The 115,343-nt window shown below is 59.2% G+C and carries 102 protein-coding genes and 4 pseudogenes (2 of these 106 only partly in view); 55 read left to right on the top strand and 51 right to left on the bottom strand.

Annotated elements, in window-relative coordinates; genetic code table 11:
- Nucleotides 1-833: the start of a methyl-accepting chemotaxis protein gene (locus AABM54_RS13755; protein WP_347900491.1), read on the bottom strand. 1,162 nt of this gene lie to the left of the window's left edge; only the first 833 of its 1,995 coding nucleotides appear in the window; the start codon lies at nt 831-833; its stop codon lies off the left edge, out of view.
- A gap of 436 nt (nt 834-1,269) precedes the next feature.
- On the opposite strand from AABM54_RS13755, the gene AABM54_RS13750 reads away from it, so the two are divergent.
- Nucleotides 1,270-1,803, top strand: a complete 534-nt coding sequence (locus tag AABM54_RS13750; RefSeq protein ID WP_347900489.1) for a hypothetical protein — start codon at nt 1,270-1,272, stop codon at nt 1,801-1,803.
- 43 nt (nt 1,804-1,846) lie between these two features.
- Here AABM54_RS13750 and AABM54_RS13745 read toward each other — a convergent pair whose 3' ends face one another.
- Complete coding sequence (locus AABM54_RS13745; RefSeq protein ID WP_347900487.1) at nt 1,847-2,842, bottom strand: aldo/keto reductase; 996 nt, start codon at nt 2,840-2,842, stop codon at nt 1,847-1,849.
- A gap of 117 nt (nt 2,843-2,959) precedes the next feature.
- On the opposite strand from AABM54_RS13745, the gene AABM54_RS13740 reads away from it, so the two are divergent.
- Nucleotides 2,960-3,835 carry a LysR family transcriptional regulator gene (locus tag AABM54_RS13740; RefSeq protein WP_347900486.1) on the top strand — a complete coding sequence of 292 codons (876 nt, stop codon included), beginning with the start codon at nt 2,960-2,962 and terminating at the stop codon, nt 3,833-3,835.
- Here AABM54_RS13740 and AABM54_RS13735 read toward each other — a convergent pair.
- The 7 genes and pseudogenes from AABM54_RS13735 to AABM54_RS13705 all read right to left on the bottom strand — a co-directional run bounded on the left by AABM54_RS13735 (nt 3,824) and on the right by AABM54_RS13705 (nt 11,320).
- Nucleotides 3,824-4,762 (bottom strand): GNAT family N-acetyltransferase, encoded by a 939-nt coding sequence (locus tag AABM54_RS13735; protein ID WP_347900484.1) that lies wholly within the window; start codon nt 4,760-4,762, stop codon nt 3,824-3,826. The two genes, AABM54_RS13740 and AABM54_RS13735, sit on opposite strands and share 12 nt — an antisense overlap.
- Nucleotides 4,759-5,217, bottom strand: coding sequence for a hypothetical protein (locus AABM54_RS13730; RefSeq protein ID WP_347900482.1), 459 nt, complete (start codon nt 5,215-5,217; stop codon nt 4,759-4,761). The genes AABM54_RS13735 and AABM54_RS13730 overlap by 4 nt, the downstream gene beginning before the upstream one ends.
- Nucleotides 5,189-5,929, bottom strand: a complete 741-nt coding sequence (locus AABM54_RS13725; RefSeq protein WP_347900480.1) for an AMP-binding protein — start codon at nt 5,927-5,929, stop codon at nt 5,189-5,191. Before AABM54_RS13725 ends, AABM54_RS13730 begins: the two co-directional genes overlap by 29 nt.
- 167 nt (nt 5,930-6,096) lie before the next feature.
- Entirely contained in the window at nt 6,097-8,511 is a 2,415-nt protein-coding gene (locus AABM54_RS13720; RefSeq protein ID WP_347900478.1) for an acyl-CoA reductase, read from the bottom strand.
- Between the two features lies 1 nt (nt 8,512).
- Nucleotides 8,513-9,643: an acyl-protein synthase gene (locus AABM54_RS13715; protein WP_347900476.1), complete on the bottom strand. Its 1,131-nt coding sequence runs from the start codon at nt 9,641-9,643 to the stop codon at nt 8,513-8,515.
- A gap of 22 nt (nt 9,644-9,665) precedes the next feature.
- A pseudogene (locus AABM54_RS13710) lies at nt 9,666-10,905 on the bottom strand (MFS transporter).
- A gap of 268 nt (nt 10,906-11,173) precedes the next feature.
- Entirely contained in the window at nt 11,174-11,320 is a 147-nt protein-coding gene (locus tag AABM54_RS13705; RefSeq protein WP_347900474.1) for a hypothetical protein, read from the bottom strand.
- Between the two features lie 157 nt (nt 11,321-11,477).
- On the opposite strand from AABM54_RS13705, the gene AABM54_RS13700 reads away from it, so the two are divergent.
- Complete coding sequence (locus AABM54_RS13700; protein ID WP_347900472.1) at nt 11,478-11,666, top strand: hypothetical protein; 189 nt, start codon at nt 11,478-11,480, stop codon at nt 11,664-11,666.
- Between the two features lie 16 nt (nt 11,667-11,682).
- On the opposite strand, the gene AABM54_RS13695 is transcribed toward AABM54_RS13700, so the two are convergent.
- On the bottom strand, nt 11,683-12,063 hold the full coding sequence (locus tag AABM54_RS13695) for a fe2+ zn2+ uptake regulation protein (protein WP_347900470.1): 381 nt from the start codon (nt 12,061-12,063) through the stop codon (nt 11,683-11,685).
- A 300-nt stretch (nt 12,064-12,363) separates the two neighbouring features.
- Here AABM54_RS13695 and AABM54_RS13690 point away from each other — a divergent pair, with 300 nt between their 5' ends.
- On the top strand, nt 12,364-14,709 hold the full coding sequence (locus tag AABM54_RS13690) for an acylase (protein WP_347900468.1): 2,346 nt from the start codon (nt 12,364-12,366) through the stop codon (nt 14,707-14,709).
- Nucleotides 14,710-14,757: 48 nt separating this feature from the next.
- On the opposite strand, the gene AABM54_RS13685 is transcribed toward AABM54_RS13690, so the two are convergent.
- On the bottom strand, nt 14,758-15,759 hold the full coding sequence (locus tag AABM54_RS13685) for a FecR family protein (RefSeq protein ID WP_347900467.1): 1,002 nt from the start codon (nt 15,757-15,759) through the stop codon (nt 14,758-14,760).
- Nucleotides 15,760-16,001: 242 nt separating this feature from the next.
- Nucleotides 16,002-20,843 (bottom strand): DUF6543 domain-containing protein, encoded by a 4,842-nt coding sequence (locus AABM54_RS13680; RefSeq protein ID WP_347900465.1) that lies wholly within the window; start codon nt 20,841-20,843, stop codon nt 16,002-16,004.
- A 232-nt stretch (nt 20,844-21,075) separates the two neighbouring features.
- Between AABM54_RS13680 and AABM54_RS13675 the strand changes: the two genes are divergently transcribed.
- Nucleotides 21,076-22,116, top strand: coding sequence for an Ldh family oxidoreductase (locus AABM54_RS13675; protein ID WP_347900464.1), 1,041 nt, complete (start codon nt 21,076-21,078; stop codon nt 22,114-22,116).
- Nucleotides 22,117-22,279: 163 nt separating this feature from the next.
- Here AABM54_RS13675 and AABM54_RS13670 read toward each other — a convergent pair whose 3' ends face one another.
- On the bottom strand, nt 22,280-22,597 hold the full coding sequence (locus AABM54_RS13670; protein WP_347900463.1) for a DUF883 family protein: 318 nt from the start codon (nt 22,595-22,597) through the stop codon (nt 22,280-22,282).
- Between the two features lie 164 nt (nt 22,598-22,761).
- Here AABM54_RS13670 and AABM54_RS13665 point away from each other — a divergent pair, with 164 nt between their 5' ends.
- Complete coding sequence (locus AABM54_RS13665; protein ID WP_347900462.1) at nt 22,762-23,013, top strand: hypothetical protein; 252 nt, start codon at nt 22,762-22,764, stop codon at nt 23,011-23,013.
- Here the strand turns inward: AABM54_RS13665 and AABM54_RS13660 are convergent.
- A complete protein-coding gene (locus AABM54_RS13660; protein ID WP_347900461.1) occupies nt 22,988-23,917 on the bottom strand; it encodes a LysR substrate-binding domain-containing protein in 930 nt (309 codons plus the stop codon). The genes AABM54_RS13665 and AABM54_RS13660 overlap by 26 nt on opposite strands.
- 85 nt (nt 23,918-24,002) lie before the next feature.
- On the opposite strand from AABM54_RS13660, the gene AABM54_RS13655 reads away from it, so the two are divergent.
- The gene (locus AABM54_RS13655) at nt 24,003-24,923 is read left to right on the top strand and encodes a carbon-nitrogen hydrolase family protein (RefSeq protein WP_347900460.1); all 921 of its coding nucleotides are present in this window, start codon (nt 24,003-24,005) and stop codon (nt 24,921-24,923) included.
- Nucleotides 24,924-24,958: 35 nt separating this feature from the next.
- Here the strand turns inward: AABM54_RS13655 and AABM54_RS13650 are convergent, their stop codons facing one another.
- A complete protein-coding gene (locus AABM54_RS13650) occupies nt 24,959-25,834 on the bottom strand; it encodes a response regulator transcription factor (RefSeq protein ID WP_347900459.1) in 876 nt (291 codons plus the stop codon).
- Nucleotides 25,835-26,194: 360 nt separating this feature from the next.
- Here AABM54_RS13650 and AABM54_RS13645 point away from each other — a divergent pair, with 360 nt between their 5' ends.
- From AABM54_RS13645 to AABM54_RS13590, 12 genes are all read left to right on the top strand, one after another.
- Nucleotides 26,195-26,386, top strand: coding sequence for a Flp family type IVb pilin (locus AABM54_RS13645; RefSeq protein ID WP_347900458.1), 192 nt, complete (start codon nt 26,195-26,197; stop codon nt 26,384-26,386).
- A gap of 661 nt (nt 26,387-27,047) precedes the next feature.
- Nucleotides 27,048-27,239 (top strand): Flp family type IVb pilin, encoded by a 192-nt coding sequence (locus AABM54_RS13640; RefSeq protein WP_347900457.1) that lies wholly within the window; start codon nt 27,048-27,050, stop codon nt 27,237-27,239.
- Between the two features lie 29 nt (nt 27,240-27,268).
- On the top strand, nt 27,269-27,787 hold the full coding sequence (locus AABM54_RS13635) for a prepilin peptidase (protein ID WP_347900456.1): 519 nt from the start codon (nt 27,269-27,271) through the stop codon (nt 27,785-27,787).
- Nucleotides 27,788-27,802: 15 nt separating this feature from the next.
- Entirely contained in the window at nt 27,803-29,128 is a 1,326-nt protein-coding gene (locus tag AABM54_RS13630; protein WP_347900455.1) for an AAA family ATPase, read from the top strand.
- 16 nt (nt 29,129-29,144) lie between these two features.
- A complete protein-coding gene (cpaB, locus tag AABM54_RS13625) occupies nt 29,145-29,951 on the top strand; it encodes a Flp pilus assembly protein CpaB (protein WP_347900454.1) in 807 nt (268 codons plus the stop codon).
- A gap of 104 nt (nt 29,952-30,055) precedes the next feature.
- Nucleotides 30,056-31,396 (top strand): TadE/TadG family type IV pilus assembly protein, encoded by a 1,341-nt coding sequence (locus AABM54_RS13620; protein WP_347900452.1) that lies wholly within the window; start codon nt 30,056-30,058, stop codon nt 31,394-31,396.
- Nucleotides 31,397-31,404: 8 nt separating this feature from the next.
- A complete protein-coding gene (locus AABM54_RS13615; RefSeq protein WP_347900451.1) occupies nt 31,405-31,875 on the top strand; it encodes a TadE/TadG family type IV pilus assembly protein in 471 nt (156 codons plus the stop codon).
- A complete protein-coding gene (locus AABM54_RS13610; RefSeq protein WP_347906196.1) occupies nt 31,875-32,378 on the top strand; it encodes a TadE/TadG family type IV pilus assembly protein in 504 nt (167 codons plus the stop codon). Before AABM54_RS13615 ends, AABM54_RS13610 begins: the two co-directional genes overlap by 1 nt.
- Nucleotides 32,372-33,589: an AAA family ATPase gene (locus tag AABM54_RS13605; RefSeq protein WP_347900450.1), complete on the top strand. Its 1,218-nt coding sequence runs from the start codon at nt 32,372-32,374 to the stop codon at nt 33,587-33,589. The genes AABM54_RS13610 and AABM54_RS13605 overlap by 7 nt, the downstream gene beginning before the upstream one ends.
- Before the next feature lie 4 nt (nt 33,590-33,593).
- Entirely contained in the window at nt 33,594-35,027 is a 1,434-nt protein-coding gene (locus tag AABM54_RS13600; protein WP_347900449.1) for a CpaF family protein, read from the top strand.
- Between the two features lie 2 nt (nt 35,028-35,029).
- A complete protein-coding gene (locus AABM54_RS13595) occupies nt 35,030-36,016 on the top strand; it encodes a type II secretion system F family protein (protein ID WP_347900448.1) in 987 nt (328 codons plus the stop codon).
- Nucleotides 36,017-36,043: 27 nt separating this feature from the next.
- Nucleotides 36,044-37,012 (top strand): type II secretion system F family protein, encoded by a 969-nt coding sequence (locus AABM54_RS13590; RefSeq protein WP_347900447.1) that lies wholly within the window; start codon nt 36,044-36,046, stop codon nt 37,010-37,012.
- Nucleotides 37,013-37,103: 91 nt separating this feature from the next.
- Here AABM54_RS13590 and AABM54_RS13585 read toward each other — a convergent pair whose 3' ends face one another.
- The 5 genes from AABM54_RS13585 to AABM54_RS13565 form a co-directional block, all read right to left on the bottom strand.
- The gene (locus AABM54_RS13585) at nt 37,104-37,364 is read right to left on the bottom strand and encodes a DUF3613 domain-containing protein (RefSeq protein ID WP_347900446.1); all 261 of its coding nucleotides are present in this window, start codon (nt 37,362-37,364) and stop codon (nt 37,104-37,106) included.
- A 2-nt stretch (nt 37,365-37,366) separates the two neighbouring features.
- Complete coding sequence (locus AABM54_RS13580) at nt 37,367-38,107, bottom strand: tetratricopeptide repeat protein (RefSeq protein ID WP_347900445.1); 741 nt, start codon at nt 38,105-38,107, stop codon at nt 37,367-37,369.
- 26 nt (nt 38,108-38,133) lie between these two features.
- Nucleotides 38,134-39,375, bottom strand: coding sequence for a type II and III secretion system protein family protein (locus tag AABM54_RS13575; RefSeq protein WP_347900444.1), 1,242 nt, complete (start codon nt 39,373-39,375; stop codon nt 38,134-38,136).
- A 547-nt stretch (nt 39,376-39,922) separates the two neighbouring features.
- Complete coding sequence (locus AABM54_RS13570; RefSeq protein ID WP_347900443.1) at nt 39,923-41,380, bottom strand: nucleobase:cation symporter-2 family protein; 1,458 nt, start codon at nt 41,378-41,380, stop codon at nt 39,923-39,925.
- A gap of 219 nt (nt 41,381-41,599) precedes the next feature.
- Nucleotides 41,600-41,980: a DUF6124 family protein gene (locus AABM54_RS13565; protein ID WP_347900441.1), complete on the bottom strand. Its 381-nt coding sequence runs from the start codon at nt 41,978-41,980 to the stop codon at nt 41,600-41,602.
- A 422-nt stretch (nt 41,981-42,402) separates the two neighbouring features.
- Between AABM54_RS13565 and AABM54_RS13560 the strand changes: the two genes are divergently transcribed.
- The 4 genes from AABM54_RS13560 to AABM54_RS13545 are packed head-to-tail and all read left to right on the top strand — an operon-like array spanning nt 42,403 to nt 45,281.
- Nucleotides 42,403-43,119 carry a YafY family protein gene (locus tag AABM54_RS13560; protein ID WP_347900439.1) on the top strand — a complete coding sequence of 239 codons (717 nt, stop codon included), beginning with the start codon at nt 42,403-42,405 and terminating at the stop codon, nt 43,117-43,119.
- 51 nt (nt 43,120-43,170) lie between these two features.
- Nucleotides 43,171-43,512 carry a nuclear transport factor 2 family protein gene (locus AABM54_RS13555; protein WP_347900438.1) on the top strand — a complete coding sequence of 114 codons (342 nt, stop codon included), beginning with the start codon at nt 43,171-43,173 and terminating at the stop codon, nt 43,510-43,512.
- Nucleotides 43,513-43,560: 48 nt separating this feature from the next.
- On the top strand, nt 43,561-44,697 hold the full coding sequence (gene zapE / locus AABM54_RS13550) for a cell division protein ZapE (RefSeq protein ID WP_347900437.1): 1,137 nt from the start codon (nt 43,561-43,563) through the stop codon (nt 44,695-44,697).
- Between the two features lie 2 nt (nt 44,698-44,699).
- Complete coding sequence (locus AABM54_RS13545) at nt 44,700-45,281, top strand: DinB family protein (RefSeq protein WP_347900436.1); 582 nt, start codon at nt 44,700-44,702, stop codon at nt 45,279-45,281.
- A gap of 75 nt (nt 45,282-45,356) precedes the next feature.
- Here AABM54_RS13545 and AABM54_RS13540 read toward each other — a convergent pair whose 3' ends face one another.
- The 6 genes from AABM54_RS13540 to AABM54_RS13515 form a co-directional block, all read right to left on the bottom strand.
- Complete coding sequence (locus tag AABM54_RS13540) at nt 45,357-46,631, bottom strand: OprD family porin (RefSeq protein ID WP_347900434.1); 1,275 nt, start codon at nt 46,629-46,631, stop codon at nt 45,357-45,359.
- 102 nt (nt 46,632-46,733) lie between these two features.
- Complete coding sequence (locus tag AABM54_RS13535; RefSeq protein WP_347900433.1) at nt 46,734-48,383, bottom strand: ABC transporter ATP-binding protein; 1,650 nt, start codon at nt 48,381-48,383, stop codon at nt 46,734-46,736.
- 2 nt (nt 48,384-48,385) lie between these two features.
- The gene (locus AABM54_RS13530; RefSeq protein ID WP_347900431.1) at nt 48,386-49,243 is read right to left on the bottom strand and encodes an ABC transporter permease; all 858 of its coding nucleotides are present in this window, start codon (nt 49,241-49,243) and stop codon (nt 48,386-48,388) included.
- Complete coding sequence (locus tag AABM54_RS13525; protein ID WP_347900430.1) at nt 49,240-50,181, bottom strand: ABC transporter permease; 942 nt, start codon at nt 50,179-50,181, stop codon at nt 49,240-49,242. The genes AABM54_RS13530 and AABM54_RS13525 overlap by 4 nt, the downstream gene beginning before the upstream one ends.
- Before the next feature lie 10 nt (nt 50,182-50,191).
- Complete coding sequence (locus tag AABM54_RS13520; protein ID WP_347906194.1) at nt 50,192-51,730, bottom strand: ABC transporter substrate-binding protein; 1,539 nt, start codon at nt 51,728-51,730, stop codon at nt 50,192-50,194.
- A gap of 141 nt (nt 51,731-51,871) precedes the next feature.
- Entirely contained in the window at nt 51,872-52,996 is a 1,125-nt protein-coding gene (locus AABM54_RS13515; RefSeq protein WP_347900428.1) for a C45 family peptidase, read from the bottom strand.
- A 401-nt stretch (nt 52,997-53,397) separates the two neighbouring features.
- Here AABM54_RS13515 and AABM54_RS13510 point away from each other — a divergent pair, with 401 nt between their 5' ends.
- Nucleotides 53,398-53,889: a GNAT family N-acetyltransferase gene (locus AABM54_RS13510; RefSeq protein ID WP_347900426.1), complete on the top strand. Its 492-nt coding sequence runs from the start codon at nt 53,398-53,400 to the stop codon at nt 53,887-53,889.
- Nucleotides 53,890-53,907: 18 nt separating this feature from the next.
- Nucleotides 53,908-55,221 carry a chromate efflux transporter gene (gene chrA / locus AABM54_RS13505; protein WP_347900424.1) on the top strand — a complete coding sequence of 438 codons (1,314 nt, stop codon included), beginning with the start codon at nt 53,908-53,910 and terminating at the stop codon, nt 55,219-55,221.
- Here the strand turns inward: chrA and AABM54_RS13500 are convergent.
- Nucleotides 55,196-56,947, bottom strand: a complete 1,752-nt coding sequence (locus AABM54_RS13500) for a phosphoethanolamine transferase CptA (protein ID WP_347900422.1) — start codon at nt 56,945-56,947, stop codon at nt 55,196-55,198. The genes chrA and AABM54_RS13500 overlap by 26 nt on opposite strands.
- A gap of 270 nt (nt 56,948-57,217) precedes the next feature.
- Nucleotides 57,218-57,403, bottom strand: a complete 186-nt coding sequence (locus tag AABM54_RS13495; protein ID WP_347900420.1) for a DUF6026 family protein — start codon at nt 57,401-57,403, stop codon at nt 57,218-57,220.
- Nucleotides 57,404-57,663: 260 nt separating this feature from the next.
- On the opposite strand from AABM54_RS13495, the pseudogene gnd reads away from it, so the two are divergent.
- A pseudogene (gene gnd / locus AABM54_RS13490) lies at nt 57,664-58,656 on the top strand (phosphogluconate dehydrogenase (NAD(+)-dependent, decarboxylating)); the annotation flags it as partial.
- Entirely contained in the window at nt 58,653-60,173 is a 1,521-nt protein-coding gene (zwf, locus tag AABM54_RS13485; RefSeq protein ID WP_347900419.1) for a glucose-6-phosphate dehydrogenase, read from the top strand. The pseudogene gnd and the gene zwf, both read left to right, overlap by 4 nt.
- Nucleotides 60,174-60,264: 91 nt before the next feature.
- Here zwf and AABM54_RS13480 read toward each other — a convergent pair whose 3' ends face one another.
- Nucleotides 60,265-60,744, bottom strand: coding sequence for a nuclear transport factor 2 family protein (locus AABM54_RS13480; RefSeq protein WP_347900418.1), 480 nt, complete (start codon nt 60,742-60,744; stop codon nt 60,265-60,267).
- Nucleotides 60,745-60,801: 57 nt separating this feature from the next.
- Entirely contained in the window at nt 60,802-61,365 is a 564-nt protein-coding gene (locus tag AABM54_RS13475) for a TetR/AcrR family transcriptional regulator (protein ID WP_347900416.1), read from the bottom strand.
- A 160-nt stretch (nt 61,366-61,525) separates the two neighbouring features.
- Here AABM54_RS13475 and pssA point away from each other — a divergent pair, with 160 nt between their 5' ends.
- The 7 genes from pssA (at nt 61,526) to AABM54_RS13440 (ending at nt 69,745) form a co-directional block, all read left to right on the top strand.
- The gene (gene pssA, locus AABM54_RS13470) at nt 61,526-62,869 is read left to right on the top strand and encodes a CDP-diacylglycerol--serine O-phosphatidyltransferase (RefSeq protein ID WP_347900415.1); all 1,344 of its coding nucleotides are present in this window, start codon (nt 61,526-61,528) and stop codon (nt 62,867-62,869) included.
- Nucleotides 62,870-62,985: 116 nt separating this feature from the next.
- On the top strand, nt 62,986-64,002 hold the full coding sequence (locus tag AABM54_RS13465; RefSeq protein ID WP_347900413.1) for an AraC family transcriptional regulator: 1,017 nt from the start codon (nt 62,986-62,988) through the stop codon (nt 64,000-64,002).
- A 166-nt stretch (nt 64,003-64,168) separates the two neighbouring features.
- Nucleotides 64,169-65,833: an AMP-binding protein gene (locus AABM54_RS13460; protein WP_347900412.1), complete on the top strand. Its 1,665-nt coding sequence runs from the start codon at nt 64,169-64,171 to the stop codon at nt 65,831-65,833.
- A gap of 16 nt (nt 65,834-65,849) precedes the next feature.
- Nucleotides 65,850-66,611, top strand: coding sequence for an SDR family NAD(P)-dependent oxidoreductase (locus tag AABM54_RS13455; RefSeq protein WP_347900411.1), 762 nt, complete (start codon nt 65,850-65,852; stop codon nt 66,609-66,611).
- 12 nt (nt 66,612-66,623) lie between these two features.
- Complete coding sequence (locus AABM54_RS13450) at nt 66,624-67,817, top strand: acetyl-CoA C-acyltransferase (protein ID WP_347900410.1); 1,194 nt, start codon at nt 66,624-66,626, stop codon at nt 67,815-67,817.
- Between the two features lie 12 nt (nt 67,818-67,829).
- On the top strand, nt 67,830-68,957 hold the full coding sequence (locus tag AABM54_RS13445) for an acyl-CoA dehydrogenase (protein WP_347900409.1): 1,128 nt from the start codon (nt 67,830-67,832) through the stop codon (nt 68,955-68,957).
- A 14-nt stretch (nt 68,958-68,971) separates the two neighbouring features.
- Nucleotides 68,972-69,745, top strand: coding sequence for an enoyl-CoA hydratase (locus tag AABM54_RS13440; protein WP_347900407.1), 774 nt, complete (start codon nt 68,972-68,974; stop codon nt 69,743-69,745).
- Between the two features lie 193 nt (nt 69,746-69,938).
- On the opposite strand, the gene AABM54_RS13435 is transcribed toward AABM54_RS13440, so the two are convergent.
- Together AABM54_RS13435 and AABM54_RS13430 are read right to left on the bottom strand one after the other, a co-directional pair.
- Nucleotides 69,939-71,090, bottom strand: a complete 1,152-nt coding sequence (locus AABM54_RS13435) for an acyl-CoA dehydrogenase family protein (protein ID WP_347900406.1) — start codon at nt 71,088-71,090, stop codon at nt 69,939-69,941.
- A gap of 3 nt (nt 71,091-71,093) precedes the next feature.
- Nucleotides 71,094-72,202 (bottom strand): annotated as a pseudogene (locus AABM54_RS13430) (enoyl-CoA hydratase/isomerase family protein).
- 457 nt (nt 72,203-72,659) lie between these two features.
- Here AABM54_RS13430 and AABM54_RS13425 point away from each other — a divergent pair.
- The 7 genes from AABM54_RS13425 to astA all read left to right on the top strand — a co-directional run bounded on the left by AABM54_RS13425 (nt 72,660) and on the right by astA (nt 78,523).
- Complete coding sequence (locus tag AABM54_RS13425) at nt 72,660-73,439, top strand: transporter substrate-binding domain-containing protein (RefSeq protein ID WP_347900405.1); 780 nt, start codon at nt 72,660-72,662, stop codon at nt 73,437-73,439.
- Nucleotides 73,440-73,514: 75 nt separating this feature from the next.
- On the top strand, nt 73,515-74,240 hold the full coding sequence (locus tag AABM54_RS13420; protein WP_347900403.1) for an ABC transporter permease subunit: 726 nt from the start codon (nt 73,515-73,517) through the stop codon (nt 74,238-74,240).
- Nucleotides 74,237-74,947, top strand: a complete 711-nt coding sequence (locus AABM54_RS13415) for an ABC transporter permease (protein WP_347900402.1) — start codon at nt 74,237-74,239, stop codon at nt 74,945-74,947. The genes AABM54_RS13420 and AABM54_RS13415 overlap by 4 nt, the downstream gene beginning before the upstream one ends.
- Nucleotides 74,948-75,010: 63 nt before the next feature.
- Complete coding sequence (locus AABM54_RS13410; protein ID WP_347900401.1) at nt 75,011-75,772, top strand: ATP-binding cassette domain-containing protein; 762 nt, start codon at nt 75,011-75,013, stop codon at nt 75,770-75,772.
- A 12-nt stretch (nt 75,773-75,784) separates the two neighbouring features.
- Nucleotides 75,785-76,261 (top strand): Lrp/AsnC family transcriptional regulator, encoded by a 477-nt coding sequence (locus tag AABM54_RS13405; protein ID WP_071550219.1) that lies wholly within the window; start codon nt 75,785-75,787, stop codon nt 76,259-76,261.
- Nucleotides 76,262-76,553: 292 nt separating this feature from the next.
- A complete protein-coding gene (gene ctlX / locus AABM54_RS13400) occupies nt 76,554-77,492 on the top strand; it encodes a citrulline utilization hydrolase CtlX (protein WP_347900399.1) in 939 nt (312 codons plus the stop codon).
- Nucleotides 77,489-78,523 (top strand): arginine N-succinyltransferase, encoded by a 1,035-nt coding sequence (gene astA, locus AABM54_RS13395; protein ID WP_347900397.1) that lies wholly within the window; start codon nt 77,489-77,491, stop codon nt 78,521-78,523. Before ctlX ends, astA begins: the two co-directional genes overlap by 4 nt.
- On the opposite strand, the gene AABM54_RS13390 is transcribed toward astA, so the two are convergent.
- From AABM54_RS13390 to arnB, 11 genes are all read right to left on the bottom strand, one after another.
- Entirely contained in the window at nt 78,520-79,233 is a 714-nt protein-coding gene (locus AABM54_RS13390; protein ID WP_347900396.1) for an HPP family protein, read from the bottom strand. The genes astA and AABM54_RS13390 overlap by 4 nt on opposite strands.
- A gap of 242 nt (nt 79,234-79,475) precedes the next feature.
- Nucleotides 79,476-80,012: a GNAT family N-acetyltransferase gene (locus tag AABM54_RS13385; protein ID WP_347900394.1), complete on the bottom strand. Its 537-nt coding sequence runs from the start codon at nt 80,010-80,012 to the stop codon at nt 79,476-79,478.
- Between the two features lie 42 nt (nt 80,013-80,054).
- Nucleotides 80,055-81,659, bottom strand: a complete 1,605-nt coding sequence (locus AABM54_RS13380; RefSeq protein ID WP_347906192.1) for a phospholipid carrier-dependent glycosyltransferase — start codon at nt 81,657-81,659, stop codon at nt 80,055-80,057.
- A 27-nt stretch (nt 81,660-81,686) separates the two neighbouring features.
- Nucleotides 81,687-83,051, bottom strand: coding sequence for a UDP-glucose/GDP-mannose dehydrogenase family protein (locus tag AABM54_RS13375; protein WP_347900392.1), 1,365 nt, complete (start codon nt 83,049-83,051; stop codon nt 81,687-81,689).
- Nucleotides 83,048-83,461 (bottom strand): 4-amino-4-deoxy-L-arabinose-phosphoundecaprenol flippase subunit ArnF, encoded by a 414-nt coding sequence (gene arnF, locus AABM54_RS13370; protein ID WP_347900391.1) that lies wholly within the window; start codon nt 83,459-83,461, stop codon nt 83,048-83,050. The genes AABM54_RS13375 and arnF overlap by 4 nt, the downstream gene beginning before the upstream one ends.
- Nucleotides 83,458-83,802, bottom strand: a complete 345-nt coding sequence (gene arnE, locus AABM54_RS13365; protein WP_347900390.1) for a 4-amino-4-deoxy-L-arabinose-phosphoundecaprenol flippase subunit ArnE — start codon at nt 83,800-83,802, stop codon at nt 83,458-83,460. The genes arnF and arnE overlap by 4 nt, the downstream gene beginning before the upstream one ends.
- Nucleotides 83,799-85,448 (bottom strand): lipid IV(A) 4-amino-4-deoxy-L-arabinosyltransferase, encoded by a 1,650-nt coding sequence (arnT, locus tag AABM54_RS13360; protein WP_347906107.1) that lies wholly within the window; start codon nt 85,446-85,448, stop codon nt 83,799-83,801. Before arnT ends, arnE begins: the two co-directional genes overlap by 4 nt.
- Nucleotides 85,445-86,329 carry a 4-deoxy-4-formamido-L-arabinose-phosphoundecaprenol deformylase gene (gene arnD / locus AABM54_RS13355; RefSeq protein ID WP_347906106.1) on the bottom strand — a complete coding sequence of 295 codons (885 nt, stop codon included), beginning with the start codon at nt 86,327-86,329 and terminating at the stop codon, nt 85,445-85,447. Before arnD ends, arnT begins: the two co-directional genes overlap by 4 nt.
- Complete coding sequence (arnA, locus tag AABM54_RS13350; RefSeq protein WP_347906105.1) at nt 86,329-88,320, bottom strand: bifunctional UDP-4-amino-4-deoxy-L-arabinose formyltransferase/UDP-glucuronic acid oxidase ArnA; 1,992 nt, start codon at nt 88,318-88,320, stop codon at nt 86,329-86,331. The genes arnD and arnA overlap by 1 nt, the downstream gene beginning before the upstream one ends.
- On the bottom strand, nt 88,317-89,336 hold the full coding sequence (gene arnC / locus AABM54_RS13345) for an undecaprenyl-phosphate 4-deoxy-4-formamido-L-arabinose transferase (protein WP_347906104.1): 1,020 nt from the start codon (nt 89,334-89,336) through the stop codon (nt 88,317-88,319). Before arnC ends, arnA begins: the two co-directional genes overlap by 4 nt.
- Nucleotides 89,333-90,481, bottom strand: coding sequence for a UDP-4-amino-4-deoxy-L-arabinose aminotransferase (gene arnB / locus AABM54_RS13340; RefSeq protein WP_347906103.1), 1,149 nt, complete (start codon nt 90,479-90,481; stop codon nt 89,333-89,335). Before arnB ends, arnC begins: the two co-directional genes overlap by 4 nt.
- A 475-nt stretch (nt 90,482-90,956) precedes the next feature.
- Here arnB and xerC point away from each other — a divergent pair, with 475 nt between their 5' ends.
- From xerC to AABM54_RS13305, 7 genes and pseudogenes are all read left to right on the top strand, one after another.
- Entirely contained in the window at nt 90,957-91,913 is a 957-nt protein-coding gene (gene xerC / locus AABM54_RS13335) for a tyrosine-type recombinase/integrase (RefSeq protein ID WP_347906190.1), read from the top strand.
- Nucleotides 91,914-92,320: 407 nt separating this feature from the next.
- A pseudogene (locus AABM54_RS13330) lies at nt 92,321-95,530 on the top strand (RHS repeat-associated core domain-containing protein); the annotation flags it as partial.
- A gap of 3 nt (nt 95,531-95,533) precedes the next feature.
- Nucleotides 95,534-96,169, top strand: coding sequence for an SMI1/KNR4 family protein (locus tag AABM54_RS13325; RefSeq protein WP_347906102.1), 636 nt, complete (start codon nt 95,534-95,536; stop codon nt 96,167-96,169).
- A 280-nt stretch (nt 96,170-96,449) separates the two neighbouring features.
- Nucleotides 96,450-96,800: a hypothetical protein gene (locus AABM54_RS13320; protein WP_347906101.1), complete on the top strand. Its 351-nt coding sequence runs from the start codon at nt 96,450-96,452 to the stop codon at nt 96,798-96,800.
- Complete coding sequence (locus AABM54_RS13315) at nt 96,800-97,381, top strand: DUF416 family protein (protein ID WP_347906100.1); 582 nt, start codon at nt 96,800-96,802, stop codon at nt 97,379-97,381. The genes AABM54_RS13320 and AABM54_RS13315 overlap by 1 nt, the downstream gene beginning before the upstream one ends.
- Nucleotides 97,382-97,447: 66 nt before the next feature.
- A complete protein-coding gene (locus tag AABM54_RS13310; protein ID WP_347906099.1) occupies nt 97,448-97,711 on the top strand; it encodes a PAAR domain-containing protein in 264 nt (87 codons plus the stop codon).
- 633 nt (nt 97,712-98,344) lie between these two features.
- Nucleotides 98,345-99,250, top strand: coding sequence for a hypothetical protein (locus AABM54_RS13305; RefSeq protein WP_347906098.1), 906 nt, complete (start codon nt 98,345-98,347; stop codon nt 99,248-99,250).
- A gap of 505 nt (nt 99,251-99,755) precedes the next feature.
- Here AABM54_RS13305 and AABM54_RS13300 read toward each other — a convergent pair.
- The 4 genes from AABM54_RS13300 to AABM54_RS13285 all read right to left on the bottom strand — a co-directional run bounded on the left by AABM54_RS13300 (nt 99,756) and on the right by AABM54_RS13285 (nt 104,469).
- Complete coding sequence (locus AABM54_RS13300; protein WP_347906097.1) at nt 99,756-100,895, bottom strand: AAA family ATPase; 1,140 nt, start codon at nt 100,893-100,895, stop codon at nt 99,756-99,758.
- A 1-nt stretch (nt 100,896) separates the two neighbouring features.
- Nucleotides 100,897-101,760, bottom strand: a complete 864-nt coding sequence (locus tag AABM54_RS13295) for an RNA ligase family protein (RefSeq protein ID WP_347906096.1) — start codon at nt 101,758-101,760, stop codon at nt 100,897-100,899.
- A 279-nt stretch (nt 101,761-102,039) separates the two neighbouring features.
- On the bottom strand, nt 102,040-103,062 hold the full coding sequence (locus tag AABM54_RS13290) for an AbrB family transcriptional regulator (protein WP_347906095.1): 1,023 nt from the start codon (nt 103,060-103,062) through the stop codon (nt 102,040-102,042).
- A 189-nt stretch (nt 103,063-103,251) separates the two neighbouring features.
- Nucleotides 103,252-104,469 (bottom strand): MFS transporter, encoded by a 1,218-nt coding sequence (locus AABM54_RS13285; RefSeq protein ID WP_347906094.1) that lies wholly within the window; start codon nt 104,467-104,469, stop codon nt 103,252-103,254.
- A 124-nt stretch (nt 104,470-104,593) separates the two neighbouring features.
- Between AABM54_RS13285 and AABM54_RS13280 the strand changes: the two genes are divergently transcribed.
- Both AABM54_RS13280 and AABM54_RS13275 read left to right on the top strand, forming a co-directional pair.
- The gene (locus AABM54_RS13280) at nt 104,594-105,520 is read left to right on the top strand and encodes a LysR family transcriptional regulator (protein WP_347906093.1); all 927 of its coding nucleotides are present in this window, start codon (nt 104,594-104,596) and stop codon (nt 105,518-105,520) included.
- 161 nt (nt 105,521-105,681) lie between these two features.
- A complete protein-coding gene (locus AABM54_RS13275; protein WP_347906092.1) occupies nt 105,682-106,431 on the top strand; it encodes a hypothetical protein in 750 nt (249 codons plus the stop codon).
- Between the two features lie 101 nt (nt 106,432-106,532).
- Here AABM54_RS13275 and AABM54_RS13270 read toward each other — a convergent pair whose 3' ends face one another.
- Nucleotides 106,533-107,738, bottom strand: coding sequence for an MFS transporter (locus tag AABM54_RS13270; protein ID WP_347906091.1), 1,206 nt, complete (start codon nt 107,736-107,738; stop codon nt 106,533-106,535).
- Between the two features lie 155 nt (nt 107,739-107,893).
- Here AABM54_RS13270 and AABM54_RS13265 point away from each other — a divergent pair, with 155 nt between their 5' ends.
- Entirely contained in the window at nt 107,894-108,835 is a 942-nt protein-coding gene (locus AABM54_RS13265; protein ID WP_347906090.1) for a LysR family transcriptional regulator, read from the top strand.
- A 313-nt stretch (nt 108,836-109,148) separates the two neighbouring features.
- Here AABM54_RS13265 and mqo read toward each other — a convergent pair whose 3' ends face one another.
- Nucleotides 109,149-110,795: a malate dehydrogenase (quinone) gene (gene mqo, locus AABM54_RS13260; RefSeq protein ID WP_347906089.1), complete on the bottom strand. Its 1,647-nt coding sequence runs from the start codon at nt 110,793-110,795 to the stop codon at nt 109,149-109,151.
- Nucleotides 110,796-111,380: 585 nt separating this feature from the next.
- Between mqo and AABM54_RS13255 the strand changes: the two genes are divergently transcribed.
- Entirely contained in the window at nt 111,381-111,572 is a 192-nt protein-coding gene (locus AABM54_RS13255; protein ID WP_347906088.1) for a hypothetical protein, read from the top strand.
- Between the two features lie 56 nt (nt 111,573-111,628).
- Here the strand turns inward: AABM54_RS13255 and AABM54_RS13250 are convergent, their stop codons facing one another.
- Entirely contained in the window at nt 111,629-111,982 is a 354-nt protein-coding gene (locus AABM54_RS13250) for a DUF1428 domain-containing protein (protein WP_347906087.1), read from the bottom strand.
- A 114-nt stretch (nt 111,983-112,096) separates the two neighbouring features.
- Nucleotides 112,097-112,531, bottom strand: coding sequence for a DUF2231 domain-containing protein (locus AABM54_RS13245; RefSeq protein WP_347906086.1), 435 nt, complete (start codon nt 112,529-112,531; stop codon nt 112,097-112,099).
- Between the two features lie 136 nt (nt 112,532-112,667).
- Here AABM54_RS13245 and AABM54_RS13240 point away from each other — a divergent pair, with 136 nt between their 5' ends.
- From AABM54_RS13240 to AABM54_RS13230, 3 genes are all read left to right on the top strand, one after another.
- Entirely contained in the window at nt 112,668-113,795 is a 1,128-nt protein-coding gene (locus AABM54_RS13240) for an ATP-binding protein (protein ID WP_347906085.1), read from the top strand.
- Complete coding sequence (locus tag AABM54_RS13235; RefSeq protein ID WP_347906084.1) at nt 113,785-114,408, top strand: response regulator; 624 nt, start codon at nt 113,785-113,787, stop codon at nt 114,406-114,408. Before AABM54_RS13240 ends, AABM54_RS13235 begins: the two co-directional genes overlap by 11 nt.
- Nucleotides 114,409-114,596: 188 nt before the next feature.
- Nucleotides 114,597-115,343 carry the 5' portion of a hypothetical protein gene (locus AABM54_RS13230; RefSeq protein WP_347906083.1) on the top strand. Its footprint extends 321 nt past the window's final position, so 747 of the gene's 1,068 nt are visible here — the first part of the coding sequence; it begins with the start codon at nt 114,597-114,599; the stop codon falls past the right edge of the window.

Genomic DNA, 115,343 nt, shown 5'->3' with positions numbered 1-115,343 from the left:
TTCGCCACGCCCTGATTGTCAAACTCGACCCGCTGCAATGTGGCGTCGCGGCGGCCCAGCGCTGTCTTCACCTGGGCGGCAAGCGCTGAGCTGGCGGCGAGGTCGCTGATGTTTTTCAGCACGATCGGGCCGTTGATGCGCGAGCTGTTGCTGATGATCTTGCCGTCGGCCTCGACGATCAGCATTTCGGCGCCCAGGTCTTTTTCCTTGCGCGCGACCAGATCGTTGAAGAAGCCCAGGGTCACGTCGATGGTCGACACCCCGTACGGCACGCCATCGCGAGTGATCGCCATGGCGCAGTTGGTGCGGGGTTCGGCACTGGCGTCATCTTTATAGGCGGCAGCCCAGGCGCATTGGCCACGGGGCGTTTGCATGCCGCCCTTGTACCAGGCCTGGTCGTAGTAGTTGGGCGCGGCGTCACTGTTCCAGAAGGTGTTGACCGCCAGTTTGCCCGAGGCATCGCGGTGCCAGAAGGTGCTGAACTTGTTGCGCCCAGCCTCACGCTGGCCGGGCAGCGGCCAGATACCGCCGCCGAACACCTTGAGCTCGCCGTACTGATCCACCAGGCCGGGCAGCACCGTATCAATGGTGGTGCTGTCGAGCAGTGGAATGGTTTGGGTGATAGTGCGTTGCTGCGCCTGAACCTTGTTCAGTTCGCCCTGGATCTGTTGTGCCACTTCACCAATGCGGTTCAGCACCACCTGTTCTTCGGTGTGCCGCAGCTTGGGGGCCACCAACTGGCTGATGCCGGCCACGGTCAACCCGAACAGCACCAGGATAAACAGGACCAGAAACGAGGTGTAGCGGGCTTGAATCGTGCGCAATGCGGGCATGGGCCTGTCCTTGTGGAGCGTTCTTGTTATTCGACGCTTGAAGTGTCGGAGCTTTGAGACGTTATCGGCCCGGGAAAGCACGCCTTTAGTACGAGCGTGCAAGATTCGGTCGCTGACAGACGACCGGTTGGTCACAGCGTTGGTTTGCCGGAAAACCTCATCAGCAAATCGTATAAAACCCGTCACAAAGGGTTTTCAGAGGCCCTCGCTGGTTTGTTAAACAATTGTTTTGGCTAGTAAAACCGGGGCGTTGTGGATTTGTATCGTAAATGTACGAAAATTGTAAAAAGCGGAAATATTTGTTGGAGAGGGTCGGGGCCCTGCCGATACTTGAGGCACATACATCGACTCAACAAGGATTTTTCATGCGCACCCTACAGGGATGTCAGCAACGAATGACTTGTGTCTTCCACATGCAAATAACAGGAGCCAGGTCATGACCATCGGCAACGTTGGAGGCTGGACCAGCAAGGCCGGCCTATTGGTTCGTGAAAGTCCTAACGCGGGCAAGCAGGTCAGCCAGAGCGCCAAGCTGCGGCAGATGTTGACCCTGGTGGGTAACAATCCGGCAGCGCTGGATACGGCCAAGATGGATGCCCTGAAGCTGCATAGAAACGTCAAGGGTTTCGATCCGCAAAGTGTCACCCCCAAGCAACTGGGCAGCATGAGCGCCTTTTTGAAAGGGCAAGGCCTGATCACCGATGTGACGTACCTGACGCTGATGAACGCCGGTGACAAGTTCGACCGTTTCGGCATTCAGAAAGAAGACGAAAAATTCAATGCGCTGGAGTATTTCGCCACGCAACTGGACACGATCCAGAGCAATAACCTGAAGGGCAACAAGTACGCCAACGGCTTGATTCCCGAGTACAAGAAAGCCATTTACGTACTGCAGAACCTGTTCGAATACGGCAAGGGCAATGGCACCACCGCACCACCGAACACTAAAGGCATCAAAAGCGTCGTTTGATGTTCAATGGCATGGGCCCGATGCGGGCCCATGCACAGTGGTGCTATTGATTGAGCATTTCCATGACCTCTTGCGGGTAGCGCAGACCCGCAGCGGCATCTTCTGGAAAAATCGCCTCCAGTGCCTGCAACTCGGCGCTGCTCAATACAACGTCCAGCGCAGCAATGTTTTCCTCCAGATACGTACGTTGCTTGGTGCCGGGAATCGGGATCAGGTAGTCGCCTTGCGCCAGTACCCAGGCCAGCGCCAATTGCCCGGCCGTCACGCCTTTCTCTGCGGCCAACGCTTGTACTTGCTTGACCAGTAGCAGGTTCCTGGCGAAATTCTCCCCCTGAAAGCGCGGGTTGAAGCGTCGGTAATCGTCTGCGGCAAAGTCGTCGGGACTTTTCAATGCACCGGTCAGAAAGCCCCGGCCCAAAGGGCTGTAAGGCACGAAGGCCACGCCTAGGCGCTGGCACGTCGCAAGGCAGCCGTTGTGCTCCTGATCGCGGCTCCACAACGAATACTCGCTTTGCAACGCACTGATGGGGTGAACCTTGTGCGCCCGCTCCAGGGTTTGCGCCGACGCTTCGCTCAAGCCCAGATAACGCACCTTGCCGGCCGTGACCAGCTCGGCCATCGCGCCAACGGTTTCCTCGATGGCGACTTCGGGGTCGATCCGGTGCTGGTAATACAAATCCAGGGTGTCGATACCCAGGCGTTTCAGGGTGCCGTCAATCGAGGCGCGAATGTATTCCGGGCGGCCATTGATGCCGCGTCCACCGGGGTTCTGCGGGTCGCGGACGATGCCGAACTTGCTCGCCAGGAACACCTGGTCGCGCTTGCCGACGATGGCTTTGCCAATCAGTTCTTCATTGGTGTGCGGGCCGTACATGTCGGCGGTATCCAGCAGCGTGATGCCCATTTCCAGCGCCCGGTGCAGGGTTGCGATGGCCTCGGTAGTGTCGGTACCGGTGGTGTAGAAATCGCTCATACCCATGCAGCCCAGGCCGATGGCGGAAACTTGTGGACCGTTTTTACCCAGTTGACGAGTGTGCATTGCAGTGAGCTCCTTAAGATGAGGTGCGCAGTGTGACGCTCGACAAACGCAGGATAAACCGGCTAAAAGCACTATCACTGTTTGTAATTTCTAAATAATCAACGAGCAAATCAATCCATGGATCGGTTTAACGCCATGCGTGTGTTCACGCGAATTGTCGAGCTGGGCGGTTTCGCCAAGGCTGCTGACAGTCTGCAACTGCCGCGCGCTTCGGTGACCATCCTGATCAAGCAGCTTGAAGCGCACCTGGGTGTGCAGCTGTTGCAACGCACCACGCGGCAGGTGAATCCGACCCTCGACGGGGCCGCCTACTATGAGCGCTGCGTTCGGCTGTTGGCGGACCTGGATGAAACCGAGGCGGTGTTCTCGACCGGGCGCTCCGTGATCATGGCGGCGCTGCCAGGGTTCACGGCTCGCTATCCGCTGATCCGGTTGGAGATCGGCCTCAATGACCGCCCCGTGGATTTGATTCGCGAGGGTGTCGATTGCGTGGTGCGGGGCGGGCCGGTACTCGACGACTCGTTGGTGGCCCGGCCGTTGGTCATCCTGGATCAGGTCACGTGTGCCAGTCCTGCCTACTTGCAAGCGCGGGGCATTCCGCGTTGCCTGGACGACTTGGCAGGGCATCAGATGGTTGAGTATTTCTCCAACACCACAGGTAAGCGGTACGGTCTGGAGTTTCTGGTCGAATCACAACTGCGCTTGTTCGACCTGCCCAAACAGGTGTCCGTCAACAGCGCCGATGGTTACCTGGCGGCGTGCGAAGCCGGGTACGGTCTGGTGCAAACGCCTTACTACCATGTTGCGCGGCAGTTGCGTGAGGGCAGCTTGTGCGAACTGCTCAAGGAAATGCCGCCGCCAGGGTTGCCCCTGACGGCGTTGTATCCCCCTCATCGCCAGTTGTCCCAGCGGGTGAGGGTGTTTGTCGATTGGTTGGCGGCGCTGTGCGCAGAACCTGACATCGGTTTCCGCCGCCCGGATTCAGGCGGCTGACGGCGCGTGATGTGTTTCCCGGTGTGCAGCTACCGCTTGCACGTCGTCATGCAGCCGTTGCATGTGCGTACAGCACAGCTTCAGCGGTTGGTGCCTGGCGCCTCGATGAAACAACGCGAACCAACCCTGGCTCGCGGGCATCAGGCCGGTAAACACAAAGCCTGCCAATGACAGTGCTTCCAGCTGTTGGCTGAACCGCCGGGAAAGCTCAAGCCTGAGGGAAACCAGCCAGTGCTCAGGCAACCGCCGCAGTTGATCGATCGTCTGTGAGCGCAGGTTCTGGACGGTCAACTCAATGCGTTCATGGTGCTGACAAACCTGCAACGGCCGGGCTGGCCGTTGCGCAACCGCCGCGCACATCCCGAATGCCTCGGCCAACCGCTCACCCAAGGCCTGATAGCGATCAGGCCAGTGCAGGGGCGGAAGCGGTCGGGCATGCCCATTGACCATCGCATAGCCCAGCACGATGGTTTCCTGATGCGGGTTGCCGAAGGGTGAGGGCACGTAGTCGGGCAGCAGCCCGGTGCTGTGAAACCCGAGGGTGCCGGCCATTTTCTGGCTAAATGGATGGCTGGTGACTTGCTTGATCGAGACGATTTCCAGCCCCAGTCGAGATGAGCGGCGCAGCAGCTCACGCCCGAGTTGGGTCGCGATGTGCCGGCCTTGCGCGTCGGGGTGAACCAGGATCAACGCCAGCTCCGCGTGCGCCGGGTCAAGTGGATCGCGGCACAGCGCGGCATGGCCGACCACCGTGTCGCCATCCACCGCCAACAGTGAGTACCAATGACCGCTCGCGTTGTGCTGGCTGATCATGTTGGGAAAATACACATCGGGTTGCACATAACGCGGGCCGTAAACCTGACGGAACAGGTCACTCACCGGCGCCGCATCCACGTGCCGGAAGCGGCGAAGCCTGAGTGTGTTCATGGCGTACGCTCGAGCGGTTTAGCGGTGTACTGGCGCAGGTCCAGGAACGGCAGGTGCTTACCGCTACGGGGGTGAAGCTGCAAAGCGGTCGCGGAACACCGCAGCACTTCAACCTCGAGCTGAGCATCGTCGACCATCCGGCGGATCGCCGCATCGTGATGAATCAGCGTGTCACGCAGCGCCAGATCGACGGCAGGCGTGGTATCCGTGTTGCCGGCCCATTTCAAGGTGATGCGGTCCTTGTGGCCATCGCTCTGGATGACCACTTGCCATTGCAAGCTTCCCGTCAGCCGTTGAACGATCTCGCTGATTTCGTCTGCAAGCAGCGAGGCGATCCCGACGCGCACCCGCTGGCTCTGTGCGCTGCGACCCTGCAAGGCGAATTTGCGTCGGGCGCTCCCCGAGGGTTCACGCCAGCACGCACGGTCACCGACCGGATAGCGCAGCATCGGCATGAGCCGGCGCGTCAGATTGCTGATTACCAGCAGGGCCGGCGCGATCACACTCATCGATCACTTCGCCGGTCTGTTCATCGACAATCTCCACGTGGGTGTGTCCGTCAAAGGCCCGGTGTTCACCCAACCCGCAATCGCGGGTGCTGGCACCCACCAGCCCGGCATCGACGCAGGCGTAACCCACCGAGGCAATGCGGGCATTAGGGAACACCCGCTCAAGGATCGGTAACTGCGCAGCGAACAGGCTTTCACCGCCATACAGCACCGTCGTGACCTGCGGCAGGACGATCCGCTGTTCCCCGAGCCAGGCACCGAATCGCAGCAACTGCGCGGGAACACCCGCCAGCACATTGATGCGATGTTCGCCGATGGCCTGCGCGAGGGTTGTCGGGTCGACCTCGCCGGTAAAGGGGAACTCGGCAACAGGGACGCCGACATGCGCCAATGACGCGTGAATAAACAGAAAACCGGCGTACAAGTCCCCGGCAAAAAACAGGTTGGCTACCCGGTCGCCAGCGCTCAGCTGCGCCGCCAGGCCTTGACCGAACGTGCGGACCATCTGCTGCCATTCGTCATGGGTGTACACCACCCGTTTTCCCTGGCTGGTCGAGCCACCGGTCTTGAAAATCAGTGCATCGTGCGGGGTATCCGTGAGTACCGGCCACGTGTCCAGGTTCTGACTGTCGTTCCAGAAGGTGCTGGTATCGATCAAGGGCAAGTCTTCAAGTTTAAAATCAACTTCGGGTATGTCGATAAAGTGCGAAGCATAAAATAACGAACGTGTTCGGGCATGCAAGGCAAGTTGTTCAATTGAATAAATCATGGTGTGAGTCTTATTCTATTTAATAGATCGCTGAATCATTGAGCACAGCGAAGGCGTTAACTAACGAGGTGAGGTTTTCTCAAGTCAATTATCAGCGGCGACTTCCCGCTGTGCGGGTGTCGCTCGAATAAAGACTTGGGCACCGAGTGAACGGTCAGTTGCAACAGCGAAGAGTTCACCGCGATTGAAATATTCGGGTTGCTCATCAAACGCTGGCGCACCGCTTCGGCATCACCGTCCGTGCGCACCAACAGGCATTCGGACCCGTTCGCGTCGTAATCAAGCACCATTTGCACGTCACACCCCGCCAGTTGTGCCAGGTCATCGGTGGACAGAAAGTACGAGGCCACACGCAGTAGCTTTCCGTGTCGCCGGAGCAGTTCGAAACGTGGCGTTCGCAAGCCGCATCCACAGTCGCCGGTCACCCAGCGACCGCTGTCACCAACGTCATACCGGTTGACGACTTGGCCCTCGCGGGCGTGCGAGGTAAAAATCAGGCGCCCGACGACTTCAGGGCCGGCCGGGGCGTCGTTGTCAAAGCCGAGAATTTCCAGATGCTGGATATCGCCGAGCAGGTGGAAAATCCCATCGGGTGACGCAGGGCAAGCATGACCCAGCGGGCCGGCATCCACCGAGCCGTAAAGGGCGGAGCGGACCGTGGTCACACCGCAGCGCTTCATCAACTCACGGCTGGACTCGCCCGCATGTTCGCCCCCCATGAAGACCTTCTTGATACCGCCATAAGCGCGCAGACGCGGTTGTTCACTCAGGAACAGGCGCTGCAGGGTGTTCGGCATGCCGACCAGGGTGTTGATGCGCTGGTCGACAATCAGCTGGGCAATTTCCGAGAAGTCATCGTCCGTCGGGCCGCCCATGGGCAACTGCACAACGTCCATCCATTCAAGAATCCGGCTGAAACTCATGAGCCCGCCATACAGGTTTGAACCGTAGAACAGGTTCATCGCCCGGTCCTGCCGAGGGTCCAGTCCCAGGCTGAACAACCCGTCGGCGGCGGCACGCATCTGACGATTGAAATCGCCATAGCTGTAACCCGCCAGCACAGGCGTGCCACTGCTGCCCCCGGAACGGAAAAACAATCGGGCGGCCGGGCTGACGGGTTGGCGAAGGAGCGCTGCCTTGTCCATCACCGGGCCGTGGGGTGGCAGGACCGCGGTGGGGCTGTCGAGCGTTGCGTGGTGGCTCAGCACCCCCGGAGCCACGGTCACCGACACCCGACGGCTCATGCGTGAAAGGGCATAGATCCCGTCATGAGGTTCGCCTGCGTAGCCGTCATGGATGGACCGGGGCGGGGCGATGCGCGTGACGCCAGCGTGGAGCAGGGCCTCGGCCAGTGGCGCGGTCTGCGATGGATCGCAGATCAACGCACAGCTTTGCAGCAGGCACCGCCACGGCAACAAGGTCTCGGCGATCAAGGATCGTGGCACCGGTCGTAACAACAATGTGCGGAACAAGGGCGAGGCATCCAGCGTGCGATGGTGTTCCCAGACAATCCGCCACTGTGCCGCGCCCCAGACCTGCCCCGTGGTGCCCGCGAAGCTTTGGTCGAGTCGGGCCAGCGCCACGCGGGTGGTGATTTCCGACGCTTCCTGAGCCGTCGGTGTCAGTGCGGGCCAGTGGTGGGCCCGGCGGTTGAATGCCTCGGCCAGTTGTTCACCGACCTGTTGCAGAACGGCGGGTGTGTCGCTGTCCACCAACACCCATTGCGGGCTGGAGCAGGCTTGCTGGTCGAGCCGACAGACTTCGTCGACCAACGCATCCAGCGCTTGCGGTGAGGCCGAATCAGGTGACAGGTAGGCGAAGCTGATTTTGTGCCCCCAGTCGATCCAGCGGCATCCGCTTGGGATCTGTTGGGCGATCGCCTTGAGCGCGGTTTCACCTCCCCACGCGGAAACACCGTTGGCCTGCGCGCACAGCGAGGCGATTTCATGAGTCGCCGCCGGAATCACCGCGAGGTATGGGCTCAGATGGTCGCTCGGGTCGCTTTCAAGAAAGGTCGCCAGCAGTCGGGCGCTCAGGCCGTTGTCGCTGGAACTGGGGCGCAACCAGTTGACGTTCCCGGCCAGCAATCCTTCGAGCGTTGCACAGAATCCCAGCAGCTCTGCATTGCCGGGTGTGATGTGAACGATCAGCCCCAGGGGCAACCAGCGCTCGAAATGGGGCTGGGTGTAGTCGAAACGGCGCAGTGAGTCAGGCTGCGTGCCCAGTTCGCGCTCAAGTTTGGCGGCCAGGGTGCTGCGCTGGCAAAAGGCAATGAGGCCCTGACGCTGATCGTCATCGAGCGTCAAGTCGTGATCTGCGCTCATCAATCGTTGGGCAAAGCGCTCCGCGCAATCGAGTACGGTCTGATGGCTGGGTGGATACGCAAGCAGTTGCGGCAAGCAGGGCTGCAGGAGTGCAAGGGCGGTTTCAAGCGTGAGGTCGTCACGCAGTTGGCCGTTGATCAGGTACATGTCAGGCGCTCCTTATCAGTTCGGAGGCCGCCATGGCACAGCTACGGCTGGCGCTGGTTCCCGCCCGGCCATGCAGCTCGAACCAATCGGTGGCCGCACCGCAATCGCAGGTACTGGCGGGGTGCAGGGTCGCCAGGTCACTCATGACAACCGAGTGTGCGGGGCTTGAGGTGATATAGGGCGAGACGAAATGCAACAGGCCGGGCCGGCCGTAAGGTTGCACGCTGAAATCCACCGGGTCGCGCAGGAAAACCCTGGAATACACCGGCACATGAAAGTGCTGGTTCACGCATTCGACGTAAGGTACGGCGTGTTCCACGGCGCCGTAACCGTCACGGCAACGGCTGATATCGATCCCCAATTGCCGGGCCACGCTGGCATACAGTTGGGGTTTGGGCACCTCTTCGCTGGCTTGGGTTTTCCAGCCTCCGCCCAGAAACACCAGTGAGTCGGGATGCAGTTCCTGGGTGGGGGTGTTGAGGTCGCTCATCCTTTGCAGCGTGTGCCACAGGAACGCCGGGAAGCCGAAAATGCGCACGGGCAAACCTTCCTCGGCAAACTCCTGGAGGGCACGAATCACCCCGAACAGATCAAAGGCGTGACCACTGCCGGTGGAGCGCAGCGCGTAGACGGCCCGATTCACCGGGGCAAACCGGCACAGGAACTGGTCGGTGTAGGAGGTTCCCAGTGTGGTTGCTCCCACGGGCTCATAACTGAGCAGCAGGTAATTGCACGGCGTGTCAGGGGTGTCCCAGCCATAGTGGCTGAAGATGCGGCTGACCATGCCTTGCGCCGCCTGCATGCTGCGTGCGTCGTAACGCATCCGGCTTTTTTGCCCATGGGTGCCGGAGGAGGTCAGCTCCAGTGCATCCTCGCCGGTGTCGCTGAGCAGTAACCGTCGCTTGAAGTAGTGGGCATACAGCGGTGGCAGTCGGGACCAGTCGTCCAGCGTTTCCAGCGCCAGGGCGTCAAGCCCGTTGGCCTCCAGCCAATGTTCGTAACCGGGAGTGTGGTGGCAATGGAACAGGCTGACTTCGTGCATGGCCCGTTCAAATAAACCCTCAGGTACGCAGGTCTGACCGTAGGGCAAGGGCAGTGCGCATAACGCATCGGTGTGGGGTAAACAGATCATCAAAAATCCTTTTTTGATTGAGTCAACTATAAATGCGGGAGTGAGAGGCGAGCAGACGTCTCAAGGGCAGCAGCGCCAGCAAACCGGCGAGACCGACCTCAAGGGCGAACAATTGAAGTGAGGCGCCTGCCCCCAGGGCCGCCAGCAACGACGCTCCGCCCCCCATTACCGCCATGGAAATCATGCCGAGCAGGGCCGACACCAGGCCTTTGCTGTCGTCGCTGGTGAACAGTGCAACCCGGTACAGCGCCGCGTTGCTCAGGCCCAGGCCAATGCAGTACAGCGCCAGGCCGCTGACCAGGACGAATACCGGGAGTTGGAACTGGCTGGTCATCACCAGCGCCACAAGCCCTGCACAAAACGGCCAGAGTGCGAGTTGGATCAACCGGTGCAAGGGAGTGCTTTTAACCAGATGATTGAGCAACAGATTGCCGACGATGATCGCGGCGAACACCGGGATCTGCCACAAGGCGTATTCAAACGGCGACAGGCCTTGCCCGTGAATGAGCAGTAACGGCGACAAGCCGATCCAGGCAATCAGCGGCAGGCTCATCAGCCCCAAGGCCATGCATGCACAGACGAATCGCTGATTGTTCAGCAGCGTGCGGTAGCGACGCACAATCGCCCGAAATTCAAACGGCGTCGGTTCAAGGCGTTGACCATCCTGGCGCCGTACACCGACGGTTTCGGGCATGAATGCATACAGCGCCAGCCAGACAACAGCGGCTGAAACGCCGAGTAACAGGAACAGTTCGCGCCAGGACATCCAGGTCAGCAGCACGCTGCCCAGCAGTGGGCCCCAGTAGCGGAGACAGCAGCGCAATGTTGCCCAGCACCGCCATGATGCGCACCGCGTCCGCCTCGCAAAAGACTTCCTGAAGGGCGGGATAGCTGACAGCGATGACAAATCCCAGCCCCATGCCCTGAAGCAGGCGAATCAGGTTGAACACGTGAATGTCGGCGACCCAGACCGCCGCCAGGCAGGCAACGGAAAAGGCCCCGGCTCCCATCAACAGGGTGATGCGGCGACCAAAACAGTCGGAAAATGGCCCGATCAGCCATTGCAGCAGCACACCGCCCAGCAAGTACAAATTGAAGGCAAAAGGAATGTGCCCGGCGCTGGCACCCAGGTCATGGGTGACTTGCGGCATGGCGGGCATGATCATGTCGCTGGCCATGTAGGTCAGCAGTTCAAAGCAGGTGATAGCGAGGCAGAAGCCTGATATTCGGACGATGCCGATGCAAATAAGAGGTTTAAACATGACGTCCCTGTCAATAGTGGTGTCGCTTGTTTTTCGGTAAGCAGCTGAAGTAAGAGTAGTCTTTAAACTCGATAAGCCACAGGTGGCAAAGTGCAGTAATAGTTATCGGTATATGTCGCGGATATTGTGTTTATAAATATAAATCCGGTTGTTAAAGCATGACGATCAGAACGAAAAAGCCCGCTCAATGGCGGGCCGTTGTTCACTATCGACAAGGTTGTTAACACGGCACGTCAACCCGACATTACGCAGACGCTCAAGGCATGGATTACCGGTGTTCGTAGTAAACCGGACCGCCGTTGTAGTAATGAGGGCCGCCGTGGTAATAGCCGTGGCCGCCTCGCGGATAAAATACGCAGCCGCTCATGGTCAGGGTGATCAGCAGGGGAATCAGCAGTGTGATTCGACGGAACATGTCTCAATCCTCAGGTTGACGCCGTGGTGAAGCAAAATCGCTTCCCGGGCTGTAACATGGGACCTCGTTTGCCGTCGCTTATCCCCGAAACAGGGTAGGGACTTGGCATGCTTCACGACACAAACCGGATACACATTTTCAGGTTCAGGAACCCGCAATGACCCAGTCGCAACGTTTGAAATACTCGATTCTGATCTCCCTCGTGGTACTGGGGATCATGTTTGGCCTTACCTGGATGCAGAACGCGGGCATGATCAGCGAAACGCTGTTCCAGTACATCGCCATCGGCGTGGCGGTTATCGTCGTCGTGGTCAATGGCGTAATGCGCCGCAAGGTCAAGCCCTGAACGCCGGCGCTGTCGTTTAGTCCTTCGTGTTGAGCACCGCAGCGGCCTGCGGATGCAGGCTGTAGCTCTTGTCCGGGTTCAACGTGATGACGCCTTCACTGCACAGGCGCTTCAAGACTTCGCGCACACTGAGAAACGACAAGGGAATATCCAGTTCCAGCAAATGGCTGTGTACGCCGCGTACACCCAGCGAGCGATCGCTTTGGGCTGCCGTGAGCAGGGCGTCGATGACTTTCAGGCGGATGAGGCTGGTGCGCAGGCCGAAGCTTTTAAGCAGGAACCTGATGCGCTCATTGCCCTGGCGCTCGGGACTTTTGGCAAATACGCCGACATTGAGGTTCAGGGGAGCGCCGTTTGACACGTGGTGGCCTTCCGTTGGCAAGTGCGAGTTGTACATACAAAAAACTCCTTTTCCAGAGCCGGATCATGAAGATGTGATGGGTGCTCTCAGTTACTAAGACGAACGAGTCAGGCAAATCATGAAGGCCTGAATGTAGAAATTTTGTTCGTATCACGTTTGAAACAGGTCAAGAGCCGATGGCCATTGCACGTAAGCGCCTAAATTTCCTGCGATTGCTTCGTCTTTAGGACAAGGCATGTTGCTGCTAAACCGACGTGCGGTCTTTTCCAGGCTGGGCCCGGTGTCCCTGTTTTCCACTGCGCGCCCTCCCTGGTTATTTTTCGATCAGGAGTCAGCGTGATTATTTCCAGACAGTTACCCAGGTTGTGTTTCGCAGGCTTGTTGCTGGGACTGAGCGTCATGGCGCACGCGCGCAGCGAGTCGGTGCCGGCCACGACCGAGATTCGTCGTACCAGTTTCGGTGTGCCGCACATTCGAGCCAACGACGAGCGAGGCCTGGGTTACGGCATCGGTTACGCCTACGCTCAGGACAATCTGTGTTTACTGGCCAACGAGATCGTCACGGTCAACGGCGAGCGTTCACGCTACTTTGGGCCCGAGAAACTCACGATCGAGCAACGCGAGAACCTGGCCAGCGACCTGTTTTTCACCTGGTTGAATACCCCGAAGGCCGTCGCCGGTTTCTGGCAGGCGCAAACACCGGCCGTGCGCCAACTGATCGAAGGGTATGTCGCGGGTTACAACCGCTCATTGGCAGAACAGCGGGCACAAGGCTTGCCGGCGCAGTGTCAGGGCGCGTGGGTGCGGCCGATCAAGACGCAGGACCTGGTCAAGCTGACTCGCCGTTTGCTGGTCGAAGGCGGGGTCGGGCAGTTTGCTGAAGCCCTGGCCGGTGCGAAACCGCCTCAGGCGCTCGCTCAGGCGTCGGTGTCATCAGAGGCCTTCGCGTTGGTGACGTCACGCCAGCAGCGTTTTGCCCTCGACCGGGGCAGTAACGGCGTGGCCATTGGCAGTGAACGTTCGTTCAACGGTCGCGGCATGCTGTTGGCCAACCCGCACTTCCCGTGGGTGGGCGGCATGCGCTTCTATCAAATGCACCTGACCATTCCCGGCAAGCTGGATGTGATGGGCGCGGCATTGCCTGGCTTGCCGCTGATCAACATCGGTTTCAACCAGCACCTGGCCTGGACCCATACCGTCGACGCCTCCAAGCACTTCACCCTCTATCGGTTGCAGCTCGATCCGAAGGATTCCACCCGCTACCTGCTCGATGGCAAGTCCACGCCCTTGAGCAAACAGACCGTCAGCGTGCAGGTGCAACAGGCCAACGGCCAGACCGAAACGGTGTCCCATGAGGTCTACAGCTCGGTGTTCGGCCCCGTCGTGCAATGGCCCGGCAAACTGGATTGGGACCATCAGTTCGCCTATAGCCTGCGTGACGCCAACCTGGAAAACGACCGTGTCCTGCAGCAATGGTATGCGATGAACCAGGCGCGCAATCTCAAGGATTTCCAGGCCTCGGTGCACAAGATCCAGGGCATTCCCTGGGTCAATACCCTGGCGGTGGATGATCAGGGGCAGACGTTGTACATGAACCTGTCGGTCGTACCGAACGTCTCCGTGGCCAAGCTTGCGACCTGCAGTGACCCGAACGCCGGTTTGCAGATGATTGTGTTGGATGGCTCCCGCAGCGGTTGCGCCTGGGACATTGATGCCAAGGCTGCCCAGAAAGGGATTTTCCCGGCCAGCCAACTGCCACAACTCTTGCGTCGTGACTTTGTGCAGCACTCCAACGATTCCGCCTGGATGGTCAACCCGGTGCAACCGCTCAAAGGTTTTTCGCCGCTCATCAGCCAGGACGGACAACCCTTAGGGCCGCGCGCGCGGTTTGCGCTTGATCGCCTGCGCAGTTTGAGCGCTGTCGGCCCGATCAAATCTGCTGATTTGCTGCACATGGTGATGGACGATCAGGTCTACCTCGCCGATCAAGTGATGCCCGACCTGTTGCAGTTCTGCGCTGCGGGCCTGGGAACCGATGCCGCCACGCTGGTGCCGTTGTGTGCCAGCCTCAAGGCCTGGGACCGCACCGCCAATCTGGACAGCGGTCTGGGCTGGGTGCACTTCCAGAACATCATGGAACACCTGGACGAAACGCCTGATCGCTGGCGCGTGCCGTTCGATCCTGGCAATGCACAACACACCCCGCGAGGCTTGAGCGTCGACCGGGCCGAGGTGGCCGATGCGTTACGCGGTGCCATGCTGGCGTCGATGGAGCAGGTCAAAAAAACCGGCCTGACCGAGCACAGTCGCTGGGGCGAGATTCAAGTGGTGACCCAGGGTGCCGAGCAGACGCCCATCCACGGTGGTGCCGGGGAGCTTGGGGTGTACAACGCCATGCAAAGCGTCCCGGGCGAAAACGGTCAGCGTGAAGTGGTCAGCGGCACGAGTTACCTGCAAGTGGTGACGTTCGATGAGACGGGGCCGCATGCGCAGGGCCTGTTGGCGTTTTCACTGTCCAGCGATCCGGCCTCGCGGCACGCGAACGATCAGACGCAGGCGTTCTCGCGCAAGCAGTTGAGCGATTTGCCCTTTACCGAGCAGCAGATCAAGGCAGACCCTGAGTACCGGTTGCAGGCATTACGAGAGGGCGAGGAGGCGCGCACGAACATGGCGCTGAAGTAAATCCTGGCTAGCAAGACAGAAGGCCGCTTCCCCTTGGGGACGCGGCCTTCAGTTTTTCAGAGGGCGTTGCGGGATGGCGTTCAATACCGGATTGCCGTCTTCGTTGCGTGTCAGGTAAACCGGCAGAACCTTGGGCAGCGAGGGCACCAGGTTCTTCACGTCATTAATGTTGTAGATACCACCGATACGGAGTGCACCGGTCGCAGTGTCGGCTGCCATCACGGGTGTACCGAGGTAACGGTTGATCAACGGCAAGGCATCGTCGAGCGCAAGATTGTCGAGAATCAGCTTGCCGGAGCGCCAGGCCAGGGACGTATCGCTGGCGTAGGTCTGGCTGATCTGCGGCTCGTAGTCGCCCTGTTTGTAGCGTGCCTGCATGCCGGGGCCGAGCCGGAAACCATCGCCGGGGCGGGTGTCGTTGCTGCTGACCACGACCGAGCCTTCGAGCAAGGTCACGCGGACCTGATCCTGGTACATCCAGACATTGAACTGTGTGCCGGTCACACGCACCTGGCCGGCCGCAGCCTTGACCACGAACGGGTGCTGGGTGTCATGGCTGACCTTGAAAAAGGCTTCGCCCTTTTTCAGGTTGACCCGGCGCTGGTCCTTGTAATTGCTGTACGTCAGGACGGTGCCCAGGTTGAGTTCAACTTCACTGCCGTCGCTCAGGGTGACCTGACGCACGCGGCTGTCTGCCTCAAAGCGTTCATAGGAACTGGGTACCCAGCCCAGGTTCCAGCCGGTGTAGGCGCCCAATGGCAGGGTAATCAGGCAGACCGCTGCGGCCATGCCCCAGGTACGCCATTGTGTTTGGGGTTTGAGCTGAGCGGGGGGCGCGGCGCTTTCGGTGCGGGGCAGGTGGTCGGCCACGTCCCAGATTTCCAGCATGGCTTCGTATTCGAATGCATGCAGGGGATGGGCATCGTGCCATTGCTTGAATGCCAGGCGTTCGTCGACCGTGCAGTCGATGGCGTGCAGACGCATGCACCACTGGGCGGCGGCTTCCGTGACAGCGTCGTATTCGGCTTCTGAGAGGGTCTGTTCGCTCATTGACTCGTCCTGATTTGCTGCATTCTAACCTTCATGGGCGGGCGGCGAGAACCTGTGTCATGGCCAATGAACATCAACTTGGCGCTTATTTTCACTCAAAGATCCTGAAAACACGGCCGGTTCAGCATTATTCACACCGGGCGTGAAAAAAAAGTCCAGGCAACGACGGTCACCGTTATGGCATCAGGCCCAAGGCACCGACCTTACGTCAATGCCCTGCGAGATGCCTCAAGTCTCTGGCGTTATGGCGTGCTGATGTCGAGTTGGCGTCCGAGATGGCTGATCAGCCAGGACACCGAATCGGCGTTACCGAGTTGCACTTTCAGCCGTACCAGCGGGTCGGTCATGAATGTGATTCGGGCGGCGGCCAGATTGGGTTGGCCGGTCAGTGTCAGAACATGATTCAAGGCATCGTTGGAATTTTCATAGGTCGTACTCCCCAGATCCTCCCAGGCACCACTGTGTGGGTTGAATACCCGGAAAAGCCTGTTAATGGGCGTACGGCTCGACAGCGCTTCGCGCTGGACTTCAGCCAGCCTGTCTTTGAGCGCCAAGGCGCGCGTGCTGGTCGTCTCCAGCAGGTCGACATACGGCTTGTGGGAGTCCATGTAAGAGATGTCATGAGTGTTGCTGGCGATATGGGAAAGCTCGTGGATCAGCGTGACCGCCCTGGCATGAGCACTGATGGGAAAGGCGACGTCGGTCATGTAGTTACGGTAGTGGTCAAGCCTTGGGAGAAAGAATTTGTCCAACAGGTGAAGTTTGCGTCCGGCGTCATCCGGAATGGTAAAGGCAAAAACACTGTCGGTGTCCTCACGGCTGGTTCCGACGACAAAACGCTTGGAATTGACTGCCCTGAGCTCTGCGTCCAGCAAGGCGCCAAACACGTCACCAATGGCTTTTTCAAGCATCGTCACATGGTCGGGCAGTACGGCGGGCACTCCCAGAAAGTCCTTGAGGAGTACATGCACCCGCGTCGTTTGTTGCGCATGTGTCTTGACTAGCCTGAGGTTCTGGAAGCTGTTCCAGGCGTAAGTGGTGGCAAGATCAAGCCCTTCATCAATCAGCCGGGCCCTGACCGGGTAGAGTTGGCGAATCGAGTGCATACCGGTCGCTTCGACGTTCATCGCGCCCTGGCGGATGAAGCGTGTCCTCAGGCGTTTGACCAGGCTGTAGCGTGGTGGTGGCGGGGCAGTGGCCAAGGTCCATTGGCGGGAGTTGAGCTGCCGAAGAAGCGGCCCATCCCCCTTGTCACTGGTAATGCACCACGGTGTGCCGCGCTTTTCGACGCGATACACCTTGCCGTCGACTGCCGCGTAATGCTTCTGTGTGGTCGGGTGGGTATAGAGGCCTCGTGCGGTGTCAGGCGTGAGGGCGCTCAGTGCCACATCGGTGCTTTCATGGCGGTGCAGCCGGGTTCGGTCGGGGGCGGTGATGTCAATGTCCTGCCACTGACGTCGGGCCGTTGGGGGTTCCAGTGACGGGTCGGGTTCGGCCTCCGGGGCCGCTGGTGAATCCTCCATTGACTGACGCAGCATCGCCAGTTGGGCGATGCCGTTGATGAACGCCTTGAGCGCGCGGCCCCATTTGTGTTCCTGAAGGGCCTCGGCGGAGGCTTTGATCTCGCGATAGCTGTGCCACACGGTCAACGGGTACGCGAGTTTGCCGCTCATAAACGTGAAGGCCTGCTCCAGCGTGTCGACAAACACGTGTGTGACGGTTTCCCAGTCGCTCTTGGTGTCCGGGTCCGATTGGCTGCCGAGCAGTTGCTTGAGTAACTGAGCGTTGTCATCGAATAACAGCGTGAGCAGGTTCCCAGTGACCGGGTTGGACGCCAGTTTGATTTCCCTGGGTTGACTGCCCCCCAGCGCCCAGAGGTTTTTATAGGTGGCACGCACGGCCATGGGCAGGCATTTGAGCACCCAATCCTGCAGCGCGCCCTTTACGTTGAGCTCATCCAGCAGGCTGCTTTCACTCTCATACTCCTTGAGTCCATGCGTGCGGCTGTAGGGGGCCCACAGAATGTGAGGACCGCTTTTGCCTTCGCGTGGCCCGATCAGATAGAGGCCGAGCGCCCTGGCCGCTTGCGCACCTGGCGTGGCGACCAACTCCAGCGGTTTGATCAGTGCGTCAACCCCGTCCACTGACGCGCGCGCGATGGCGTCGGGCAGGTTCATGATTTGCGCAATGAAGCTGAGCCCGGTTGCGCTGAGACGCTGTTGGAGTTTTTCCGAATGGGCGTAGTGCAACATTTGCCAGGGGAACTGGTGGATGAACCGGGTTTTGCGCGACTGGGCATCCGCACTGCCCGAGGCAAACGCCGTATCCAGGACGGTTTGCTGGAGCTGACCGAGTTTCAGGTTGCGGACCAGTTTTTTCACATAGGCCACGTCCATCCCCGAAGGGAGAGTGCTGGTGTCGAGGGCGTTCAATTGTTTGATCGGCACAGCGTCCAGATCGTCAAAATGGGTCAGCGCGAACTGTGTCAGGGTTTGGGTCTGCCCTGTGGTGGTCAGGCGCGGGTTGAACTGCAACTCGACGTTATCCGGATCAATGTCGTCTCGTGGAAAGACAGCCTTGAGTTGTTTTTTCAGCGCCTCCCGGGCCGTGCTCGCCAGGGAACTCAGGCCGGTCAGGTAGTCTTTGTCGCCCGGCGCATGATTGAGGTACTGCTCAAGCAACTCGGCATGCAGCACTTGATCGGCGACGGGTGCCTGCGCCAGCCAGGCCGGGAGTTTTTGTTGCGTGATCAGCGACTGGGCAATGCTCAACCCACGCGTCAACCCGGTTGCCGGTGTTCGTGAAACCATCAGCGCCAACAGTTTTTTCAGCAGGGGCTCGGGCAGCGCCGAGGCAAATGCGCGTTCGATGGGCACGCTGTCCAGTTGGGCGTACGGTTTTTGCAGATAATTGAAGAGGTTTTCGCGAACAACCTGCAGCGGTGCCAGGGTATACGTCTGCTGAGCCACCAGAGTGCGACGTTCAAGGTTCTCCAGCACACTCATGCGTGTGTCCTCATCCAGCAGGCGTCTTTGCAATTGCGCTTTTAATGGGGCCGCTGAGGCGAAGGCTTCAAAACCGAGTGCAGGCGTCCACAAAATGGCCCTGCCCGAGTGATCCGGGTCCAGCCCACCGCGCTCCGTGAGCACGAAGCAATTGGCCAGGTTCAACACGGTCGGGGAAGTACCGGCCGTGACGGCGAGGGAGAAGGCATCGGGTAGAAACCCGTTCAGTGCGGCACGTTGATCGCGCGCGGGGCTGTCCAGTACCGTATTGATGAGGGCCTGATCCTTGGCACTCAATGTGTGGCTCAGGGTTCGCAGTTTGAGTTCGCTGCGCAATGACACGGCAAGGGTATGCGCGAGTTTTGCAGGCAGAAGCTCCAGGAACGGGGCTGTGGCGAGCTTCAGGTCATCAACACTCTTCAGCGGATCGGGTAACACGAGGTGCTTTTCAAACTCCAGGTCCAGCGAGGCGCCAATGCTGGAGAGTTGCGCCGACAGCTGCCTGGCAGACTCGGCGCGGACAGTGGCTGGTTGGCCGCTCCAGCGTTGATCCACACGGGTACTCCAGCGTCCGGCAGCGTCGAAGTCCAGCAAGCGTTTGTCGATCAAGCTGCGCACATCCAGCGCATTGTCCATCAATGCCCCTGGGTCCATGGCGCCTTCACTCTCTCGGTAGCGGCCCAAGGCGTACCTCAGGTTCTGTGTTTGCTTGGCCAGAACCTGAGCCATCAAGTGCTCGAATACCGATCCCGCTATGGGTTCCCCGATGACCTCTCGTTCAGCCTGAGCCAGCGTCAACAGGGTGTCGCGTTCATCCAGGGCAAGGTAGTCGAGCGCGTTGTCTTCATGCCCGACGGCTCCAAGCATTGCTAACACCGTGGCGCGGATTTCCGACAACGGGGTGGCGCCCTCGATGCCCCGGGCGTGGTTGTACATGAAAGCGTTCGCGCTTGAGTCCTCGGGCGTGCTGAGCATCAGGGTCGTGGCCAGTTCCACGTGATGCTTGAACGGTGCTCTGACCCGGACCTTTTCAACGTGAACCCCGTGACCTGTTGCCGACAGGTTGCGGGTCGGGTGGCAGGCACCCATCAGCCGCTGATGTTCTTCAGCGCTCAGTACGCCTTGTTGGCGTTTGAGCAAGAGTTCCAGGCAGAAGGCATCGCTCATGCTGCTGGCGAAGAAATCTGAACGAGCAACCCCGGTACTCATCGGACTGTTCCAGAACGTTTCGAGCAGGCTAAGCAGGCGTGGCGTCAAACTTTGTGCGACCTCCTTCAGTGTCGCCTCCCACGCTTGATTATCGTCCTCGCGGGGGGTGGCCTGTCTGGGATTGGAGAAGTACCTGAGTTCGCCTTCTGGCCAATGGTTGGTCAGGTAAACGTGCAGAACAGCCTCGCTGAGGGTCATCGACGACAGGGGACGTTGATCGGCACGTGCCGCCGGGGAGGCAAAGCTGCCCATGCGGGTGTGGCGTTGATCCAGCGCGGTAAAGCGTTTGCGCAGGGCAACGTTCAGCGTGTCGTCGAGCATCGATTGCAGGGTCGGTGTCTGAATGAGTTCAGCGAGCATCGTCTTCACGTTCTGCGACTGGTTCAGCGTCAGGGTGTTTTCCTGGTCCTGAAACACGGCGCCCTCGATCTTCATCGTCGAGATCGCCGGTGCGCTGACGGCTTGCAATGAATGCCGCTGCTCGATGGACAGAAAACGCAGGAGTTCGTCCTTGATCGCGGGTTGGCTCAACCACTCCAGGAGCTTGCTGTTCACGTCACCCTGACTCGCAAACTTCATCAGCCCTCGAGAGGGTGTGTAAAGCACCACTTCGCCGCTGTCTCCCCGGCTCATCACAAAGGCCCCGGCCAATGGCATTGGACTCTTGCCCGGCGGGGTCAGCAGTACCTGGCTGACCTGCATCGGGTCGGCGTCTTCGATACGGGTTGAGTGGGTGGGCAAGTACACGCGCTTGAGCCATTTGAGGTCGGCGGTGGTGAAACCCAGCTGTTTCTCGCGCTCGCCGGGTTCACGGGTGTAGGAGGCTCTATCGGCCTCGTCAAAGAAGTAAGGCAGTAGGGCGGTTGTCATGGTGGTTCCTCGACCGGTGGCCATCTGTCAGTGATGGCGGTGTGTGGGTGAGGAAAAACAGTAGGGGCAAGCGCCGGCTCATGTGCGCTACATATTGCTGGGTGTGGCTGGGCGCTCGTGAGTCTTGACAGAACGCCTGCAAAACAGCACTTAATCGACAAGATTCTGCGGGTTGTTGAACAACCCGGACTCACGCTGTTGCCCGTATTCAATAATAAAACTGGAGCTTCAGATGTCTGTATCGCCCGAGATGGCCGTCAAGTCGAAAACCTCATCACTCGGTTTCACAGCACTGGTCGAGTTGCTGACCCAGGTGTTTTTGCACCATGGCACGTCGGCGGAAGTGGCCAGGGTGCTCGCCGAGAACTGCGCCGGTGCTGAACGTGATGGCGCCCACAGTCATGGTGTGTTCCGCATGCCCGGTTATGTGTCGACACTCGACAGTGGCTGGGTCAATGGCAAAGCCGTGCCGGTGGTGGAGGATGTGGCCTCGGGTTTTGTCCGTGTCGATGCGGGTAACGGATTTGCGCAACCGGCGTTGGCGGCCGCCCGGCCACTGTTGGTGGAAAAGGCCCGCAGTGCCGGCATTGCGGTGCTGGCGATCCGCAACTCGCATCACTTCGCCGCATTGTGGCCGGATGTCGAACCGTTCGCCTATGAAGGGCTGGTGGCGTTGAGTGTGGTCAACAGCATGACCTGCGTGGTGCCCCACGGTGCCGACCGGCCGTTATTCGGTACCAACCCGATTGCGTTTGCCGCGCCCAGGGCGGATGGCGACCCGATTGTCTTCGACCTGGCCACCAGCGCCATTGCCCACGGTGACGTGCAAATTGCCGCCCGCAAGGGTGAGCGCCTGCCGGCCGGCATGGGCGTGGACAGCCTCGGTCAGCCAACCCAGGACCCGAAAGCGATTCTGGAGGGCGGTGCCTTGCTGCCGTTCGGCGGCCACAAGGGCTCGGCGTTGTCGATGATGGTCGAGTTGCTGGCGGCCGCGTTGACCGGTGGGAACTTTTCGTTTGAGTTCGACTGGTCGAACCATCCGGGGGCCAAAACGCCCTGGACCGGTCAATTGCTGATCGTGATTGACCCGAGCAAGGCTGCCGGGCAGAGCTTCGCCGAACGCAGCCAAGAGCTGGTGCGGCAGATGCATGGCGTGGGGCTCAAGCGTTTGCCGGGTGATCGCCGCCATAACGAGCGGGCCAAAGCCGCTGCCGAAGGCATTCACCTCGATGACCAGACGCTGGCGCAGTTGCGCGAACTCGCAGGTGTGTAAGGCGCAAACCCAATGAGGGAGCGGGCTTGCTCGCGAAGAACGATGATGCGATGCATCAGAAGAACCGGGTCGTTAGCTTCGCGAGTAAGCCCGCTCCCACACGAGACTGGCTTGGGTTTTAGAGTTTCTTTAACTGACAGTTCGCCGTTTTTCTGCGTTGTGTTCAACGACGCCCCAGTAACAACCCCACCACCAGACCAAAACCGGCGGAGATCGCCACGGTCTGCCAAGGGTGGCCGCCAATGTAGGTTTCGGTCGCGTCGACCACCGGTTTGGTCCGCTCACGCACTCTGGAGACCGCGTCTTGTGCATGTTGAAGCTTGAGCGCGATCTGGCCGCGCAGGCTCTCCGCTTCTTCACCCACCAGTGAAGCACTGCTTTTGAGCAACTTGTCCGATTCTTCAATCAGCGCCTGAAGCTCGCTGAAGGCCTGGTCCTTGATTTGGTCCTCGACGGCGTGGTTGGCGTTTTTGCGGGCCATTGGGTGACTCCTTGCAGTGAATGGGCAGTGAACAATGGAGTTCGCCGCGTGCTGAAAAGTTGCAGCCATTTTGCGCAGCTGCACACGGCGAGCGGAAAAACCAGACTCAGAGAATTCCACCTACAGTGTAAGATGTCGCCAATTTTACGCAGCAGGTAACTCCCATGAGCTTCAATCTGGCCGACAAGCCCCTGGCAGAGCGCGCAGCGCTTGAAGATGAAAAGTCCCGTCTGTTCGACCTCTGGCAGAGCAACCTGGGCAAGTCCAAAGGCGAGGCCGCCCGCTTGTTCGGTGAACGCTCCAAGCGCAAGGGCAAATGGGCCGAGTGGGTACGCGCCGAACTGGACAGCATGTCGCCACCGGAATTTGCCAACATGGTGCGCAGTGAAGTCAATCGCCTGATGGCGGCCAAGTAGTAAAACTGGCCACAATCGCTTCGCGTACCTTCAGCAGCACCGGGTCCGGTTGGGCGTTGGTTCGCCAGCCCAGCTCGATCGGGTAGCGCGGCAGGGCCAACGGGCAGGGCAGCAGCGCCAACCCCGTGAAGGCGGCAATGTGCCGGGCCGCATGGGCCGGAATCGTCGCCACCGCCTGACTGCCCTTGAGCAAATAGGGCAGTCCGGCAAAATGCGTGGTCGAGGCGCAGACATGTCGGCTCAGGCCCAACTCCGCCAACCCTTCATCGGTGATCCCGATAAACCCGCCAGATGACACCAGGATGTGCTCGCGGCTGACAAATTCCTCAAGGCTGATCGCCTGTTGCCCCGGCGCCAGGCTGCGCGGGTCCACCAGGCAGCGATAATCGCCTTCACCGAGCACTTCACGGCTGAGCAGGCGCTGGGCAAACCCTCCGGCGGTAATCGCCAGGTCAATGCTGCGCTCCATCAACGCGGTGGCGACAATCTGGCTGTGGGTCTGGCGGAAGATCAAGCGCAGCCTGGGCGCTCGTCGGGCAATCTCCTCGATCAGACGACGGCCGTAGGCAATCTCGAAATCATCCGACAACCCCAGCGTGACCGAACGTCCCTCGTAGTGGCTGGCCGCTGGGTCCACCATGGCCAGGCTTTGCCGGCACTTGTTGAGCGCCTCGCTGATCACCGGTTTGAGTTGATTGGCTCGCAGTGTCGGCGCCAGGCCTCGGCCGGTGCGCACAAACAGTTGATCAGCGTACACCGCCCGCAGCCGTCGCAACGCCGCGCTGATGGCCGATTGCGTGACCCCCAGACGCAACGCGGCACGGCTGGCGCTGGATTCGTCATGCAGGGCTTCAAAGACTTTGAGCAGGTTGAGGTCGATGTCCGCGATATTCATGTGACTCATATCATATTGAAGTGAACGGGGCTTTATTCATGATCGACGGCGGCCGGAGAATGAGCAACACCTCAATGTTCAGGGAGTTACCGCGATGCCCACCTCCATCGTTGCTGCACTGCAAATCGGCTCATTGCCTGGTGGCAAAGGCGAAACCCTGGCGCAGATTCTTTCCTACGAACAGGCGATTCTCGACGCCGGAGCCAGTTTGGTTGTCATGCCGGAAGCGTTGCTTGGCGGTTATCCGAAGGGCGAAAGCTTCGGCACGCAATTGGGTTATCGGCTGCCGGAAGGGCGCGAGGCGTTTGCCCGCTACTTCGCCAATGCCATCGACGTTCCGGGGGTGGAAACCGAGGCCCTGGCCAGTTTGGCGGCACGCACCGGGGCCAGCCTGGTGCTGGGTGTGATTGAGCGTTCCGGCAGCACGTTGTACTGCACCGTGTTGTACATCGAACCGGTTGGCGGGCTGGTGGCCAAACACCGGAAACTGATGCCCACTGGCACGGAACGGCTGATCTGGGGCAAGGGCGACGGCTCTACGCTGCCGGTCATCGACAGCAAGGTCGGGCGGATTGGCGCCGCCGTGTGCTGGGAAAACATGATGCCGCTGCTGCGCACCGCGATGTACGCCAAAGGGGTGGAGGTCTGGTGCGCACCGACCGTGGATGAGCGGGAAATGTGGCACGTCAGCATGCGCCACATCGCCCACGAAGGCCGCTGCTTCGTGGTCAGCGCCTGCCAGGTTCAGGATTCACCGCAGGCGCTGGGCCTGGACATCGCTCACTGGCCGGCCGAGCGTCCGCTGATTGCCGGAGGCAGTGTGATCGTCGGGCCGATGGGCGACATACTCGCCGGGCCGCTGTTGGGCGGCGCCGGGTTACTCACGGCCGAAATCGACACCGACCAGCTGATTCGCGCCCGCTACGACTACGACGTGGTTGGGCACTATGCGCGCCCGGACGTGTTCGAACTCACCGTGGATGAACGGGCCAAACCGGGTGTGCGGTTTATCTGAGGCTTGAGGCGAGCAGGTCGACTGTATCGCACCCGTCAGAGTTCGGCGCGAAGTTGCAGGCTCTCGACGACTTCTGTCAGTTCCTCCACCGATGCAGGTGCTGCGGCGGGCGTTTCGGCACGGCGCACCTGGCGGTACTCACTCGGTGTGCACCCGGCAAACTGCTTGAACGCACGGGCGAAGTAAGAGGGGTCCTTGAACCCGACTTCGTAGCCGATGCTGGTGATGGGCATCTGGCTGTTGTCGAGCAGATCCTTGGCGTAGTCCATCCGCTTGCTCAGGATGTACTCCATGAATCCCAGGCCATTGACTTCCTTGAACAGGCGGCTGAAGCGAAAGGTTGTCATGCCGCAGCGTTTAGCCAGCTCTTTTTGGTCGATGCTGTCCCGAAAATGCTGGTCGATGTAGAGCAGTACATTATTGAGTGCCTGGTGTTTGTGGTGCTCGGCGGTCAGCCGGATGCTGTCCGGCAGGGACGGGCCGTGCTCGATCAGCGGTTTCTTGGCGTGGAAGTGAGTGCTGCGGCGCAGTTCGCAGAGCTGTTGGAGTGCGTGCAGAAAGCGGTCTTTCTCGGCAGTGCACAGGGGCAGCACCATGTACTCCCAGACGCGGGAACGCATGGCCCACACGGCAAGCTCTTCGGAGTGCTGCACGGTGAACATGGCGATGGGTATGGAAGGGGACCTGCGTTTGATCTCCAGCAACAGGTTGAGGCCCGGCATGTCAGGGCGGTCATAATGGATGCAGACCATGTCTGGTTGCCGGTCTCCTTCAAGCTCGGACAACGCGGCGTCCTTTGCCAGTCGACATTCACAGGTCGAACGAAAATGTGCGACCAACGCCTCGGCCGATCGATCCCGGGTGAGGTCGAACCATAAAAGAAATGGCGTGTTGGCCGGCTCAGGTTTCATTTTCTCATTCCTTCCTTGTTCCTCGCGTTCTTGACCTCGCCTGGCAGTTTCGTCGTCAGGTCATGAGCCCGAAGGATCAAACCCTGAGAGCTGCTGCGAACCTGCTCTGGTTACGCCTTTCATCCATTACGGTCCTTGTGGTTGGTTTCAGTCTTGTTTGTAAATGATTCCTGATAGTGAGTTTTACGGTACGGTTACCCATGTCAACGCTACGGCTTTTATTGTTCTGGTATCACCGCAAAAAAGTCCTAGTTATCGACAAGAAACTCCTAACCCTCGTTGTTTCTCCTGACTAGGATTCAATCAGGCGGCACACTAAGTACCCGTCTCGGCAAATAACACTTAAATGAGGTGAGTAAAATGAATCTGCAATCGATCAAGACTTCGGTGCTGGAATTCATCAAGGACGAAGAGGGCCTGACCATTGTGGAATATGCGGTAGCGGGTGGCCTGATTACACTGGGTGCCGTGGCGGCTTTCGTAACACTTGGCGGTAACGTGAGTACTGCCATTACCAGTTTGGGTTGTGCAGTCAAAGGCACCACGTGTTAGCTCAGCACCGTACGTCGCTGGCCACGTTGTGTGTTCTAGCCGCTGGCTACCCTCTGGGGCGCGGCGGTGACGAACACCTCCCATCAGGCTGAGGGGCGTGTCGTGAGGATCAAAATGCATCATATAGACTCTGCCTGGTTCTTTAACCGTGATCCCGTTCGGACAAGGTGGAGTCTTTTCAGCCCGCCGCTGCAAGCTAGACGCATGACGCGATGAACACTCCAACAGTCCGGTCTCCTGGCGAGTCGGACTTCATTGTCCTGGCTGCGCTCCTGATATTTCTTCCTCGTTGACCAGTATTGTCGCTGCGTCGCGCGCGAGAAGATCAAATCCTGATAAGAAACCCCTTGCTTAGACCGTTACACGCGATCTCGCTCTCGGCGTGATGGCGCTGTTTCGCGCCGTTGCATGGCGGCGGAGCACGACCGGGCATTGCATGCGAATCAGTTGCAACGTTGTTTGCAAGTTGTTCGCCGTTGAACTCTTTCGTTGTTGTTTCAGGTCGTGCGATTAGTATTTTTGTTCCGTGGGTAATACCGCAATAAAGTCCTAACGATCAGCAAAAAACTCCTAACCCCTGCGTTGCACTTCTGACTAATGTTCACCCAGGCAGTGCGAGAAGTACTGTTCTAAAAACAAAACACTGAACGAGGTGAGCAAAATGAATCTGCAATCGATCAAGACTTCTGTAGTGAAATTCATCAAAGACGAAGATGGCCTGACCATTGTGGAATATGCGGTGGCAGGTGGGTTGATAACGCTGGGCGCTGTCGCAGCATTTATCACTTTGGGCACTAACGTAAAAACAGCCATTACCAGCCTGGGCTGTGCAGTCAAAGGCACCACTTGCTAGCACCACACCGTCCACTGAGGGTTGCAGTCATGAGCATGGAGCAGTCAGTTGCTATTGCATCGTTGCTGGGACTGCTGGGTATTGCGGTGGTGAGCGATCTTCGCCGTCACCGCATTCCCAACCTCTTGGTCTTGTCAGGCTTGGGGCTGGGGTTGGCCGGTCAGGTCTACACCTCGGGTGTCCTCGGGTTGGGTTATGGAGCGCTGGGCATGTTGATCGGTTTTGCCGTTTTTCTCCCGATGTACGCGCTTGGGGGGATGGCTGCCGGCGATGTCAAGCTAATGGCCATGGTCGGCACCTTTCTCACTCCGCGCGACGCGCTCTGGGCTGCGCTTTTCAGCCTGATAGCCGGCGGTCTGTGCGGAATATTGATTGTGTTTGTGCGTGGTCAGGTACAGCAAACCGTGGGGCGTTACTGGTTGATGTTGAGAGCCAGGGCCTATTTCTCGCCAGCGGTTGATGAAGTGGCAGGTAAGCCTTTTCCCTATTCAGTCGCAGTCCTGCTCGGCACTTTGACCAGCGTCTTCTGGCTGCCCTTCGGCCAGTAAGTCCAGGAGAACACTATGTATGCCATCAGCAACAGCAGCGTTACTCACAATGAGCGCGAAGTTGTGCAGCGGTTGGCTCCACAGCCACGCACCATCCGTGAGACCGGGTTGGCGGACAACTTTCTCGGTGATCTGGTCTGCAAGCATCTGCACGATGCGGGTGTGCTGGACATGTCGCGGCTGGTGGAGCGCCTGGCGCTGACGGGCGCAGTACTGGAAGAAGTACTGACCTTCCTGCGCAAGGACGGTCGTGTCGAAATACTCGGTCAAACCGGTGGTCAGGCATTGCGCTACGGGTTGACCGAGCGCGGGCGCAGCGCCGCCCGTGATGCGTTGGCGCGTAGCGGGTACATCGGCGCGGCGCCTTTTCCGGTCAGCACCTATCGCTCCCTGCTCAAAGTGCAGACCATTCACCATGGTCGTATCAGCGCACAGGACATGCAGCACGCCTTTGGCTCGGTAGTGCTCGCGCAAAGCATGCTCGATCAACTGGGCGTGGCGATGAACTCTGGCCGCGCCATCATGATCTACGGGCCGGCGGGCACAGGTAAAACCTATGTCAGCAGCCGACTGATCCGCCTGTTTGATGAGGCCATCTGGGTGCCTCATGCCATCGCGATCAACGAGGCGGTGATCGAAATTTTCGATCCTCAGGTACACCGGCGCCTGGATGACGACGATGAGCTGCAGAACAATCTGCTGCTCAACGAAGGGATCGATCGCCGGCTACTACGGTGTGAACGCCCGATCATCATCACGGGCGGCGAATTGAGCATGGAACAGCTGGATGTCCGCTACGACCCTTTCACGCGTCAATACCAGGCCCCGTTGCAGCTCAAGGCCAGCAATGGCCTGTTCATCATCGACGACATGGGCCGTCAGCGCATGGCGCCGGCCGAGTTGCTCAACCGCTGGATCGTGCCGATGGAGGAGAAACGCGACTTCCTGAACCTCGGGGGTGGGCGGCACTGTGAGCTGCCGTTCGACCTGATCCTGGTGTTCTCCACCAACCTCAATCCGCTGGAACTGGCCGACGAAGCGTTTTTGCGGCGAATTGGCTACAAGCTGCAATTCGGTTACCTGAAACCCGATGAGTACGAACGCATCTGGTGCCAGGAGACCGAGCGACTGGGCATTGCTTACGACCCGAAACTGCTGAATTACGCGCTGCAGGAACTCTACGGCGTTGAAAACATGCCGCTGGTGCCTTGCCACCCCCGTGACCTGTTGAATATGGCCCTCGACCGTCAGCGTTACCTGGGCGGCGGCGGACCGCTGTCGCCGCAGGAACTGGAGTGGGCGTGGCACAACTATTTTGTACAGCTCGACTTTCTTGGATAGATAAGGAGATATCGACATGAGTTCACGTACTTTCACCTTGATTGCGTTGTCCGTGATCCTCGGGCTGGGCGCCGCCTGGATGGCCAACACCTGGCTCAGCGCCCGGCTTAACGCCAACCCAGACGATAATCAGCAGAATGTGGTGGTGGCCACCGTGGAAATTTCGTTCGGGCAGATGGTCGAGGCACAGCAGGTGACACTGGTGCGTATGCCCAAGGACACGGTGCCAGACGATGCCTTCGATGCCACCGACAAGGTCGTGGGCAAGATCGCCACGTTCTCCATGCTGCGCGGCGACATCGTGCGCGGTGCGCGCCTGGCCGAGCACTTGGGCGGGAGCACACTGGCCTCGCTGATCGAGCCCAACAAACGTGCCATTTCGGTACGCGTGGATGATGTGGTGGGCGTGGGCGGGTTCCTCTTGCCGGGTAATCGGGTCGATGTCCTGGCGACCAGACAGACAGGCAACGACGGAAACGCCGAGTCCAGCACCATCCTGGAGGACTTGCGGGTTCTGGCAGTGGACCAGACCGCCAGTACCGACAAGACCCAGCCGGTGGTCGTACGTGCGGTCACCCTGGAAATGACGCCCGCTCAGGCAGAAACCCTGGTCAAGGGCATGACCGACGGGAAGCTGCAACTGGCCCTGCGCAATCCTTTGGACAACCAGAAGCTACCTGCAGTCGCCGAACCGGTGGCGATGGTCGAGGCCGCGCCACTACCACCGGTGGTCAAGCCCATCGTACGGCGCAAGGGCGGTTCCGACAGTGGCATCACGGTGATCCGGGGTATCGAAGTCAATGTCGTGAGAACCCAGTTGTAGCCGCCATTGGCAACCGTTGAAGGCATCGCCCGCCAGGTGTCGTCGTTTGGCGTTGGTGGGTGACGGCACCCTGCCGATCAAGGTCGGCAGAACAAGAGGGCTTGATGATGAGACCGCGTATCCAACAGCCGCTCACCGCATTTCCAAACCATCAGCGCGGAACCATTATCGTGCTGGTCGTGATTGCCCTGGCCGCCATCCTGCTGATGGGGGCTCTGGCGCTGGACGGTGGTCATATGCTGGTGAACAAGGCACGCCTGCAAAATGCCGTGGATGCCGCGGCGCTGAGCGGGGCCAAGACACTCAGCGAGGTCTCCGGTGCGACCGGTGCCGCCAGCCTGACGCAAACCGCTGCAAGGGACACACTGACACGCAATGCCAATGCCTCGGGCAACCAGGAACTGGCCACTGCTATTGGCAACAACATCGCCGGTTTCGCCACGGTGGAGCTGTCCTCCAGTGTCTATGGGCCTTTTTCCTTTCCGGGCCCGGCCAATGCAAGCTATGTACGGGTATCGGTCCCCAACTACCCTCTGACCGGGTTTTTCTGGGGCATGTTGAAGGCGATCGGTAACGGCGTAGCCCCGAGCAAGGCCGTGGCGGCGGTAGCCACCGCCGGGCCAAGCCCGGCCAGCCCCTGTGATCTCACACCGCTGATGGTGTGCGGGGACCCGGCGAACAACAACCCGGCCAACGGGATGTTCTGGGGGTTCAAGTTCGGTGATTTGCAAGTGCTGAAAACGGCTGCGGGCAATAGTTCGGCGATCGGCCCCGGCAATTTTCAACTGCTTGACTTCGGCTCGGGTGGCAACGCCGTGAAGCAGGGCCTGGCGGGCGGGATCAATCAGTGCAACAGCGTCGGCGACAATGTCCAGACCAAGCCAGGCAACACCGTAGGGCCTTCCGGGCAAGGCCTCAATACGCGCTTCAACCAGTATTCAGGTGGCCTCAGCGCTGCGGACTATCCGCCGGACCTGGTGATTGCGGTCAACTCCAAGTCGCTGACGTACACCGGTTCACCGGCACAGATCCAGTACAACAATCTGGCCGTCACCTCCACCAATGGCAACCTGTCCACGTCCAGTGGCGCCCTGTATGACTACAACGACTGGGTACAGGCCTCTGCCGCCTGCGTTGCGGGTTCGGGTGGCGGTTGTCAGGCCGGTGGCGCGTTCGAACGGCGGATCCTGAAAGTGGTGATCGGTGATTGCTCTGGCAAGAACGACGGGACGTCCTCGATACCGGTGCTGGGTTTCGGCTGCTATTTCGTGTTGCAACCGGAGTCTCAGCAGGGCAACTCGGCGCAGATATTCGGCCAGTTCGTCAAACAGTGCGAAGGCGACAATGTGCCCGGCCCCAATCCGGTCAACGACGCGGGCCCGCGGATCATTCAGCTGTACAAGACCTATATCGACAACAGCCAGACACCGAGTACCGATTCTTAGGAGGCCTTATGGGACACCGTGGATTCAAGTCGTCGCAGACCCAGCGTGGGCTGGCGATGGTGGAGCTGGTGATTACTCTGCCGCTGCTGTTGTTGCTGCTGTTCACGTTCGGTGAGTTCGGCCGCATGTTGTTTCAGTACAACAGCCTGATGCAGGCCAGCCGTGATGCAGGGCGTTTTGTGGCCGGCCAGGCCTGGAACGCAACCCTGGGCAAGGTTGACCTGAGCGCCACGCTTCAGTCCCAGACCAAGAGCGTCGCGGTGTACGGCATTCCTGCCAACCCCAATGGCTACCCGGCAGTCGTGCCTGGGCTGACCACTGGCAATGTCTCGGTGGCGGCAGTGGGCACCGATCACGTCCAGGTCAGCATCACCTACACCTTTGTGCCGGTGATCGGCAGCGCATTACCTGCTTTCTATGGCCAGAGCGTGCCGCTGGGCCTGGCGTTGACCTCTACCGTCGTGATGAGGGCCTTATGATGAATATCAAGCGTATGCGTGGGCTGTATGTTGTCGAGTTCGCCATCACCAGTCTGGTGTTGTTCACGTTGCTGTTCGGCGTGCTGGAAATGGGCCGGTTGTATTTCACCGTCAACGCGCTGAATGAAACCGTTCGTCGTGGCGCTCGCCTGGCGGCGGTGTGCGATATCCGTGACCCGGTCATATTGCGTCGCGCCATTTTCAATGCGGCCAGTAACAGTGGCAAGAGCAGCCTGATCGGCAACCTGACCACGGCCAACCTGAACCTGATCTACCTGGACGAGAACGGTGCGGTGGTCGCTAACCCCAACGACCTCACCAGTACCAGCGGGTTTCGTGCGATCCGGTACATCCAGTTACAGGTGACAAACTTCACGTTCAATCTGCTGATCCCCGGGTTCGGCGGGGTGTTTACCCTGCCGGTGTACAGGTCGACCGTGCCGCGTGAAAGCCTCGGTCGGCAACCCGAGGTGGGCGTCACTCCGGAGATTACGCCATGCTGAATACCCGAGAAGCTCCCGTCACCAGCGTGACTGAGAAAACAGGCATGCGCCTGTTGATCAGTGGGCGTGACGTGACCGCCTTGAACCACCTGAAAGCATTGAGCCAGAGCCTTCCCAGCCTGCAAGTCAGTACGCGGCTGGTGAGCAATGGTCACACCGACCCGTTGTATGGGTTGGAGCAGATGCCTGATTTCCTGTTGTTGCGCGTCAGCCACTTGTGGCGCGAGGAGCTGGCGGCCCTGTTGCTGCATCCGTTGAAAGAGCGTCCGCCACTGCTGGTGTGCGGCCCGCTGGATGAGCGCGAGGGCATGCGGTTGGCGATGCAGGCCGGTGCTCGCGACTTTCTGCCAGAGCCGGTGTCGGCCGATGAACTACAGGCCGCACTCAGCCGAATGATAATGGAGGCCCATGCCGAGCAGGGCACCGGGGGCAAGCTGATTGCCGTGATGAATGCCAAGGGCGGCTCCGGCGCCACCATGCTGGCCTGCAATTTGGCGCATCAGCTCAGCGCCCGAGGCGGCAGAACCCTGTTGCTGGACCTGGACCTGCAATTCGGCAGCGTGGCCCACTGCCTGGATGTGTTGCCGACACACAGCCATATGGAAGTGCTGCAACAGGTCGACGAGTTGGACAGCATCGCCTTGCGCGGTTTTTGCAGCCACTTCAGCCCGACCCTGCATGTCCTGGGCGGACGCACCGGTGAGCTGTGCCTCTCGCAGGATATTCGCCTGGAGCAACTGGAAAACCTGTTGCGCCTGGCACGCAGCACCTATGACTGGGTGGTGGTGGATCTGCCGCGACAGATCGACCACCTCACCGGCGTCACACTGGAGCAGGCGGACCGCATCTACATCGTGGTGCAGCAGAGCCTCAGCCACCTGAAGGACGGCACCCGCCTGACGCGCATCCTGCGCGACGACCTGGGTGTGCAGGGCAATCGCTTGCAAGTGGTGGTCAATCGTTACAACAAGACCTCGCCGGTCAGCCTCAAGGACATTACCGAAGCCCTGCGCTGCACCGACGTGCATAAGCTCCCGAACGACTATTCGGTGGTCAGTGAAAGCCAGAACACTGGAGTGCCCCTGGAACTCCATGCGCCGCGTGCAGGCGTGACCTTTGCCCTGCGTGAGTTGAGCCAGAACCTGATCGGGGTCGTGGCCAGCGAGCGGGGCCTGTTTAAACGTACCTTTAGCCGTTTGTTCGGAGGGTAAGGCCATGCTCAGCGACTTTCGTAATCGCCTGCGTCAGCAGTCCGGCAAAAGTGCTCCGGCAGACGGGCAGGGTACACAGACCGACAGTGAAGACTGTGTCAGCGTACTCATGGCCTGGGAAGCCGCCATACCGGACGTGCTCTACGAGACCCGGACCAAGCTCAATCAGGTGGAGACCGAGTGGCGGGAGAAGATCTACCAGCAACTGCTCAAGGTCATGGACCTGTCACTGCTCGACTCCCTGGAGCCCGCCGAAGCCGCGCGGCAGATCCGCGACATCTGTCAGCGCCTGCTCGACGAGCACTCGGCGCCCGTCAGTGCTGCCAGCCGCCAACTGATCATCAAGCAGATCACTGACGAAGTGCTGGGCCTTGGTCCCCTGGAGCCGCTGCTGGCCGATCACAGTGTGTCCGACATCCTGGTCAACGGGTTCGCCTCGGTGTACGTCGAGCGTTTTGGCAAACTGCAAAAAACCGATGTGCGCTTTCGCGACGACCACCACCTGCTGAACATCATTGACCGCATCGTTTCCAGCCTGGGACGGCGCATCGATGAGTCGTCACCGCTGGTGGACGCCCGCCTGAAGGATGGCTCCCGGGTCAATGCAATCATCCCGCCCCTGGCCATCGACGGGCCGAGCATGTCGATCCGTCGTTTTGCCGTGGACCTGCTCAACACCGAGAGCCTGGTGAAAATGGGCACCCTGACACCGGCAATCGCCCTGATGCTCAAGGCAATCGTCCGTGGGCGAATGAATGTCCTGATCTCGGGCGGTACGGGCAGCGGCAAGACCACCATGCTCAACGTGCTGTCCAGCTTCATCCCGCACAACGAGCGGATCGTCACCATCGAAGACTCGGCCGAGTTGCAGTTGCAGCAGCCTCATGTGGTACGCCTTGAAACCCGCCCATCGAACATCGAGGGCCGGGGCGAGGTGAGCCAGCGTGAACTGGTGCGCAACAGCCTGCGTATGCGGCCTGACCGCATCGTGATCGGCGAGGTGCGTGGCGCCGAAGCGCTGGACATGTTGACGGCGATGAACACGGGGCACGACGGTTCGCTCACCACCATTCACGCCAACACCGCGCGCGATGCGCTGGGCAGGATCGAGAACATGGTGTCGATGACCGGCGCGACTTTTCCGATCAAGGCCATGCGTCAGCAGATCGCCTCGGCCCTCAGCGTGGTCATCCAGCTGGAGCGTCAGGAGGATGGCACGCGGCGGCTGGTCAGCGTGCAGGAGATCAACGGCATGGAGGGCGAAATCATCACCATGACCGAGATTTTCGCGTTTGTACGCAGCGGTATCGGCGAACACGGTCAAGTACTGGGTGAATTCCGTCCCACCGGCATGGTGCCGGCGTTTCGCGATGTACTGGCCAGACGTGGTATCGAGCTGCCGCTCAGCCTGTTTCGGCCTGACTGGATGGAGGGATAGTCATGAATCACATCCCCAGTGAATTTATCCTGGCGTTCCTCGGCATGGTGTTCACCGCCATGTTTCTCCTCAGTCAGGGGTTGGCGGTGCCGGTGTTCGGTGAGGCCAACAAGGTGCGCAAGCGTATCCGCGGGCGCCTGAACCTGCTGGAGCGAGCCAGTAACCTGCCGAACATGCAGTCGGTGCTGCGTCAGAAATACCTGCGCCGCTTGTCACCGCTGGAAGCCCGACTGGAGCAGTTGCCGGCGATGGAGACGCTGGCACAGATGATCGAGCAAGCCGGGCATGACTACCGCGCCTATCGGGTGCTGTTGCTCGGGCTAGTCCTGGCGACAGTCAGCGGGGTCGTGCTTTGGCTGTTCACCCAACTCTGGTGGGTGGCTGCCCCGGTGGCCATGGTGGTGTTTTGGCTGCCCGTGCTCAAAATATCCCGTGACCGTGGCAAACGCTTTGCCCAATTCGAGGAAGGCCTGCCCGATGCGCTGGATGCCATGTGCCGGGCCCTGCGTGCCGGCCATCCTTTCAACGAAACCTTGCAGTTGGTGGCCGAGGAGCATAAGGGGCCGGTTGCCCATGAGTTCGGCCTGACGTTTGCCGACATCAACTACGGCAACGATGTGCGTCGGGCCATGCTGGGGCTGCTGGAGCGTATGCCCAGCATGACCGTCATGATGCTGGTGACGACGGTGCTGATTCACCGCGAAACGGGCGGCAACCTGACGGAAGTGCTGGAGCGCTTGAGCAGCCTGATTCGTGGGCGCTTTCGTTTTCAGCGCAAGGTCAAGACGCTGTCGGCCGAAGGGCGTATGTCGGGCTGGATACTGGTCTCCGTGCCTTTTGTATTGGCGGCGGCCATTGTGCTGTCGAGCCCGACTTACCTGCCTATGCTGTTCAACGAACCCCTTGGCCAGAAGATGGTGATCGGGGCATTTGTGGCCATGCTGATCGGGATTTTCTGGATCCGCAAAATCATCCGGATTCAGGTGTGAACACCACCAGGTGTCAAGGAGGGGGTCATGAACTATCTGCTGAGTCTGATCAATAGCGTGGTGGGTGACGAGCAACTGGCGCGCCTGTTGTTCGCGGGGGCCATCGGCTTGAGCGTGGTGCTCGCAGTCGCAACACTGGCATTGCTGGTGCTGGGGCTACAGGACCCGGTGCAGCGTCGTCTTTTGCTGATTAAACGCGGCCATGGCGGGGAGAGTTACGGGCAGAGCACACCCAGCAATCTGCAGTTGATGCTGGAGCAGGTCGGCCAGCGCTTTTCCTCTGCCGAACAGGGCCAGGCCTCCACGACCCGAACGCTGCTGATGCATGCCGGCTATCGCTCGCACGCAGCATTGCAGATGTACTGGGCGATTCGCCTGTTGTCGCCATTGGTCATGTTGGGCCTTGGGGTGCTGGTACTGCCGTTGATTCCAAAGCTGTCGCTGTTCCTGGGTGTTGGTGTGCTGGTGCTGGCGCTGGGCGTGGGTTGGCTGGTACCGGCCATTTATGTCAATGCACGCAAACAGGCACGGATGACCCGATTGCTGATCGCCTTCCCGGATGCCCTGGACCTGATGGTGGTGTGCGTGGAGTCGGGCCTGGCCTTGCCCCAGGCGATCGAGCGGGTGTCCGAGGAAATGGCGGTCAGCCAACCCGATCTGGCCGTGGAACTGGCGCTGGTCAACTCCGAAGTCCGTGCGGGCATTCCCAGTACCGAAGCGCTCAAGCACCTGGCTGAACGCACCGGCCTGGAAGACATTCGCGGGCTGGTCAGCTTGCTGGCGCAGAGCATCCGCTTCGGCACGAGTGTCGGCGCCACGTTGCGGATCTATGCCGAGGAGTTTCGTGATCGGCGCACTCAGTTGGCGGAAGAAAAAGCGGCGAAAATCGGTACCAAACTGGTGTTCCCGCTCATTTTCTGCCTGTGGCCAAGCTTCTTCCTGGTGGCCATTGGGCCGGCAATCATTGGCGTGTTCAAAGTCTTCGGGAAGTTGTAAGCACGAAGGCGGGCAACCGTCACCCACCTAAATGCCTCAGCCCCCAGCGAGGAAACCCGCTGGGGGCTGAGGCCGTTGCACTGTTTATGAGTTACTTCTTCTGTCCGCCGGAGTAGTCCTTGAAGTACTCGGGGATGGCATGTTTATAGCTTTCCAGCCAGCGTTGCAGGCTCAGGTCCCGTTCACTGGCCGCCGCTGCTTGCGGGATGGGCGAAACGGCCTGACCGCGAGACTGCAACAGTAACCAGGCTTCGGTTTCCTGTTGTTGTGGCGATGAAGGACCGGGTTCGATGGCCTGGGCTGCGAGCGGAAGCAGCAACAGTCCCAGGCAGCTGAGCATATTCTGTTTCATCTCTACCTCTGCGTTGTTGGCGGATTGACACGAGGTTGCGACGGATCGAGCGCCGTGGCCACCCGATCACTGGGCGCCGCTTCGGCCTTCGCCGGGTTCTTGAGTTTTTCGGCGCGTACCTGAGCGTCGGTCACTTGCTCGGGGCTCAAGCCCACGCGACTGACCAACTCCGAGGCTTGCTTCCAGTTTCCTTGATAAATCAGCAAGGTCACCAGGTTGACGGCCGCCAACTGGTCGGACTGCTTCAGCTCCATGGCGGTGATGAACTCAAAACGCGCCTCTTTGAGCTTCAACTGCTTGAGGTAAACCACGCCCAGGTCGTTGCGAATCTTCTCGTCGGTGGGGGCCATCTGAGCGGCCCGCTGCAAATGCTTCAGGGCCTGATCGGTGTCTTTGTGCGCGGCCGCCAATTGGCCCAGGCCGTGTTCCCCTTCAGCGGCGAGGCAGGTGCCCAGCAAACTGCGATACAACGGCTCGGCATCGCTTTGCCCAAGCATGCGGTAGATCTTGGCCTTGCGCAGGCGCACGGCGGCGAGGTCATCTGGCAGGCTTTGCAGGTTGGCCAGGCCCGCGTGCAACTTGCCATCACTGATCATGTCATCGGCCATGCTCAACGACAGTTCCTGATCGGAGCCCAGCTTGGCGCAAGCGGCCGGGCTTGACAGCTTCGACCATGTCCCGCCACCGTCCGTGGCGCAGCCGCTGAGCATCACCAGTCCCAATGCCGCCATGATTGCTTTCATTCTGTGCTCCCCAAAAGAACCCGATCTCATTGCGACAACCCACTGCGCCGGTCGAAGTTACCGTCTTCAAGGAAATACATACGGAACCAGTTCGGGTCGTAATTACGCAGTTTTTCGCCCGGCAATGTCGGCAGTCGGGCATTGACCGCCAGCGGTTGCACCAGGTGCGGGGTCACGATCATCAGCAGCTCTTTTTCCTCACGGCTGATGGTGGAGTCACGAAAGAAGGCCCCCAGAATCGGGATGTCGCCCAGCCCCGGAAACTTGCTCACCGATGAGGTGTTGCTCGAACTGATCAGGCCGCTGATCACGAAGCTCTCGCCGTCGGCCAGGGAAATGCTGGTGTCAGTGCGACGCACCGTCAGCGCAGGCACGTTAATGCCCGCGATTCTTACGGCATTGGTGTAGTCGAGTTCACTGACCTCCGGCGCCACCTTCAAGGAAATGCGGTCGCGTCCGATGACGGTAGGCGTCAGGGTCAGGCGAATCCCGAACTCTTTGTATTCAATGGAGATATTGTCGCTGCCACTGCTCGGCACCGGGATCGGTACTTCACCACCGGCAAGAAAACTTGCACTTTGCCCACTCAACGCCACCAGGCTCGGCCGCGCCAGGGTGTAGGCAAAGCCGCTGCCTTCCAGTGCGTTGATCAGCCCCAGCACTTTCCCGCCGCCGATGCCGATATTGAAACTGCCATTATCCAGAGGGATACGGGTCGCCGTGCTGCCGAGCTGGCCGGGCGAGACAGTCACCAGCGGGACGGTGCCGGGTGAGCCGAACAGAAAACTCCCCCCTTTGCCGAAGATCGACGTGCTGGCCTCTTTCAACTTGGTACGGCTGACTTCGACAAACCGAATATCGGTCTGTACCTGACTGGGCAGCAAGGGATCTTCCGAGGGTGGAAATGCCGTACTCACCAGCGAACCGGCCCCTTTGCCCTGAACAAATATCATGCTCTGGCGAGGTGCGCCGGAACAGGCGGTCCAAACCATCAGGCTGGTCGCGCCGGGCGCAATGCCCGTCAGCAGGTACGCATCATTGCCATTGAGGTGCACGTCGGCGATTTTTGGATCGCCTACGGCCAATCGAGTGATGGCCACCTCCGAACGCATCACCGTTTGCATGCCTTCACCCACCTCGACCACGGCGGGCAAGGGCCCCAGCATTGAGCAATTACCGGACGCGGCCAGGGCCATGCTCGCAGGCAATCCAGTGAAAATCAAAGTCCACGCCACTCGCTTGAGTACTTGCACGTAATCATTGTTCATTCACTGCTTCCTTGTTTGATCGGGGGTGTTTACCGGGTGCTCCGCTTGCCTCAATTCACAGGCTCACTGTTTGAGGCACTGCCTGTCAGGTGCCAGGCGGGGCCGCCGCTTGGTTAAAAAACGCCATGTGTTTGAGGTTGAAGTGCTCATCACCGAGCGGCGGGGAAGCCGCCCCACCAAGGTCAAGGTAAAACGACTACTCATGCTGGGCCTTCCTTCGTGTCAGTCATCCATCAGGCTTTCCCGGTACGAGACCGCCTGCGCTGGACCCAAGTAGCTTTTGCGTAATCTGACGTTAGCGCAGTTAGGCCAAAATGCTATTAATTGTAAAAAAAAGTGAGCAGTCGGCTGTGCGTCCTGAAAACGGCATCACCGGGATGATGGGCGCAGGGCCGAGGACGGGCCTGAGAGATGACCCAAAGGTTGGGTCAGAGACAGTGGCGCGTGCAGCGGCTGGACGCCGGCTACAGGAGGAAAGGGATAAACGAGGTGCCTGATGCGTTTAAATCAAGGGCCGGACCGCCAGCGGCTCGGCCCTTGAATGCGTTTAGCGGGCCAACGGCGCGCTGGCGTCGGTCTTCAGTGGTTCAACGTCCGGGTTTTCCATGACCTTGAGGATCGAGGCTTCCGGGTCGAAATCGTCTTCTTCCAGGGCAATGAACTCTTCCGGCAGGAAGATGTTTAGCAAGATCGCGCAGAACGCACCGACGGTAATCGGCGATTCGAAGATGTTGTGCAACGCCTTGGGCAATTCGCGCAGCACTTCCGGCACGGCCGCAACGCCCAGGCCCATGCCCAGGGAAATCGCCACGATCAGCATGTTGCGACGGTGCAGGCCGGCTTCGGCGAGGATCTTGATCCCGGCCACCGCCACTGTTCCGAACATCACCAGTTCGGCGCCGCCCAGCACCGGTTTCGGCATCAATTGCAGGACCGCGCCAATCATCGGGAACAACCCCAGCAGCACCAACAACCCGGCAATGAAGAACGCAACGTAGCGGCTGGCCACGCCGGTGAGCTGGATCACGCCGTTGTTCTGGGCGAAGGTCACCATCGGCATGCTGTTGAACACCGCTGCCATGGCCGAGTTGAGGCCGTCGGCCAGCAGGCCGGACTTGATACGGCGGATGTAGACCGGGCCTTTGACCGGTTGCTGGGAAATCATCGAGTTGGCGGTCAGGTCACCGGCCGCTTCCAGCGGCGACACCAGGAAAATCACCGCCACCGGCACAAACGCCACCCAATCGAAGGAGAACCCGTACTTGAACGGCACCGGCACGCTCATCAGCGGCACGTCCGGCATGCTAGTGAAATCGACATCGCCCATCAGCCAGGCCACGACGTAGCCCAAGGTCAGGCCGATCACAATGGCGCCCAGGCGCAGGAAGGGCACGTCGACCCGGTTGAGCACCACGATGGTGCCCAGCACCAGAGCGGCCAGGCCCAAATGGCTGGCGGCGCCCAGGTCCACGGCGCCGAAGCCGCCGGCGATGTCGGTCATGGCGACTTTGATCAGCGACAGGCCCATCAACGTGATGATGGTGCCCGTGACGACCGGGGTAATCAGCATGCGTAACTTGCCGATGAACTGGCTCAGCACCACTTCGATGAACGCGGCAAAGAAGCACACGCCGAAAATCGTCGAAAGAATCTCGTCGGTGCCACCACCACGGGCCTTGACCATGAAACCGGCGCTGAGGATCACGCTGATAAAGGAAAAACTGGTGCCTTGCAGGCACAGCAGCCCGGAACCGATGGGGCCAAAGCGCCGCGCCTGGACGAAGGTCCCCAGGCCCGACACGAACAGCGCCATGCTGATCAGGTACGGGACTTCACTTTGCAGGCCCAGGGCGCTGCCCATGATCAGGGTGGGGGTGATGATGCCGACAAAACTGGCCAGCACGTGTTGCAGTGCGGCGAAGACCGTGGCGGTGAAATGTGGGCGGTCGTTCAGGCCATAAATCAGGTCGGAACGCGGCTTGGGAGTGGTCTGGGATGAGGTCACGAGAGGTCTGCCAAGTGGGCCGGGTCAGAAAAGGACGCGCAGGATGCCAGCCGAAACCACTGAGGGCAACGCGTTGTGGCGTAAATCACGCGGATGGTGGTTGATCGTTCCCTCGTGAGTGGGAACGATCAAGTGACACGGTGTGAAACCGTAGGCGCCGAGCGTGGTCCGGGCGGTGATCCGACGAAGAACGATAACGCGGTCTGCCTGTCGGGTCGGTTACTCCTGGGAGTCCGGCGGATCGAGGTGATCCAAGGCGCGATTCACCGCCAGTTCAGCCAATGCAATCATTTGCTGAATCGCCAGGGTGGTGTTGCGCCGGGGGCCGTCGAGTTCAAACGCCAGATCGCTGGCCATCACATTCACCGACGCCAGCGTCTCGCAGGCGTGGGCCAGCAGGGTTTCGCTGTCGACGTCCGGGGCAATGACGAAAATGCAGCCGGGACGGCGGTCGGCCAGCAATTGCTTGGTGCTGGGTTGTATCAGGTAATGATCGAGTGCGCGGTGGGCGGCTTCGTGGAGTTCTTTGGAGTCGAGGGACGCGTAGGGGGAAACGGGGTCGGTTTCAGGGGCAGGGGGATTGGGGGTTGCTTTGAACATGGTGAACCTCACTTTGTCATTGGGAATCACCACCGTCTGCCGCCAAGCAGATTGGGTGGCGGATTGCTCAAGATTGGCGGACCGGATCAAAGTGCAAAAAAACCGGCATCCCCGAAGGGATCCTTGGGCAACCCGCCATGACACAGGAGAGTAGGTACTCAAAGTACCTTCAATCATGTTTGGGGCGCTGTTGCGCATATTGAATACCGAGCCGCCAAGCCCGTTCGCTGAATGGTCAGCGAAGGGGAAACGATAGGGGCAGCCCGCAAAGCGCACAAGCCGGCGGATTCTGGCGTAACTGTAGGCTGCGACGCAAGGCGCTGTAGCTTGTGACTGAGGCGTTTGGCGGTGCCTGCTCCTGACAGTTTCTGACAGCACGCTCTGCTAAGCTGCGCCGACCTTTGCCCCAGAGCGTGCCTGCCGTGTCGCGGACTTCTCGATTGTTGACCTTGTTGCAAGTCTTGCGCGGTAAAAGTCGCCCGGTGACGGCGGCGGTGCTGGCCAGTGAACTGGAGATTTCCGAGCGCACGCTGTACCGCGACATCGCCGAGCTGACAGCGTTGGGCGCGCCGATTTATGGCGAGGCGGGGGTGGGTTACGTGCTGCGCAGCGGGTTGTTTCTGCCGCCCTTGATGCTCAATGCCGATGAAACCGAGGCCATCGTGCTGGGCTTGCGTTACGTCGACCAGCGTGGCGACGAAGTGTTGAGCAAAGCCGCCGCCGATGCGCTGGCCAAGATCGCCGCTGTGCTGGCGCCCGCCGCGCAGGACGCCTTGCGCAACCCGACCGTGCTGGCAGGGTCGCCCTGCTTTGGTTATCCGCAGAATGCCGTGGCGCTGCACGTGTTTCGGCTGGCCATTCGCGGTCAAGAGAAGCTGCACATCGACTACGCCGACGTGAATCAGGTCCCCAGCCAACGGCTGATCTGGCCACTGGCGCTGGGTTTTTTCAACGAGGTGCGGGTGATTGTTGCCTGGTGCGAATTACGCAGCGCTTATCGGACGTTTCGTACCGACCGGATCGCCGCCGCCAACGTGCAAGGCGAGCGTTATCCGGGGCGGCGCAGCGACTTGCTGCGGACGTGGCACACGTTGATGCAACTGGATGAAGCCGGGCGTTTCACTCCTGACAAGAACTGACACGCCGCTGTTCTAGCATGGCTCCAGTCACACTCAACAAGGAGCCCCACCATGTCGAACCCAGCCGTTTCACTGGCCCCGGCCATCGCCGCTTACATTGCCGCCGCCAACGCGCGCGACAGCTCGGCGGTCGCCAGTTTCTTCGCCGAGGATGCCAACGTCTTCGATGAAGGCGCGCATCAGGTCGGCACCCAGGCCATCGCGCACTGGATGGAAGACACTGCCCGGCGCTATCAGCCACGGGTCGAAGTACTCGAGGTGCAGCAGCGCACCGGCAAAGTGCTGCTCAATAACCTGATCTCCGGGACGTTTCCCGGCAGCCCGCAGGCCTTGCGTTATGTGTTCCGCCTGAATGAGCAGGGCAAGATCGTGCGGCTGGATATTTCGCTGTAAGGCACACGTGGCATACTCCGGCCTTTTCCGCTTGGATGCACGGCCGGTATGACCTTCGACTCGCCCCTCAGCGCCTATCACCATGCCATTGAGCAAAAGGGTTTTGTCCCGGACGCGGCTCAGGAGCACGCCGTTCAGGCGCTCCAGCAGTGCCATGCAGCCTTGCATCAGGGGCGAACGCCGGTGATGGGCGTGTACCTGTGGGGGCCGGTCGGGCGTGGCAAGACCTGGTTGATGGACCAATTCCACCAAACCCTGCGGGTCCCGGCCCGGCGACAGCACTTTCACCATTTCATGGGGTGGGTCCACCAGCGTTCGTTCCAACTGAGCGGCATCGCAGACCCGTTGAAAGCCCTGGCCCGCGAGTTGAGCGAGGACGTGCGGGTACTGTGTTTCGACGAGTTGTTCGTCAATGACATCGGCGATGCGATCATTCTCGGCCGGTTGTTCCAGGTGATGTTCGAACACGGCGTGGTGGTGGTCAGCACTTCCAATCAACCACCGGAACAGCTCTATGCCGACGGTTTCAACCGTGACCGCTTCCTGCCGGCCATTGCCGCCATCCAGAGCCACATGCGAGTGATGCCGGTCGACGGAGGTGAAGACCATCGCTTGCATCCGGGGGCCGGGTTTCAGCGTTACTGGGTGTCCACGCCCGGCCAGCCGAGTGCGCTGGAGCCAGTGTTCAGGCAGTTGACCGAAGGCCAAGCGGTGAGCCGTGCGCCGGTGAGCGTGGGTTACCGCTCCGTAGTGGCGGTGCAGAGCGGTGACACGGTGTTGTGGTGTCGCTATGCCGACTTGTGTGAACAGCCCTTTGCCGCGATGGACTTCATGGCGATATGCGACCGCTTCACGGCTATTCTGTTGAGCGAAGTGCCCAACCTCAGCGCGCACCAACGCCCCGGACGTATCGCCCGAGGCACTGAAGACAGCGCGGAGCGGGTGGTGGCAGGCGACCGTGAGTTGCCGCAGTTGTCGGTACACGACGACAGCGTGCGGCGGTTTATTGCGCTGGTCGACGAATGTTACGACCGCAAAGTGCCGCTGTACCTTGAAGCCCAGGTGCCGATGGAAGCGCTGTACACCGAGGGTTACCTGGAATTCCCGTTTCGCCGCACCCTTAGCCGCTTACGAGAAATGCAATTACAACGCTTTGCCGAGTCTTTCAGTCCGCAAGAGGTGTAACCATGCAGCAGCCCTTGTCCCACCATCTACTGACCATGGCTTATCAGAACGCCTGGGCCAATCACCGGTTGGCCAAAGCGTGCGCGCAGTTGAGCCTGGCTGAGTTCGTGGCACCGAGGGTGAGTTTTTTCCCGACCATCAGGGCCACCCTGAACCACATCCTGACCTGTGACTGGTTCTACGTGGATGCGCTGGAGCGCGAGTTGCGCGGTGAAGCGCCCCATCCCGATTGCTATGTATTTTTCGAGAAAGACGAACCGTTTCAAACCCACGCCGCCCTGAAGGCTGAACAGGCGCAGGTGGACCAGCGTTTGATTGCGTACTGCAAGCTCCTGCAAGACGCAGACATGGGCCGCATCGTGACCATCGCCCGTGACAACCCGCAGCGCGACACGCGGTTGCGCATGCTGTCACACCTGTTTGAACACCAGCTCCATCATCGCGGCCAGGTGCACGCCATGCTCAGCGGCACCTCGGTCGAACCGCCGCAACTGGACGAATTCTTCTGCGCCGGAGAGGCCGGGTTACGGGCGCAGGACTTTGCTGAATTGGGGTGGACGGAAGATCAGGTGTGGAACCCGTGAGGGCTAGCCCTAATGTCAGCCTGATAAAGTGCGCAATCTTTATCTGACTGGCATTAGGAGCTGTCCGCGAGCGGTCTACCAGAGCTTGACGGTGTAACTCAGGACCAGTCGGTTTTCATTGGTGTCGCGCTGGTAGTTGCTTTTGCTCAACCCGTTACGCCAGCGGGCGCTGACGTCTTTGAGCGGGCCGCTCTGGATGGTGTAGCCCAGATCGATGTCGCGCTCCCATTCCCGACCTTCACCGACAAACTTACGGACTTGCGCGTGATCGCCCTTGGCATAGCGCGTTGAAAACAGCAGGCCCGGAACCCCGAGGCTGGCGAAATCAAAGTCGTACCGGGCATGCCAGGCGCGTTCCTTGGCCTGGGAGAAGTTGCTCAACTGGTACTCGGTGAACAGGTAAGTGTTGGTGCCGTCGACGTAGGTGAACGGTGTCTCGCCAAACTGTTCCTGGTAACCGCCGCCAATGGAGTGTCCGGCCATCGCGTACATCACGCGGGTACTCAAGGCCCGGTTGTCGACCTTGCCGGCCAGCCCGGTGCCCGCGTCATCGGCGCTGAAGTAACGAATGTCGGTCCTCAGGTTCCCGCCGCCCAGCGGCAGGCTGTGCTTGAGGCCGAAGAAGTGCTGCTGGTAGATGTCTTCAAGCTGAGCGTAGTGATAACTGCCGGTCAGGGTCGGCGTGAACTGATACTCAGCGCCGCCAAACCGGAACCGATCACTTTTGGCCGAACTCTTGTATGCGCCACTCTGGCTGGTGAGGCCCATTTTTTCGTAGTTGGTGGATTCACGTTGTTTGACCCGGTCGATCTGCCCGCCGCGCAGGGTCAGGCCCTGGATGTCGGTGGAGGTCAGTTGCCCACCTTCGAACGTTTGCGGGAGCACCCGGCTGGTGTTGGGTTGCAGCAGCGGCAAATCCGGCAGCAAGTGGCCCAGGCGCAATTCGCTTTTGGCGTAGCGGGCCTTGGCGGTCAGGCCGAGTTTGGAATAGCTGTCATGGGCGCGGCGGGCGTAGCTGGGTTTGCCCGGTTCGGGCTCGTTATCGCGCGAAAGCAGGCCGCTGCCGGAGCGATCGGGGCTCGAATCGAGTTTCACCCCGAGCATGCCGAGGGCGTCCAGCCCAAAACCCAAGGGGCCTTCGGTGAAACCCGATTGCAGGTTCAGCAGAAAACCTTGTGCCCACTCGTCGCGCTTGGACTGACCTTCGCCTTCACGGTAATCACGGTTGAAGTAGTAGTTTTTCAAGTCGAGGCTGGCTTTGCTGTCCTTGATGAATTCCGCTTGGGCGACCATCGGCAGCAGGCTGGTGCTGCCGATCAACGTCAGGTGGTGGATGAGTTTTGCGTTCATGGTGTTGGCTCCTGTGAGGGCTTTTTGTTGTTTTTTGGGCATGGCTTCGCCGTGGGCGCCGTCGAACCACTTCGACGGCGCCAAGGTCTGGCCTGGGGGGAACTAAGGTGTGGGCGTTAACGCTGCGGGCTTGGGCCGCAACCGGTAACCACCGCCCGCCAGTTGCTCCAGCGGGCTCGCAGCGGCCAGTAGCTGGCGGGTGTAAGGGTGTTGCGGCGTATCGAAGATCGCCTCGCGGCTGCCGATTTCCACCACGCGGCCCTGATGCATCACGGCCACGCGGTGGGCGATGCGTTCGACGGCGGCCAGGTCATGGGAGATGAACAGGCACGCGAAACCGTACTGCGCCTGCAAGCGCTCGAAGAGTTCGAGAATCTGTTTCTGGATGGTCATGTCCAGGGCGGAAATCGGCTCGTCGGCGATCACCAGCTGCGGGTGGCGCACCAGCGCTCGACCGATGGCCACGCGTTGGCGTTGCCCGCCCGAGAGCTGGTGAGGGAAGCGGTTCATGAAGTCGGCTGACAACCCAATGTCTATCAGCGTCGCGGCCACGCGCTCGTTTTTCTGATGGGTGCTGAGTTCTGGCAGGTGCCGCAGGGGTTCGGCCAGGGTTTCGCCGATACGCATGCGCGGATCGAGGGACGAGTAGGGGTCCTGAAAGATCATCTGGCATTGCAGCCGATGGTCCCGTTGGCCGGCCTTGAGAATGTCGACACCCTTGAAGCGGATTTCCCCGACGCAGGGTTTGACCAGCCCCACGAGCGCACGCCCCAGGGTGGTTTTGCCTGAGCCGCTGCCGCCCACCAGCGCCAGGGTTTCACCCGGTGCAATGCACAGGTTGGCGCTGTGAACCGCCCGTTTGGGCACGCTTTTACCCCAGAAACGTGCGTGGCCAGGGTGCTCGATGCTGACGTCGGTGATTTCCACCAAGGGTTTGTCCGCCGCTGGCAACGCCGCCAGTTCGCCACGTTTGGGCAGCGCTTCGAGCAACTGGCGGGTGTAGGCGTGCTGCGGGGCCAGCAAAATGTTGCTGATCGAGCCGTGCTCAACGGCTTGGCCGTGACGCATGACCACGACTTTATGGGCGTAGCGCGCCACCAGCGACAAATCATGGCTGATGAACAGAATGGCCGTGCCTTGTTCGCGGGTCAGTTGCAGCATTAACTCGATGACGTCCAGTTGCGCCAGGCAGTCGAGGGCGGTGGTCGGCTCGTCGGCAATCAGCAGCGCCGGGCGCAGCAGCATCACCGAGGCGAGCATGATCCGCTGGCGCATGCCGCCCGAGAACTCATGGGGATAGGCGCCCAGGCAGCGCTCGGGGTCGGCGATCCCAATGCGGGTGAGCATGTCGACGCAGCGTTCGCGGATCTGCGCCTTGTCGAGGTCGGTGTGCAGGCGCAAGCCTTCGGCCATTTGCTCGCCGATCCGGATGGCCGGGTTGAGCGAGACCATGGGTTCCTGGAACACCATGCCGATGCGCGCCCCCCGGATGTCGCGCAGTTGGGCGGTGCCGAGCTGATTGAGGTCCTTGCCCTCGAAGCGGATGGCGCCGCCGCAAACCTCCATCGGCAACGGCAACAAACCGATGGCCGCCCGGGCGGCCATGGTCTTGCCGCTACCGGACTCGCCCACCAGCGCGACAATTTCGCCGGGGGCCACGGTGAAGCTCAGATCGTTGACCGCCAACGGGCCATCGGCGCCGGCACGGATCAGTAAATGGTCTACCTGGAGCAGCGGGGTTGAACAGGGCATGATCATCGGCTCATTCGCGGGTCGAGGCGGTCGCGCAAGGCGTCGCCGAACAGGTTGATGGCAACCAGTGCCAGGGCGATGAACAACCCCGGGAACAGGCCGAGCCACGCGGCACTGGCAATGTAGGGGCGGCTGGCGGCAAGCATGTTGCCCCAGGTCGCTGCGGGTGGCGGAACGCCCAGCCCGAGGAAGCTCAGGGCACTTTCCGACAGCAGGGTCCAGCCGAACATGCTGGTGGCCAGCACGCACAACGGGGCGACGCAGTTGGGGGCGATGTGCCGGAACAGCGTGTACAGCTCCGAGTTGCCGATCACCCGGGAGGCCTCGATGAACTCGCGTTCACGCAAGGACAGCACACTGCCGCGCACCACCCGCACCACTGACGGCGTGTAGGCGATGCTCAAGGCCAGCACGATGCCGTACTGGCTCGCGCCGATGATCGCCATCAGCCCCAGCGCCATCAGAATGCCGGGGAAGGCCAGCAGCGCATCGTTGACCATCATCAGTACGCGGTCGGTCCAGCCCCGCAGGAACCCGGCGAGCATGCCGATCAGGCTGCCGAAAAACAGCGCCAGGCACACGGTGAGCAGGCTGATCCACAAACTGGTGCGCGCACCGATGATCAAGCGGCTGAACACGTCGCGGCCAAACTCGTCGGTGCCCAGCCAGTGCACCTGCGAAGGGGCCTTGAGCCGTGACAGCAGGTCGATTTGCAGCGGATCGAACGGCGTCCAGAACACACCCATCAGGGCCATGACAATCAGTATCACCAGCAGCGTGCCGCCAATCAGCGCGTTGGCCGGTGGCCAGCGCAGCGGACGACGGGCACTCAAGGTCACAGGAGGCATCGAGGCGGTCATAACTTCACCCGTGGGTCGAAGAGTGGGTAGAGCAGGTCCACCAGCAGGTTGACCATCACGTAGATAAAGGTGATCAACAGCAGGCAGCCTTGCAGCACGGGGTAATCACGGGCGTAGATCGCATCCACCATCAGGCGGCCGATGCCGGGGAGGGTGAACACGGTTTCCAGCACCGCGATGCCCCCCAGCAGGTTGCCGAGAATCAGGCCGATCAAGGTCCAGGTCGGTGCAAAGGCGTTGGGCAAGGCGTGCCGCCACAACACCGCCCGTTCGGACAAACCTTTGGCCCTCGCATGGGCGATGTATTCCAGGCGCAGCACTTCGATGGTGCTGGCCCGGGCCATGCGGGTGATGGCGCCGAGTTCCACCAGGGTCAGGGTGACAATCGGCAGCACCAGATAGGTGACGGCCAACCCTGGGTTCTGCGCGAATGGCACGTAACCCACCACTGGCAACCAGTTGAGCTTGATGCCGAAGGCGTAGAGCAACAGCAACCCGAGCCAGAAACTGGGGATCGACAGCAACAGGGTTGCGCCGGTCACCAGCCCCAGGTCCAGCGGGCTGTTCTGCTTCCACGCGGCAAACAGCCCGGCAGGCACTGCAATCAGCGCCGCGAGGAACACCGCCACCAGCACGATGCTCGCACTGACCGAGAAGCGGTCCAGGATCAGTTCCAGCACCGGCTGCTTGCTGGTGATCGAAACACCCAGGTCACCGCTGAGCACCGATTGCAGCCAGTAGACGAATTGCACGCCGATGGAACGGTCCAGCCCGAGTGCTTCGCGGGCGGCGGTCAGGCTTTGCGGGTCGGCCATGTCGCCGAGCATCAGCAGCGCCGGATCGCCGGGAATGAAGCGGATCAGGGCAAACACCACCACCGAAATCAGCAGCAGCGTCGGCACGGACAATGCCAGGCGTTGAGCGATAAATCGCAGCATGATCAACCTCCTATTCGGCCAGTTTCACGCCCCACAGGCGTGGTTTGGCGATGGGCCAGGAGCGATATCCCTGAACCTTGTCCTGGAAGGCACCGAGGGTGCTGCCGTTGTACATCACCACCATCGGCACATCCTCGAGCAGTTGGTGATGCAGTTGGTTGAACAACGCCTGACGCTTGACCGGGTCGCGCTCGCGCATGGATTCAAGCATCCAGCCCTGGGCTTCGGGGTTGTCCCAGACCTTGCGCGGCTGCTGGTTCTTGTCACCCATGATCGACTCGAAGTTCAGCGCTGCATCGAAGCGCGCCGAATAAGAGAACGCCATGATCTGATAGGCACCGCTTTGGTAGCGCTCCAGTTGCGTGCCCCATTCCAGGGTTTCGATGTCGATGTTCAAGCCACTGGCCTGGGCCATCGCCTGGCTGAGCACGGCCATGTCGAACACGCTCTGGTAGCGCTTGTTGGTGATGATCTTCAACGGCTGGCCGTGGTAACCCGCTTCCTTGAGCAGGCGCTTGGCTTCCTCGATGTTGGCTTTGAAACCTTGCTTCTGGACATCGGTGTAGTAGGGGCTGGTGTCGGGCACTGCCGAGTTGTTGGCGTGGGAGGTGCCTTCGGTGAGGGCCTGGACCATGTGTTCGCTGTCCAGGGACAGCGCGATGGCGCGGCGGATGCGCACGTCCTTGAGCAGCGGGTCGCGGGTCTGGAACAGCAACGCGTTAAGGGACATGTTCGAACTGCTGGAAGTCTTGATGCCGGGCAGGGCGCTCAACTCGCGAGCGTCCATGACCGTGACATCGGGCAGCACATCGACGCCCTTCGATTGCAGCGCGGCTTTGGCTGACGCCGCATCCGGAATCACCATGAAGCGCAAGTCATCGATAAACGCCTGTTTGTTGCCGGTGTAGCCGTCGGCGGCAGGTTCCGGGCGGGCGCTGTAATCGGCAAACCGTTGGAGGTCGACGTACTGCCCCGGTTTCCATTCGGTGAACTTGAACGGGCCGGTGCCGATCGGGGCCTGCCATTTGCCGCTGGCGTCAGCGGACGCGGGGTGCACGATGCCGGTACCGCCGCAGTCCGAGCGCGCCATCTGGGCGAGGAACAAGCCGTTGGGCTGGCTCAGGCGAAACACCACGGTCAAGGGATCGGGCGCGCTGATGTCGACCACTTTGGCGACGCTGCGGCCATCGAAATCCGCCAGGCAGCGCCATTGTGTTGCTGGGTCGAGGTAGCGCTTCCAGGTCCAGAGCACGTCGGCGGCGGTGAGGGTCGCGCCGTTGTGGAACTTCACCCCGTCGCGCAGGATGAAGCGGTATTCCAGGCCGTCGTCAGACACCTGGACCTTGCTCGCCAGCAACGGCCCGACGGAGGCGTCTTCGCGGTAGGCCACCAGGCCTTCGACCACGTGCAGGATCACCGCGTCGGTGTTTTCGTCGCGGTTGACGCCCGGTTCAGTGCTGCGAATGTCGGCGTTGAGGGCAACGCGCAACGAGGTGGCGGCTTCGGCACTGAGTGTGCCTAACGCCAGGGTGCTGAGCCCTACGGTCAGGGCAATACGGGTAATGGTTTGCACGGGAGTGATGCTCCACTGGGCGGTTGGCGACGGTGAGATCGGCAGGCGTCGCGAACCGCTGGTTGTTTATTGTCATTATTTTTGTCGTGCCGCCCCGCAGGGCGTGGGTGATGCGCGCTAGTCGAGGTAGCGGTTGATATCGCTCTCCATGGGCAATGAGTAGGCGGTGAATGACCGATTGATGGAGGGCAATGGCGCGACTTCCATCAACCCCACGCCTGGGCGCATGACCACCATCGCCACGGTGGCCGAGAGGTTGCCGGCCATGTTGGGCAGCGGCGGCCGGCACACGGCCCACGGCGTACCGAAGTCATCGAAAAAGGCTTTTTTCAGGTGATCGAGGGTCAACTGCCCTGGGGTTTCGCTGAGAATCTGCCGCACCCGCACATCGCGGTAGAGGCTTTCCGGTACGCTGCTCAACCCGGCTTCGCGCAGCTTGCCAAGGGCCACCGGGCTTTGCCAATGGTTGGCGTGCACCAACAGGCCCTGTTCGGCCTGGATCGGAAAGACTTCGTCCGGGGCGCATTCAAAGTTGATGGCATACCCACCGGCATGGCTGAGCATCATGTTGTTGGAGGTGGATTTGGCGGTGGTCGCCACGACTTTGATCGACAGCGCAAAGTGCTTGGCTTCCAGCGCCTTGCGACGAATGAACGGCAGCGGCACGCCCACCTGGGTGTAGTCGCGCTCGGACTCCAGGTAGTTGGCGGTGATGGCGGTGCCGATGGAGTTCAGCCCGTTGCGTGCCAAGCCCCCGGCCTCGGTAAACGTCAGCACGTCGGGGCCGTCGTCGCGACGGACCTTGAGCACGATGGCGCTGTCGGCGCATTCGGCGCGCCAGTCCCAGTTTTGCCCGTGAATCACTTCGTTATTGGCCGAAGCCGACGGCAGGATCACCGCGCCGGTGCAACCATCCGGGTCGGGAAGCCGCGCCTTGCGCCGGCCCAGTTGAATGATTTCGGTGCGGGCATTGATCAGCACGATGGCCTCGAAATCACAGCCCGCCCCTTGGGCAATGCCACGCATTTCCTGGGCGTACTCGGGCTCGAAGGCTTCGATGCTGGGCACGAACTCGTTGGCGAAGCCGCGAATGTCGGCCCAGGTGTACCCCATCTTCAACAACTGGACCGAATAGATCTCGATACTTTTTTTGATGCGCTCGCTGACGGCCTGGCCATATTGCACGCCGCGCTCGAAAGGGTTGCCGCTGATCTCGACAAGAGGGAAAGGGGAGTGAGTCATGTGGGCATATTCTCGTGTTTTTTGTTTATGTTGCGTACAAGAATTGCTGGATTGAAATGCAGTGTCAATGCTTTTGGTTGATGGATAAAACCATGTTGTAGGACCCCTACACGTCATGCAAATCGTGATGATTAGTTAAAATGGTTATATTTCAGTGAGTTGCGCCAAGAGTGGGTTATGTAGGCCTGCGCAATAAACAGGGTTGTGTATTTACCCGTCGTAAAAACCGGACAATTCCTGCTTTTTGTCGATGAGGCTCAATTGGGCGTATCGACCCGTCAGGGCCAAAGTGCAAACCCCTGTTGTCGCGCCCGGGGGCGGCGCGCTACTGTCTGTCGACCTTTCCGGGCGCCTGAATGCCCGTCAGCCGAAAGGAAACCGACGACTTATCGAGGATGGAAATGGAATCCGCAGACATTCTGGTATTGCAGGCCAGCTACACCAACCCGGTTCACGCCGAGGCCATCAGCCTGGTGCTCAATCATTACGCCGAGGACCCAATGGGCGGTGGCCAGCCGTTGTCCGCCGATGTGTTGCAGCAACTGCCGGCAGAGCTGGCCAAGCGTCCCTATGCGTTCAGTGTGCTGGCGTTTGTCGGGGGCGAGCCGGCGGGGTTGGTGAACTGCTTCGAGGGTTTTTCGACCTTCGCCTGCCGCCCTTTGGTCAACGTCCATGATGTGGTGGTGGTTGCGCAGTTTCGTGGCCTGGGCCTGAGCCAGAAGATGCTGCAAAAAGTTGAAGACATCGCCCGCCAGCGCGGCTGCTGCAAAATCACCCTGGAAGTGCTCGAAGGTAATCCGGTCGCCCAGGCTTCCTACAGCAAATTCGGTTTTGCGGCCGGCATGTTCGACCCGGCTCACGGGCGGATGCTGTTCTGGACCAAGGCACTGTAAATCCATGGGCGAACGCCGATGAGTGCACAGCGTGGTACGCATGACGGCGCCTGGGCGGTGTTTCTGATTTTCCTGCGCCTGGGGTTGACCTCGTTTGGTGGGCCGGTGGCCCATCTGGGGTATTTCCACACGGAGTTCGTGCAGCGCCGGGCCTGGCTGAGCGAAGCTGCTTATGCCGAGTTGGTTGCCCTGTGTCAGTTTTTGCCGGGGCCTGCCAGCAGTCAGGTCGGCATGGCGCTGGGCCTGTCTCGCGCCCGTTACCTGGGCGCCCTCGCTGCCTGGGCGGGTTTCACCTTGCCGTCGGCGCTGTTGCTGAGTGCGCTGGGGTTGGGCATTGCTAGCGGGGGATGGGGGCTGCCGAACGGCCTGATCCACGGTCTGAAAATTGTCGCCGTGGCGGTGGTTGCTCAAGCACTGTGGGGCATGGCCAGAACCCTGTGTCGGGGGCTGGTGCGTATCGGCATTGCGCTGACCGCTACGTTGGGTGTGCTGTGGTGGTCGGGCATTTTCAGCCAATTGGCCGTAATGGCGGGGGCCGCGGTGATCGGGTGGGTATTGCTCAAACCGACTGTCGAGCCAAAAGGCGACGGTCTGTCGATCGCCGTCAGCCGTCCCGTCGCCTGGTTATCGTTGGGGATCTTTTTTGCGCTGCTGGCGGGTTTGCCACTGATTGCGCAGCGATGGCCTGACTCACTGGCGGCATTGATGGATGGGTTCTACCGGTGCGGGGCGCTGGTGTTCGGCGGCGGCCATGTGGTGTTGCCCTTGCTGCAAAACGCCGTGGTCGATTCGGGTTGGGTCAGCAGCGACACCTTTGTCGCCGGTTATGCCGCAGCGCAAGCCGTGCCGGGCCCGTTGTTCACCTTTGCGGCGTTTCTAGGGGCTTCGATGGGCGGCTGGAGTGGGGCACTGGTCGCTTTGCTGGCGATCTTTCTGCCGTCGTTGCTGTTGGTGATCGGCGTGCTGCCGTTCTGGCAATCGTTGCGTCGCAACGGCGGGGTTCAAGCCGCGTTGGCCGGCGTTAACGCGGCGGTGGTGGGGTTGTTGCTGGCGGCGCTGTACGAGCCGTTGTGGACGCATACCATCGTAAAGCCGCTGGATCTGGCGCTGGCGATACTGGCGCTGTTGGCATTGACGGTCGGCAAGTGGCCGGCCCTGGCGAGTGGTGCTGGTGGGGGCCGCCGTCGGGGCGTTTGTGTGGGGCTAGATCTGCTTTTCGTAGGCGCTAGGCTTGCCGGCGATAGCGTCCTTAAGAACGTCATCGCCGACAAGAGCCAGGCGCCCCCTGTGCCTGCAACTCCGATGGTTACTGCTGCACCACGGCCGGTGTAGGGGAGGCGGTGACCGGTTTGGGCTTGATCAGGCTGAAGTCGATCAACGCCCTGGCGCTCTGCTCATGGGGGTTGCCAATCATCAACGGGCGCGGTTTGAAACTGTCGCTGACCAGGCTTCTGCTGCGGTCGAGCTCATCGAAACTCAAACCGGCCATGTCCGCCCAGGTATGCACCAACTGCGAGCTGCTGTAAGGACGGTCGAGTTCACCGGCAAAGTTCCAGTCATGGGTCTGGCGCCACTTCGGCGATGCCCAGGCCATGAACGGAATGGTGTACATCGGTGCGGTCGGCTTGCCCTCGTTACGGCCCAGCGTATCGTGGCCGGCCGAGTCAAAGACGTCTTCACCGTGGTCGGAGAGGTACAGCAGGAAGCCGTTCGGATCGGTCTTGGCGTAATCCTTGATCAGGCTCGACACCACGAAATCGTTGTACAGCACCGCATTGTCGTAGCTGTTGTAGGTCGGCACCTGGTCATCGCGAACACCGGCCGGAACACCCTGGCGGTCCTGGAACTTGTCGAACGTTGGCGGGTAACGGTACTGATAGCTCATGTGCGTGCCCAGCAAATGCACGACGATGAACTTGCGGGGGGCGTCTTCGGCCAACGCCTTGGAGAACGGCTCCAGCACGTCGCCATCGTACTGGCGGGCGTTCTGGTTACGGTTATTGTTCAGGTACACCTGCTCGTCGGCCTGCTCGGAGAAGGTCGTGAGCATGGTGTTGCGCTTGGTCATGGTCTGCTGGTTGGTGATCCAGTAAGTCTTGTACCCGGCCTGTTTCATCACGCTGACCAGCGACGGAGTCTTGAGGTACAGGTCCGGGTTCTGCTCGTCGGCGAAAGTCAGTACCTGTTGCAGCGCCTCGATGGTGTACGGCCGCGGGGTGATGACGTTATCGAAGACCGCCAGTTGATCCTTGAGCTTGTCCAGTTCCGGCGTGGTCTGGCGAGGGTAGCCGTACAGGCTCATGCGTTGACGGTTGGTGGATTCGCCGATCACCAGCACCAGGGTTGCCGGTTGATTGGCCATGGTGTCCTTGAGGTTTTTCAACGGCGGGATCTTGCCGACATCCGCGAGCATGCCCTGCATGTTGTCCAGTTGCTGGGTGTAGCGGCGGTACGCGACCAGCATCTGCCATGGTACTGCCGGCTCGATGCGGGTTTCGATTTTCTCCATGGCGGCGGTCAGGGTGTCGGTCTTGGAGATCTGCTTGACGATGGGGTAACCGAGCACCGCCCCCAGAATCACCGTCGCAGCGGCCCAGGCCTGGAGTCGGGGCAGGTAGACCGGACGCACACGGGTCCAGAGGAAAATAGACATCAGCGTGTGGGCAATGAAACCCAGTACAATCCACCAGGCAAAATACTGGGTCATGTATTCGCCAGCTTCAGAGATGTTCGACTCGAACATGATGAAGATGACGCTTTGCGAGAATTCTTGCTGGTAGATGAAGAAGTAACCCAGGCTTGCCATGGAGCAGGCCCACAGCACCACGCCGATCAGCGCGCTCAGTAACCGGGTACGGGCCGGGAACAGCAGCATTGGCGCAAGCCACAGGGTGCTCATTACGAAGGCTTGGCGAAAGCCTGCAAAACCGGCGGTGCCTGTGGTCAGAATCAGCAGTTGGGTGATGCCGGAGAAATACCAGAAGAACAGAAACAGCCAGCCGAGGCCGGCCCAGTCAAACCCTGTCGCAGGCTTGCTGCTGCGTTTGAACAATGTCATTGAGCGCTCCCGTCGTCGTCAACGGTTCGCCGTAATCCTCAAGGACACCGACGAACGATCGACTGCTCGCGCGTCGACGAGCAGTCATAAAGCTTGGGAGTATTGCCAACACGGTGTGAAAACTTTGTGAGTTTCGTTCAGCCAACTGACAGCAAGCAGGCAAAGTCAGCACAGGAACGAGTGTCCGGCCGACGCAGAGGAAGGGGCTGAGGCATGTTGTACGTCAAAGGTTCGCGGTGGCTGTCGCCGGAACCCTTGCGTTCAGTGCGATCAGAGGCCGGCGGCCTTGAGTGTCACGGCCGGGGTTTGCGGCAGTTGGGCCTGCTGCAACAACAGGCGCAGTTGGGCAACCTGGCGCAACAAGTGTTCGCGCTCGTCTTTGAGCTGGCGCAGTTCATCACGACGGATGCTGACATACAGGGTTTGTGGGGGACGTGCGGTAACGACAGGGTCCATTGCTCACCTCGCAAATGGCGTGCATCAACTGTGATTGAGCCTCGTCAAACGGCTTGAATCACTATCGGCGCCAATTTTGATTTCTTTTAGGCAGCATGGGAACTTTTTTATTTTTGATTGTCGTTGTGCCTTCAACGGCTCGAGCGACGTTATCCATGGTGATTGGGCATTTTGCCCGGAAACTATGTTGCATCCCTCTGGACTAACCCACATGAGTTTCATTGGGCTATAACCTGTGACATACCTTTTTTTGTAGTAAGGAGCATCAGCACATGCAACTGGGGATCATTGGACTGGGCCGCATGGGCGGCAACATTGCGCGGCGCCTGATGCTCAACGGGCACACCACTGTGGTCTACGACCGCAACACCGCGTTCGTTGACACCCTGAGCCAAGAGGGCGCTACTGGCGTCGCAGACTTGCCGGCACTGGTCGCGGCACTCAATAAACCCCGAGCGGTCTGGGTCATGTTGCCTGCGGGCGCACCGACCGAAGAAACCATCGACACCCTGAGCCAGTTACTGGACGCAGGTGATGTGATCATCGATGGCGGCAACACCTTCTATAAGGACGATATCCGCCGGGCCAAAACCCTCGCGGAAAAAGGATTGCAGTACATCGACGTCGGCACCTCCGGCGGCGTCTGGGGGCTGGAGCGTGGCTATTGCATGATGATCGGCGGCGACGCCGACGTGGTGAATCGCCTCGATCCGTTGTTTGACACACTGGCGCCGGGCCTGGGCGATATTCCGCGTACCAAGGACCGTGTTGCCGACGACGATCGCGCCGAGCGTGGCTACATTCACGCCGGGCCAGCGGGTTCCGGGCACTTTGTGAAGATGATTCACAACGGTATCGAATACGGAATGATGCAGGCGTTTGCCGAAGGCTTCGACATTCTGAAAACCAAGGCCAGTGAAAACCTGCCTGAAGATCAGCGTTTCAACCTGAACGTGGCCGATATCGCTGAAGTCTGGCGTCGCGGCAGCGTGGTGTCTTCCTGGCTGCTGGACCTGACCGCCGACGCATTGGCCAGCGATCCGAAACTCGACGGTTACTCTGGCGCCGTGGCCGACAGCGGTGAAGGTCGCTGGACCATCGAAGCGGCCATGGAACAGTCGGTGCCGGTTCCGGTGTTGTCCAACTCGTTGTTCGCCCGTTTCCGCTCGCGCCAGCAAAGTACCTATGGCGACAAACTCCTGTCGGCCATGCGCTTCGGCTTTGGCGGCCACGTAGAGACGCCGAAGAAATGACCTCGATCCGCAAGAAATCCAAGGCAGAACCTGCGCCGCCGACCACGTTGTTCCTGTTCGGCGCCCATGGCGACCTGGTCAAGCGCCTGCTGATGCCGGCGCTGTACAACCTCAGTCGCGACGGCCTGCTCAACGATGGCTTGCGGATCGTTGGCGTCGATCACAACCCGATCAGCGATGCGGACTTCGCCAAGAAACTCGAAGACTTCATCCGTACCGAAGCGGCGAGCAAGGTCGGCAGTGGCCAACAGGCGCTGGACCCGAGCTTGTGGGCCAAACTGGCCAAGGGCATCAGCTACGTCCAGGGCGACTTCCTGGACGACAGCACGTATCAGGCGCTGGCAGCAAAAATTGCTGCCAGCGGCACGGGTAATGCGGTGTTCTACCTGGCCACCGCGCCACGCTTCTTCAGTGAAGTGGTGCGTCGGCTGGGGGCTGGCGGGTTGCTGGGGGAGGGCCCCGAGGCTTTCCGCCGCGTGGTGATCGAGAAACCGTTTGGCTCTGACCTGCACACCGCCGAAACCTTGAACGCGTGTTTGCTCAAGGTCATGTCGGAAAAACAGATCTACCGGATCGACCACTACCTGGGCAAGGAAACCGTGCAGAACATTCTGGTCAGCCGGTTCTCCAACAGCCTGTTTGAAGCATTCTGGAACAACCATTACATCGACCACGTACAGATCACCGCGGCGGAAACCGTGGGAGTCGAAACGCGTGGTAGCTTTTATGAACATACCGGCGCATTGCGTGACATGGTGCCCAACCACCTCTTCCAGTTGCTGGCGATGGTGGCCATGGAACCTCCGGCGGCGTTTGGCGCCGACGCAGTGCGTGGCGAAAAAGCCAAGGTGGTCGGGGCCATTCGGCCCTGGTCCATCGAAGATGCGCGCGCCAACTCGGTGCGCGGTCAGTACACAGCAGGTGAAATCGACGGCAAGCCGTTGGCCGGTTACCGCGAAGAGGCCAATGTCGCCCCCGACAGCAACACTGAAACCTACGTGGCACTCAAGGTGATGATCGACAACTGGCGTTGGGTCGGCGTGCCGTTTTACCTGCGCACCGGCAAACGCATGAGCGTGCGCGACACCGAGATTGTCATCTGCTTCAAGCCCGCGCCTTACGCACAGTTTCGCGACACCGAAGTCGATCAACTGCAACCGACGTACCTCAGGATCCAGATCCAGCCGAACGAAGGCATGTGGTTCGACTTGCTGGCCAAGAAGCCCGGCCCGGCGCTGAACATGGCGAACATCGAACTGGGATTTGCCTACAAGGACTTCTTCGAGATGCAGCCGTCGACGGGGTATGAAACCCTGATTTACGACTGCCTGACCGGCGATCAAACCCTGTTTCAGCGTGCCGACAACATCGAAAACGGTTGGCGTGCCGTGCAGCCGTTCCTGGATGCCTGGCAACAGGATGCGTCGGTGCAAGGCTACCCGGCCGGTGAAGACGGTCCCGCGGCAGGCGAAGAGTTGCTGGTCCGTGATGGGCGCGTGTGGCACGGCCTCGGATGAGCGGCGTGACGCAGTAAAGCCGTATCTGGGGCGAATCGACAAGCGTGAGCGCAGACCGGCAATGTCCTTTCGGGCATTGCCGGTCTTGCGTTTACAAGCCCAGGTCTGACAGCCCTGGGTGCTCATCCGGGCGACGGCCCAGCGGCCAGTGGAACTTGCGGTCGCTTTCCTTGATTGGCATGTCGTTGATGCAGGCGTGACGGTTGGACATCAGCCCGTGTTCGTCGAACTCCCAGTTCTCATTGCCGTAGGAACGGAACCAGTTACCGGAGTCGTCGCGCCATTCGTAGGCGTAGCGCACAGCAATGCGGTTGTCGGTAAAGGCCCAGAGTTCCTTGATCAGTCGATAGTCCAGTTCCTTGGCCCATTTGCGGGTCAGGAAACCCTTGGCTTCTTCGCGGTTGCTGGCAAATTCGGCGCGGTTGCGCCATTTCGTGTCCAGCGTATAAGCCAGCGACACCCGTTGTGCATCGCGGGAGTTCCAGCCATCTTCGGCCAGGCGGATTTTTTCAATGGCCGACTCACGGGTGAACGGCGGAAGTGGCGGACGAACTTCGGCATTAGATGACATTTAAAGTCTCCAAGGAAAAGTGAGTGTTCAAACAACAGGTCGTTCTTGTTTAAACGGTTACAGGTCCAATAACTTACGCGCCATGCATTGCGCATTATCGGCGGCACTGTGATCGCCCATGACAAGAGCAACGGTAATGGCGCCATCGATCAGGATCAGCAACTGGTGGGCCAGTGCCTGCGGGTCGTGTACGCCATGTTCGGTACAGAGCTCGCACACGTAGTCGAGCAGTTTCTGTTTGTGTTCCTTTGCTACCAGGCGCACCGGGTCTTGCGGGTTGCCGGTTTCGCCGCTGGTGTTGATGAAGGCGCAGCCGCGAAAGCCTTCGCTGGCAAACCAGTGCTTGAGTACCGTGAACAGGTTGAGCAGGCGCTCGCCCGATGAGTCGGCTTTGCCGACTTCGGCGCGAAACCAGGTCATCCAGCGCAGGTCGCGTCGCTGCAGGGCGGCCACCACCAGTTCGTCCTTGTTGGCGAAGTAGCGGTAGATACTTTTTCTGGAGACGCCGGCGGTTTTCACCAGAAGATCCATGCCTGTGGCGGCAATGCCACTTTTGTAGATCAACTTTTCGGTGACATCCAGAATGATGTCGCGTGTGTCGTTGCTAGTGATTTCGTTCATGCGGCAAACAGTAGAACGATCATTCTCCTTGGTCAACTATTTTTTACTTTGATGGCGTTGCCATTAAATATCAGCGCTGTGAATCTCAACGCGTGAAGACCGGAACGGTTCCATGGTGTAAGCTCATGCGCTCTTCGGATTAGACCCATTTGCGAGCCCTATGCCGTCGCTTTTCAAACGTTCCCTACTGCCTAAACTGCGCAGTTTTGCGCTGACCGCCGACGCCGTCACCATTCTGGGCAGCGCTGACGAGTTTCGCCGTTGCCTGCTGGAGAAAATCGCCCAGGCGACCCAGCGTATCTACATCGTCGCGCTTTACCTGCAACAGGATGAAGCTGGCCAGGAAATCCTCGATGCCTTGCACGCCGCCAAAACCGCGCGCCCCACGCTGGACGTGGTGGTGGTGGTCGACTGGTTGCGCGCCCAGCGCGGGTTGATCGGCGCCGGCAAGCAGCCGGGTAACGCGGCCTGGTATCAGCAAGAGACCCGGGACCGCGACAGCGAAGTACCGATCTATGGCGTACCCGTGCAAACCCGCGAGCTGTTCGGCGTGCTGCACCTCAAGGGCTTCGTGATCGATGATTGTGTGGTGTACAGCGGCGCGAGCCTGAACAACGTCTACCTGCACAAGTTCGACAAGTACCGTTTCGACCGTTATCACGTGCTGCGCAACAGCGCCCTGGCTGATTCCATGCAGCACTTGATCCAGCATGGGCTGATCGCTTCCAAAGCCGTGCATCGCCTTGATCTGCCCAACCCGCCGACCACGCGCAGCCTGCGCAACGACATCGGGGACCTGCGCAGCCGCCTCAAGCACGCAGCATACGACACCACGGCCGGTACGCTCCCCACTGGCGGCCTGTCGGTCAGCCCGTTGCTGGGGGTGGGCAAGAACAATGCGTTGAGCCGGGTGATCCTTGAACTGATTGCCTGTACTCAGCAGCAACTGACCATCTGCACGCCGTACTTCAACCTGCCGTTGCCGGTTACCCGGGAAATCAACCGGGCGCTTGCTCGCGGGGTGAAGATCGACATCATCGTCGGTGACAAGACGGCCAACGATTTCTACATTCCGCCCAGCGAACCGTTCAAGGTGATCGCGGCGCTGCCTTACCTGTATGAAATCAGCCTGCGCCGCTTCGCCAAACGCCATCAGCGGATGATCGACAGCGGCCAGTTGAACCTGCACCTGTGGCGTGAGGGCGACAACACCTATCACTTGAAGGGCATGTGGGTCGATCAGCGTTACACCTTGCTGACCGGCAACAACCTCAACCCGCGAGCGTTCCGTCTGGACCTGGAAAACGCCTTGCTGATCGATGATCCGCACAGCGAGTTGATGGAACCGCGTCGCACCGAGCTGACGGAGATTTTCCGCAACACCACGCGCATCGAGCGTTATCAGCAACTGGAAACGCTGGTCGACTACCCGGCAGCGGTTGGCAAGTTCTTGCGGCGGGTGAGCCGCGTGCGGATCGAACGGTTGCTCTACCGCATCCTTTAAGGGCTGCGCCGCAGGAGCCCTTGCAAACGAGTGTCTGCCCTACCAAAGGAGGCTGGCTTTTTGTCCACCACTGCCTAAGATGGCCAACACTCCACTAACAGGGCGCTCACTGATCGATGTCGGAAAAAGACACCATCTCCATTCATCTGGTGCGTGAAGCGTTATTGCAGAGCTGCACGGCCGGTGATGCCAGTGATGAAGTACTGCGCAAGGTCAGTATCGATCCGGCGTTGCTGGAACTGTTCGAGGCCCGTGTGCCAGCCACTCACTACGCTCGACTCTGGCGGCTGCTGGCCCGGCGCACGGGTGACGAGTTCTTTGGCATGGACCCGCGCAAACTGAAGTCCGGCAGCCTGGCGTTCCTGTGTCGTTCTTCCATGGCCCAGCCGACGGTAGCGACGGCACTGGAATCCGGTTTGAATTTTCTGTCGCTGATGCTCGAACGCATGCCCGCGCAACTGGTGCGACAGCAAAGCCTGGCGGAAATCGTCCTGCTGGAAGACGACCCGCAACCGCGCCGCGCATTTACCTACTTCACTTATTGGATGATCGTCCATGGCGTCGCCTGCTGGCTGGCCGGGCGGCGGATTCCGATTCTCGCCATCGAACTGCGCTGCCCACGGCCGGACTTCTGCCACGACTATGAGGTGATGTTCTCCGAAAACCTGCGTTTCGACCGGCCGCGCACGCGGATGATCTTCTCCGCCGACTGCCTCGACCTGCCGATCAAGCGTAATGCCGAAGAACTCAAGCGTTTCCTGGCTCACGCCCCGGCCAATATCCTGGTCAAGTACCGCGACCCGCAAAGCCTGGCCAGCCGGATCAAGCAGGATTTGCGGCATTTGAGCGCCGAACACTGGCCGGAAACCGACACACTGGCACAGCGCCTGTGCATGTCGGCATCGACCTTGCGTCGGCGGCTGGCCGAGGAGGGGCAGACTTATCAGGGCCTCAAGGACAGCGTGCGCAAAGAACTGGCGATTGCCTGGCTGGCGGAACCTTCGATCAGCTTCGCCGAGATCGCCATGCGCCTGGGGTTTGCTGATGCGAGCTCGTTCTACAAGGCGTTTCGCAAATGGTCGGGGTCCAATCCTGGGCACTACCGCAGTTTGATCCTCAACGAAGCGAGCTGATCCGGGCCTTGTATTGAGGCGGCAGGCGGTGCACCGCTTGAGTCTTGGCCAAACCAGTCAAGCAACTTGATAGCTTTGACCATTGCCGCGCCCGGCACGCAGAGCGAGTATTTCCCTGATTTTTACGGTTCCCCCAACCTAATAAAAATACAGAGGGATTCTGGCAATGCGCGATTACCTGTCTGCGACTTCACAGTTCAACTATCAAACTACCGTCGATGCCGCACTGAGCGGTTCGTTGACGGCGCTCAACGCCTGCGTCGAGTGTTGCGACCGCCACGCTTTGCCGGGTCGCATCGCGTTGTTCTGGGAGGGCCGCGACGGTGCCAGCGCGACCTACACCTTCAGTGACTTGCAGGACAAAGCCGCGCGGTTCGCCAATTTCCTGCGGGCGCAGGGCGTCAAGCAGGGTGACAAGGTCGCCGGCCTGCTGCCGCGTAACGTCGAATTGCTGATCGCAGTGCTCGCTACCTGGCGCATCGGCGCGGTCTATCAGCCGCTGTTCACGGCTTTCGGCCCGAAAGCCATCGAACACCGCCTCAACAGTTCAGGTGCTGCCGTGGTGGTGACCGACGCGGTGAACCGTCCCAAACTCAATGACGTTGCTGATTGCCCGACGATTGTTACTGTCGGTGGCCCGAAAGGTCAGGGCATCGTGCGTGGGGACTTCAGCTTCTGGGCCGAACTGGCCAACTATTCGGCACAGTGCGAACCGGTGCTGCTCAGCGGCGAAGACCCGTTCCTGCTGATGTTCACCTCAGGCACCACCGGCCCGTCGAAAGCCCTGTCGGTGCCGCTCAAGGCCATCGTTGCCTTTCAGAGTTACACCCGCGACGCGGTGGATTTGCGCCCCGAAGACGCCTTCTGGAACGTGGCCGATCCGGGCTGGGCCTACGGCATTTATTTCGGCGTCACCGGGCCGTTGGCCATGGGCCATCCGATCACCTTTTACGATGGCCCGTTCACCCTCGAAAGCACCTGCCGGGTGATCAACAAATACGGCATCACCAACCTGACCGGCTCGCCAACGGCGTACCGGCTGCTGATTGCCGGGGGCGACGAATTCGCCCGTTCGATCAAGGGCAAGCTGCGCATCGTCAGCAGCGCCGGCGAGCCGCTGAACCCGGAAGTGATCCGCTGGTTCGCCGACAATCTCAACGTGCTGATCCACGACCACTACGGCCAGACCGAACTGGGCATGGTGCTGTGCAACCACCATGGCCTTGAACACCCAGTGCACATCGGTGCGGCCGGGTTTGCCTCGCCGGGGCACCGGATCGTGGTACTCGACGAGCACCACCAGGAGTTGTCGGTGGGCCAACCGGGGATTCTCGCCATCGACCGCAGCCAGTCACCGATGTGCTGGTTCAACGGTTACGAAGGCGCGCCGACCAAGGCGTTCGTCGGCCAGTACTACCTCAGCGGCGACACCGTGGAGCTGAACCCGGACGGCAGCATCAGCTTCGTCGGGCGCAGCGATGACGTGATCACCACCTCGGGTTATCGGGTAGGGCCGTTCGACGTTGAAAGCGCGCTGATCGAACACCCGGCCGTGGTTGAAGCCGCCGTGGTCGGTAAACCTGACCCGGAGCGCACCGAACTGGTGAAAGCCTTCGTGGTACTCAGCCCTCAATACCGTGCCTCACCCGAGCTTGCCGAAGAGCTGCGCCAGCATGTGCGCAAGCGTTTGGCGGCGCATTCGTACCCCCGTGAAATCGAATTTGTCAGCGAATTGCCGAAAACCCCAAGCGGCAAATTGCAGCGCTTTATCTTGCGCAACCAGGAAATCGCCAAGGCTCAAGAGGCCGCGGTTAACAAGGCTTCGGCTTGAACCCAAGGAAACAATGATGCAGATCGAAAACAAGGCTTTTCTCGTCAGTGGCGGCGCTTCAGGTCTGGGCGCGGCCACCGCTGAAATGTTGGTCGCTGCTGGCGCCAAAGTGATGCTGGTGGATTTGAACGCCGAGGCCGTTGCGGCCCAGGCGAAAAAGCTCGGTGCCCACTGCGTCGTGGCCGACATCAGCCAGGAAGTGGCCGCTGAAGCGGCGGTCAATGCTGCTGTTGCAGCGTTTGGCGGTTTGCACGGCCTGATCAACTGCGCGGGCGTGGTGCGTGGCGAGAAGATCCTCGGCAAAAACGGCCCTCATGCATTGGCCAGTTTCAGCCAGGTGATCAACGTCAACCTGATCGGCAGCTTCAACCTGTTGCGTCTGGCGGCTGCGGCCATTGCCGAGACCGATGCCGATGCCGACGGCGAGCGCGGCGTGATCATCAACACCGCCTCGGTGGCGGCGTTCGACGGGCAGATCGGCCAGGCTGCCTATGCGGCGTCCAAAGGCGCGATTGCCAGCCTGACGTTGCCGGCCGCCCGTGAACTGGCGCGCTTCGGTATTCGCGTGATGACCATCGCCCCCGGCATTTTCGAAACGCCGATGATGGCCGGCATGACCCCGGAAGTCCGCGACTCCCTGGCCGCCGGTGTGCCGTTTCCGCCGCGCCTGGGCAAACCGAGCGAGTACGCCGCGCTGGTCAGGCATATCATAGAGAACAGCATGCTCAACGGTGAGGTGATCCGTCTCGACGGTGCCTTGCGCATGGCCGCCAAATAAGGAGTATTTGTCATGACTATTTCCAACGATCCGATTGTTATTGTCAGCGCCGTCCGCACCCCGATGGGCGGTTTTCAAGGTGAACTCAAGAGCCTGAGCGCGCCGCAACTGGGCGCTGCGGCGATCCGCGCGGCCGTCGAACGTGCCGGTGTGGCCAACGACGCCGTTGAAGAAGTGCTGTTCGGTTGCGTGCTCTCGGCGGGCCTTGGTCAGGCGCCGGCACGTCAAGCGGCGCTGGCTGCCGGGCTGGACAAGTCGACCCGTTGCACCACCCTCAACAAAATGTGCGGCTCAGGGATGGAAGCGGCCATCCTGGCCCACGACATGTTGCTGGCCGGCAGCGCTGAAGTGGTGGTGGCAGGTGGCATGGAAAGCATGTCGAACGCACCGTACCTGCTGGACCGTGCGCGCAGCGGTTATCGCATGGGCCATGGCAAAGTGCTCGACCACATGTTCCTCGATGGTCTGGAAGACGCCTACGACAAGGGTCGCCTGATGGGCACCTTCGCCGAGGATTGCGCCGAGGCGAACGGTTTCAGCCGTGAAGCCCAGGACGCGTTTGCCATTGCTTCGACCACCCGCGCCCAACAGGCGATCAAGGACGGCAGTTTCAACGCTGAAATCGTTCCGGTGCATGTCATGGTCGGCAAGGAACAAAAAACCATCACCGACGATGAGCAACCGCCCAAGGCCAAACTGGACAAGATCGCCAGCCTGAAACCGGCGTTCCGCGACGGCGGTACGGTCACGGCGGCCAATTCCAGCTCGATCTCCGACGGTGCGGCGGCGTTGGTGCTGATGCGGCGTTCGGAAGCGCAAAAGCGTGGCTTGAAACCGCTGGCGGTGATCCATGGTCACGCGGCGTTCGCCGATACGCCAGGCCTGTTCCCGGTGGCACCGGTGGGCGCGATCAAAAAGCTGATGAAGAAAACCGGCTGGTCGCTGGATGACGTCGAGCTGTTTGAGGTCAACGAAGCGTTTGCAGTGGTCAGCCTGGTGACCATGACCAAACTGGAAATCCCCCACAGCAAGGTCAACGTCCATGGCGGCGCCTGTGCGCTGGGCCATCCGATCGGTGCGTCCGGTGCGCGAATCCTCGTGACCCTGCTCTCGGCCCTGCGCCAGAAAGGCCTGAAACGCGGCGTTGCAGCCATCTGCATCGGCGGCGGCGAAGCCACGGCCATGGCCGTTGAATGCCTGTACTAAGGAACCACCACCATGCTCCCGACTGACGAACAACTACAAATCAGCGACGCGGCCCGGCAATTTGCCCAGGAGCGGCTCAAACCGTTCGCCGCCGAGTGGGACCGCGAGCACCGCTTTCCCAAGGAGGCCATCGGCGAGATGGCCCAGTTGGGCTTTTTCGGCATGCTCGTGCCCGAGCAGTGGGGCGGCTGCGACACTGGCTACCTGGCGTACGCCATGGCCCTGGAAGAAATCGCGGCGGGCGATGGCGCCTGTTCGACCATCATGAGCGTGCACAACTCGGTGGGTTGCGTACCGATCCTCAAGTTTGGCAACGACGACCAGAAGGAGCGTTTCCTCAAGCCCCTGGCCAGCGGTGCCATGCTCGGTGCCTTTGCACTCACCGAACCGCAGGCCGGCTCCGATGCCAGCAGCCTGAAAACCCGCGCCCGCCTGAACGGCGATCACTACGTGCTCAACGGCTGCAAGCAATTCATCACCTCCGGGCAGAACGCCGGGGTGGTGATCGTGTTTGCGGTCACTGACCCGACTGCCGGTAAACGCGGAATCAGCGCGTTCATCGTGCCCACCGACTCACCGGGCTACAAGGTTGCACGGGTCGAGGACAAACTCGGCCAGCACGCCTCGGACACCTGCCAGATTCTCTTTGAAGACGTGAAGGTGCCGGTGGCCAATCGGTTGGGCGAGGAGGGCGAAGGCTACAGAATCGCCCTGGCCAACCTTGAAGGCGGACGCGTGGGCATTGCCTCGCAATCGGTGGGCATGGCCCGCGCCGCGTTCGAAGCGGCCCGTGATTACGCGCGTGAGCGTGAGAGTTTCGGCAAGGCGATCATCGAGCATCAGGCTGTTGCCTTCCGCCTCGCGGACATGGCGACTCAAATCGCCGTCGCCCGGCAAATGGTGCATTACGCCGCTGCCCTGCGTGACAGCGGCAAACCGGCGCTGGTGGAAGCCTCGATGGCCAAGCTGTTTGCTTCGGAAATGGCTGAAAAGGTTTGCTCCTCAGCGTTGCAAACCCTTGGCGGTTACGGTTACCTGAGCGACTTCCCGTTGGAACGCATCTACCGCGATGTGCGGGTTTGCCAGATCTACGAAGGCACCAGCGATATTCAGCGCATGGTCATTTCGCGCAATCTTTGAGAAGGAACGTTTGTATGAGCTACGAAACGATTTTGCTGGACGTCCAGGGCCGGGTTGGCCTGATCACCCTTAACCGTCCGCAAGCCCTGAACGCGTTGAACGCGCAGATTGTCAGCGAACTGAACCACGCGCTGGACGGTCTGGAAGCGAACCCGGAAATCGGCTGCATCGTGCTGACCGGTTCGAAAAAAGCCTTCGCGGCCGGTGCCGACATCAAGGAAATGGCCGAGCTGACCTACCCGCAGATCTACCTCGACGATTTGTTCAGCGACAGTGACCGGGTGGCCAATCGTCGTAAGCCGATCATCGCGGCCGTCAACGGGTTCGCGTTGGGTGGTGGTTGTGAACTGGCGCTGATGTGCGACTTCATCCTGGCTGGCGACAACGCCAAGTTCGGGCAACCGGAAATCAACCTCGGCGTACTGCCGGGCATGGGCGGCACCCAGCGCCTGACCCGCGCCGTGGGCAAGGCCAAGGCCATGGAAATGTGCCTGAGCGGGCGGTTGATCGACGCGGTGGAAGCGGAGCGTTGCGGCATCGTTGCGCGCATCGTGCCGTCGGATGATTTGCTGGAAGAAGCGTTGAAAGTGGCGGCGCTGATCGCCAGGAAGTCCTTGCCGATTGCGATGATGGTCAAGGAAAGCGTGAACCGTGCCTTTGAAGTCAGCCTGTCCGAAGGTGTGCGCTTCGAGCGCCGGGTGTTCCATGCAGCGTTTGCCACGCAGGATCAGAAAGAAGGCATGGCGGCGTTTATTGCCAAGCGTGAGGCCGAGTTTAAAGGGATGTGATTTGACATTTGGGGTGGCTGCAAGGGCCACCCTAACCCTCTCCCAAAGGGAGAGGGGACTGACCGAGTTGTTTGGTCGACGTACTGCGACCTGAGAAATCGAGTTGAACTCAAGTTTTGAAAAGTTTGAAGGTCGGCACCCTCTCCCCAATGGGGAGAGGGTGGGTTTCAAGAACCCACCCCATTTTCAGCCATCACACCAGGTAGTTCTTCAACTCCCGCGCAATCACCATCCGCTGTATCTCGCTCGACCCTTCGTATATCTGCGTGATCCGCGCATCGCGGTAGTAACGCTCCACCGGGTAATCCTCCAGGTAACCGTAGCCGCCATGAATCTGCATGGCCGACGAACAGACCTTCTCCGCCATTTCCGAGGCAAACAGCTTGGCCTGCGAGGCTTCTGACAAGCATGGCTTGCCGGCGCTGCGGAGCCGGGCGGCGTGCAGGATCAGCAAGCGTGCCGCATTGATGCGGGTGTGCATGTCGGCCAGCAGATTGGCGATGCTTTGGTGCTCGATGATCGGTTTGTCGAACTGCACCCGGTCTCGGGCGTAGGCCAGCGCGGCTTCGAACGCTGCGCGGGCGATGCCCAAGGCTTGCGCGGCGATACCGATGCGACCGCCTTCAAGGTTGGACAGGGCAATCGCCAGGCCCTTGCCACGTTCACCCAGCAGGTTGGCTTCGGGGATGATGCAGTTGTTGAGCGTCACCGCGCAGGTATCGGACGCACGGATGCCCATCTTGTGTTCGGTGCGGTCGACGATAAACCCCGGGGTGTCGGTCGGCACCAGGAACGCGGACAAGCCTTTCTTGCCCAGGTCCGGATCGGTGACGGCAAACACAATGGCCAGTTTCGCGCGCTTGCCGTTACTGACGAACTGCTTGGCGCCGTTGATCACCCACTGGCCCTCGCGCAACTCGGCACGGGTACGCAGGTTGTGTGCTTCGGAACCGGCCTGGGGCTCGGTCAGGCAGAAGCAACCGATGGCCTGACCGCTGGCCAGGTCTGCCAGCCAAGTCTGTTTCTGTTCTTCCGTGCCGTAGTTGAGCACCGGCCCGCAACCCACCGAGTTATGGATGCTCATCAGCGCGCCAGTAGCGCCGTCACCCGCGGAAATTTCTTCCACCGCGAGCGCATAAGCGACGTAATCCACGTAAGTGCCGCCCCATTCCTCCGGCACCACCATGCCGAGCAGGCCGAGTTCGCCCATTTTCGCCACCAGAGCGTCGTCGATCCAGCCAGCCTTTTCCCAGGCCTGGGCATGGGGCGCGATTTCGCCACGGGCAAAGTCGCGGGCCATGTCGCGGATCATCACTTGTTCTTCAGTCAATTCGATATCGTGCATGGCTCAGTTCCCGTTCTGGTCGAAACCGCTGAAAAAACTCGCGACGTGCTGGGCGTCCAGCGCCTGCACCGTCGGTGGGTTCCAGCGTGGGTTTTTGTCTTTGTCGATCAACAGGGCGCGCACGCCTTCGATCAGGTCACCGCGTTCGAACCACTGGCGATCCAGATGCAGCTCAAGGGCAAAGCAACCTTCAATGTTCAGGTGCCGACCGCGACGCAGCATTTCCAGGGTCACGGCCATGGCCAGCGGCGAGCGGCTGTCGAGCAGGTCGGCGGTGGCTTTCGCCCATTCATGGCTCTCGGCGACGGTGACTTCACGCAGTTGTTCAATAATGCTCGGTACGTCGGGCAAGGCAAAGAAGTGGTCGATGGCCGGGCGCAGAACCTGCAACGGTGCATCGGGAAGATGCTGAACCGCCAGTTTCGCCAGCAGACCTTGCAAGTCCTTGAGCGGGGTTTCGTGCCACACGAGGGTGTCGAGGCGTTGATCCAGCTCGGCGAGCCGGGCGCTTTCCAGGTACCAGTCGGCCAGCCCGCAATACAGCGCATCGGCCGCGCGGATCTGCACGCCGCTGACACCGAGGTAAATCCCCAACTCACCGGCAATGCGCGGCAGGAAGTAGCTGCCGCCAACATCCGGGAAGTAACCGATGGCCACTTCCGGCATCGCCAGGCGACTGCGCTCGGTGACCACCCGCAGGTCGGCGCCTTGCACCAGGGCCCCATGCCGCCGCCCAGGACAAAACCGTCCATCAGCGCCAGTACCGGCTTGCGGTAATGGTGGATGGCCAGGTCCAGGGCATATTCCTCGACGAAGAAGTCCTGATGCAGGGTCTCGCCGTTTTTGAAGCTGTCGTACAGCGAACGAATGTCGCCCCCGGCGCAGAAGGCTTTTTCACCGGCACCACGCAACACCACCGCATGCACTTCGGCGTCTTCGACCCAGGCATCGAGTTGGCGGTGCAGGCTGCGGACCATGTCCAGGGTAATGGCGTTGAGGCCGGCGGGGCGGTTGAGGGTCAGGTGACCGATGTGGTTGCGCACGTCAGCCAGCACGTCGTCTGGCCGGGCATCCATGGACGGGGTTGCCTGGGATTTAACCTGAGCAGTCATCACTAACTCCCTGCTTTTATTGTTCTTTATAGAAGTGTTCGCGCGCGAACGATCCCGGATCGTAACAGTGCAAATTTGCGATGTACAACCGGGATAGATGCAGGTCCGGTCTGCATTTTTGCAGCATGGGCATGGGTATTTAGCGCTGGACGGCCCACGGGCAGCGATCACGACCGATTCGGCTGTGAAAGAGCCTTTATCAGCATAAGCGGGTTGTCTGCGCAGGCGCTAACGACACCTCCCGGCCGTCGTCTGTTGGCATTCTGGCGGTCCGAGCAAACCTGTCTGCGTCAAGGGTTTCAAGGCGAGGTGCGCAGCGTTGTCGACACGCCACCCCGGAAAAACAATAAGAACGCTGCTGCGGCGCATGCCGCAACGACTCTATGTTCCTGCCCATAAAAGCGGCCCGGCACCCCAGCCTGGCGGCGATAACTCCAAATAAATCGGGACTCTGAAGATGAACAAATCATGGCTGACCCTGCCTGTGCTCGCGTTGTTGCTCTGTGCCTCCGGCGCCCAGGCCAAGGAGTGGAAAGAACTCCGATTCGGCACCAATCCCAGTTATCCGCCCTTTGAATCGAGCACCGCCGATGGCGGTGTGCAAGGCTTTGGCGTGGACCTGGGCAATGCGATCTGCGCCGAACTCAAGCTCACCTGCGTCTGGGTCAGCAATGATTTTGACGGGTTGATTCCCGCGCTCAAGGCCGGAAAGTTCGACGCCATCCAGTCGTCGATGACCGTCACCGAGGCGCGCAAAAAACAGATCGATTTCTCCGACCGTCTGTATTCCGGCCCGACCGCCATCGTCACCCGCAAGGATTCGGCGCTTGAACCCACCGCCGAATCGCTCAAGGGCAAAACCCTGGGCTTCATGCAGGGCACCATTCAGGAGTCCTACGCACGGGCCAAACTGGCGTCGGGCGGGGTGAAACTGCGGGCCTATCAGAATCAGGATCAGGTTTACGCCGATCTGGTCTACGGCCGTCTCGACGCTTCCATCCAGGACAAACTGCAAGCGCAGATGAGCTTCCTGGAGTCGCCACAAGGCGCCGACTTCAAGAACAGCGAAGGCATCAGCGACCCGTTGATTCCGTCCGACATCGCCCTTGGCATCCGCAAGGACAACGAAGAACTCAAGAGCATGCTCAACGGGGCCATCAAGGCCCTGCACGAGAAGGGCATCTACGCGCAGATCCAGCGCAAGTACTTCGGCGATCTCGACCTCTACAACAACTGATCCCCACGCCCTCGACACCGTGCCGTCACCAACGGCGCGGCGCCGGGCGGTGGCGCATCGATACGAGTGACTTTCGTGACGACCTTCCTCAATGCTCTGGGCCTGGATTTCCCGGCCCTGCAAGGCTATGGCCCACTGTTGCTGCATGGCACGTGGGTAACGATCAAATTGTCGGCGCTGTCGCTGCTGGTGAGCATGCTTCTGGGCCTGCTGGGTGCAGCAGCCAAGCTGTCGCCGCTGCGTATCCTTAACGTGCCGGCGACCTTTTACACCACGCTGATCCGCGGCGTTCCGGACCTGGTCCTCATGCTGCTGATTTTCTATAGCCTGCAAGGCTGGTTGAGCAGCCTGACCGAAGCCATGGGTTGGGCGTACATGGAAATCGACCCGTTCGTGGCCGGGATCGTGACCCTGGGCTTCATCTACGGTGCGTATTTCACCGAGACCTTTCGCGGGGCGATGTTGAGCATTCCCCGTGGCCAGCAAGAAGCGGCCGCCTCCTTTGGCCTGGGGCGCTGGCAGCGATTTCGCTTCGTGGTGTTCCCGCAGATGATGCGTTTTGCCTTGCCGAGCCTGGGCAACAACTGGCTGGTGCTGCTCAAGGCCACGGCGCTGGTGTCGATCATCGGCTTGTCGGACCTGGTCAAAGTGGCGCAAGAGGCCGGTAAAAGTACCTTCAACATGCTCGATTTCCTGTTGCTGGCCGCAGCGCTGTACTTGTTGATTACCAGTGCGTCGAATTATGTACTGCGCGTGCTTGAGCGGCGCTATAACCAGGGCGTGCGGGGGATGGCGCGATGATCGAGTTACTGTCCGAGTACTGGAAGCCGTTCCTGTTCAGCGATGGCTACAACCTGACCGGCCTGGCCATGACCCTGTGGTTGCTGGTGGTGAGCATCGTGCTGGGCTTCATTCTGTCGCTGCCGCTGGCGATCATGCGGGTGTCACGTTGGGGGCTGCTGCGCTGGCCGGTTCAGCTGTTCACCTATGTGTTTCGCGGCACGCCGCTGTATATCCAGTTGCTGATTTGCTACAGCGGCATCTACGGGATCGCGGTAGTGCGCTCGCAACCACTGCTTGAAGCGTTCTTTCGCGACGCGATGAATTGCACCTTGCTGGCGTTCACCCTCAACACCTGTGCCTACACCGTCGAGATTTTTGCCGGGGCGATTCGCAGCATCCCCTACGGTGAAATCGAGGCGGCCCATGCCTACGGCTTGAGTGGCTGGCGCCTGTACCTGCGGCTGATTCTGCCATCGGCGCTGCGCCGGGCACTGCCGTATTACAGCAACGAAGTGATCCTGATGCTGCACGCCACGTCCGTGGCATTCACCGCGACCATCCCGGACATCCTCAAAGTCGCCCGCGACGCCAATGCCGCAACCTTCATGACCTTTCAGGCCTTCGGCATCGCCGGTTTGTTGTACCTGGCGTTGTCGTTTGGCCTGGTCGGTGCCTTTCGCCTGGCGGAGAAGCGCTGGCTGAATTTTCTCGGGCCGGCTCACTGATCTTTTCCTATTTTCTTTCTATCCAGAGCGGCGTCGATACGGGCGCCACTCCAGGAGTGATGCATGTACAAGCTGACGGTTGAAAATCTGTATAAACGCTTTGGTGACAACGAAGTGCTCAAAGGCGTCTCGTTGAAAGCGCGGGCCGGTGATGTGGTGAGCATGATCGGCGCCAGCGGTTCGGGCAAAAGCACCATGCTGCGCTGTATCAACTTTCTGGAGCGGGCCGACGAGGGCGCCATTGAGCTGGAGGGCGAGCGGATCGTGACCCGGCCGGCACCGGGCGGAATGCGGGTTGCCGACCCGGCGCAGTTGCAGCGGTTGCGCACACGGTTGGCCATGGTGTTTCAGCATTTCAACCTGTGGAGCCACCTCACGGTGCTGGAAAACATCATGCTCGCGCCTTGTCAGGTGTTGGGCGCCAAGCGCAAGGAGGCTGAAACCGCCGCCCGGGTGTATCTGGACAAGGTCGGCTTGCCGCAGCGGGTGGCAGATCAATACCCGGCGTTTTTGTCCGGTGGCCAACAGCAGCGCGTGGCGATTGCCCGCGCGTTGGCGGTGGAGCCGGAGATTCTGTTGTTCGATGAGCCGACCTCGGCTCTGGACCCGGAACTGGTGGGTGAAGTGTTGAAGGTGATTCAGGCCTTGGCCGAAGAAGGCCGGACCATGCTGATGGTGACCCACGAAATGGGCTTTGCCCGGCAAGTTTCCAGCCAGGTGCTATTCCTGCATCAGGGGCGGGTCGAGGAGCAGGGTGACGCGTCAATTCTCGACCAGCCGAAAAGTGAACGTTTGCAGCAGTTTTTATCGGGCCGTTTGAAGTGAGGCAAGACATCCATGGCGGATATCCGCGACCTGTCGATTGTGCTTGATCGTATCGATCAGGCGATTATTGAAGTGCTGCGCCACGAAGGGCGCATCACCTACCAGAAGCTCTCCGAACGCGTGCACCTGACGCCCAGGCCCTGCCTTGAACGGGTGCGCAAGCTTGAACAATTGGGCGTGATTCGCGGCTACGGGGCGATTCTCGACGAGAAGAAACTGACGCCGGGTTTGTCGCTGCTGGTGTTGGTGGCGTTGTCGAACCAGAGCGGGCGGGCCGCGCAGAAAGCGTTCGAAGCCAAGGTGCGTGCCTGCCCGCAGGTACTGGAATGTCAGTTGATCAGTGGCGCCTTCGACTACAGCCTGCGCATGCGTTGTCGTGACATGGAGCATTACCGGGTGCTGACCGAAGTCTGGTTCGACGACCCGGACCTGCACATCGACAAACTGGTCAGCCACCCCGAACTGGCGATGGTCAAGACTTCCACCTAGACACGATCGTTCCCACGCTCTGATCCTCTGCAGGAGCAGGGGAGCGCCTAGCTCTTGCCAGCGAAGCGGTCTCGCGGACGCCATCGCTGGCAAGCCAGGCTCCTACGGTTTTGAGCGGCCGTAGCGAAACGATCATCACAGCCACCAGGCTCTTCATTTTCCTCCTGCAAAATCGGCTGAAAACCCCTGCGTTTTCAGCCAAATCCAGCACCGCCATCCTTTCGATCAGCCGGGTTTTTCCGGCGCCGAATCACACAATGAGCACCTCTCAACCCTCATTGATTCTGTGCCCATGCAAACCACCAATACCGTTTTGATGATTCGCCCGACACGGTTCTCCTTTAACCAGGACACCGCCGCCAACAACCGTTTCCAGCGTCCGGCGGACGTGGCCGAAGACGTGCAACTCAAGGCCTTGCAAGAGTTCGACGGCTATGTCGCGGCCCTGCGTGAGCACGGGGTTGAAGTGCGGGTGCACCACGACAGCGAGGCACCGCACACCCCGGATTCAATCTTTCCCAACAACTGGTGGAGCAGCCATCCCGACGGCACATTGGTGCTGTACCCGATGCAGGGCCATAACCGTCGTCTGGAGCGTGACAAAGGCGTGCTCGACTGGCTGCGGGACGACTATCACGTCGACCAATTGCTCGACCTGTCCAGCCTTGAACAACAGGAAGTGTTCCTGGAGGGCACCGGCAGCATGGTGCTGGATCGCACGCAGCGCATTTGCTACGCCGGTTACTCGACCCGCACCCATGCCCAGGCCTTGCATCAGGTGGTCGATCACCTCGGGTATGAGCTGTGTGCGTTCAACGCGGTGGACCGGCACGGCGTGGCGATTTATCACACCAACGTGATGATGAGCGTCGGCAGCCGCTTGGCGGTGGCGTGCCTTGAGTCAATTCGTGATCACTCGCAACGTGCGACCTTGCGCGCACGGCTAGAAGACAGCGGCAAACAGGTCATGCCCCTGAGCTGGGATCAGTTGGAGTCGTTCGCCGGCAACATGCTGGAAGTGCACAACGCCGCGGGCGAGCCGTTGCTGGTGATGTCACGCACGGCCTGGAACTCGCTGGACGCAAACCAACGCCGCTTGATCGAAAGCCATGCCCGGCCGCTGCCGGTGAACATCGACACCATTGAACGCATTGGCGGCGGCAGCGCGCGCTGCATGCTGGCCGAAGTCTATTTGCCTAAACGCATGACCCCACAGGAGCTCTCCCGATGATCGTTCGTCCTGCAAACATGACCGACCTGCCGGCGTTGCTGGCCCTGGCCCACAGCGCGGGCACCGGTTTGACCACGTTACCGGCCGACGCCGTGCGTTTGCGTCAGCGGCTGGTGTGGGCGGAAAAGACCTTTGCCGGTGAGGCTGAACGTGCCGACGCCGATTATCTGTTTGTGCTTGAAACCGACAACGGCGAAGCCGTCGGCATCTGTGCGCTGGCCGGTGCGGTCGGGTTGCGCGAGCCCTGGTACAACTATCGAATGGGGCTGTTTGTCGCAGCGTCGAAAGATCTGGGGATCAACCAGCAATTGCCGACGTTGTTCCTGGGCAACGACATGACCGGGCATTCCGAGCTGTGTTCGTTGTTCCTGCACGCCGGGCATCGCAGTGGTTTGAATGGGCGCTTGTTGTCCAAGGCACGGTTTCTGTTTCTCGCCGAGTTTCGCCAGCAGTTCGGCGAAAAAGTGATTGCCGAGATGCGCGGCTACTCGGATGAGGAGGGCGTGTCACCGTTCTGGGAAGGCCTTGGGCGGCACTTCTTCAAGATGGATTTTGCCGACGCCGATTACCTCACCGGATTGGGCAACAAGACTTTCATCGCCGAACTGATGCCCAAGTTCCCGCTGCCGACCTGCCTGCTGCCCGAAGCCGCGAGGACGGTGATCGGCCGGGTTCATCCCAACACCGAACCGGCGCTGGGCATGCTCAAGGCTGAAGGGTTCGAGCACAAGGACTACATCGATATCTTCGACGGCGGGCCGCTGATCGAGTGCGCGACCGGAGACATTCGTGCGGTGCGTGACAGCCAGGTGTTGCAATTGAGCATCGGCACGCCCGGTGAGCAAGCGCCGGTGTACCTGATTCATAACCGCCAGTTCGCCGATTGCCGGATCACTGCCGCACCGGCGCGGGTCGCTGCCGGTACGTTGATTGTCGATGCGCAAACAGCCAAGGCACTCAGGTTGACTGCCGGCACCTCGGTGCGAGCGGTCAGCCTGGCGGTGCCGGCGCGGCAGTTGTCGGCGGCTTAACGCTCAACCCGGTGGGCGAGCACTTCACCGATGCTGCGGCGTTTGGCGTGGAGTTCACTGGCGTGGATCAACTGTTCAAGGTTTTCGGGGGTGACGTCGAAAAACGCTTGCAGATCGGCCAGGGCCAGTTTGAGATCCTCGGCGGTAATCGCCAGTGTGTCTGCGGGCGGATGATCGCCGGGCGTCACGGCCGCAGGCTCGCTGTGGCCCTTGGGGTAGCGGATGCGCGTCAGGTTGTTGTAGACCAGCGCGCTGGCCAGCAAACACGCGGCGCTGAGCATCACCGGCCCGAGTGCGCGCCAGTCCATGGCGATGGTCACCGGGTCCGCGAGTACCAGCAACAAGGCCAACGCCCCGGCCGGTGGGTGCAGGCAACGCAGCCAGCACATCAGCACCAGCGCCATCCCGGCGGCCAGGCAGGCACTGCCCAGCGTGCGCCCGAGTAGATGGGCCACCAGCAGCGCCACCCCGGCCGCGCAAAGATAACCGCCGAGGATCGACCACGGTTGGGCCAGCGCACCGGAGGACACCGCGAACAGCAACACCGCGGAGGCGCCCAGTGGCCCGATCAAGTGCAGCGCCACGTCCATGCCGAAGACTTTACCGCACATCCAGACACTCAAGAGCGTGCCCAACGACATGCCGATGGCCGCGCGGCTCCATTCGGTGGGGCGGGTATTGATAGCAGCAGGAAACCAGCGAGCAAGCATGACGGGAACGATCCAATAGCAGAGAGCGGGCAAAAAGAAGGGCTTGTCTGGATCACCAGAAAGCCCTTTAAGCGTTCCAACATTTGGGGGAGGAACCGGCACAGTGTGCCGCCCAATCCAACTCCTGACAAATTCATATTAATGCGCATTGAGTGCATTAATTTTGCACTATATGGACTCAGGTTCCGCTATGACGCCGAATCCTTATGCGGATATGCCGGGGGAGCAATCGGGGGCAGCGCTTAACCGGGCATGATCGCTGGCCGGATAACGTAGCGCATGGCGCAGCGCCGTGAGGGTGGTAGCCCGTGCGTGGCTTCGTCGTGCAGAACAGCGGTTAAACGCGGGCCAATCTGTTCGGCGGCCAGGGTTTCAAATCCAAACCGCTGATAGAAAGCCTCATTCCATGGCAGTTCACGGAACGTGGTCAAGGTCATGGCCGCCAACCCTGAATGACATGCAGACGCCAGGGCCGCCTGCAACAATTGTCGACCCAGCCCCAGGCCTTGAAACCGGCGGCTGACCGACAGTTCCTGAATGTGCAGTTCGTGATCGAAGATCTCGGCACTGAGAAAACCCGCGACCGTGTCTTCGTCTGCCATGGCCACCCACACGGCGGCGCAGGCGATGTTATGCGCATGCTGGGCTGCGTCGGGGACGGGCTCATCGGCCAGCCAGGCGAGTTCCGGGACCTGGCGAAACAGTTCGGCGGCAGAACGCTCGATGCTGGGCAGCGCTTCAGCATCGGCTAAACGGGCAGGGCGGACAGTGGTCGTCATGGGGCGCTAGCTTAAGCAGGCGCCCCCTTGTTGCGCAACCTGTTAGGGTTGCGCTGACGGCCGATGCAACAGCACATAATCGCTCTTGTCGAAGCGACCGCTGAGCACGGGCGCAAGGGCTCCGATTGGCGAGTCTTGCAGCGACTGATAGTCGGTTTTATCCATCACGATCCAGGCCGGCCCGGGTACGTTTTCCAGTTCCTGGGCGGATCCGGTGAAGACCGGCAACAGGTCCTGTTCGATGTTGACCATGAACTTGATTGCTCGCGCGTCTTTGCCCATGGCGTGCAGTACCACTGGCGCCGGGTCTTTCTGGATCAGGGCAAACGCTGCGCGAGTGAACGTGCGGGTGTCATAGAGCGTACGCTCGACCGGCTCGAACACCAGAATGTAGGTCGACCACAACGCCAGCACCGCAGAGAACGCCAGGCCGACAGCCCGCCATTGGGGTTTGAACAACAGCGCCAGCGCGATCAGTTGCAGCACCGCCAGCGTCACCAACGCCGGTGTCAATGCGGTCAGGTGCTCAGGAAAACGCCGTTGCGCGAACAGCAGGGCGCCGATCAGCAGCGCAGGCATCAGCAACCACAGGCCTTGCATCAAGCCGCGCAACCAGAAGAACACCCGACCCTGTGCAACCTGGAATGGGTACGCCGCGATAATGGCGGCCATGGGCAGCATCGGCAGCAAGTAGCGTGCTTTTTTCGCCTGGGGCACCGACAAACCGACCATCACGATCAGCCCGGCAGCGGCGCAGTAGCGCAACAGATTCAATGCCGGCCCGCGATCCTGTCGTCCCGCCACAGCGACGGCGATCAACACCAACACCGCCAGTGGGTACGCCAGCGCATAGTTACCCATCGAGCTGGTGAAGTAATAAAACACCCCGCTGGAGCCTTCGCTACCGTCCATGCGCCCCATGAACTGCATGCGAATCACGTCCTGCACAAATTCTGCGCCGCCGCTGCGTTGAGCCAGCCATAGCAGCAGCCCGACACACCCGAGCAGCAGCACCGACGCCAGCAGCCCGAAACCGAGCATGCGCCGCCATTGGCCATTGATCAGGTAGTAGCTGCACAACATGCCGGTTGGAATCACCAGGCCGATAGGCCCGCGAATGCCAAAGCCAAGCAGTAACAGCGCGAACACCAGGATCATTCTTCGTGGCGCACCGAAATGGTCGCAGCTGTACCCCAGGTAAAACACCGTGAACGCCACCGCCGCCAGCATCTGGTCCAGCGAAACAGCGCGGGTTTCGGTGACGAGGGTGTTGGTGAGCATCAGCAGCGCAATACTCAGCAACGCCCAGCGTTTGGAGTACGGCGCAACAAGGCGATAGATCAGCACCACGATCCACGCCGCCGCCAGGGCGCTGGGCAACCACGCGGTCAGGGCGTTCACCCTGCCGAACGGCAACGACAACCCATAGACCAGCAGCGTGCTGGTCGACGAGTAATCTGCGTAAGGCTGGCCATAAGTGGTCGGAAAGAAGCCAGGCCCGTGGCGCAGCATTTCCTGGGCAAACAGCACAAACCTTGAATCGAAGCCAATGGCTTCCTGCTGATAGACGCCGGCGATGAACAGCAGTAACGCCAGCAGGCCAAGTCCAAGGGATTGCCAGTGAATCTCTGTCGATCGTGGAGTTATCAATCCATGCTCCCGTGCCCTGTCGGCTTAGGCTGGCCACTGCTGGTGAGGAATCGGCAAATTGCGTGACTCGCCACGCCCGATCGGGAAGTACAGGAAACCGTTGCGCGCCAGGCGCTCGGCGTCGTACAGGTTGCGGCCGTCGAAAATCACCGGCGCAGTGAGGCGCCCTTGGATCAGGTCGAAATCAGGGGCTTTGAACTGCTGCCATTCGGTGCAGATAATCAGCGCATCGGCGCCGGTCAGCACGGATTCTGGTGTGCCCATGAGCATCAGTTTTTCTTCGTTCGGGTACAGCTTCTGGGTTTCCTGCATCGCCTCCGGGTCAAACGCCCGAACAGTGGCCCCGGCGGCCCAGAGGGATTCAAGCAGCACGCGGCTTGGCGCATCGCGCATGTCATCGGTGTTGGGTTTGAAGGCCAGCCCCCAGACCGCGAAGGTCTTGCCACGCAGATCGCCCTTGTAGAACGCGTTGATGCGCTCGAACAGCTTGTGTTTTTGCCGTTCGTTGATGGCTTCGACCGCTTGCAGCAAGTCGCTGGAGCAATGGGCTTCTTCGGCGCTGTGGATCAAGGCGCGCATGTCTTTGGGGAAACAGGAACCCCCATAACCGCAACCTGGGTAGATGAAGTGGTAACCGATCCGCGAGTCGGCGCCGATGCCAAGGCGTACCGATTCGATGTCGGCCCCCAGGTGCTCGGCCAGTTCGGCGATCTGGTTGATGAAGCTGATTTTGGTCGCCAGCATGCAGTTGGCGGCGTACTTGGTCAGCTCGGCGCTGCGCAGGTCCATGAACATGATGCGGTCGTGGTTGCGGTTGAACGGTGCATAGAGGTCACGCATGACATCGCGTACTTCATCACGTTCGCAACCAATGATGATGCGGTCGGGGCGACGGCAGTCGGAGACGGCCGTGCCTTCCTTGAGAAATTCGGGGTTGGAGACGATATCGAATTGCAGCGAGCGCCCGGCCTGTTGCAGGGCCTGCTCGATGTGGGCGCGCAAGGTGTCGCCCGTACCCACCGGCACAGTGGATTTTTCGACCAGTATCAGTGGCTGTTCGCGATGGCGAGCCACGGCGTCGCCAACCGACAGCACGTAGCGCAGATCTGCCGAGCCATCTTCCCGGGACGGTGTACCCACGGCGATGAACAGCACCTCACCGTGTTGCACCGCGAGTTTTTCATCGTGGGTGAATTGCAGGCGCTTGGCTTCCAGGCTCTCGCGTACCAGGCTCGCGAGGCCGGGTTCAAAAATGCTCACATGTCCTTGTTGCAGCAACTCGACTTTTTTCGCGTCGATGTCCATGCAGATCACATCGTGGCCGACTTCAGCCAGTACCGCGGCTTGAACCAGACCAACGTAACCACTACCAAATACACTGATTTTCATGGGGTATTCCTAAGATCGGGCACACGGGCAGGGCGAGAGTTGATGGTGATCACCCCGAGGATGACCAAGGCCACCCCAAGGGTTTTTGAAAGACTGAAGTGTTCGTTGAACAACGGCAGGCTGGCCGCCAGCACGTACACCAGCGCATAGCTGATGCTCAGCAGGGAGTAAGCCCGGCCCAGCGGCAGATCGCGCAAGGCGCAGAGCCAGCAGAGCATGGACAGGGCATACCCGATGATCGATGCCAGTACGACGCCGATTGCCAGCAGATCGACCGTACCGTCGCCCAAGGCTTGCAGCCATTGCTCGGGGTGGGGCAGGCGACTCATGCTCCAGCGCATGCCCAACTGGGCGGCACTGACCAGCAGCACACTGCCCATGGCATAACCGATACCGCGACGAAGGTTCATGCGTGACTCCCGAGCAGAACAACGCCTGCAATAACCAGGGTTACGCCAAACCAATGGCGCCGGTCGACGGCTTCATGAAAGACAAAACGTGCCACCAACGTCACCAGCACAAAATTGAGGCTCAGCATCGGGTAGGCGATACCGACTTCCAGACGCTGTAGCACCAACAGCCACACCAGCAAGCCAAAACCGAGGCAGGCCAGCGCCAGCCACAACCAGGGCGAGAAGAGCTTCTCGCCCCAGCCGCAGTCTTTGCCGCGCCAGCTTTCAACGGCGTACTTCTGGGCAATTTGGCCAGCACACGTCAGCAAGCACGCTGTCAGGAGCAAAAACAGGGTCATGGCGCACTCTGGGCGAAAATCAGAATGACCATCTTGCCTTGCTCATAACGCTTGGCGTCCTTGGGCAAGACGTCGAGTTCCTGCACCTCGTCGGCACCCTTGACGCGCATCACCACGCCCACCGAGCCCTTTTTACGTGCGTCGGTCATCCATTGCTGCACCTGTTCGACGTTGACACGCCGGGTGCTCGCTTCCGAAAAGGCCAAGCCATATTTCAGCTCGCCGACGGAGTTATACAAGGTCACTTCCGGGCGTTGCAGGCGCCAGGCCAAGGCCGATGCTGCGCCCAGGTCGTTACTCAGCAACGAAGTCGTTTGCCCCAGTTCCTGGGCATGGTCGATGATGAATTGATCGGGCATCTTGTTGTACACCACCGAGTTAGGCAGCCCGGCGGGCAGTACCGCCATCAGCAACAAACTGCCGAAGGCCGGTGCGGCCCAGCATTGCAACGGCCGCATCAACTGCAGAAGGTTGGACAGAATCCAGCCGATCAGGACGATGTAGACCAGCACCACGTGGTGCATTTCATCGACATACAGCGGCTTTTTCAGTTGCAGGTACACCACGGAGAGCAGGGTGATCATGCCCAGCGTCACGTTCAGCAAACCGTTGAGCGTCAATACCCGACTCTGTTTGAGCTGCAAGCGCTCTACCAGGGTATTGCCCATCAACAGGGCCAGCGGTAACAGGCAAGGCAGGATGTAGGTTGGCAACTTGCCTTTGCTCAAGCTGAAAAACGCCAACGGCAGCAGCAGCCACAGCAGCAGAAACCCAGTATTGGCGTGGCTCCTGGACTGCCATGCCTGTTTCAGTGCGACGGGCAGCAACGCAACCCAAGGCAGGCTGAACCCTACCAGCAAGGGCAGGTAGAACCACCAGGGCGAGGCGTGCTGTGCGTCATCGCCGGAAAAACGCCGAATGTGCTCATGCCAGAAAAAGAAACGCCAGTAATCCGGTTCCTGTGCGTGTACCGCCAGGGCCCAGGGCAGGCTCACGGCAATTGCCACGACGATTGCCAAAGGGCCGTAGATCAACAGTTCGCGCCAGCGTTTCTGCCAGATCATCCAGGGCAGGGCGATCAACACCGGCAACAGCCAGGCCAGAAAGCCCTTGGTCATGAAGCCCATGCCGCAGGCCAGCCCCAGCACGGCCCAACTCGCCAGCCGTGCGCTGCGTTGAGTGCTGTCCAGGGCGAACCACAAGGCGACCAGGCTCAAATTGACCCAGAACGTGAATTGCGGATCGAGGTTGGCGTAACCCGCCTGACCGACAATGATGGCGAAGCTCATGTACAGCAGGGCGCAGGTGAAGCTTTTACGCGGATCGCGCCACAGCCGTCGGGCAATCAGATAGGCCAGCAATACACTGAGGCCGGTGCTCAAGGCCGAGGCAATGCGCACGCCAAAGAGGTTTTCACCGAAAATCGCCTGACCGATCGCCATCATCCAATAGCCGGCAACAGGCTTCTCGAAGTAGCGCAGGCCCATGAAGTGCGGAGACACCCAATTGCCACTCAGGAGCATTTCCTGACTGATCTGGGCATAGCGGGTTTCATCTGGAATCCACAAGCCATGGGTGCCCAACGGCAGCAGGTAAGCCAGTGCAAAAGCAACCAACAATAAGGGCAAAGCCCAGCGCCTGGTCATGCTCCCTGTACTCCCAGCCAGCCTTCGCGGCCCTCCAGCGCGCCACGTATTACGCGACCCTGGGGCAGGGTGGAGGGCTGGGCAGGCAGCCGATCACCCAAGGGTTGGAACTGGATATCACGCTCGCGTGCGTCGACCAGTAGTTGACGGAAATCGTTGGCCATCAGAATCCCTTCTACCTCTGCATGTATCGTATAAACGTTCAGCTTCGAGGGGCTGAATCGATCCAGAATGAATGCGTTGAACGCCCGAGCGTCAACGACCGGCCCGACCACCTCATCGAAAGTGGGCAAGTCGACCGGAATTTGCGGCGTGCCGAGGCTGCCGTCTGCCAGCCGTGGCTGGAACAGGCTTTGTCCGCGACAGTCGCTGTTGTAACGAAAGCCAAAACGTTGCTTGGCCTCGATCACGCGCTCGTCGGCACGCCAACCGGCGGCAGCCGAGCAATCCACTTTCTGGCCGAGAATGTCGCTGAGGGTGTCGACACCGCGGCGAATCTGCTCGATCAGGTCGGCGTCGCTCCAGCGTCCGGCATTGGCTTGCCAGCCGTGGTGGTCCCAAGCGTGCAAACCGACTTCATGGCCCGCCGCGAGGGCCTGGCGCATCAGGTGCCCCAGGTCTCGACCGATGGGTTTGCCGGGCCAGGCAGTGCCGGCCAGCAAAATGTCCCAGCCGTACAGACCCGCCGCATTGGAGCGCAGCATTTTCCAGAGGAACTGCGGACGGATGAGGCGCCATAAATGGCGCCCCATGTTGTCCGGACCCACACTGAAGAAAAACGTCGCCTTGACCTGTGCTTCATCGAGCATTTCCAGCAACCGGGGCACCCCCTCACGGGTGCCTCGATAGGTGTCGACATCGATTCGAAGACCTGCCTGCATCAGCGCTTGTCCGCGATTTCGAGCATGGCCTCGCGCAGGAAGAAGTCCAGGGTGTTACCGATGGTTTCGCTCATCTCGACCGTCGGTGTCCAGTCCAGCAGGCGCTTGGCGTTCTGGATGCTTGGCTTGCGGTGGGACACATCCTGATAACCCGTGCCGTAGAACGCCTTGCTCTCGATGTCACGGAAACCGGCGAATGGAGGGAAGTTGCCGCGCAGTGGGTGCGCCTCGAACTGGCGCAGCAGTTCTTCGCCCAACTGGCGGATGCTGGCTTCGTTTTCGGGGTTGCCGATGTTGATGATCTGACCGTTGCAGGCATCATTTTCGTTGTCGATAATGCGCGCCAGCGCTTCAACGCCATCCGCAATGTCGGTAAAGCAGCGTTTTTGCTCGCCACCGTCGAACAGACGGATAGGCGTGCCTTCCACCAGGTTCAGGATCAACTGGGTGATTGCACGGGAGCTGCCGATACGCGCCGAATCCAGACGGTCCAGGCGCGGGCCCATCCAGTTGAATGGACGGAAGAGGGTGAAGTTCAGGCCTTTCTGGCCGTAGGCCCAGATCACGCGGTCCAGCAACTGTTTGGAGACCGAGTAGATCCAGCGCTGCTTGTTGATCGGGCCGACGATCAGGTTGGAGGTGTCTTCGTCGAAGTTTTGATCCTGGCACATGCCATAGACTTCGGAGGTCGACGGGAAGATCACGCGCTTGTTGTACTTGACGCAGTAGCGAACCAGTTTCAGGTTCTCTTCGAAGTCCAGTTCGAATACGCGCAGCGGGTTGCGGGTGTATTCGATTGGCGTGGCGATGGCCACCAGCGGCAGAACCACGTCGCACTTCTTGATGTGATATTCGATCCACTCGGAGTGGATGCTGATATCGCCTTCAACGTAGTGGAAGTTCGGATGGCTGCGCAGGCGCTCGATGGCGTCGGAGCCGATGTCCAGACCGTAGACGTCGTATTTTCCGTCGCGCAGCAGGCGCTCGGACAAGTGGTTACCGATGAAGCCGTTGACGCCAAGGATCAGCACGCGAGTGCGACGCGGGGCACGGCCCGACTCGGCGCCACGCAGTACGGAGCCGTCAACCAGACCCAGTTCGTTGGCCAGTTGTGGCCCACTGAGGTACAGGCCGTTGTCGTTGCGCTGGCCAGAGGTGACAACCAGGGAATCTTCACCGCAAGCAATACGCAGCGGGTCCACACTGATCACACGGCCCGGCGCCAGGCCTTCGTTACCCTTGGCGACTTCTGCGCTCCAGACAATCAGCTTGTGCTCGCCCACGTCGCAGAAAGCGCCAGGGTAGGGCTGGGTAACCGCGCGAACCAGGTTGAACAATTCTTGCGCAGGCTTCTTCCACAGCAATTTGCCGTCCGCCGGGGTGCGACGACCGAAAACAGTGGCTTTGGATTCGTCCTGGGCGGTTTCGGTGGTTTTACCCTGGGCCAGCAGCGGCAGGGTGTCACGCAACAGGTTGGAAGCAGCTTCACGCAGCTTGGCGTGCAGGCTCAGAGCGGTGTCGGTACGGTCGATGGCAACGCGTTGCTGGGCAACGATTGCGCCGGCATCGGCACGCTTGACCATGCGGTGCAGGGTCACGCCGGTTTCTTTTTCACCGTTGACCAGCACCCAGTTGGCCGGCGCACGGCCACGGTAGGTGGGCAGCAACGAGCCGTGCAGGTTGAACGCGCCTTTGCTGGCGGTGGCCAGCAGCGGCTCGGACAACAGGTTGCGGTAGTAGAACGAGAACAGGTAGTCCGGGTTCAGTTTGGCGATGCGCTCGATCCACAGCGGGTGGTTGACGTCTTCCGGTGCATGCACCGGAATGCCTTTGCGTGCGCAGAGTTGGGCGACGGAGCCGTAGAAGGCGTTTTCCTTCGGGTCGTCTGCATGGGTGAACACGGCGGCAATTTCGTAACCCGCATTCAGCAGGGCTTCAATGCCAGCGCAGCCAATGTCGTGATAGGCGAAAACAACAGCTTTTGAACTCATGAGGAAACCTGATCGGAGGAAGTGGAAGTGAGACCGTCGACGATGACGACAGGAGCAATCGGAGCGGGTTGGCTACGCAACACCTTCTCAATGAAGAACCGTGGGCGGGCCCGAACATCGCTGTACATGCGCCCCAGATATTCACCCAGCAGGCCCATGCCGATGAACTGGCCACCGGTGAACACAAACAGTACGGCGAACAGTACGAACGTACCGCCACCGGCCCAGGTGGCACCAAACATCAACCGCAGCATGATCAGCGTGAAAGCAAACAGCGCACCCAGCGCGGCCATGCTGAAGCCGATAATGCTCAACAGGCGAAGCGGGGTGGTGGTCATGCACGTGACGAGATCGAACATCAGGTTGATCAGGCGCATCGGGCTGTACTTGGACTCGCCGTGCTCACGCTCGGCGTGTTGCACCAGAATCTCGGTGGTGTGGCGGGCAAAGCTGTTGGCCAGGATCGGAATGAACGTGCTGCGTTCACTGCAAGACAGCATGGCGTCGACAATGGTCCGTCGGTAGGCGCGCAGCATGCAGCCATAATCGCTCATGGCAACGCCGGTTGAGCGTTGCACGGCAAGGTTGATCAACTTCGACGGCCAACGCCGCAAAGCAGAGTCCTGACGATTGTTACGTACGGTGGCGACGACGTCGTAGCCCAGTTCGGCTTGTGCAACCAGTCGCGGAATTTCTTCAGGCGGGTTTTGCAGGTCGGCATCAAGGGTGATGACCACATCACCACGGCACTGTTCGAAACCTGCCATGATCGCAGCATGCTGACCGTAGTTGCGGTTGAGAATGACCGCCACCACCGGGCTGCCTTCACGCGAAGCGGCTTCTTCGAGCAACTGTGCAGAGTTGTCACGGCTACCGTCGTCAACCATGACTATTTCATAGGCATGCTTGAGTTGCTGGCAGGCCGCTTCGGTGCGGCGCAGCAGTTCGGGCAGGCTTTCTTCTTCGTTGTAGACCGGGATAACGATCGATACACAGTTGATTGGGTATGGCTTCAAAGGCTTGTGTCCAGAATGTGTTCAATGGCACCAACGACGCGTTCGACGTCGTTCGTGGTCATGTCGGGGAACAGCGGGATGGAGAGCAGGCGCGCCGAGTTCCATTCGGTATTGGGCAAGTGAACGTCCGGGAAACGCTGGCGGTAATAGGTGTGCAGGTGCGTAGCGACGAAATGGATGCCACTGCCGATATTTTGCTCTTGCAGGGCCTTCATGAAGGCATCGCGATCCAGCCCGCAGCGTTCAGCGTCGATACGCAAAATGAACAGGTGCCAGGCGTGGTGTTGTGGGTAGGATGGTATGCTCAGCGGTTGTACCGGCAAGCCTTCCAGTCGTTGCAGATAGGTTTTCGCCAGATCGGCGCGCTTGGCATTGATTTCGTCGAGGCGCTGTAACTGCACCAGTGCAATGGCCGCGTTGATATCAGCCAGGTTGTACTTGAAACCCGGCTCGACCACTTGGGCCTGGGGTTTACGGCCATGAGTCAGGCGGTCATAGGCGTCAACGCCCAGGCCATGAAACTTAAGCATGCGCACCCGGTCAGCCAATGCCTGGTCATCACTGACAAACATCGCGCCTTCGGCACAGGTCATATTCTTGATGGCATGAAAGGAGAAGATCGCCGTGCCTTGGGCACCAATAGCGCGGCCACGATACCGAGTGCCAGCCGCATGGGCAGCGTCCTCGATCACCGCAATGCCGTGTTTGTCCGCCAATGCGTAGAGCGGATCCAGATCAAACGCCGCACCCGCGTAGTGCACCGGAATGATTGCCTTGGTACGCGGCGTGATGGCAGCTTCGATGCTCTGTACGTCGCACATCAAGGTGTCGCGATCAACGTCAACGAACACCGGCGTGGCACCCAACAGACAGATCATGTTGGCGGTCGAAACCCAGGTTTGCGAGGGCGTGATGACTTCATCGCCCGGGCCGATTCCCAGTGCCAGCAGCGTAATGTGCATGCCGCCGGTGGCCGATGAGAGCGCTACAGCGTGTTTACACCCCACGTACTGCGCGAATTGCTGTTCCAGTTCCTGGTTCTTGGGCCCGGTTGTGATCCAGCCCGAGCGTAACACCTGCTCTACAGCCGCTATTTCTTCGTCGCCAATACTCGGGCGAGAGAAGGGGAGAAAAGCCTGACTCATGAGGACCTCATGTCTGGAAATATCGTCATCCATCAGCGCGAATCAGAACGCTATGCGCTGTTTCGCAGCGTCATCGGGTAGAGCGTAGTCGAGCAAAATGAAAACGCTATCAATAAGTTAAGCAATTTTTCAGGTCGACCACTCGAATTGACTTTCTGTCAGTAGCACGGCAGTTTGGACGACCACAAAGACTCGCTGCGGATCGACAGAGATTAAGCGCGAAAATGTGAAAGGGACATGAAAAACCGGTGTGTAGATTGTTTATCTGCGACTGAGACAGCCCGTGTTCAGGCTTCTGGCATCCGCGACGGTTCTCTCAGGCAGTGTTGTTTGCCGCAAACTTGAAGAGGCGAGCGTGGTGCAGCACGAGTAAGCCATCCACCAATCGAATATTAATTTAACTCAACTAAACAGTCATTTAGTTGAGTTACTTTCACTCAAGGTTGTTTCAACTGTGTTTCAGTCACCCGGCACCATGCTTGATGGACGCACCGAGGGCCTGTTGTCGACGGCAGAGAAGAGGGCGTCACCCTCCAACCCGCTAACGCTTTACCTGACACGGCTTGCGCCTTCAAGCCAGCTAACCATGCGTTATGTGCTTCAAGACGCTGCCGACCGGTTGGGGTTCGAAGCGCTCAACCTCGAAGAAATCCCCTGGCACCACCTGCAGCCCAGCGATGTCATCGCACTGGTGTCGACCCTGCGCAGCGACGGCTATGCGCCGAATACGTCGTCGTTGTACGTCAATGCCGTGCGCGGTGTGATGAATGAAGCCTGGCGTATGAGCCTGATCAGCCAGGAACATTTGCTGAAAATGCGTTCGGTGAAGGCCATTGCGGGCACGCGTTTATCTCAAGGACGCAATCTCAGGCGCACACTGATTCAGGAGTTGATGGCGGTGTGCGCGGCCGATCCGCGGCCACAGGGACTGCGTGATGCGGCCATCATCGCGATTCTTTATGGCTCGGGTATGCGCAAGTCCGAATCGGTAAACCTGGACCTGGCCCAACTCGATTTCACCGAGCGTAGCCTGCGAGTCACGGCCAAGGGCAATAAGGAACTGATCAAGTACGCACCTGGCTGGGCGTTCGAAAAACTGAATGCCTGGCTGCAACTACGGCGTTCGCTATTAGTCGAGGGCCAGCAGGATGATGAGTTTCTGTTCAACCGGATTCGTCGCGGCAGTCACATCACCCGCGAGCGCATCACCAAACATGCGATCTATTACATTGCGCGGCAACGTGGCGCACAAGTTGGCGTAAAAATCATGCCACATGATTTTCGCAGGTCATTCATTACACGAGTGATCGAAGAGCACGACTTGTCGATCGCACAAAAACTTGCGCATCACACCAACATTCAAACGACTGCCAATTACGACGTGCGCGATGAAAACGAAAGACGTCGGGCGATCGATCGATATGATCTTTAGAGAATAAAGCGCGGGATGAACATTGTGCGTCTACTCATGGGCGTCTTGAAATATCTTGTTACGCATAATGTGTATTATGTTAAACCAGATGCTATGGTGGGCTCTTATCTGCATCGAGCCGAGGATTCAAGATACACCGCGAGCCCGCTGTGGCTTCTCGGTATCTCCTGCTCGCCGACTAAGCTGCCCCAGGTCACCCATTTCCGTTACAAACAGGACTGGGACCAGGGTATCCAAAGACTCAATCAGGGGTAAGTGGTTAAGGGTTTCGCAGCGTTTGATTTTTTGCCCCCTGGATTTGAGATTCAGCCGGGAAACGGCCTTTTGCCTATGTGCGCAACTTCTTGCGCACTTGCTTCAAGAAATCCGTCTGTAATTCCCCTACAGCCCACGGCCCACCTGGCCTAGTGCTGTCGGACCTGATCACTTATCAGGACGACGTCACCCAGGTGCACCTGCACTTGGGCACCCTGCTCGACGAGCATGGTCGCTTGATCGGCCTGTGGGAAATCCGTGACGGCGCACCTCAACGTCAACTGTGTGCTTACCAGTACGACGGCGCCGGTGATCTGGTTCAGGCTCAGGATGAGAACGGCGCAGCCTGGAGTTATCAGTACCAGCACCATTTGATCACCCGTTACACCGACCGCACCGGACGTGGCCTGAACCTGCAATGGCAAGGCCACGGCGCCAAGGCCAAAGCCGTGCGCGAATGGGCCGACGACGGCAGCTTCGACACCCGCCTGGAGTGGGACGAAAACATCCGCCTGACCTACGTCACCGATGCTCACGGCCACGAAACCTGGCACTACTACGACATCCTCGGCTACACCTACCGCATTCGGCACCCGGACGAGCGTTCGGAATGGTTCTTCCGTGATGACGCGAAAAACCTGATTCGTCACGTCCACCCCGACGGCAGCACCGACCGCTACAGCTACGACGAACGCGACAATTTGCTTGAACACATCCGCGCCGACCACAGCGTGATGCATTACGCCTACGACGACCAGGACTTGCTGATCAAGATCAGCGATGCCGAGGGCGGCCAATGGCAGCGGGCCTACGACGATCACGGCAACCTGGTGGAAGCTGTCGATCCGCTGGGCAACAAGACCGAGTACGCCTACAACGAGGCCGGGCTGCCCACCGCGGTCAAAGACGCCAACGGCAACGAAAAAGCCCTCGATTACAACGACGCGGGTCAACTGATCGAATACACCGACTGCTCCGGCAAAACCAGCGCGTGGGAATACAACGACCTCGGTCAGATGGTGTGCTTCACCGATGCTGCGGGTAATAAAACCGAGTACGAGTACAAAGCCGGGCAACTGATCCTGATCAAACACCCGGACAAGACCGAAGAGCGCTTCAATCGAGACGCCGAAGGCCGATTGCTGGCACACACCGATGGTTTGGATCGTTGCACCACGTGGACCTACACAACTGCCGGCTTGATCGATAAACGAGTCGATGCCGCCGAGCAAACTCTTCGCTATCGCTGGGACCGACTGGGGCAACTGCTGGCACTCGAAAACGAAAATCAGCAGCAGGCGAAATTTCACTACGACCCTGTAGGTCGCCTACTGAAGGAAACCGGCTTCGACGGCCGCAGCACCCTGTACGAGTACGACTCAAGTACCGGCCGACTGGTCAGCACCATCGATGGTCAGCGCGTTACTGAAGTCCAGTTCGACCCAATGGGACGTTTGATCGAGCGCACTGCTCGTTTAGGCGAAACCTCGCAAAGTGAAACCTTTGCCTACGATGGCAACAGCAACCTGGTCATGGCCACCAACGCCGACAGTCGCCTGCAATGGTTTCACGACCCGGCGGGCAACCTGCTGCGTGAACACCAACACTATCTGGGTCTGCAAAAACCTGTTGTTGCTGTCTGGCAGCACGAGTACGACGTGCTTAACCAACGCATCGCCACGACACGCCCGGATGGCCACAAGGTCAGTTGGCTGACCTACGGCAGCGGTCACTTGCTTGGCATGCGAATCGACGAGCACGAACTGATCGGCTACGAGCGCGACGACTTGCACCGCGAAGTCGCTCGACACCAAGGTAACCGCCTGCTGCAAACCCAACAATGGGACCCGGCTGGTCGCTTGCAAGAACAACTGCTGAGCCATAGTGACGACAAGTCCACACTGCTCAAGCGCGAATATAAATACGACGCCGCAGGCCAATTGACTGACATCAACGACAGTCGCCGAGGGCCATTGTCGTACCGCTATGACCCGATCGGCCGGCTACTCAGCGCCACCAGTCGCCTGGGCGTGGAAACCTTTGCCTTTGACCCGGCCAGCAACCTGCTGGACAACAACGTCGCCGAAGTTCGCCGTCCTCTGGATCAGGACCCAAAACGCAACAAACTGATGGACAATCTGCTGCGCGAATACGCGGGCACCCATTACGAATACGACGAGCGCGGTAACCAGATTCGACGTTGGCACAATGGCCAGCAAAGCCAGATGCAGTGGGACTTGTTCGATCGTTTGGTGCGTTTCGAAGATCATCGTCTGAGTGTCGACTATGCCTATGACCCGTTGGGTCGCCGCATACATAAGTACTCCAACGCACATCACAGGCAGCAACCCGAAGTGGGGTCGCATTGGAGTCAGAATGAACATGCTCGCAAGCAACGTGAACTGGGCTGCGGCTTCACCCTATTTGGCTGGGATGGTGACAATCTCGCATGGGAAAGCAGCCCGGCGCAGGCCGATGGCGCCGCTGGCCGTACCACTCACTATCTGTATGAACCTGGCACCTTTGTACCCGTGGCTCAAGCCATGCGTCATCAGCCGATTCGCTTGTTGGCCGAGCCGACTTACGAGGGTGCTTACAACATAGATGAAGACCCGTTGTGGACCCACACGCCTCAAGCGCAGCCAATTGACGTGTTGTCGTGGTATCAATGTGACCACCTCGGCACGCCACAAGAGCTCACCGATCAAAACGGAAAAATCGCCTGGAGCGCACAGTACAAGGCATGGGGTGAGGTACGCGAACAGCGCTCGGAATGGGCACAACGTGAAGAACTGACCAACCCGATCAGGTTCCAAGGCCAGTACCACGATCATGAGACGGGACTGCACTACAACCGCTATCGGTACTATGATCCGCAGGTTGGGCGGTTTATCAGCAAGGATCCGATTAGCTATGCAGGTGGATTGAACCTGTATGCTTATGCGCCGAACCCGACAGGTTGGATTGATCCTCTAGGGTTATCAAATAGTACATGCAACATCGGTGCAAAAGGCACAGGTGCGGCTGGGGGTGATGTTAAAAAGATTGTGATGGTCAGCAAAAGCCGCTTTCCTGAGTCAGCGAAACACATCGAAGATGCTGTTGACGCAGGCAAACCCAACACCCTGACCATCGATCGCGCGAATGCAGCATCACGTAGGCGTGACTCTTTACGCGGTGTTGAAACTAAACTAGACCATGATCGGGATGAGTATCCACCTGCAATGTTCAAAGAAGGTGGTCAAGGTTCCTCGGTAAGGCATATCAACTCTAGCGACAACCGTGGGGCAGGTGCTTGTATTGGTGCTCAATGTAGAGGGTTGCCAAACGGAGCGAAGGTTCGAATAGACGTGGTGGATTAGAGTATGACCAGTTTGGATAAATTATTATCGAGCGCAAGTTCATCGTTGAGTGAGCATGAGCCGGAAATGTTAGGGCAGTCACGTAAATTGGCAGGAGCTTTAGCTGACCAACTTTTTGGAATGCTTTGTCAACGCAATGGTTTTTATGCTTTAGAAAGTGCTTTGCATGTATTTCCAACACACTCTAGCCAGCATGAGATTGGTATTAGTGATTGGAACGAGAATGCTCTGTGGCGCAGCGGCTACAAAGGCCTGGCCGATGGCTGCCTGTTTTTTGCTGAAGATGTTTTTGGTGGGCAGTTCTGTATTAAAGATAACAAGATCTATACCTTTGATCCAGAAACAGGCTCATTAGAGTACTTGGCTGATGATATTGAAGGCTGGGTTATAGCACTCACCAGTGACTATGAGGTGCTTACGGGGTATCCGTTAGCGCATCAATGGCAAAAGCAGAACGGCCAGCTTCCTGCTGGGAAACGTTTGTTGCCGAAGTTACCGTTCGTGCTGGGCGGCGAATTTGTGCTGGATAATTTGTACTTGGCTGATGCAGTGGAGGGAATGAGACTTAGGGCTGATATAGCTAGTCAAATTAAAGACCTGCCAGACGGCGCCCAGATCGCATTCAACATTGACAACTGATTGTTCGATAACGGGTAACTGATTTATTTATGCAAATACATACTTGACCCGACACCGGCGCTCGCGCCGGTGTTGTTTTGTGCCTGTGAGCGGCGAATGTAATGAGGTCAAGGTCACATTGACTTCGCAAGAAAAGTTAGTACTGAGTCAGTGACTAAACCTCTTGAACAACTGAGTCTTTTCGACGAAAGAGTGGAAAACGAGGCAGAAGGTACGACTATGAAGTTCCGCCGGTTATTCAAACTGACTCAAAAGCCATGAAACAGGAACTGGGAAGTTGATGGCAAACAAGGTTGATTTATCAGCTCTTAACGAGCAGCAGAAACAGATTTGTGAAAAATATGGACTACCTATGTATCCGCCCGAGAAAATGGTAGCCATCGCACTAGACACACTATACAAATCACCAATTTATGGCTCAAGAATACAACTTCCAGAAGGCGGAACTATCAGTTGGTTTATTCATGGCGGCGAATACTCTACTGCTAGCGGATTTTATCAAGCACTTCACGCTAGCCATTTGATGGAAGAGCTCCCAGAAGTGTTAAAATACTTATCTTTACCCGAGGGGGCGAGGTTTATTATTGATAGAGAGGGGTACGAAGACGTCTGGATGTCGGGATCAGAGTAATGAAAAGCAATAACGTGACACAGGCAATAGAAGTAATAACAGGAGATGAGAGAGGCATGAGTCATGCAAACATCCTTAATCTTTCACAACCTGCATTAGGCCAGTTTTGCCTGTTGGCAGCAGAGAGATTACTACCGATATATGAAAAGTTCGCCGAAAAATTCGGCCTTCCATCTGCCGAGCTACTAGCTACTCATAACTCGCTGTTTGATTTGGTAATTGCCGACGGCAAAGTAGATGTTAATCTTCTATCCCAAAGAATTGACAAGTTGATTCCTGACACCGAAGATTATAGTGATCCCCTTGCAGATCAAGCCCAGTGCTCTGCTATTTGCACATCCTACTGCATTGACTATCTTCGATCGCATGATCCAGAAATGGCCAATTATGCTATGGAAAAAGTTATTGAAGCCATAGACATTTATGGCTACGAGGGTGGAGAGACGGAAGAAGCTGTTCGACAGGAGTTAGACTGGCAACAAAAAATAGTAACCATAATAAACAAAAAAGAATTGCTTTCAGCCGAAGAGATAGGCCAGCTCAGGCTATCTAATAGGATGCATGCCATTCCTTCAGTTTGATAGGGCTGGTAGATAGCTTGGGTAGAATTTTTTTGGAAGTTTACTTCTCAGGATGATGACTGAATAATGAAAGATGCAATTCGACTTGGTGATTCCACTTCTCATGGTGGAGTGGTACTGGAAGCTTTCTCCCAAACCGACCTCAATGGCAAACCCATTTCCGGCATCGGCCACAAGGTCAGTTGCCCGCTATGCAAAGGCATTTTTTCCATTGCCGAGGGCAGCAGCACCTACACAGTGGGCGGAATTGCTGTCGCACTGGACGGTATGAAAACCGCCTGTGGTGCCAGTTTGATCGCCAGTGGTCCAAAGGGAGCAGTGATCAGTTGAGTCATCCCTCAATGGCAACCTCAAAATAGGCCAATCCCACTCCCCTATTGTTCGATGGCGGGTATGAAGCTCAGGTAGTTGCGATGGAGGCGGCTCACCTAGCGTAATGGCCGATGACATCGCCCTACGTCGAAAGAATATTTCGAATTTGCACGATAAGGACAATGCACATTGTCCGTATAGGACATACCTCAGAGTGACATTTTTGCCTTGGGGTACGGTCCTTCTAGACTTTTACATTCGCAGGAACATATTTTGTAACATTTCTCTGATCATCCTCAATGGAAAAATATATATTTATTACTATGCTTTATTTCGTTCATGCAAAGCCCCCCCCCCACAATAAACTAATTCTGGTGATTATATGAATGCGAAAAAAGTCAAGCAAGCGGTCAAGGCACAAACTAAAACCGCCCAGCCTGTAAAGGCGCGCCAAGTAGATGTCGATGTGCGCAAAGCACTAGAAAACGCCTACTGGTAAATGCATAGCGTAATGAAGGGGCTCTGATCAGCCTCTTCACTACCAACAAAATTTATCCCCCCTCTGACGCAAATAGCAGCTCTACATAAAGCCGCTGAGCTTTAAGCTCCCATTGGGTAATTCCCTATTAGGTTCTCTGAGAGAAACTTAAAATGAACGCTAATGCTTACTTTGAGTCCCTCCTCTCACGAGCCATGCCTATAGTCGTCGACTCTGATACTGCACTTGAAGTGGCACGCAATGAAGGATTCAAGACAGTAGACATCAATGATTTTGATTTTGCAGACAAGAGTTCTTGCGCACTCATGCTCATAACAACTTATGATGGGCATGCTAAATTACGTAACCTTTGGGATATCACTAAAGCCAAGGTGGCCCACTTGGCTACAGCAAAGTTTGACTCTGGCGCAGAGTCTTTAAAATATTCACTACACAAACTGCTCGCCCTGGATCATCATGCCACGTTAAAGCGACGTGCAGAATCTTATGGGGCTCTTTTGGCTAAGCCGACTATTCAGGTTCGTAGCAGTCACCATGCCCTCCAATGCACATTGAGTGATAGCGTAGAAATTGCCAATGACTCCGACGATATGATGGAAGGTTGGTTATACTCCGTCGCTGAGTTTTTTGAAGCCTCTATCGTTAATATTTCAGAAGAGCGCCCGAGCTTCTCACTTGAGGGTGAACTGGAATTTAATGGCTTTATTTATCTAGCGAACAACCTGAACTTGAAGGAAAGATTTACAGGCGAGCTTTCTGAATTAATGAGGCAAGCTTCACGCGGGGGTAATATCATTGAATTTAAAGAAAATGTAGCACAACGCATCGTACTGGATAACACAGATGTGACCGAAACATTTCGCAGTATGTTTGAGGGTTTAGAACGTGGTTTGGCTGCGACCGAGTTCGCAGTGGGTTGTGCGAGTCACCCGAGCCCGGTCGACTGGTCAATAAATTCTCTTTTGAATGAAAGCAGTTGCGGGGTGCACCTGGGTATTGGAATGGGGCAGAATATGCCACACATTGATTTTATTTCTACTAGCGCAAGGATTGTATAGGTGGAAGTACGGGCAGCTTCCCCTCAAAATCTTGCAAAGGTCACCTCGCCGGCTCTTAGGGCCTGTACGAAAAGTCGCCGAGTGGCGATCAGGCAAGGCAAAAACAGGCGAGGAAGCGGAGTTTACGGGTTGTAAATGAGCATTCCGAGCCTGTTTTTAACGCAGCATGATCGACACGCAGGCAGTTTTCGTACAGAGCCTAGGATGCATGTCGAATCTCGGCTTATGGAAGTTTTGGATGACTTGTTTTATATAGGCCCGCGTCAGTGAAACTAACGAGCTTTCCTTACCGGTTCAAAACTGGCCCACTTGTGCAAAATGCAGCTTTTTCGATAATCGCTATCGCGCCTTGCGGTCGCTCTGTAAGCGTCCAGCCAACACACCTTCCGAACTCCAGTATTAAGACCGACGTTCTTCGCCAACTTTCTATCGATTAACGCTCATAGACAGAAATCATGCGTATGAAGGTGAATGAGCTTCCAGGCGTGGTTCTGAAACTATCTCCTTATACAAAGAACTCGACTGTGCCGGCCTCGATTGCCGTTGGGACCTCCCATTTGTACAGCATCGTGGTGATCTTCTTGTTGGTCAGCGATGTATCCCGCTGATCATTTCGCAGGAAGATCTCTTTCTCGGTTTGCTCCAGGTACACCAGGCGAACGTCCGCGTGATAGGCGTGCAGCAGGTCCAGTGTCTTCTTTCTCATTTGTGTGGATAGGTGCGTTGCGTTCCATACGAATGCTCTTTCTCCCCTGAGAAGATCCTTCGCTTTCGCCAGGGCGGCTCCGGCCACCCTGCCCTCATCCTTGCCGTGCGCCAGGCCCAACTCAGTCCTGGCGTCGTCAAAGGAGACTACTGGAAGGTTGTTGGCGTGCTTCTCAACCCACGTGTTCTTTCCGCATGCGGGCATTCCACACATGACGATGACCTGGGAGCCGGTCCTCTCCTTGTACAGGGGAAAGTCGGGCAGGACATTGGCGCCCTGGAAATAGGCCAGCCGTGTGTGGGCATCAACAAACGTCTTTGGTGTTGCCAGGCAGCCTTCATCCTCGGCCAGTAGCTTGAAGATCTCGATGTCCTCAAGGATCGACTGCTTGCCCGCGTATTGACGCCCCGCCATATCCGCTGTCGCGACTGCGCATAACATCCAGATAGGTAATTGCCAGCTCAGACTGTGGATTATGAATTCCGCAGACTGCCCTGCCCGGTTTCCTCTCAAAGCAAAAAATGGCAGTTGGTGCACTCGGATGATCCTGCAAATGGTTTCTCTAGTCTCGAAAGGGACACCCGCTCGCCATAGAATCAATCGCGCATCGACCGCTCCCCGCGCTGAATGGCCAGGCTGACCAATCCGCCCTGTTACAGGATCTATCACCGTCGTAGACGGCTTCGAGATATCGTGCAGTACGCATGCGTAAAACAGGACGAACCGTTGCTCATCCGTTGCGGCTATATAAGGGCTGCTGCAAATCATAGCCTCCACTACCATTTTGGTATGGATCAGCACGTTGCCTTCTCCATGGTACTCAGGCTCTTGAGGTGTGCCGGCCAATAGCTTGATTGCAGGAATCACTTCCATCAGCTCCGGCCAAGACGTTTCGCCCCCGGGCTTCGGCACTAAAGCCGAAAGCTGTTTAAAGCCCATCTCATCGATCTCCCTTGTTGATCTCTTCCCAGGTGACGGCCAGTTGCGGGGAATATAGGTCCACGCCGTCAGCTAGCCGATTGGGGATGTAGGGTTGCTGAAGGTGGTGAACGCCAGCGTCTTGTATTGACTGTACGAAATCATGCCGGACCCATTTCAAACGGCCTGTTGTTTCTCCTGCGCTCTCAGTCTTCAGGTACAGACCTTCCATGAGGTCTGATTCATCCAGGTTCTTCCACGCCATCTTCAGGTCGAGTTCTTCCCGCAGGACGGCCGCAGCGAAGGACTCGCGCCAGTTGGTGGTTCGGGCTTTCGAGTGGCCAACCAGCTTGAGCAGACCTGCCAGTGACTGCGGGGCAATACCCTCATAAAGTACGGGGACCGATAGCACGGGGCCGCCTTCGAGCATTGTCCTGCGCGCCTGAGTCGACAGGAACACTCCTCGCTTGCGATCGAGGATGTCGAACTCCAGGAAGATGTGAGGCAGCGCGTCGTAATACACCGAATGTACCTTCGACATGGTCTCGCCGAACATCACATAGCGATCCTCGAGCCTATCCAGCAGCCATCGCTCATGCACCTTCGCCCAGAGCTTGAGCATTGAGAACTGTCGCTCTCTTGAGCCGCCGACAAGGTAATGACCGCGCGACTGGAGCAGCAACTCGCCTGCCGATGAAAAGGAAATGCCGGCATTCGCACCGTCAACCTTCTCTTCAACAACGATGTATTTTCCGATCAGTGATTGGTATCGAGCCTGGTCGTTGTCCATGTCGCCGAGTTGCAGGCGCGACGATTCCAAGTGCGGCGTTCGAGGGTATTTGTATAGATTTTGCAGTTGCGCGTAGAGGTGCGGATCGAGTGTCATGATGTCGTCTCCAAAAAAAAGGAAACCGACAACGCTCGTGAGGATGGGTGAGGCGCGCGCAAGCGAACCCAACAGCTTCTAGACCGTCGTCGGATTTAGATGTGTTGAGAGCAGAGCACTTAATTCACCATTCTAGGGTAGGGGGTTATTGAGGCCGCGGATTAGGCCTTATTCGCTTGAGTAGAGTCAAGGGCCTAATCCAATTGAGCCAGATTTTTCAGGTGAACGAACCTGCACCAGTGCCCCATGCTCGGGCTCAGCGATACCCATTCGGTGTACTTACTCGACGTTTTCGCGCCACCGACGCGCCTGAATGATGAACGCTGGCGCAAAGTGCAGCACGACCATCCGCACCAGATGATGGGACAGGATGAACACCACGTTCAGCCCACCACTGAACGCGACGATCGCAATCGTCTCGATGGCGCCAGGCATGTACGCCATCCACAACGACAAGGGATCGTGACCGAGGACTCGCCCGGCCACCCCGGCAAACGCTGCTGCGATCAGCAGCATCAAGGCTACGGCCATCAGCCCGGCGCGTCCGTGGCGAACAAGCTCCGAGAGGGAAATGTCCTTGAATTTCGAGCCAATCAGCACGCCGAGGATGACCGCAGCGCCATCGACACTCCACTGCGGCATGTGGAACGCCTGGAGAAACCCCATCTTGATGTAGACGCCAGTGGCAACAATGGCGGTGAGCATGAACGGCGCTGGAACGCCGACGGTCAACAGCACGCGACCGAGCAAAATGCACAAGACGATCAGCGACAGCAGTGTCAGCAATATGCCCATGGTCAGCGGGTTGCTCTCGACAGGAGCAACATTGGCATGCCCGGGAATGCACAGGCTGACCAACAAGGTGATCGACAGCAGTCGAACCAGGTGCACGACAATCACCTTGCTGGACGCACGCTCGGACTCCAGCAAATCGAACACCGCCGCGAGGGCACCCGGGTAGACAGCCAGCAGGGAATCCTTTGGGTTCCAGCCCGAGACCTTGAACAGCCATAAACCGGCCACGGCAATCTGGGCGGTCAGGCACAGCAGCAGGAAGCCCAGGCTGGGTAACATGGCGACCACTGTCTGGCTGTCCCACGACTCGAACATCAGGCCTGTAGCGATCCCCAAAACGATTTGCACGTAGCCAAGGCCGAAGCGCAGCGTGGGAGAAAAACGCAAGTTGCTGACAATCACCGCAGTTGCGAGTATCGAGCCAAGCAATAGACCATGAGGGATACCGGCATACTGCAGCGCAGTGCCGACGCCGGTGGCGATCAGTAAACACAATAAGGTTTTCATGGTTTCTGAGGGATCGTCCTTAGTTCTCGTGTTTGCCCAATGCTTCCATTTGGCTCACACACGTTATCCCACCTCACGGTATCAGGCGTCCAGGTGGATGGATGGGCATGTTGGTTGATGCTCGCGTCTGGTCAGCGTCGAGGCAGAAACTCCCTCCTCGCCCTCCTTTTAGGCCGGCCTACTCCTTCTTCAACACGGACTTCGGTCCAGGCCCTTCTGCACACACCAGGACAATGGCAACGTCAGCAACAGGATCGCCGCCAGCGTCATCACGGCATAAGGGATGCCTGTCACATCCCCCAGGCGACCAAACAATACCGGCGCCAGTGCCCCGCCACCGATGGTGCCTGTGTAGAACAGTGCGAAAGCATGCTCGCGTTTGTGCACACTCGTTAAATCCGGTACAGCGCCATACAGCACGGACGATGTCCCGTTCAACACCAGCCCCAACAACGGCAACATCACCATCATGCCGGTCAGCGGCAACTCCACGGCCAGCACGATCAACAACGCAGTCGTGGACTCCGTCAACCACACCGTTTTCATCATGCCGATTCGCACGCCCAGATAACCACACAGCAACTTGCCGAATGCACCGCCCACAAACAACAGCGCCAACGCCAGGCCAATGCTCGCCGGCCCGGCGCCTTTGTTCGTCAACAAGAATGGCAAGAAGGTGAGAAACCCCATCCGTATGGCACTGTCCAGCACGCCAGTCAGGAGCAGCGCACGCAGGCCACTGACGGAGTCGCTTCCGGTTGGCGTCCTGGGGGATTTTTCCAACCGGGAGGCCGGCGCTCTGCGTGCCGGTATCAACCACCACAGCACACCCGCAGCGACCAGGCCAAGCACGCCCATCAGCGTGACGCCGACGCGCCAACTGACGACCGTCAGCAGCACCCCGACCAATGCCGGTATCAGCATCTTGCCGAGGTCGCCGGCAAAGTTGTAATGCGACAATGCCTCCTTGACCCCTCCTCCCGCTTCAAAAGTATCGCTGACCATCGAGGACGCCAACGGGTGTTGTGTGCTCGCGCCCAAACCGCCCAACATCAGCGCCAGCAACAGCACCGACAACCCGCCGGCCTGACCAGCGAACAAATAGGCCACGCCGGCCAGGGCCGTTCCGCCGACCAGCATGCGCGCTCGCCCCCACCGTTGGGCTGCACGACTCGCCAACAGCTGGAAGCCGGCCATCATCCCGGAATAGGCTCCGCGTAACAGCCCGATCTGCGCGTAGCTCATGCCAAACTGCACCTGCCAGATCGGCAGCAGCACATAAATGAGGTCAGTCAAACCATCATGCACGGCGTGCGCACCGCAAGCGGCTACCAGAGATCGACGACGCACGGAGGCATCGGCCGGTGGCGATGCGTGCAAGGAGATTTCATTGTTCAGGTCGGTCATCGTGCGGGGCGCTGCTGGCGTGATTTCATAAGACCTCTCGTGTTATGACTCGAAGCCTTTATAAAATGCGCGAGCTGATGAACACCAATACCGAATTCGGACCGATCAATACCCAAGGACCAGGATGCTTGATCTACGCAGGTTACGTTACTTTTTGACCGTCGCCGAAGAGCTGCACTTTGGTCGTGCAGCGCTGCGCCTGCACCTCGCCCAACCGCCCCTGACCCGACAGATTTCGGTACTGGAGGTCGAGCTGGGATTTCGCCTCTTCGACCGCACCAGCCGTTCGGTGTCGCTCACCCCTCGGGGGCGCCAATTCCTGCCTTACGCCCGCGCGGCCCTTGAGCAGGTTGACCTTGCCGAGGTCATCGCGAAAAAACTGGCAACGGGTCTGGCCGGTCAACTGACCTTGGGTTACGCCAGTTCGATTGCCCTGTCGGAGGTGTTCAGTCAGGCCATTCAGGCTTTTGCCCAGCGCTTTCCAGAGGTCCAGCTGACGCTGGTGGAAGGACCTTCAGGTAGCCAGTGGGCGCAGATTGTCGATGGCCGCCTCGATATCGGCATGAGCCGGATGAAGCTGCCTCACGGGCAGACCGAGGTTCAGTCGCTGTCGCTGGACGAAGAGCCACTGGTGGCCGCCCTCTCCTGCAACAATCCGCTGGCCAGCCAGAGCGATGTAACCCTGGCGCAGCTCAGTGCGCACCCGCTGATCCTGTTTCCGACCGGATACGGCTCGGGGCTCAACGAGACCATCGAACAGTTGTTCAAACGTAATGGCCTGGACCTTCAACGCGGCCCGGCCGGGCGGCAGATCACCTCGATCATCGCCCTTGTGGCCGCCAATCAGGGTGTTGCGCTGGTGCCCCGCTGCACCCAGGCCCTGGCGAAAACCGGTGTGATCTACCGGCCGCTGGCCCACTCCGACGCCTGCGCGCCTCTGTGGGTACTGACGCGAGCGCAAGAACGTAGTGCGCTGGTTGAGGCGTTTTTGAGAGTGCTTGATGAGCTTTTACAGGACCGAGCGTCATTGGCGGTCGCTCGACAGCAATGATGGCAGGATAGTAGCATTCAGCCCGATTCACAGAGCAGGGCTGTGGCCAGTCTGGCGTGCCAGTTGACCCCGACTCAGGGCAACCCGGCACGTTTGTCGGTTCACGATGACCTGTCACCTCCCTTGAGAACACACATTTCCTCACTCACGGACGAACAGCAATGAATAAAAGTGGATACCTATGCCTGGCCTTTATGGTCACCGTGGGCAGCCTGAGCTTCTTTCTCCAACCCGAAGCAGCAGCCCTTTCATTCGCGCTCATTGCGCTGTTTTCCTGCACTTACTTCGTCTTTTTCCTGCTCAGGAACAACCTGCACCACGGCCTCATGCGCAGCCTGCTGCTATCCGTGTTGATCGTGGCGATCGGCTTCATTCCGGTACTCGGCTGGATCGTGCTCATCGGGTTTGTGATCTACAACATTTCCAAAGCGCTTGACGGCCTCAAGAGCCTGATCCCGGATGTGCTCGCCAGTCTGCTTATCTACAGTCTGTTGTGCGCCCGATTGGTCTTCGACATTCGCGACCCGGCCGCCATCGTTGCACTTGCCAGTGCCTACCTGGTCGTCGCGATCCTTTACTGCCGCAGCCTCAATGGGCTGACCCTCCAGGTTGCCCTGTTCAAGATGAGCGTCATGTGGCTGTCAATTCCCTTTGCTGCGCTGACTGTCATGTCGATTATCTCGGCCCTCGGTAACTTGTTCCGCACTGTCGGCTCCACGTTCAGTCGCACAGTTATCACCCCACAAGTGGTCTCTGGCTATACGCGGGGCGGCGTACAGGTTGATAGCTACTTGCGCAACGTCAGCACCAGGGTAACCATTCCTGTGACGCATCTGGCACCGGGTACTGGTACGTTCACAGCGGCCGCACTCGGGGAAGTTGCGCAGAAAGTGAAGGAAGAAAAAGCCTAGCGTCTCTGGCCTTCCGTTATCGAGTCAGCAACGCGTAAGCGAAAGTAAGCCCTTGTATCGCGAGGCTCGCGACCGGGAATGAGTCACACAAGGTGTGCCCCTCAATCAGCCTCCTTACCCGTTGTATTGCCCAAATTGGAAGCGCCCAGAAAGTAAAAAAATCCACCTGCAACAATGAAGATGGCGAGCATGTAAAAGATGTAGTGGGGAGGCTGGGTCGCCAGTACGACTCCGCACAGCACCGGACCCAGCGCCGCACCGAGGTTAGACAGGTTTTGCGCTCCGTAATACATGCCACGCAGGTTGTCTGGAGCGATTTTGTCGATGAACATGTATTCGGCGGGGAATACGATGATCTCGCCGACAGTGAAAATGGTCATGGAAATCACCCAGAGCAGAACAGAGGTCGACAGGGCAAAACCCGCCAACCCCACCATGAACATGCCAAGGCCCGCCGCCAGCCATAGATTCAGGTGTCTGTGGGAGATCTTCCTGCCTATGGAGTACTGCAAGCTGATCACCATCAGTGCATTCGTCGCCACCACGGTACTGATGATCTGGTAGGTGGATTCAGGCGTGGTCGTGACCACCAGATACTGCGAGAGGTAAGCCGTAAACTGGCCAAATACCACGGCGCTGAGCAGCCCGCCAAGGGTGAAACACACTAACCGATAATCCTGGAGCAGCCGTTTCCCCACTGCCAGAAACGGAGCGGGTTTCTGAGCAGCATTGACGGTAGCCAGGTCTCTATCGCCCCATACGAAATAGATGAAGAAGAACCCTGCGCCAAGCCCGGCGGACAACAGGAATGGCAAGCTCATATCCAGCTTGGCCATCCCGGCCCCAAGAAACGGGCCGACGGCATACCCGATATTGGTCAGCATGTATTTGATCGAGAACACTTCGCTGCGATCAGTGACGGGCAGCACGTTTCCGAATCCTGATTTGACCGCGATATCAATGACAGCATAAGCCAGGTTGATCAACACCAGGCAGCTATAGAACAGCCAAAGATCGCGCGCAAGAAACGTCCCGAGAAAACCCAGCGTGAACACACCGCTGAAGCTCAGAATTAGCCGGTAACTAGACATCCTGTCGACCAGAAAGCCACCGTAAAGACTCAATAGCGAGCCGATGATCAGTGTGCTGCCAATGACCAGACCGATATCGGCGACGCTCAAGCTGAAACTACCGGAAAGGTAGATGACCAGATAAGGCAGGGTAATTGCTCGCGCCAGCGTCAATATCAGCGATGCCGACAGCAGCATTTTTACCGTTGTCGGATAGTTTTTCAGCGTGCTCAGCATCCTTGCCTCATCGTTCAGCAGGTGATTTTTATGGAATTGGTTAGTCGTACATCGTTAATTGATGCACTGGAATCAAGCTTACTGGGGAACAGTATTCTGATTTATGATGTTTTTTATCAAATCAGAGGAACGTAATTCATGAATGTGGGGCATCTATGTTTTCCTCCGAGCGATTAAAAGGCATTGATGTATTTGTCTGCGTCGCGGACTCCGGCAGTTTCAAGGCTGCTGCCGAGCGGATGAATCTGACGGGGTCGGCAATCAGCAAAGGCATTGCTCGACTGGAGAGCAGGCTGCAGACGCGCTTGTTTCATCGTACGACAAGACGCTTGTCACTGACGGATGCGGGGATTGCGTTCTATCGCACCTGCACAGGCGTGCTGGCCGACCTCGAAGAGGCTGAGCTGTCGCTACATGCCGAAAACGTCGAGCCTCGTGGAAGAATTCGAATTGACCTTCCAGGTGCCTTCGGCCGCTCGCAGGCCCTTCCGGTCATTCTGCGGTTTGTCCAGGACCACGCTCTGTTGCTGCCGCACATTTCGTTTTCCGACCGTTTCATCGACCCGATCGAGGAAGGTGTCGACATCGTCGTGCGCATCGGTGGTTCGGACGTTTGGCCCGCCGCATTGGGTCATCGCTACCTGGGCAGTGAGTGGCATATCTTCTGTGCGTCGCCGGCGTATTTGAACAAGCATGGCACGCCTATGACCGATCGCGACCTGGAACATCACCAGTGCATCACCTACGGCTGGGCGGACGGAACGGTCAGCCCCTGGAGTTTTTCAGGAACCCACCCAGGCGAAACGGAACGCAGGATAGTACCCGCAAGGTTCGTGGTGGGCGATGGCGAAGGTCTGGTGATTGCGGTGTTGGCCGGATGCGGTATCGCGCAGTTGCCTTCATGGTTGATCAAACGTCAACTTGAAGAAGGGACCTTGGTTGAAGTGCTCCCCCATTTGGCAACCGATGGTCTGGCGATCAATTTGGTTTGGTTAAAAAGCCGTCAGGCGCTTCCCAAGGTCAGTGCGTTATTGGAGGTACTTGCAGCCAGTCTGGCCCCATCGGGTGGCAAACCGAGTAGTCCCGTGAATTCGTAATGCCTTGTGGTGACGTGCTTGGGGTGTAGCCACTTGACGCTGAGTCACTAATGACCGCCTTAGGAAAAACGCATCAGGGTGTGTATTCGGCGTGCTTGAGCAGAATCCGCTGTCGTCAGGCAACTCAGCAGATCAGGAATGTACGCAGGGGCGCGATTTTACACCGCCTCGGTCATCGTCGAGCCGTTGATGCTCGATCTGCCGGTGGGGACTGGAGGGGGGAGAGTCACGATTGCTGGCCGCCGCAAGCAGGCGGCGGTCAACACTGTCGCCTGCCCCAACGCTGTTGGGGCAGGCTTCATTTTGCAGAGCCTTACAGCGCCATATCGGCGGCTGGATTGCTCTCTTGCGGTTTCGCTTGAGCCGGAGCCGGGGCTTGCGCAGGGGCTGCCTGGTTAATCACAGGTGGCGGATCAAGTTGCAGAACCTTGCTGGTGTATGCCCACTCCTGGTAAACACGCTCAGGACTGTCGTTGAGCTTGGTGCCGTAGCTCGGAACGATCTGGCGCAGCTTTTCCTGCCAGGCCGGGGTGGCGACCTTGTCCTTGAATACCTTCTCAAGCACGCTCAGCATGATCGGCGCAGCAGTAGAAGCGCCAGGCGATGCGCCCAACAGACCGGCAATGCTGCCGTCCTGGGAAGCAACGATCTCGGTGCCGAGTTTCAGGACGCCGCCCTTCTCTTCGTCACGCTTGATGATCTGTACGCGCTGGCCGGCCTGCCACAGACGCCAGTCTTCAGCCTTGGCGTTCGGGAAGTATTCCTTCAGGGCATTCATACGGTCTTCATCCGACAGCATCAGCTGACCGGCGAGGTATTCAACCAGTGGGTACTGCTCGATGCCCACCTTGGTCATAGGCCAGAAGTTGTGCGTGGTGGTGCTGGTCAGCAGATCGAAGTAAGAGCCTTCTTTCAGGAACTTCGTGGAGAAGGTCGCGAATGGGCCAAACAGGATAACGCGCTTGCCATCGAGTACGCGGGTGTCCAGGTGGGGAACCGACATCGGCGGTGCGCCAACCGACGCCTTGCCATAGGCCTTGGCCATATGCTGTTCGGCAATCGTCGGGTTCTCGGTCACCAGGAACGAGCCGCCAACCGGGAAGCCTGCATATTCCTGAGCTTCAGGAATGCCCGACTTTTGCAGCAGGTGCAGTGCACCGCCGCCCGCGCCGATGAACACGAACTTGGCGTCGGTCTGGGTTTCAGTACCGTCTTTCAGGTTCTTGTAAGACACACGCCAGGTGCCATCTTCATTGCGCGTGATGTCTTCCACTTCGCTCGAAAGCTTCAGGGAGAAGTTCGGCTTGGTTTGCAGGTAACCGGCGAACTGGCGGGTGATTTCGCCGAAGTTCACGTCCGTACCGATCGGCGACCAGGTGGCGGCAATCTTCTGGTTCGGATCACGGCCTTCCATCATCAATGGAACCCATTTCTTGATCTGTACCGGGTCTTCCGAGTACTGCATGCCTGCGAACAACGGGCTCGCTTGCAGCGCTTCGTAGCGCTTTTTCAAGAACTTGATGTTGTCATCGCCCCACACGAAGCTCATGTGCGGTGTGGAGTTGATGAAGGAGTGAGGGTTCTTCAGGACATCGTTCTTGACCTGCCAGGCCCAGAATTGACGCGAGATCTGGAAAGCCTCGTTGATTTCAACGGCCTTGGGGATCTCGACCTTGCCATTCTTGTCTTCTGGCGTGTAGTTCAACTCCGCCAGGGCAGAGTGACCGGTACCGGCGTTGTTCCAGCCGTTCGAGCTTTCCTCGGCAACGCCGTCAAGACGCTCGACCATTTCCATCGACAGGCCAGGTTCAAGCTCATTGAGCCAGACACCCAGGGTCGAACTCATGATGCCCCCGCCGATGAGCAGGACATCCACTTTCTTCGTCTCAGCTGCATGCAAGGGCATGAGTACCATCGACATGGCCAGGCCCAACAGCCCTGTGTTCACTTTTTTCAACATACCGTTATACCTAGGATAGAACGCCATCCCCCCGCCATGCTTGATCATGAGGTGCCCTGGTTCACTGCATGCAAGGGTGCATGCCGTCGAACCCCGATCTCAGAAAGACTGACGGGTGGATATATAAGACCGATAGACACTATCGGTCTCACGTTTAGGCCCCTCCTGCGCTGACTTCTTGTTAGTCATTGGCTTCAGCTACTCGGGTGACACTAATTTTATGTGTACATCTACGCACGCCAGCCATGAGCAGGTTCGACCTGTTCACACACATGACGCCCGCCAATCTCATCGCGTGTCCTTCGATGCCCTGACTCCACGGATAGGCACAATCGGAAGCGTTCGGGAGCCCTTTCGGTCAACCACCGCCCCCATGATCCCGAGGGCGGTGAGCATCCATGCCGCGACATTCTACCTCAGGTCCCCGGATCGACGAAGACGCATCTTGTTCGCATCCTCGGTATTCTCGGCGTACTCGCCAGCCAGAGTGGTCATAACGCCAGCCTGTCTGCCCCCCATTCCCGTTCTGGCGCCCTCTCCCATCCCCGTTATAGTTGAGGTGACCTAAAGCACCGCGAGGGATGTATGCGCCAGATTGTCAGCAAGGAGCCATGGTGGGCTGCGCCGCCGAAACCCGGGCAGGATGAGTCAGAGCTGGAATGGGGTTGGCTGGTGACGTACAGCGAAGGCGAGCCGCGCTTCGAGTTTGTCAAAGAGCGGCCTTCGGAGACCGAGATCCGTAATCGCAAGAGTTGCCGGATCACCCTTCAAGAATGACCGCACGGGCCTGAATCCTTGTCAGGCCCGCCGGGCACCTGGGTGACGCGCGCACCTCACAGGTTCACGATTGTTTCAAACCCGCCAAAGATCATCCGCTGACCATCGAAAGGCATGGCGTTGCCCTCGGATTGCACTCTCGGGTCGGACATGAACTTGCCCATGCCCACGTCACGCGTTTGGCGGTCGGGCCAGATGATCCATGAAAAGACCACGGTTTCGTCTTCCTTGAGTTTCACGGCCAGCGGGAACGACGTCACCTTGCCTTCGGGCACATCGTCGCCCCAGCATTCGGTGATGCTCAGCGCACCGTTTTCCTTGAAAATAGCCGCCATGAACTCGGCGTGTCGTTTGAACTGTTCGCGGTTGGCAGTGGGAACAGCAGCCACAAAGCCATCGACATAGGACATGGTTACTCTCCTGCTTGAGTTGCTTCAGGGGTGACGGGGGATTTACCGATTAGTCGACCCGCACAGCGTCAATTCGACAGACATCCCGAATGAACCGACCAACGGCTCGGCTCGTCATGACCGGTACCCGTCATACGTTATTTTGGTGCCGAAAAACGCGCCTTGAAGTAATAAGCCACACGCCAATGCGTCGATCAGCCAACACACCAGTATCAAGCCCGGCCCGGTTTCGGCGAGGCTTGCGACCAGCCATTTCACGGCCATCACGCACCAGACCAGTGTCGTCCGTACCCCATGTCGGGCGGCGAGCCTGACGTCATTGCTACCGGTTTCGGACAAATGGATGTATTCCATCAGCCCGGTAATCAGTGCAAACACACCGGCCACCACCCCGATGGCGGTGGCCGCCAACGCCAGTTCCCACCAGATGGACGCCGGATGCCACAGCGCCAACCCGTCAAGCACCGGGACGCAGAGCCACAGCACCAGCGGAAAATGCACCAGCATCGGGTGCAGAGGCAGGCCCAGAAAGTGCCGTGACCAGCGCATGGTGTCGCCCTCAATCAAAACAAGGCCCTTAGCAGGCTAGCTGAGCCACCGGCCATGCGCGTCTACACTGCAATAGGCAACTGAACGGCGACGGACTCCGCATCCAGAATCCTCCGACGCACCGGCCGACCCCGACATGCAGAACAAACCGCCTCCTCGAACCTTTGATTATCAGGACTTGTTCGAGCACGCGCCCATTGGCTACGTGTTGCTCGATGCCTCGGGCTGCATCTGCAAAATCAACCACACCGGCGCAGCGCTACTGGGCTGGGATGCCGCATGGCTGACCGGGGAATCGTTCGCCCGCTGGGTGGTCAGCGCCGATAAGCACCAGTTTCATGCGCACTTGACCAAACTGGGCAGCGTGGGAAGTTGTGTCAGCCAGAAGCTGCGGGTCAAGAACCGTCATGGCCGGGTGGCGACGCTTTGGCTCAAAAGTGACAGCGACCCCAACACCTCGGCGCACACCGAGTGCTTTCGCACGGTCATGGTGGACGTGTCAGGTGAGCAGGAGTCCGCGCAAAAAATGCGCAGGATGCAATCCCAGCTCTCGCGGCTCGCCCGACTGAACACGGCCGGTGAGTTGGCTTCCAGCCTGGCGCACGAACTGAATCAGCCGCTGGGCACCGTGGTGCTCAATTGTGAAGCAGCGTTGCGGCTGTTACGCCCCGACTCTGCGCCCACACCCGAGTTTATCGAGGCCGTGACTCAGGCCCGAGAAGCCGCAGAGTTCGCCAGTGACGTGGTTAGCCACCTGCGCGCTTTTTTGCAGGATGACGGCGAAATGTGCACCGAGTGCAAGTTTTTTGCCTTGCTTCAGGAAGTCTCGATGCTGATCGAGGCGGATGCCCGGGACAACGACATCGAGTTACACCTGGACATCGAACCGGACATGCCCTATGTACGGGTCGACGCGGTACAGATCGGCCAGGTCCTGGTGAACCTGGCGCATAACAGCATCGAAGCCATGCGCGAAAATGGCGGGGTCCGTAATCGGTTGATGATCAAAGCCCGCGAACAACCGTCGGGGCAGATTCAGGTCAGCGTGGCAGACACCGGGCCGGGCCTGGACCCCAGGCAGATCGAGCGCATGTTCAACCCGTTCTACACCACCAAGCGCCGAGGCATGGGCCTGGGGTTGTCCATCAGCCGCACCATCATCGAGACCCACGGCGGCAAACTGTGGGCCGATGCCCGTTCGACCCACGGGGCAACGGTGCATTTCACCTTGCCGACCCTGCACGGTAATGGCCATGACGACTGACCCCGTTATCCATGTGGTGGACGATGACCGGCTGTTTCTCGCCGCGCTTGAGCGCACGCTGAAAGCCAGCGGCCTGGGCGTACGCACCTACACTTGCGCGAACACCTTTCTCGACGGTTTTGACCCGCAGCAACCTGGTTGCCTGATCACGGACCTGCGAATGCCGGGCACCACCGGGCTGGAGCTGCAACAAAAGCTCAAAGCGTTGCACGCCCGCCTCCCCATCATCTTCATCAGCGGTCACGCCAACGCCCGCACGGCAGTGGCCGCGCTCAAGTGCGGTGCGGTGGACTTTCTGGAAAAACCGTTCAGCGAAAAAGAACTGCTGGCCAGCGTGCAGCTTGCACTGGAGAAGGACCTCGACGACCGCCGACTGGCCCGGGAGCAGGCGTTGGTGCAGCAGCGCTTTCGCAACCTGTCGCCTCGCGAGCAGCAGGTTTTTGCGCTGGTGGTCTCGGACCTGCCCAATAAACGCATCGCCCGGGAGCTGATGATCAGCCCGCGTACCGTCGAACACCATCGCGAGCACCTGATGCTCAAGATGCAGGCCCGCTCGACCGCCGAACTCATCACCATGGCGGTGCTGTGCGGTATCCACCAACTGCATTTATGAAGCGCGCCAGCCCTCCTCCTCGCTCCTGAAACCGACCTGGGTAGTCACCCCTAGGTAGTCGCACGCTTGGTCGCGTCCCGAGCGTTGGGATACAACCCTACAGGTGTAGCCCGGTCTGGTGGCGCCCCTGTTTGACTCATCGACCGACCCTGCAAGGCATGGACACATGCGATCAGGAGGCAAAGACCATGGCCGAGACGAACGCCGTCCCCTACGGACGCAAGACCCAACGCAAACCCGACCTCAAAGAAGTCCACATTATCTGGATCAATGACGGCATGAGCTGTGACGGCGACTCGATCTCGATCACCGCCGCAACCCTGCCGAGCATCGAAGACGTGGTGCTGGGCGCGATTCCGGGCTTGCCGAAGGTCCATTTGCATAACCCCGACCTGTGTTACGAAGTCGGTGAAGAGTTGATGCAGTACTGGCACCAGGCTGCACGCGGCGAGATTGATTTCGTGCTGGTGATGGAAGGCTCCATTCCCAACGAAAACCTCAGCGGTGAAGGGTACTGGGCCTACATGGGCAACGACCCGCAAACCGGTGAACCGATCACCATCCCCGAATGGCTCGACCGCTTGAGTCCCAAGGCACTGGCCGTGGTGGCTTGCGGCACCTGTGCCACGTATGGCGGGATCCATGCGATGCAGGGCAATGTCACGGGCTGCATGGGCGTCAACGACTACCTGGGCTGGAACTGGAAATCCAAGGCCGGCCTGCCAGTGGTGAACGTGCCGGGTTGCCCGGTGCAGCCGGACAACTTCATGGAAACCCTGCTCTACCTGCTGCGTCAGTTGGCCGGCGTCGCGCCGATGATTCCGCTGGACGATGCCGGTCGTCCGACGTGGCTGTTCGGCAAAACGGTGCACGAAGGCTGCGACCGTGCGGGTTACTACGAACAGGCCAGCTTCGCCACCGAATATGGCCAGCCG

It is taken from the genome of Pseudomonas purpurea, from assembly GCF_039908635.1.
Classification (GTDB): domain Bacteria; phylum Pseudomonadota; class Gammaproteobacteria; order Pseudomonadales; family Pseudomonadaceae; genus Aquipseudomonas; species Aquipseudomonas purpurea.
Note: the sequence above shows the minus strand (reverse complement) of the source record. Positions and strands in the feature narration are given on the sequence as shown.

Coding starts and splice junctions, on each gene's coding strand:
- AABM54_RS13750 (WP_347900489.1), top strand. CDS start 1,270: ATGACCATCGGCAACGTTGGAGGCTGGACCAGCAAGGCCGGCCTATTG.
- AABM54_RS13745 (WP_347900487.1), bottom strand. CDS start 2,842: ATGCACACTCGTCAACTGGGTAAAAACGGTCCACAAGTTTCCGCCATC.
- AABM54_RS13740 (WP_347900486.1), top strand. CDS start 2,960: ATGGATCGGTTTAACGCCATGCGTGTGTTCACGCGAATTGTCGAGCTG.
- AABM54_RS13735 (WP_347900484.1), bottom strand. CDS start 4,762: ATGAACACACTCAGGCTTCGCCGCTTCCGGCACGTGGATGCGGCGCCG.
- AABM54_RS13730 (WP_347900482.1), bottom strand. CDS start 5,217: ATGCCGATGCTGCGCTATCCGGTCGGTGACCGTGCGTGCTGGCGTGAA.
- AABM54_RS13720 (WP_347900478.1), bottom strand. CDS start 8,511: ATGTACCTGATCAACGGCCAACTGCGTGACGACCTCACGCTTGAAACC.
- AABM54_RS13715 (WP_347900476.1), bottom strand. CDS start 9,643: ATGATCTGTTTACCCCACACCGATGCGTTATGCGCACTGCCCTTGCCC.
- AABM54_RS13705 (WP_347900474.1), bottom strand. CDS start 11,320: ATGTTCCGTCGAATCACACTGCTGATTCCCCTGCTGATCACCCTGACC.
- AABM54_RS13700 (WP_347900472.1), top strand. CDS start 11,478: ATGACCCAGTCGCAACGTTTGAAATACTCGATTCTGATCTCCCTCGTG.
- AABM54_RS13695 (WP_347900470.1), bottom strand. CDS start 12,063: ATGTACAACTCGCACTTGCCAACGGAAGGCCACCACGTGTCAAACGGC.
- AABM54_RS13685 (WP_347900467.1), bottom strand. CDS start 15,759: ATGAGCGAACAGACCCTCTCAGAAGCCGAATACGACGCTGTCACGGAA.
- AABM54_RS13680 (WP_347900465.1), bottom strand. CDS start 20,843: ATGACAACCGCCCTACTGCCTTACTTCTTTGACGAGGCCGATAGAGCC.
- AABM54_RS13675 (WP_347900464.1), top strand. CDS start 21,076: ATGTCTGTATCGCCCGAGATGGCCGTCAAGTCGAAAACCTCATCACTC.
- AABM54_RS13670 (WP_347900463.1), bottom strand. CDS start 22,597: ATGGCCCGCAAAAACGCCAACCACGCCGTCGAGGACCAAATCAAGGAC.
- AABM54_RS13665 (WP_347900462.1), top strand. CDS start 22,762: ATGAGCTTCAATCTGGCCGACAAGCCCCTGGCAGAGCGCGCAGCGCTT.
- AABM54_RS13660 (WP_347900461.1), bottom strand. CDS start 23,917: ATGAGTCACATGAATATCGCGGACATCGACCTCAACCTGCTCAAAGTC.
- AABM54_RS13655 (WP_347900460.1), top strand. CDS start 24,003: ATGCCCACCTCCATCGTTGCTGCACTGCAAATCGGCTCATTGCCTGGT.
- AABM54_RS13650 (WP_347900459.1), bottom strand. CDS start 25,834: ATGAAACCTGAGCCGGCCAACACGCCATTTCTTTTATGGTTCGACCTC.
- AABM54_RS13645 (WP_347900458.1), top strand. CDS start 26,195: ATGAATCTGCAATCGATCAAGACTTCGGTGCTGGAATTCATCAAGGAC.
- AABM54_RS13640 (WP_347900457.1), top strand. CDS start 27,048: ATGAATCTGCAATCGATCAAGACTTCTGTAGTGAAATTCATCAAAGAC.
- AABM54_RS13635 (WP_347900456.1), top strand. CDS start 27,269: ATGAGCATGGAGCAGTCAGTTGCTATTGCATCGTTGCTGGGACTGCTG.
- AABM54_RS13630 (WP_347900455.1), top strand. CDS start 27,803: ATGTATGCCATCAGCAACAGCAGCGTTACTCACAATGAGCGCGAAGTT.
- cpaB (WP_347900454.1), top strand. CDS start 29,145: ATGAGTTCACGTACTTTCACCTTGATTGCGTTGTCCGTGATCCTCGGG.
- AABM54_RS13620 (WP_347900452.1), top strand. CDS start 30,056: ATGATGAGACCGCGTATCCAACAGCCGCTCACCGCATTTCCAAACCAT.
- AABM54_RS13615 (WP_347900451.1), top strand. CDS start 31,405: ATGGGACACCGTGGATTCAAGTCGTCGCAGACCCAGCGTGGGCTGGCG.
- AABM54_RS13610 (WP_347906196.1), top strand. CDS start 31,875: ATGAATATCAAGCGTATGCGTGGGCTGTATGTTGTCGAGTTCGCCATC.
- AABM54_RS13605 (WP_347900450.1), top strand. CDS start 32,372: ATGCTGAATACCCGAGAAGCTCCCGTCACCAGCGTGACTGAGAAAACA.
- AABM54_RS13600 (WP_347900449.1), top strand. CDS start 33,594: ATGCTCAGCGACTTTCGTAATCGCCTGCGTCAGCAGTCCGGCAAAAGT.
- AABM54_RS13595 (WP_347900448.1), top strand. CDS start 35,030: ATGAATCACATCCCCAGTGAATTTATCCTGGCGTTCCTCGGCATGGTG.
- AABM54_RS13590 (WP_347900447.1), top strand. CDS start 36,044: ATGAACTATCTGCTGAGTCTGATCAATAGCGTGGTGGGTGACGAGCAA.
- AABM54_RS13585 (WP_347900446.1), bottom strand. CDS start 37,364: ATGAAACAGAATATGCTCAGCTGCCTGGGACTGTTGCTGCTTCCGCTC.
- AABM54_RS13580 (WP_347900445.1), bottom strand. CDS start 38,107: ATGAAAGCAATCATGGCGGCATTGGGACTGGTGATGCTCAGCGGCTGC.
- AABM54_RS13575 (WP_347900444.1), bottom strand. CDS start 39,375: ATGAACAATGATTACGTGCAAGTACTCAAGCGAGTGGCGTGGACTTTG.
- AABM54_RS13565 (WP_347900441.1), bottom strand. CDS start 41,980: ATGTTCAAAGCAACCCCCAATCCCCCTGCCCCTGAAACCGACCCCGTT.
- AABM54_RS13555 (WP_347900438.1), top strand. CDS start 43,171: ATGTCGAACCCAGCCGTTTCACTGGCCCCGGCCATCGCCGCTTACATT.
- zapE (WP_347900437.1), top strand. CDS start 43,561: ATGACCTTCGACTCGCCCCTCAGCGCCTATCACCATGCCATTGAGCAA.
- AABM54_RS13545 (WP_347900436.1), top strand. CDS start 44,700: ATGCAGCAGCCCTTGTCCCACCATCTACTGACCATGGCTTATCAGAAC.
- AABM54_RS13540 (WP_347900434.1), bottom strand. CDS start 46,631: ATGAACGCAAAACTCATCCACCACCTGACGTTGATCGGCAGCACCAGC.
- AABM54_RS13535 (WP_347900433.1), bottom strand. CDS start 48,383: ATGCCCTGTTCAACCCCGCTGCTCCAGGTAGACCATTTACTGATCCGT.
- AABM54_RS13530 (WP_347900431.1), bottom strand. CDS start 49,243: ATGACCGCCTCGATGCCTCCTGTGACCTTGAGTGCCCGTCGTCCGCTG.
- AABM54_RS13525 (WP_347900430.1), bottom strand. CDS start 50,181: ATGCTGCGATTTATCGCTCAACGCCTGGCATTGTCCGTGCCGACGCTG.
- AABM54_RS13515 (WP_347900428.1), bottom strand. CDS start 52,996: ATGACTCACTCCCCTTTCCCTCTTGTCGAGATCAGCGGCAACCCTTTC.
- AABM54_RS13510 (WP_347900426.1), top strand. CDS start 53,398: ATGGAATCCGCAGACATTCTGGTATTGCAGGCCAGCTACACCAACCCG.
- chrA (WP_347900424.1), top strand. CDS start 53,908: ATGAGTGCACAGCGTGGTACGCATGACGGCGCCTGGGCGGTGTTTCTG.
- AABM54_RS13500 (WP_347900422.1), bottom strand. CDS start 56,947: ATGACATTGTTCAAACGCAGCAGCAAGCCTGCGACAGGGTTTGACTGG.
- AABM54_RS13495 (WP_347900420.1), bottom strand. CDS start 57,403: ATGGACCCTGTCGTTACCGCACGTCCCCCACAAACCCTGTATGTCAGC.
- zwf (WP_347900419.1), top strand. CDS start 58,653: ATGACCTCGATCCGCAAGAAATCCAAGGCAGAACCTGCGCCGCCGACC.
- AABM54_RS13480 (WP_347900418.1), bottom strand. CDS start 60,744: ATGTCATCTAATGCCGAAGTTCGTCCGCCACTTCCGCCGTTCACCCGT.
- AABM54_RS13475 (WP_347900416.1), bottom strand. CDS start 61,365: ATGAACGAAATCACTAGCAACGACACACGCGACATCATTCTGGATGTC.
- pssA (WP_347900415.1), top strand. CDS start 61,526: ATGCCGTCGCTTTTCAAACGTTCCCTACTGCCTAAACTGCGCAGTTTT.
- AABM54_RS13465 (WP_347900413.1), top strand. CDS start 62,986: ATGTCGGAAAAAGACACCATCTCCATTCATCTGGTGCGTGAAGCGTTA.
- AABM54_RS13460 (WP_347900412.1), top strand. CDS start 64,169: ATGCGCGATTACCTGTCTGCGACTTCACAGTTCAACTATCAAACTACC.
- AABM54_RS13455 (WP_347900411.1), top strand. CDS start 65,850: ATGCAGATCGAAAACAAGGCTTTTCTCGTCAGTGGCGGCGCTTCAGGT.
- AABM54_RS13450 (WP_347900410.1), top strand. CDS start 66,624: ATGACTATTTCCAACGATCCGATTGTTATTGTCAGCGCCGTCCGCACC.
- AABM54_RS13445 (WP_347900409.1), top strand. CDS start 67,830: ATGCTCCCGACTGACGAACAACTACAAATCAGCGACGCGGCCCGGCAA.
- AABM54_RS13440 (WP_347900407.1), top strand. CDS start 68,972: ATGAGCTACGAAACGATTTTGCTGGACGTCCAGGGCCGGGTTGGCCTG.
- AABM54_RS13435 (WP_347900406.1), bottom strand. CDS start 71,090: ATGCACGATATCGAATTGACTGAAGAACAAGTGATGATCCGCGACATG.
- AABM54_RS13425 (WP_347900405.1), top strand. CDS start 72,660: ATGAACAAATCATGGCTGACCCTGCCTGTGCTCGCGTTGTTGCTCTGT.
- AABM54_RS13415 (WP_347900402.1), top strand. CDS start 74,237: ATGATCGAGTTACTGTCCGAGTACTGGAAGCCGTTCCTGTTCAGCGAT.
- AABM54_RS13410 (WP_347900401.1), top strand. CDS start 75,011: ATGTACAAGCTGACGGTTGAAAATCTGTATAAACGCTTTGGTGACAAC.
- AABM54_RS13405 (WP_071550219.1), top strand. CDS start 75,785: ATGGCGGATATCCGCGACCTGTCGATTGTGCTTGATCGTATCGATCAG.
- ctlX (WP_347900399.1), top strand. CDS start 76,554: ATGCAAACCACCAATACCGTTTTGATGATTCGCCCGACACGGTTCTCC.
- astA (WP_347900397.1), top strand. CDS start 77,489: ATGATCGTTCGTCCTGCAAACATGACCGACCTGCCGGCGTTGCTGGCC.
- AABM54_RS13390 (WP_347900396.1), bottom strand. CDS start 79,233: ATGCTTGCTCGCTGGTTTCCTGCTGCTATCAATACCCGCCCCACCGAA.
- AABM54_RS13385 (WP_347900394.1), bottom strand. CDS start 80,012: ATGACGACCACTGTCCGCCCTGCCCGTTTAGCCGATGCTGAAGCGCTG.
- AABM54_RS13375 (WP_347900392.1), bottom strand. CDS start 83,051: ATGAAAATCAGTGTATTTGGTAGTGGTTACGTTGGTCTGGTTCAAGCC.
- arnF (WP_347900391.1), bottom strand. CDS start 83,461: ATGAACCTTCGTCGCGGTATCGGTTATGCCATGGGCAGTGTGCTGCTG.
- arnE (WP_347900390.1), bottom strand. CDS start 83,802: ATGACCCTGTTTTTGCTCCTGACAGCGTGCTTGCTGACGTGTGCTGGC.
- arnT (WP_347906107.1), bottom strand. CDS start 85,448: ATGACCAGGCGCTGGGCTTTGCCCTTATTGTTGGTTGCTTTTGCACTG.
- arnD (WP_347906106.1), bottom strand. CDS start 86,329: ATGCAGGCAGGTCTTCGAATCGATGTCGACACCTATCGAGGCACCCGT.
- arnA (WP_347906105.1), bottom strand. CDS start 88,320: ATGAGTTCAAAAGCTGTTGTTTTCGCCTATCACGACATTGGCTGCGCT.
- arnB (WP_347906103.1), bottom strand. CDS start 90,481: ATGAGTCAGGCTTTTCTCCCCTTCTCTCGCCCGAGTATTGGCGACGAA.
- xerC (WP_347906190.1), top strand. CDS start 90,957: ATGCTTGATGGACGCACCGAGGGCCTGTTGTCGACGGCAGAGAAGAGG.
- AABM54_RS13325 (WP_347906102.1), top strand. CDS start 95,534: ATGACCAGTTTGGATAAATTATTATCGAGCGCAAGTTCATCGTTGAGT.
- AABM54_RS13320 (WP_347906101.1), top strand. CDS start 96,450: ATGGCAAACAAGGTTGATTTATCAGCTCTTAACGAGCAGCAGAAACAG.
- AABM54_RS13315 (WP_347906100.1), top strand. CDS start 96,800: ATGAAAAGCAATAACGTGACACAGGCAATAGAAGTAATAACAGGAGAT.
- AABM54_RS13310 (WP_347906099.1), top strand. CDS start 97,448: ATGAAAGATGCAATTCGACTTGGTGATTCCACTTCTCATGGTGGAGTG.
- AABM54_RS13305 (WP_347906098.1), top strand. CDS start 98,345: ATGAACGCTAATGCTTACTTTGAGTCCCTCCTCTCACGAGCCATGCCT.
- AABM54_RS13300 (WP_347906097.1), bottom strand. CDS start 100,895: ATGGGCTTTAAACAGCTTTCGGCTTTAGTGCCGAAGCCCGGGGGCGAA.
- AABM54_RS13295 (WP_347906096.1), bottom strand. CDS start 101,760: ATGACACTCGATCCGCACCTCTACGCGCAACTGCAAAATCTATACAAA.
- AABM54_RS13290 (WP_347906095.1), bottom strand. CDS start 103,062: ATGAAAACCTTATTGTGTTTACTGATCGCCACCGGCGTCGGCACTGCG.
- AABM54_RS13285 (WP_347906094.1), bottom strand. CDS start 104,469: ATGACCGACCTGAACAATGAAATCTCCTTGCACGCATCGCCACCGGCC.
- AABM54_RS13280 (WP_347906093.1), top strand. CDS start 104,594: ATGCTTGATCTACGCAGGTTACGTTACTTTTTGACCGTCGCCGAAGAG.
- AABM54_RS13275 (WP_347906092.1), top strand. CDS start 105,682: ATGAATAAAAGTGGATACCTATGCCTGGCCTTTATGGTCACCGTGGGC.
- AABM54_RS13270 (WP_347906091.1), bottom strand. CDS start 107,738: ATGCTGAGCACGCTGAAAAACTATCCGACAACGGTAAAAATGCTGCTG.
- AABM54_RS13265 (WP_347906090.1), top strand. CDS start 107,894: ATGTTTTCCTCCGAGCGATTAAAAGGCATTGATGTATTTGTCTGCGTC.
- mqo (WP_347906089.1), bottom strand. CDS start 110,795: ATGTTGAAAAAAGTGAACACAGGGCTGTTGGGCCTGGCCATGTCGATG.
- AABM54_RS13255 (WP_347906088.1), top strand. CDS start 111,381: ATGCGCCAGATTGTCAGCAAGGAGCCATGGTGGGCTGCGCCGCCGAAA.
- AABM54_RS13250 (WP_347906087.1), bottom strand. CDS start 111,982: ATGTCCTATGTCGATGGCTTTGTGGCTGCTGTTCCCACTGCCAACCGC.
- AABM54_RS13245 (WP_347906086.1), bottom strand. CDS start 112,531: ATGCGCTGGTCACGGCACTTTCTGGGCCTGCCTCTGCACCCGATGCTG.
- AABM54_RS13240 (WP_347906085.1), top strand. CDS start 112,668: ATGCAGAACAAACCGCCTCCTCGAACCTTTGATTATCAGGACTTGTTC.
- AABM54_RS13235 (WP_347906084.1), top strand. CDS start 113,785: ATGACGACTGACCCCGTTATCCATGTGGTGGACGATGACCGGCTGTTT.